Source organism: Salinicola endophyticus, assembly GCF_003206575.1.
Classification (GTDB): domain Bacteria; phylum Pseudomonadota; class Gammaproteobacteria; order Pseudomonadales; family Halomonadaceae; genus Salinicola; species Salinicola endophyticus.
In genome coordinates this window covers 1-112,244 of sequence record NZ_PZJO01000001.1, presented here as the reverse complement: position 1 = coordinate 112,244, position 112,244 = coordinate 1, and the positions used below count along the sequence as shown (strand labels likewise).

At 64.4% G+C, this 112,244-nt stretch carries 108 protein-coding genes; 44 read left to right on the top strand and 64 right to left on the bottom strand.

Going from position 1 to position 112,244, the window contains the following annotated elements; genetic code table 11:
• Positions 1 to 50 precede the first annotated feature (50 nt).
• On the bottom strand, positions 51 to 188 hold the full coding sequence (locus DOM66_RS19400; protein WP_157958953.1) for a hypothetical protein: 138 nt from the start codon (positions 186 to 188) through the stop codon (positions 51 to 53).
• A gap of 36 nt (positions 189 to 224) precedes the next feature.
• The gene (locus DOM66_RS19395) at positions 225 to 389 is read right to left on the bottom strand and encodes a hypothetical protein (RefSeq protein ID WP_157958952.1); all 165 of its coding nucleotides are present in this window, start codon (positions 387 to 389) and stop codon (positions 225 to 227) included.
• A 243-nt stretch (positions 390 to 632) separates the two neighbouring features.
• On the opposite strand from DOM66_RS19395, the gene DOM66_RS00530 reads away from it, so the two are divergent.
• Positions 633 to 1,118, top strand: a complete 486-nt coding sequence (locus DOM66_RS00530) for an alpha/beta hydrolase family protein (RefSeq protein ID WP_223161856.1) — start codon at positions 633 to 635, stop codon at positions 1,116 to 1,118.
• Here the strand turns inward: DOM66_RS00530 and DOM66_RS00525 are convergent.
• Together DOM66_RS00525 and DOM66_RS00520 are read right to left on the bottom strand one after the other, a co-directional pair.
• A complete protein-coding gene (locus DOM66_RS00525; RefSeq protein WP_110688955.1) occupies positions 1,061 to 1,639 on the bottom strand; it encodes a flavodoxin family protein in 579 nt (192 codons plus the stop codon). The genes DOM66_RS00530 and DOM66_RS00525 overlap by 58 nt on opposite strands.
• Before the next feature lie 72 nt (positions 1,640 to 1,711).
• Complete coding sequence (locus tag DOM66_RS00520) at positions 1,712 to 2,107, bottom strand: DoxX family protein (RefSeq protein ID WP_110689151.1); 396 nt, start codon at positions 2,105 to 2,107, stop codon at positions 1,712 to 1,714.
• A gap of 117 nt (positions 2,108 to 2,224) precedes the next feature.
• On the opposite strand from DOM66_RS00520, the gene DOM66_RS00515 reads away from it, so the two are divergent.
• A complete protein-coding gene (locus DOM66_RS00515) occupies positions 2,225 to 3,130 on the top strand; it encodes a LysR family transcriptional regulator (RefSeq protein WP_110688954.1) in 906 nt (301 codons plus the stop codon).
• 118 nt (positions 3,131 to 3,248) lie between these two features.
• Positions 3,249 to 4,010 carry an alpha/beta hydrolase family protein gene (locus tag DOM66_RS00510; RefSeq protein WP_110688953.1) on the top strand — a complete coding sequence of 254 codons (762 nt, stop codon included), beginning with the start codon at positions 3,249 to 3,251 and terminating at the stop codon, positions 4,008 to 4,010.
• Between the two features lie 74 nt (positions 4,011 to 4,084).
• On the opposite strand, the gene DOM66_RS00505 is transcribed toward DOM66_RS00510, so the two are convergent.
• Entirely contained in the window at positions 4,085 to 4,882 is a 798-nt protein-coding gene (locus DOM66_RS00505; RefSeq protein WP_110688952.1) for an AraC family transcriptional regulator, read from the bottom strand.
• 108 nt (positions 4,883 to 4,990) lie between these two features.
• Between DOM66_RS00505 and DOM66_RS00500 the strand changes: the two genes are divergently transcribed.
• The gene (locus DOM66_RS00500; RefSeq protein ID WP_110688951.1) at positions 4,991 to 5,797 is read left to right on the top strand and encodes a sulfite exporter TauE/SafE family protein; all 807 of its coding nucleotides are present in this window, start codon (positions 4,991 to 4,993) and stop codon (positions 5,795 to 5,797) included.
• Positions 5,798 to 5,934: 137 nt separating this feature from the next.
• Here the strand turns inward: DOM66_RS00500 and DOM66_RS19780 are convergent, their stop codons facing one another.
• Entirely contained in the window at positions 5,935 to 6,282 is a 348-nt protein-coding gene (locus DOM66_RS19780) for a hypothetical protein (protein WP_198651757.1), read from the bottom strand.
• An 83-nt stretch (positions 6,283 to 6,365) separates the two neighbouring features.
• Complete coding sequence (locus DOM66_RS19775) at positions 6,366 to 6,707, bottom strand: ArsR/SmtB family transcription factor (RefSeq protein WP_223161854.1); 342 nt, start codon at positions 6,705 to 6,707, stop codon at positions 6,366 to 6,368.
• Positions 6,708 to 6,912: 205 nt separating this feature from the next.
• On the opposite strand from DOM66_RS19775, the gene nosP reads away from it, so the two are divergent.
• Entirely contained in the window at positions 6,913 to 8,145 is a 1,233-nt protein-coding gene (gene nosP, locus DOM66_RS00490; RefSeq protein ID WP_110688950.1) for a nitric oxide-sensing protein NosP, read from the top strand.
• 79 nt (positions 8,146 to 8,224) lie between these two features.
• On the opposite strand, the gene DOM66_RS00485 is transcribed toward nosP, so the two are convergent.
• Positions 8,225 to 8,956, bottom strand: coding sequence for an SDR family oxidoreductase (locus DOM66_RS00485; protein WP_110688949.1), 732 nt, complete (start codon positions 8,954 to 8,956; stop codon positions 8,225 to 8,227).
• 126 nt (positions 8,957 to 9,082) lie between these two features.
• On the opposite strand from DOM66_RS00485, the gene DOM66_RS00480 reads away from it, so the two are divergent.
• Positions 9,083 to 9,967 (top strand): LysR family transcriptional regulator, encoded by an 885-nt coding sequence (locus DOM66_RS00480; RefSeq protein WP_223161852.1) that lies wholly within the window; start codon positions 9,083 to 9,085, stop codon positions 9,965 to 9,967.
• 22 nt (positions 9,968 to 9,989) lie between these two features.
• The gene (locus tag DOM66_RS00475; protein WP_110688947.1) at positions 9,990 to 11,444 is read left to right on the top strand and encodes a hybrid sensor histidine kinase/response regulator; all 1,455 of its coding nucleotides are present in this window, start codon (positions 9,990 to 9,992) and stop codon (positions 11,442 to 11,444) included.
• Here DOM66_RS00475 and DOM66_RS00470 read toward each other — a convergent pair.
• Positions 11,441 to 12,178: a response regulator gene (locus DOM66_RS00470; RefSeq protein ID WP_110688946.1), complete on the bottom strand. Its 738-nt coding sequence runs from the start codon at positions 12,176 to 12,178 to the stop codon at positions 11,441 to 11,443. The two genes, DOM66_RS00475 and DOM66_RS00470, sit on opposite strands and share 4 nt — an antisense overlap.
• A 132-nt stretch (positions 12,179 to 12,310) precedes the next feature.
• Between DOM66_RS00470 and exaC the strand changes: the two genes are divergently transcribed.
• The 4 genes from exaC (at position 12,311) to DOM66_RS00450 (ending at position 17,561) form a co-directional block, all read left to right on the top strand.
• On the top strand, positions 12,311 to 13,831 hold the full coding sequence (exaC, locus tag DOM66_RS00465; RefSeq protein ID WP_110675055.1) for an acetaldehyde dehydrogenase ExaC: 1,521 nt from the start codon (positions 12,311 to 12,313) through the stop codon (positions 13,829 to 13,831).
• An 86-nt stretch (positions 13,832 to 13,917) separates the two neighbouring features.
• Positions 13,918 to 14,946, top strand: coding sequence for an alcohol dehydrogenase AdhP (gene adhP, locus DOM66_RS00460; RefSeq protein WP_110688945.1), 1,029 nt, complete (start codon positions 13,918 to 13,920; stop codon positions 14,944 to 14,946).
• A gap of 518 nt (positions 14,947 to 15,464) precedes the next feature.
• Positions 15,465 to 16,448 (top strand): DUF1852 domain-containing protein, encoded by a 984-nt coding sequence (locus tag DOM66_RS00455; protein WP_110688944.1) that lies wholly within the window; start codon positions 15,465 to 15,467, stop codon positions 16,446 to 16,448.
• 81 nt (positions 16,449 to 16,529) lie between these two features.
• A complete protein-coding gene (locus DOM66_RS00450) occupies positions 16,530 to 17,561 on the top strand; it encodes a methionine synthase (RefSeq protein WP_110688943.1) in 1,032 nt (343 codons plus the stop codon).
• 115 nt (positions 17,562 to 17,676) lie between these two features.
• Here DOM66_RS00450 and DOM66_RS00445 read toward each other — a convergent pair whose 3' ends face one another.
• Together DOM66_RS00445 and DOM66_RS00440 are read right to left on the bottom strand one after the other, a co-directional pair.
• Entirely contained in the window at positions 17,677 to 18,141 is a 465-nt protein-coding gene (locus DOM66_RS00445) for a GNAT family N-acetyltransferase (RefSeq protein ID WP_110688942.1), read from the bottom strand.
• 95 nt (positions 18,142 to 18,236) lie between these two features.
• Positions 18,237 to 19,184, bottom strand: coding sequence for a LysR family transcriptional regulator (locus DOM66_RS00440; protein WP_245392330.1), 948 nt, complete (start codon positions 19,182 to 19,184; stop codon positions 18,237 to 18,239).
• A gap of 98 nt (positions 19,185 to 19,282) precedes the next feature.
• On the opposite strand from DOM66_RS00440, the gene DOM66_RS00435 reads away from it, so the two are divergent.
• A complete protein-coding gene (locus tag DOM66_RS00435) occupies positions 19,283 to 20,311 on the top strand; it encodes a zinc-dependent alcohol dehydrogenase family protein (protein ID WP_245392329.1) in 1,029 nt (342 codons plus the stop codon).
• Between the two features lie 344 nt (positions 20,312 to 20,655).
• The gene (locus DOM66_RS00430; RefSeq protein WP_110688939.1) at positions 20,656 to 21,132 is read left to right on the top strand and encodes an NYN domain-containing protein; all 477 of its coding nucleotides are present in this window, start codon (positions 20,656 to 20,658) and stop codon (positions 21,130 to 21,132) included.
• Between the two features lie 12 nt (positions 21,133 to 21,144).
• Here the strand turns inward: DOM66_RS00430 and DOM66_RS00425 are convergent, their stop codons facing one another.
• The 10 genes from DOM66_RS00425 to DOM66_RS00380 form a co-directional block, all read right to left on the bottom strand.
• Positions 21,145 to 22,080, bottom strand: a complete 936-nt coding sequence (locus DOM66_RS00425) for an SMP-30/gluconolactonase/LRE family protein (protein ID WP_110688938.1) — start codon at positions 22,078 to 22,080, stop codon at positions 21,145 to 21,147.
• Between the two features lie 3 nt (positions 22,081 to 22,083).
• On the bottom strand, positions 22,084 to 23,379 hold the full coding sequence (locus tag DOM66_RS00420; RefSeq protein WP_110688937.1) for a TRAP transporter large permease: 1,296 nt from the start codon (positions 23,377 to 23,379) through the stop codon (positions 22,084 to 22,086).
• Positions 23,379 to 23,903, bottom strand: a complete 525-nt coding sequence (locus DOM66_RS00415) for a TRAP transporter small permease (protein WP_157958951.1) — start codon at positions 23,901 to 23,903, stop codon at positions 23,379 to 23,381. The genes DOM66_RS00420 and DOM66_RS00415 overlap by 1 nt, the downstream gene beginning before the upstream one ends.
• Positions 23,904 to 23,916: 13 nt before the next feature.
• Positions 23,917 to 24,903, bottom strand: coding sequence for a TRAP transporter substrate-binding protein DctP (gene dctP, locus DOM66_RS00410; RefSeq protein ID WP_110688935.1), 987 nt, complete (start codon positions 24,901 to 24,903; stop codon positions 23,917 to 23,919).
• Between the two features lie 413 nt (positions 24,904 to 25,316).
• On the bottom strand, positions 25,317 to 26,174 hold the full coding sequence (locus DOM66_RS00405) for an amidohydrolase family protein (RefSeq protein ID WP_110688934.1): 858 nt from the start codon (positions 26,172 to 26,174) through the stop codon (positions 25,317 to 25,319).
• Complete coding sequence (locus DOM66_RS00400; protein WP_110675041.1) at positions 26,171 to 27,676, bottom strand: tripartite tricarboxylate transporter permease; 1,506 nt, start codon at positions 27,674 to 27,676, stop codon at positions 26,171 to 26,173. The genes DOM66_RS00405 and DOM66_RS00400 overlap by 4 nt, the downstream gene beginning before the upstream one ends.
• Before the next feature lie 82 nt (positions 27,677 to 27,758).
• Positions 27,759 to 28,235: a tripartite tricarboxylate transporter TctB family protein gene (locus DOM66_RS00395; RefSeq protein WP_110688933.1), complete on the bottom strand. Its 477-nt coding sequence runs from the start codon at positions 28,233 to 28,235 to the stop codon at positions 27,759 to 27,761.
• Entirely contained in the window at positions 28,232 to 29,185 is a 954-nt protein-coding gene (locus tag DOM66_RS00390) for a tripartite tricarboxylate transporter substrate binding protein (RefSeq protein WP_110688932.1), read from the bottom strand. Before DOM66_RS00390 ends, DOM66_RS00395 begins: the two co-directional genes overlap by 4 nt.
• Before the next feature lie 331 nt (positions 29,186 to 29,516).
• Entirely contained in the window at positions 29,517 to 30,191 is a 675-nt protein-coding gene (locus DOM66_RS00385; protein ID WP_110675038.1) for an RraA family protein, read from the bottom strand.
• A gap of 59 nt (positions 30,192 to 30,250) precedes the next feature.
• Complete coding sequence (locus tag DOM66_RS00380) at positions 30,251 to 31,243, bottom strand: hydroxyacid dehydrogenase (RefSeq protein ID WP_245392328.1); 993 nt, start codon at positions 31,241 to 31,243, stop codon at positions 30,251 to 30,253.
• 201 nt (positions 31,244 to 31,444) lie between these two features.
• Here DOM66_RS00380 and DOM66_RS00375 point away from each other — a divergent pair, with 201 nt between their 5' ends.
• Positions 31,445 to 32,326 carry a LysR substrate-binding domain-containing protein gene (locus DOM66_RS00375; RefSeq protein WP_110675036.1) on the top strand — a complete coding sequence of 294 codons (882 nt, stop codon included), beginning with the start codon at positions 31,445 to 31,447 and terminating at the stop codon, positions 32,324 to 32,326.
• Between the two features lie 32 nt (positions 32,327 to 32,358).
• Here the strand turns inward: DOM66_RS00375 and DOM66_RS00370 are convergent, their stop codons facing one another.
• The 6 genes from DOM66_RS00370 to DOM66_RS00345 all read right to left on the bottom strand — a co-directional run bounded on the left by DOM66_RS00370 (position 32,359) and on the right by DOM66_RS00345 (position 39,010).
• Positions 32,359 to 33,357, bottom strand: a complete 999-nt coding sequence (locus DOM66_RS00370; protein ID WP_110688931.1) for a tripartite tricarboxylate transporter substrate binding protein — start codon at positions 33,355 to 33,357, stop codon at positions 32,359 to 32,361.
• A gap of 76 nt (positions 33,358 to 33,433) precedes the next feature.
• Complete coding sequence (locus DOM66_RS00365) at positions 33,434 to 34,462, bottom strand: amidohydrolase family protein (protein WP_110688930.1); 1,029 nt, start codon at positions 34,460 to 34,462, stop codon at positions 33,434 to 33,436.
• Positions 34,462 to 35,970, bottom strand: a complete 1,509-nt coding sequence (locus DOM66_RS00360) for a tripartite tricarboxylate transporter permease (protein ID WP_110688929.1) — start codon at positions 35,968 to 35,970, stop codon at positions 34,462 to 34,464. The genes DOM66_RS00365 and DOM66_RS00360 overlap by 1 nt, the downstream gene beginning before the upstream one ends.
• A 12-nt stretch (positions 35,971 to 35,982) precedes the next feature.
• A complete protein-coding gene (locus DOM66_RS00355) occupies positions 35,983 to 36,480 on the bottom strand; it encodes a tripartite tricarboxylate transporter TctB family protein (protein WP_110675032.1) in 498 nt (165 codons plus the stop codon).
• Positions 36,481 to 36,625: 145 nt separating this feature from the next.
• Positions 36,626 to 37,582, bottom strand: coding sequence for a Bug family tripartite tricarboxylate transporter substrate binding protein (locus DOM66_RS00350; protein WP_110688928.1), 957 nt, complete (start codon positions 37,580 to 37,582; stop codon positions 36,626 to 36,628).
• Between the two features lie 258 nt (positions 37,583 to 37,840).
• Positions 37,841 to 39,010, bottom strand: a complete 1,170-nt coding sequence (locus DOM66_RS00345; protein ID WP_110688927.1) for an MFS transporter — start codon at positions 39,008 to 39,010, stop codon at positions 37,841 to 37,843.
• Positions 39,011 to 39,152: 142 nt separating this feature from the next.
• Between DOM66_RS00345 and DOM66_RS00340 the strand changes: the two genes are divergently transcribed.
• Positions 39,153 to 40,001, top strand: a complete 849-nt coding sequence (locus DOM66_RS00340) for a helix-turn-helix transcriptional regulator (RefSeq protein WP_110688926.1) — start codon at positions 39,153 to 39,155, stop codon at positions 39,999 to 40,001.
• Between the two features lie 89 nt (positions 40,002 to 40,090).
• Here DOM66_RS00340 and DOM66_RS00335 read toward each other — a convergent pair whose 3' ends face one another.
• Positions 40,091 to 40,495 (bottom strand): RidA family protein, encoded by a 405-nt coding sequence (locus tag DOM66_RS00335; RefSeq protein ID WP_110688925.1) that lies wholly within the window; start codon positions 40,493 to 40,495, stop codon positions 40,091 to 40,093.
• A 183-nt stretch (positions 40,496 to 40,678) separates the two neighbouring features.
• Between DOM66_RS00335 and DOM66_RS00330 the strand changes: the two genes are divergently transcribed.
• The gene (locus DOM66_RS00330) at positions 40,679 to 41,599 is read left to right on the top strand and encodes a LysR family transcriptional regulator (RefSeq protein ID WP_110688924.1); all 921 of its coding nucleotides are present in this window, start codon (positions 40,679 to 40,681) and stop codon (positions 41,597 to 41,599) included.
• 98 nt (positions 41,600 to 41,697) lie between these two features.
• Here the strand turns inward: DOM66_RS00330 and DOM66_RS00325 are convergent, their stop codons facing one another.
• The gene (locus DOM66_RS00325) at positions 41,698 to 42,582 is read right to left on the bottom strand and encodes a LysR family transcriptional regulator (RefSeq protein ID WP_110688923.1); all 885 of its coding nucleotides are present in this window, start codon (positions 42,580 to 42,582) and stop codon (positions 41,698 to 41,700) included.
• Positions 42,583 to 42,702: 120 nt separating this feature from the next.
• Between DOM66_RS00325 and gstA the strand changes: the two genes are divergently transcribed.
• Positions 42,703 to 43,326: a glutathione transferase GstA gene (gene gstA / locus DOM66_RS00320; protein WP_110688922.1), complete on the top strand. Its 624-nt coding sequence runs from the start codon at positions 42,703 to 42,705 to the stop codon at positions 43,324 to 43,326.
• Positions 43,327 to 43,401: 75 nt separating this feature from the next.
• Here the strand turns inward: gstA and DOM66_RS00315 are convergent, their stop codons facing one another.
• Complete coding sequence (locus tag DOM66_RS00315) at positions 43,402 to 44,913, bottom strand: DUF2252 domain-containing protein (RefSeq protein WP_110688921.1); 1,512 nt, start codon at positions 44,911 to 44,913, stop codon at positions 43,402 to 43,404.
• 626 nt (positions 44,914 to 45,539) lie between these two features.
• Between DOM66_RS00315 and DOM66_RS00310 the strand changes: the two genes are divergently transcribed.
• Entirely contained in the window at positions 45,540 to 46,778 is a 1,239-nt protein-coding gene (locus tag DOM66_RS00310; RefSeq protein WP_110688920.1) for a GGDEF domain-containing protein, read from the top strand.
• A gap of 121 nt (positions 46,779 to 46,899) precedes the next feature.
• A complete protein-coding gene (locus tag DOM66_RS00305) occupies positions 46,900 to 47,046 on the top strand; it encodes a DUF2256 domain-containing protein (RefSeq protein WP_110675022.1) in 147 nt (48 codons plus the stop codon).
• Between the two features lie 24 nt (positions 47,047 to 47,070).
• Here DOM66_RS00305 and DOM66_RS00300 read toward each other — a convergent pair whose 3' ends face one another.
• Positions 47,071 to 47,952 carry a DMT family transporter gene (locus tag DOM66_RS00300; RefSeq protein ID WP_110688919.1) on the bottom strand — a complete coding sequence of 294 codons (882 nt, stop codon included), beginning with the start codon at positions 47,950 to 47,952 and terminating at the stop codon, positions 47,071 to 47,073.
• Positions 47,953 to 48,199: 247 nt separating this feature from the next.
• Here DOM66_RS00300 and DOM66_RS00295 point away from each other — a divergent pair, with 247 nt between their 5' ends.
• Entirely contained in the window at positions 48,200 to 49,120 is a 921-nt protein-coding gene (locus DOM66_RS00295; RefSeq protein WP_110688918.1) for a LysR family transcriptional regulator, read from the top strand.
• On the opposite strand, the gene DOM66_RS00290 is transcribed toward DOM66_RS00295, so the two are convergent.
• The gene (locus tag DOM66_RS00290) at positions 49,097 to 49,549 is read right to left on the bottom strand and encodes a helix-turn-helix domain-containing protein (RefSeq protein WP_110688917.1); all 453 of its coding nucleotides are present in this window, start codon (positions 49,547 to 49,549) and stop codon (positions 49,097 to 49,099) included. The genes DOM66_RS00295 and DOM66_RS00290 overlap by 24 nt on opposite strands.
• Before the next feature lie 78 nt (positions 49,550 to 49,627).
• Between DOM66_RS00290 and DOM66_RS00285 the strand changes: the two genes are divergently transcribed.
• A complete protein-coding gene (locus DOM66_RS00285) occupies positions 49,628 to 50,122 on the top strand; it encodes a DUF2938 family protein (protein ID WP_110688916.1) in 495 nt (164 codons plus the stop codon).
• A gap of 115 nt (positions 50,123 to 50,237) precedes the next feature.
• Here DOM66_RS00285 and DOM66_RS00280 read toward each other — a convergent pair whose 3' ends face one another.
• Positions 50,238 to 51,200: an AraC family transcriptional regulator gene (locus DOM66_RS00280; protein ID WP_110675017.1), complete on the bottom strand. Its 963-nt coding sequence runs from the start codon at positions 51,198 to 51,200 to the stop codon at positions 50,238 to 50,240.
• Between the two features lie 214 nt (positions 51,201 to 51,414).
• Here DOM66_RS00280 and DOM66_RS00275 point away from each other — a divergent pair, with 214 nt between their 5' ends.
• Positions 51,415 to 52,794 (top strand): NAD-dependent succinate-semialdehyde dehydrogenase, encoded by a 1,380-nt coding sequence (locus tag DOM66_RS00275; RefSeq protein ID WP_110688915.1) that lies wholly within the window; start codon positions 51,415 to 51,417, stop codon positions 52,792 to 52,794.
• A 22-nt stretch (positions 52,795 to 52,816) separates the two neighbouring features.
• On the opposite strand, the gene DOM66_RS00270 is transcribed toward DOM66_RS00275, so the two are convergent.
• Positions 52,817 to 53,740, bottom strand: a complete 924-nt coding sequence (locus DOM66_RS00270; protein ID WP_110688914.1) for a LysR family transcriptional regulator — start codon at positions 53,738 to 53,740, stop codon at positions 52,817 to 52,819.
• A gap of 239 nt (positions 53,741 to 53,979) precedes the next feature.
• Here DOM66_RS00270 and DOM66_RS00265 point away from each other — a divergent pair, with 239 nt between their 5' ends.
• The 4 genes from DOM66_RS00265 (at position 53,980) to DOM66_RS00250 (ending at position 59,696) form a co-directional block, all read left to right on the top strand.
• Positions 53,980 to 54,621: a glutathione S-transferase family protein gene (locus DOM66_RS00265; protein ID WP_110675014.1), complete on the top strand. Its 642-nt coding sequence runs from the start codon at positions 53,980 to 53,982 to the stop codon at positions 54,619 to 54,621.
• Positions 54,622 to 54,649: 28 nt separating this feature from the next.
• On the top strand, positions 54,650 to 56,323 hold the full coding sequence (locus tag DOM66_RS00260; RefSeq protein WP_110675013.1) for a pyridoxamine 5'-phosphate oxidase family protein: 1,674 nt from the start codon (positions 54,650 to 54,652) through the stop codon (positions 56,321 to 56,323).
• Positions 56,324 to 56,488: 165 nt separating this feature from the next.
• Complete coding sequence (lldD, locus tag DOM66_RS00255) at positions 56,489 to 57,685, top strand: FMN-dependent L-lactate dehydrogenase LldD (protein WP_110675012.1); 1,197 nt, start codon at positions 56,489 to 56,491, stop codon at positions 57,683 to 57,685.
• Between the two features lie 307 nt (positions 57,686 to 57,992).
• Positions 57,993 to 59,696, top strand: coding sequence for a mechanosensitive ion channel family protein (locus tag DOM66_RS00250; RefSeq protein WP_110688913.1), 1,704 nt, complete (start codon positions 57,993 to 57,995; stop codon positions 59,694 to 59,696).
• Between the two features lie 158 nt (positions 59,697 to 59,854).
• Here the strand turns inward: DOM66_RS00250 and DOM66_RS00245 are convergent, their stop codons facing one another.
• Both DOM66_RS00245 and DOM66_RS00240 read right to left on the bottom strand, forming a co-directional pair.
• On the bottom strand, positions 59,855 to 61,300 hold the full coding sequence (locus DOM66_RS00245; RefSeq protein WP_110688912.1) for a PQQ-dependent sugar dehydrogenase: 1,446 nt from the start codon (positions 61,298 to 61,300) through the stop codon (positions 59,855 to 59,857).
• Positions 61,300 to 61,758, bottom strand: a complete 459-nt coding sequence (locus DOM66_RS00240; protein ID WP_110688911.1) for a DUF2231 domain-containing protein — start codon at positions 61,756 to 61,758, stop codon at positions 61,300 to 61,302. Before DOM66_RS00240 ends, DOM66_RS00245 begins: the two co-directional genes overlap by 1 nt.
• 232 nt (positions 61,759 to 61,990) lie before the next feature.
• Here DOM66_RS00240 and DOM66_RS00235 point away from each other — a divergent pair, with 232 nt between their 5' ends.
• A complete protein-coding gene (locus DOM66_RS00235) occupies positions 61,991 to 62,899 on the top strand; it encodes a DMT family transporter (RefSeq protein WP_188115118.1) in 909 nt (302 codons plus the stop codon).
• Between the two features lie 62 nt (positions 62,900 to 62,961).
• Here DOM66_RS00235 and DOM66_RS00230 read toward each other — a convergent pair whose 3' ends face one another.
• The 5 genes from DOM66_RS00230 to DOM66_RS00210 all read right to left on the bottom strand — a co-directional run bounded on the left by DOM66_RS00230 (position 62,962) and on the right by DOM66_RS00210 (position 67,380).
• The gene (locus DOM66_RS00230) at positions 62,962 to 63,756 is read right to left on the bottom strand and encodes an IclR family transcriptional regulator (RefSeq protein WP_110675007.1); all 795 of its coding nucleotides are present in this window, start codon (positions 63,754 to 63,756) and stop codon (positions 62,962 to 62,964) included.
• A gap of 11 nt (positions 63,757 to 63,767) precedes the next feature.
• On the bottom strand, positions 63,768 to 65,057 hold the full coding sequence (locus tag DOM66_RS00225) for an NAD(P)/FAD-dependent oxidoreductase (protein WP_110688909.1): 1,290 nt from the start codon (positions 65,055 to 65,057) through the stop codon (positions 63,768 to 63,770).
• Positions 65,058 to 65,072: 15 nt separating this feature from the next.
• Positions 65,073 to 65,801: an amino acid ABC transporter ATP-binding protein gene (locus tag DOM66_RS00220; RefSeq protein WP_110675005.1), complete on the bottom strand. Its 729-nt coding sequence runs from the start codon at positions 65,799 to 65,801 to the stop codon at positions 65,073 to 65,075.
• The gene (locus tag DOM66_RS00215) at positions 65,798 to 66,463 is read right to left on the bottom strand and encodes an amino acid ABC transporter permease (RefSeq protein WP_110675004.1); all 666 of its coding nucleotides are present in this window, start codon (positions 66,461 to 66,463) and stop codon (positions 65,798 to 65,800) included. The genes DOM66_RS00220 and DOM66_RS00215 overlap by 4 nt, the downstream gene beginning before the upstream one ends.
• Positions 66,464 to 66,576: 113 nt before the next feature.
• Complete coding sequence (locus DOM66_RS00210; protein WP_110675003.1) at positions 66,577 to 67,380, bottom strand: ABC transporter substrate-binding protein; 804 nt, start codon at positions 67,378 to 67,380, stop codon at positions 66,577 to 66,579.
• A gap of 368 nt (positions 67,381 to 67,748) precedes the next feature.
• On the opposite strand from DOM66_RS00210, the gene tmpT reads away from it, so the two are divergent.
• Both tmpT and DOM66_RS00195 read left to right on the top strand, forming a co-directional pair.
• The gene (gene tmpT, locus DOM66_RS00205) at positions 67,749 to 68,417 is read left to right on the top strand and encodes a thiopurine S-methyltransferase (protein WP_110675002.1); all 669 of its coding nucleotides are present in this window, start codon (positions 67,749 to 67,751) and stop codon (positions 68,415 to 68,417) included.
• 420 nt (positions 68,418 to 68,837) lie between these two features.
• Positions 68,838 to 69,725 carry a helix-turn-helix transcriptional regulator gene (locus tag DOM66_RS00195; RefSeq protein ID WP_110688908.1) on the top strand — a complete coding sequence of 296 codons (888 nt, stop codon included), beginning with the start codon at positions 68,838 to 68,840 and terminating at the stop codon, positions 69,723 to 69,725.
• Between the two features lie 64 nt (positions 69,726 to 69,789).
• On the opposite strand, the gene DOM66_RS00190 is transcribed toward DOM66_RS00195, so the two are convergent.
• The 7 genes from DOM66_RS00190 to DOM66_RS00160 form a co-directional block, all read right to left on the bottom strand.
• Positions 69,790 to 70,386: a LysE family translocator gene (locus DOM66_RS00190; protein WP_110688907.1), complete on the bottom strand. Its 597-nt coding sequence runs from the start codon at positions 70,384 to 70,386 to the stop codon at positions 69,790 to 69,792.
• Positions 70,383 to 71,201, bottom strand: coding sequence for a formyl transferase (locus DOM66_RS00185; protein ID WP_110674999.1), 819 nt, complete (start codon positions 71,199 to 71,201; stop codon positions 70,383 to 70,385). The genes DOM66_RS00190 and DOM66_RS00185 overlap by 4 nt, the downstream gene beginning before the upstream one ends.
• Positions 71,201 to 73,768, bottom strand: coding sequence for a lyase family protein (locus tag DOM66_RS00180; RefSeq protein ID WP_110688906.1), 2,568 nt, complete (start codon positions 73,766 to 73,768; stop codon positions 71,201 to 71,203). Before DOM66_RS00180 ends, DOM66_RS00185 begins: the two co-directional genes overlap by 1 nt.
• Before the next feature lie 3 nt (positions 73,769 to 73,771).
• Positions 73,772 to 74,731, bottom strand: coding sequence for a pyridoxal-phosphate dependent enzyme (locus DOM66_RS00175; RefSeq protein ID WP_223161850.1), 960 nt, complete (start codon positions 74,729 to 74,731; stop codon positions 73,772 to 73,774).
• Between the two features lie 48 nt (positions 74,732 to 74,779).
• Positions 74,780 to 75,682: a GHMP family kinase ATP-binding protein gene (locus DOM66_RS00170; protein ID WP_110675308.1), complete on the bottom strand. Its 903-nt coding sequence runs from the start codon at positions 75,680 to 75,682 to the stop codon at positions 74,780 to 74,782.
• A 299-nt stretch (positions 75,683 to 75,981) separates the two neighbouring features.
• Positions 75,982 to 76,287: a transposase gene (locus DOM66_RS00165; RefSeq protein ID WP_280951053.1), complete on the bottom strand. Its 306-nt coding sequence runs from the start codon at positions 76,285 to 76,287 to the stop codon at positions 75,982 to 75,984.
• Between the two features lie 41 nt (positions 76,288 to 76,328).
• Positions 76,329 to 76,634 (bottom strand): hypothetical protein, encoded by a 306-nt coding sequence (locus DOM66_RS00160; protein ID WP_110674996.1) that lies wholly within the window; start codon positions 76,632 to 76,634, stop codon positions 76,329 to 76,331.
• A 104-nt stretch (positions 76,635 to 76,738) separates the two neighbouring features.
• Between DOM66_RS00160 and DOM66_RS00155 the strand changes: the two genes are divergently transcribed.
• Positions 76,739 to 77,581, top strand: coding sequence for an AraC family transcriptional regulator (locus DOM66_RS00155; RefSeq protein ID WP_110688904.1), 843 nt, complete (start codon positions 76,739 to 76,741; stop codon positions 77,579 to 77,581).
• Here DOM66_RS00155 and DOM66_RS00150 read toward each other — a convergent pair.
• The 4 genes from DOM66_RS00150 to DOM66_RS00135 all read right to left on the bottom strand — a co-directional run bounded on the left by DOM66_RS00150 (position 77,575) and on the right by DOM66_RS00135 (position 82,827).
• Positions 77,575 to 79,023 (bottom strand): APC family permease, encoded by a 1,449-nt coding sequence (locus DOM66_RS00150; RefSeq protein ID WP_110688903.1) that lies wholly within the window; start codon positions 79,021 to 79,023, stop codon positions 77,575 to 77,577. The genes DOM66_RS00155 and DOM66_RS00150 overlap by 7 nt on opposite strands.
• A 56-nt stretch (positions 79,024 to 79,079) precedes the next feature.
• Positions 79,080 to 79,856, bottom strand: coding sequence for a carbon-nitrogen hydrolase family protein (locus DOM66_RS00145; RefSeq protein ID WP_110674994.1), 777 nt, complete (start codon positions 79,854 to 79,856; stop codon positions 79,080 to 79,082).
• Positions 79,857 to 79,967: 111 nt separating this feature from the next.
• Entirely contained in the window at positions 79,968 to 81,272 is a 1,305-nt protein-coding gene (locus DOM66_RS00140; protein ID WP_110674993.1) for an aspartate aminotransferase family protein, read from the bottom strand.
• A gap of 55 nt (positions 81,273 to 81,327) precedes the next feature.
• Positions 81,328 to 82,827, bottom strand: a complete 1,500-nt coding sequence (locus DOM66_RS00135) for a CoA-acylating methylmalonate-semialdehyde dehydrogenase (protein ID WP_110688902.1) — start codon at positions 82,825 to 82,827, stop codon at positions 81,328 to 81,330.
• A 302-nt stretch (positions 82,828 to 83,129) separates the two neighbouring features.
• Between DOM66_RS00135 and DOM66_RS00130 the strand changes: the two genes are divergently transcribed.
• Positions 83,130 to 84,062, top strand: a complete 933-nt coding sequence (locus tag DOM66_RS00130) for a LysR family transcriptional regulator (RefSeq protein WP_110688901.1) — start codon at positions 83,130 to 83,132, stop codon at positions 84,060 to 84,062.
• A gap of 22 nt (positions 84,063 to 84,084) precedes the next feature.
• Here DOM66_RS00130 and DOM66_RS00125 read toward each other — a convergent pair whose 3' ends face one another.
• Positions 84,085 to 84,465, bottom strand: a complete 381-nt coding sequence (locus DOM66_RS00125) for a tautomerase family protein (RefSeq protein ID WP_110674990.1) — start codon at positions 84,463 to 84,465, stop codon at positions 84,085 to 84,087.
• A 109-nt stretch (positions 84,466 to 84,574) separates the two neighbouring features.
• Here DOM66_RS00125 and DOM66_RS00120 point away from each other — a divergent pair, with 109 nt between their 5' ends.
• Positions 84,575 to 85,462, top strand: a complete 888-nt coding sequence (locus DOM66_RS00120; RefSeq protein ID WP_110688900.1) for a LysR substrate-binding domain-containing protein — start codon at positions 84,575 to 84,577, stop codon at positions 85,460 to 85,462.
• A gap of 102 nt (positions 85,463 to 85,564) precedes the next feature.
• Here the strand turns inward: DOM66_RS00120 and DOM66_RS00115 are convergent, their stop codons facing one another.
• From DOM66_RS00115 to DOM66_RS00105, 3 genes are all read right to left on the bottom strand, one after another.
• A complete protein-coding gene (locus tag DOM66_RS00115; RefSeq protein WP_110688899.1) occupies positions 85,565 to 87,037 on the bottom strand; it encodes a sodium:solute symporter family protein in 1,473 nt (490 codons plus the stop codon).
• The gene (locus DOM66_RS00110) at positions 87,030 to 87,251 is read right to left on the bottom strand and encodes a DUF3311 domain-containing protein (protein WP_110674988.1); all 222 of its coding nucleotides are present in this window, start codon (positions 87,249 to 87,251) and stop codon (positions 87,030 to 87,032) included. The genes DOM66_RS00115 and DOM66_RS00110 overlap by 8 nt, the downstream gene beginning before the upstream one ends.
• 79 nt (positions 87,252 to 87,330) lie before the next feature.
• A complete protein-coding gene (locus DOM66_RS00105) occupies positions 87,331 to 88,533 on the bottom strand; it encodes an amidohydrolase (protein WP_110688898.1) in 1,203 nt (400 codons plus the stop codon).
• 179 nt (positions 88,534 to 88,712) lie between these two features.
• On the opposite strand from DOM66_RS00105, the gene DOM66_RS00100 reads away from it, so the two are divergent.
• A complete protein-coding gene (locus DOM66_RS00100; protein WP_110674986.1) occupies positions 88,713 to 89,606 on the top strand; it encodes a LysR family transcriptional regulator in 894 nt (297 codons plus the stop codon).
• Here DOM66_RS00100 and DOM66_RS00095 read toward each other — a convergent pair.
• A complete protein-coding gene (locus DOM66_RS00095; protein WP_110688897.1) occupies positions 89,601 to 90,839 on the bottom strand; it encodes an MFS transporter in 1,239 nt (412 codons plus the stop codon). The two genes, DOM66_RS00100 and DOM66_RS00095, sit on opposite strands and share 6 nt — an antisense overlap.
• 403 nt (positions 90,840 to 91,242) lie before the next feature.
• On the opposite strand from DOM66_RS00095, the gene DOM66_RS00090 reads away from it, so the two are divergent.
• Positions 91,243 to 92,025 carry a hypothetical protein gene (locus DOM66_RS00090; RefSeq protein ID WP_110688896.1) on the top strand — a complete coding sequence of 261 codons (783 nt, stop codon included), beginning with the start codon at positions 91,243 to 91,245 and terminating at the stop codon, positions 92,023 to 92,025.
• Positions 92,026 to 92,112: 87 nt separating this feature from the next.
• On the opposite strand, the gene DOM66_RS00085 is transcribed toward DOM66_RS00090, so the two are convergent.
• Entirely contained in the window at positions 92,113 to 93,183 is a 1,071-nt protein-coding gene (locus tag DOM66_RS00085) for a 2,3-butanediol dehydrogenase (RefSeq protein ID WP_280951049.1), read from the bottom strand.
• A 31-nt stretch (positions 93,184 to 93,214) separates the two neighbouring features.
• Positions 93,215 to 95,011, bottom strand: coding sequence for an NAD(P)/FAD-dependent oxidoreductase (locus DOM66_RS00080; protein ID WP_110688895.1), 1,797 nt, complete (start codon positions 95,009 to 95,011; stop codon positions 93,215 to 93,217).
• 482 nt (positions 95,012 to 95,493) lie between these two features.
• On the opposite strand from DOM66_RS00080, the gene DOM66_RS00075 reads away from it, so the two are divergent.
• The 3 genes from DOM66_RS00075 (at position 95,494) to DOM66_RS00065 (ending at position 99,560) form a co-directional block, all read left to right on the top strand.
• The gene (locus DOM66_RS00075) at positions 95,494 to 97,554 is read left to right on the top strand and encodes a sigma-54-dependent Fis family transcriptional regulator (protein WP_110688894.1); all 2,061 of its coding nucleotides are present in this window, start codon (positions 95,494 to 95,496) and stop codon (positions 97,552 to 97,554) included.
• A 71-nt stretch (positions 97,555 to 97,625) separates the two neighbouring features.
• A complete protein-coding gene (locus DOM66_RS00070) occupies positions 97,626 to 98,078 on the top strand; it encodes an N-acetyltransferase (protein WP_342588172.1) in 453 nt (150 codons plus the stop codon).
• Between the two features lie 240 nt (positions 98,079 to 98,318).
• Complete coding sequence (locus tag DOM66_RS00065; RefSeq protein ID WP_110688893.1) at positions 98,319 to 99,560, top strand: M48 family metallopeptidase; 1,242 nt, start codon at positions 98,319 to 98,321, stop codon at positions 99,558 to 99,560.
• A 47-nt stretch (positions 99,561 to 99,607) separates the two neighbouring features.
• Here the strand turns inward: DOM66_RS00065 and DOM66_RS00060 are convergent, their stop codons facing one another.
• Positions 99,608 to 100,006 carry a winged helix-turn-helix transcriptional regulator gene (locus DOM66_RS00060; protein ID WP_110674980.1) on the bottom strand — a complete coding sequence of 133 codons (399 nt, stop codon included), beginning with the start codon at positions 100,004 to 100,006 and terminating at the stop codon, positions 99,608 to 99,610.
• 192 nt (positions 100,007 to 100,198) lie between these two features.
• On the opposite strand from DOM66_RS00060, the gene DOM66_RS00055 reads away from it, so the two are divergent.
• The 6 genes from DOM66_RS00055 (at position 100,199) to DOM66_RS00030 (ending at position 105,992) form a co-directional block, all read left to right on the top strand.
• Positions 100,199 to 100,810 (top strand): NAD(P)-dependent oxidoreductase, encoded by a 612-nt coding sequence (locus DOM66_RS00055; RefSeq protein WP_110674979.1) that lies wholly within the window; start codon positions 100,199 to 100,201, stop codon positions 100,808 to 100,810.
• A 133-nt stretch (positions 100,811 to 100,943) separates the two neighbouring features.
• Positions 100,944 to 101,804 carry a glutathione-dependent disulfide-bond oxidoreductase gene (gene yghU / locus DOM66_RS00050; protein ID WP_110688892.1) on the top strand — a complete coding sequence of 287 codons (861 nt, stop codon included), beginning with the start codon at positions 100,944 to 100,946 and terminating at the stop codon, positions 101,802 to 101,804.
• A 188-nt stretch (positions 101,805 to 101,992) separates the two neighbouring features.
• Positions 101,993 to 103,315, top strand: coding sequence for a dicarboxylate/amino acid:cation symporter (locus DOM66_RS00045; protein ID WP_110674977.1), 1,323 nt, complete (start codon positions 101,993 to 101,995; stop codon positions 103,313 to 103,315).
• Between the two features lie 58 nt (positions 103,316 to 103,373).
• Positions 103,374 to 104,555, top strand: a complete 1,182-nt coding sequence (gene solA, locus DOM66_RS00040) for an N-methyl-L-tryptophan oxidase (RefSeq protein WP_110688891.1) — start codon at positions 103,374 to 103,376, stop codon at positions 104,553 to 104,555.
• Positions 104,552 to 105,028, top strand: a complete 477-nt coding sequence (locus tag DOM66_RS00035) for a nucleoside deaminase (RefSeq protein WP_110688890.1) — start codon at positions 104,552 to 104,554, stop codon at positions 105,026 to 105,028. The genes solA and DOM66_RS00035 overlap by 4 nt, the downstream gene beginning before the upstream one ends.
• 538 nt (positions 105,029 to 105,566) lie before the next feature.
• Complete coding sequence (locus DOM66_RS00030) at positions 105,567 to 105,992, top strand: transcriptional regulator (protein WP_110674974.1); 426 nt, start codon at positions 105,567 to 105,569, stop codon at positions 105,990 to 105,992.
• A 31-nt stretch (positions 105,993 to 106,023) separates the two neighbouring features.
• Here DOM66_RS00030 and cyoD read toward each other — a convergent pair whose 3' ends face one another.
• Genes cyoD through DOM66_RS00010 form a run of 4 tightly spaced genes read right to left on the bottom strand, consistent with a single transcriptional unit; the run spans position 106,024 to position 110,139 of the window.
• Positions 106,024 to 106,371, bottom strand: coding sequence for a cytochrome o ubiquinol oxidase subunit IV (gene cyoD / locus DOM66_RS00025; RefSeq protein WP_110688889.1), 348 nt, complete (start codon positions 106,369 to 106,371; stop codon positions 106,024 to 106,026).
• A complete protein-coding gene (locus DOM66_RS00020) occupies positions 106,368 to 107,021 on the bottom strand; it encodes a cytochrome c oxidase subunit 3 (RefSeq protein ID WP_110674972.1) in 654 nt (217 codons plus the stop codon). The genes cyoD and DOM66_RS00020 overlap by 4 nt, the downstream gene beginning before the upstream one ends.
• Complete coding sequence (locus DOM66_RS00015) at positions 107,018 to 109,123, bottom strand: cbb3-type cytochrome c oxidase subunit I (protein ID WP_110688888.1); 2,106 nt, start codon at positions 109,121 to 109,123, stop codon at positions 107,018 to 107,020. The genes DOM66_RS00020 and DOM66_RS00015 overlap by 4 nt, the downstream gene beginning before the upstream one ends.
• Positions 109,120 to 110,139, bottom strand: a complete 1,020-nt coding sequence (locus DOM66_RS00010; RefSeq protein WP_223161847.1) for a cytochrome c oxidase subunit II — start codon at positions 110,137 to 110,139, stop codon at positions 109,120 to 109,122. Before DOM66_RS00010 ends, DOM66_RS00015 begins: the two co-directional genes overlap by 4 nt.
• Positions 110,140 to 110,520: 381 nt before the next feature.
• Between DOM66_RS00010 and DOM66_RS00005 the strand changes: the two genes are divergently transcribed.
• A complete protein-coding gene (locus DOM66_RS00005; protein WP_110674969.1) occupies positions 110,521 to 111,984 on the top strand; it encodes a catalase in 1,464 nt (487 codons plus the stop codon).
• Positions 111,985 to 112,244: the final 260 nt, after the last annotated feature.

Here is a 112,244-nt window from a genome sequence, read left to right as displayed (position 1 = left end):
GTCTTTCGATGTCGGAGTCTCAATAGCGCCCGCTTTCATGATGCTATCATTCAGAAGCAATCGACGCGGAACTTTGTCATATCTACCACGGGTTCCTCGCCATCCATAATCTGGGCGAGCAGTTCGTCGATGTTCAGGCTAATCTCGGCGCGCACGGGGTCGAGCAGGAATCCCTTCTCGGCGTCCATCACCCAGTAGTTGAGCTTGGCCTCGTTTTCAACGGATTAGTGAAGGTGGCAGACGCGTTGCGCGAACAGCGGCAACTTCATGCCCAGCCTCTCCAGCAGTTCGCCGATCCAGTGGGCCATGGTCACCACCACCTGTTCGGCTTCCAGATTCCCCTCGCTGATCTTGATCTGCCAGCCACCCTCGACATTGTCCTGTTTCACCTGTTCGACAAAGCGGCCGGTTTAGGCTTGCACTAACCGCGACCATGACGGCTTGGCTATGTTCAAGATTACTGCCCAGTAGACCGGTCTTCGTCCACCGTGGTTACCATGCCTTGGCTCAGGTAAGTTCTTCAGACCTAGAAGCCACGCGGGAGCGTAGCTGCGCCACTCAATATCGTCTGCCGTTTGCTCCCCGAGTGGGGCACGACCTATGGTCCGCCGGGTGAGGGGCCTTTTCCTACCGTGATGATCCTGCATGGCTCGGAGGGCGCCTGGTCGGGCTGGAGCCATCGCAATGCGGTGCTCCTCGCCGCGCACGGCTTCCTGGCCTTTCCCTTCGGTTACTACCAAGGCGGCAACGTTTGGAACGCCGGTAACATTCATGAGGTGTCGTTGGACCGGAGCGCCGCCGCGCTGGAGGCCTTGCGGGGCTTCGCCGTTTCTTCCGGCCGCGTTGGGCTCTACGGCGTTTCCCGTGGGGCGGAACACGCCTTGCTGCTGACGTCGTTGATGGCGCGAGACGGCGTACCGGGCATCGCCGATGCCGTGGCCGCGCACAACCCGCCGGATTGTATCTGCGGCGCGTTCGATGGACGCGCCTTCCGCAAAGTGGGCGATCCCGAGACAGGCTGGCTCGGGATGGCGCCTAGTGTGCTTTGCAGTGACGCGGGTCAGACAGTGCGCGTCGCGGCGAAACGGCTGGCGACTTCTGCGATGCGCGCGCCATAACGCCGGGCGGTTTCGAGATCTCCCAGCGACATCTCCTCGGGGGCGGCGTCGGCGTCCGACTGCGCCATGGCGCCGATATAGGAGCCGATCCGGTTGGGATCGTCGCGCTTCGAGGCCTTCACGTTCGATGGCTTGATCGCGAGGCTCACCCAGATACCGCCATGCTGCCCGGCGAGCAGGACGAAGTATTGCAGCGTGTTGAGCTTGTCGCCGTTGAGCGTGGCGCTGTTGGTGAAGCCGCCGAAGATCTTGTCTTTCCACTGCTCGCCGAACCAGGGCTTCGAGCTGTCGTCGGCGAACTTCTTGAACTGCCAGCTCGGGCCGCCCATGTAGGTTGGCGAGCCGAAGACGATGGCATCCGCGGCGTGGAGCGTTTGCCACGCGCTCTCTGGGATGTTGCCTTCGGCGTCGATGGCGATGAGCGTTCCCGATGCCCCGTCCGCGACCGCCTCGGCGACGCGCTGGGTGTGGCCATAGCCCGAGTGGTAGACGACGGCGGTGGTGATGGCTTTCTGGGTCATGTCGGTGTCCTGATGTTCGAGGTTGGTTTGGGTCGAGTTGGCGCGCAGCCATTGGATGCCCGCCCGGTTGGCTTACTGGTGGATCGGCAGCAGGGAGCGAAAGCGCCGGTCGCGCAGGTACAGGCCGCCCCAGGCCAGCAGGCCGAGCAGCAGCGAGAGGAGTTCCGGCGACGATCCGATCTCGCCGAGCCTCACATGCGCGCAGATCGCTCCGCCGAGAAATCCCGTGACGAGGATCGCGCCGAGAAAGGCGGTGGCCGGAATGGCATAGAGGAGGGCGCAGATGGCCATGATTGTGCCCAGTACCGGGGCAATGGCCGGTGCGAATCCCACTTCCCGCAGCATGCCCGAGGCCAGGCCCGGGACGAATAACTGCACCGCTGCATCCATGAGCAGCGCCGCGATGACCAGGGCACTTGCTGAACGTCCGATCCAGGACAGGAGGCCTGGTTTTGCGCGTTTCGCCATGATGTTTCCCATATGGAGTGGCTTTCCAGACGCACTGTATCCTGCGATTCTGTTTTCATTGAGTATGCCAAATAGAACGCATTGTTCTCTCGAGAGAGAACAGATAAGGGTTTGTGGATGCACAACCTCGAACATCTCCACATCTTCATTCGGGTCGCCGAGATGCGCAGCTTCAGCCGCGCGGCGGAAAGCATGGGTATCCAGAAGGGCCGCGCCTCGACCGTCGTGCGACAACTGGAGGAGGGCCTGGGTACCAGGCTGTTGCATCGGACGACGCGCAGCGTCCAATTGACTGAGGATGGACGGCGCTTTCAGGAGCGCGCGCGGGAACTGCTGACCGATTTCGACGAGCTACAGTCGATGTTTGCCAAGGAGAGCGTTGCGCTACGGGGGCGCCTCCGGGTCGATCTACCGACCGAACTGGCGCGCACGACACTCGTACCGGCGCTGCCGGATTTCATGGCAGCCTATCCCGATCTGGAGTTGCAGGTATCGAGCACAGATCGGCAGGTGGATCTGGTCGAGGAGGGCTTCGACTGCGTTCTGCGGCTGGGGCCGGTCGGTGACGAAACGCTGATCGCCCGCCCACTGGGCCGGCTACGTATGGTGAATGCCGCCAGCCCGGTCTATCTCGCGCGGCACGGCACACCCAGGGCGTTGGAGGATATGCACCGCCAAGGCCACCGCACGATCCATTACAGCCGTGCGCTTGGCGCCCGGCCCTATGGCTGGGAATATCCGGATGGCGACGACTACGCCACGCTGCCGCTGCCCGGCGCTCTGCAAGTGAACAGCGTCCAGGCCTACGAAGCCGCCGGCCTGGCCGGCATCGGCCTGATCCAGGCAGCGCTCACGGGAATAGGCCGCCACCTGGAGAGTGGAGCGCTGGTAGAGGTTCTACCGGATTTTCGCCCCGAACCACTGGATGTTTCCCTAGTCGTGGCCCATCGACGAAATCTGTCCCGCCGTGTCCGCGCATTCATGAGTTGGATCGAAGAGGTGCTGAAGCCCTATCTCGACTAAGCATGTTGATGACTCTGGGCAAGACCACTGCTCAGCAGCCCGGCCTTGATCCATCATGGTTAGCATGTGTCGACTCGGGTAAGTTCTTCAGACTTGGAAGCCACACGGGAGCGTAGTCGTGCCACTCAAGATCGTCCGCCGTTTGCTCCCCGAGTGGGGCACGACCTATGGCCCGCCGGGTGACGGCCCTTTTCCTACCGTGATGATCCTGCATGGCTCGGAGGGCGCCTGGTCGGGCTGGAGCCACCGCAATGCGGTGCTCCTGGCCGCGCACGGCTTCCTGGCCTTTCCCTTCGGTTACTCCCAGGGTGGCAACGTGTGGAACGCCGGTAGCATTCATGAGGTATCGTTGGATCGCAGCGTCGCGGCACTGGAGGCCTTGCGTGGCTTCGATGTTTCCTCCGGCCGGGTCGGGCTCTACGGTGTTTCTCGCGGGGCGGAACATGCCCTGCTGCTGACGTCGTTGATGGCTCGAGACGGCGTACCTGGCATCGCCGATGCCGTGGCCGCGCACAGCCCGCCGGACTGTATCTGCGGCGCGTTCGATGGGCGCACCTTCCGCGATGTGGGTGACCCCGGCTGGCAGGCGTGGGATGGCGCCAACCGCGCCTGGAACTGGCGCGGATCGTCCGAGGCGTTGCTGCCCACCCAGCCCATCGATATCGAACGCTATTCCGGGCCGCTGCTCCTCAGCCACGGCACGGCGGATCGAGTCTGGTCGGTGGCGATGACTCGCCGGCTAGAAGCCCGCTTGCAGGCCCATGGCCGCACGCCAGAGGTGTATTACTACGAGGGGGAGGACCATGTCCTGAGTAGTGACGCGGAAAATACCCACCACACCCAACTGCTCGACTTCTTCGCGCGCCATCTGGCGGGGTGAGTCTTGCCCCGATGCAGGGGCCGAGTGGACCCCGCATGAGTCGCGTAGGGTGTGCGGAAACTAGGGTGGGGGCATTACAGGCCGGGCATCTCCTCCTCATGCCGAGTAGCTGCTCGAACGAAGGCAGTCGGGGATTGACCGAGCACCTTGCGAAACATGCTGGAGAAGGCGCCCGGGCTGTCGTAGCCGAATTCCAGCGCGGTTCGGGTAACGGAGCTACCGGCTAGTAGCCTGGGAACGGCGGCCATCAGGCAGGCTTGCTGGCGCCATCCGCCGAACGACAGACCGGTCTGCTGACGGAACAGGCGATTGAAGGTGCGTTGGCTGCAATGAAGTTGTCGGGCCCAATCCTCGGGCAGGCTATGGATATGCGGCTGGCCAAGAAAATCTCTGCACAGGCGGGCCAGATGAGGGTCCCGGGGCAGAGGCGCAAACAGCGGCAGCGCCGGCGCCCGTTGCAGCTCGTGCAGCAGGAGTTGGGCGAGGGCACCATCGCGACCGCTCTCGTCATAAAGCGCGGGCATGTTGGCGGAGGCCAGCAGCAGGTGATGAAGCAGCGGCGACACCATCAGCACTTCGCAACCGGAGGAGGGGCGTGGCGCCGCAATCGGTTCGATATACAGGCTGCGAGTACTGACGCCGTTCATCCGCACCCGGTGGCGCTTGCCCGCCGGCAACCAGACACCGCTATAAGGTGGCACCACCCAGGTGCCTTCATCGGTGTCGACCTCCATCAAGCCCGTCATGCCGTAGAGAAATTGGGCTCGGCGATGGGTATGAAAGTCGAGTAGGGCGCCGGGGCTGTAGTCGGTGCCGATGGCCACGACGGGTCGGGCCACATGATCCACGTCCGCTAGGGGGATATTGAGCATTTGCCCTCAGAGTGGCCGAAATAAAACGATTATTGGCCAACTGGCGAACGTCGGCTACTCCTCATCGGAATATCGTTCCTGTCGTTGCGTTCCATCAGGAGAGTTCCGGTGTATAGCGTATTGCTTCTCTGCGGCGGGTTGGCCGGCATCACCACCGTGTTGTTCGGTTTTGGCGGTGGTTTTGTCGTGGTTCCCTTGATGTATATCTTGCTGATCGCCGTCCATGGGCCGGACAGCACGATGGGTCTGGCGGCCATGCATATCGCGGTAGCTACCTCGACTGCACTGATGATCTTCGCTGCCTCCCTGTCGGCATGGCGTCACCATCGGCGACGGACCGTGCAATGGCACCTGGTGCGTCCGTTGGTCGGTTATATCGCCATCGGCGCCGTGCTTGGCGCGGCCGCGGCGGTGTCGTTGAGTGGGGGCTGGGTGCGCTGGGTATTCATCGGTTATCTGGGGCTCACTATTGCGGATGCCATCCTGCGGCCGGGTTTCCTGCATCAGGCGAGTGAGGAGGTCCGCCCTATGGGCCGCCTGGTGACGGCGGTGACAGGCTTGTTCATCGGTATCTTTGCGGCCTTTCTGGGGGTTGGCGGCAGCGTGATGACCGTACCGCTGATGCGCCGCAGAGGGGCCAGCATGACGGCGGCCACGGCGATGGCCAATCCCTTGTCGTTGCCGATGGCGGTGAGTGGCACCGCGACTTACGTGTTGCTGTCGGCTGGCGATACCGCCCTGGGCACCTGGTATGCGGGGTATGTGGATCTTCGTGCCTTGTTGGCGCTGGCGGTGGGGTCATGGCTCGGCATCCGCCTGGCATCGTTGTGGATCGGACGCATTCCCGATCGCGTTCATGCCAGGGTGTACCTGTTGTTGCTGACGGTGGTGCTGGTGGTGATGGTCGTCGTGTAGGGTCCGCCAGGGCCATGCGAAGACGCGTGGATCACCACTGAGCGGCGCCGCTTAGGGCAGGGGCAAGGCTTAGCAACGAAAACGGCCAGGCATATGGATGCCTGGCCGTTTTGCATTACGAGCGATGCCGGGCGAGATCAGCGAACGACGCTGACCGGGCCGTGGTCGTCGCAGTGGTCGCCATGCGGATGGTGCAGGTGGCCATTGACCAGATAGTCGACATGGTCGCCATGCGGCACGGCTTCATGGCCGCAGTCCGGGCCGTGCACGTGATCGGCAGCATGGTCGCCGCACTGATGATTCGGAGTGCAGGCATCCGGGTTCTGATCGGAGACTTCGATCACGTGCTCGTCGACATGATCACCGTGCGGATGGTGCAGATGACCATCGTGGAGATAGTCCACATGGCCGTTGTGCTCGATCTGGGTGTGACCGCAGTTCGGGCCGTGCTCGTGGGGGTGGTTGTCGTGCGTGTTGCAGCTCATTGTCGACTCCTGTTTCTGCGTGAGAACGCTTGTATGAGAAGGGCAGTGGGTGGCGTATCGGCCTGGGCGAGGCATCCCCGTGTCTATGACGACTGGGCGTCCTCGTCGGCATGCGCGAGCGCGTTGTCCATCAGTTGAACGACATGCTGGTCGGCCAGGCTGTAGTAGAGGTGCCGAGCATCTCGGCGCCGCTTGACCAGTTGAGCGTTCAGCAGTGTCTGCAACCGGGCGGAAACCGTCGAGAGCTTGGCATCTTCGCCAACCAGCTCGCCGACACACCGCTCGCCATCCTTCAAGCGATAGAGCAGATCCAGCCTGGCGGGATCTCCCAGCGCCTTGAAGAGCGCCGCACTGCGCGTCAGCTGATCGGCGGAGGGCAGCGTGGGGGAAGTGGGCGATTCATGCTCATGGTTGCAGGACGTCATGTGGCATTCCAATATTCGATGTAACGTCGTTACGTTAATCGATGATAGCCTCCTTGGCAAGAAGGCTCTCCGCCGTTCGTGGGCTGAAGGGCATTCCGGCACTTTGCCGAGCGCAAGGGCTTTCGAGGGAGTGGTGTAGCCCCATTGTGGGCCCTCGCTGGTGCGGCCTACACTGCCGAAACACTCCCTGCGCAGGTTCGCCGTCATGCTCGATGCGCCGACGCCGCCCTCGGTGGCCCATCCGGTAGGCGACTCCTCGCCCGCCGCGGTGCTGCCCACCGCCTGTAGCCATGAAACGGACCCGGCGCGCGCCGCGCGTGAACTGGCGTTGGCGTTGGCTGAGCCACTGGCCGGGCCGCGGCTGGGGGCGGTGCTGTTCTTCTGTAGCGCCGAGTACCCGCTGGCGGCCCTCGGCGAGGCGCTGACCGCCGCTTTCGAGGGCGTTCCGGTCAGCGGCTGCACCACCGCCGGGGAGATCACGCCGAACGGTTACGCCCGCGGCGGCATCGTGGCGATCGGTTTCCCCCGGGCGCATTTTGCCGTGTCGACCGCACTGATCGACGATCTGGCGCACTTCGACTTAATCCGCGCCCAGCGCCTCACCGATACCTTGCTCAACGAGTGCCGCCATCAGGCGGTGGCGCCGGTGGCTGGCCACAGCTTCGCGCTGACCCTGCTCGATGGCTTGTCGAGCAGCGAGGAGCAGGTGCTGGCCACGCTGGATGCGGCGCTGGGCAGCATCCCCAGCTTCGGCGGCTCCGCCGGTGACGATAACCGCCTGGCGCATACCCATGTCTTCCATCAGGGGCGCTTTCACGATCAGGCGGCGGTGGTGGTGATGGTCAATACGCCGCTGCCGTTCGAGGTGTTCAGCACCCACCATCTGCGGCCACGACGTGAAAAGCTGGTGGTCACTGCCGCCGATCGCCAGCGGCGCACCGTGTTCGAACTCAATGCCGCCCCCGCCGCCGAGGAGTATGCGCGGCTGGTGGGGCGCCCTGTCGACGCGCTCGACGAGACCGACTTCGCCCGCCATCCGCTGGCGGTGCGCATCGGCGAGGCGCACTACGTGCGTTCGATCCAGCGCGTCAATCCCGATGGCAGCCTGACCTTCTACTGCGCAGTGGAGAACGGCATCGTGCTCACCGCGATGACCCCAGCACCGATACTCGACGATCTCGAGTCGGTGTTTGCCGGGCTGGAAGCGCGGCTGGGGTCGCCGGCACTGGTGATCGGCTGCGACTGCTTCCTGCGCCGGCTGGAGATCGAGGCGCTGGAGACGGTCACGGCGGCGGAAGGGTTATTGCGGCGTCATCGAACGGTCGGCTTCAACACCTATGGGGAGCAACACCATGGGATGCACATCAACCAGACCTTCACCGGGGTGGCGATCGGACGCCCCGAGGGCCGAGACGGCGGGACCGGCGAGCGAGCGTGAGCGCCCACTCGCCGAATCGATATGGCGTCATTCTCGCCGGGTTCCCAGCGCGTCACGGCGGGTGCGCTCCGGGATGGGCTCAGTTGGCCGAGGCGGTCGGGCGGATGGTGATCTCCGTGGTATCGACGCTCTCCGGGGCCTCGATCACCTGGCGCACTGCGCGTGCGATATCGACAGGCTTGAGTGCGACTTCACGATAGTGGGCAATGAGATCAGCGGTGTCTTCGTGGGTGATGGTCGAGGCCAGATCGCTCTCGACCACGCCAGGGTTGACGCAGGTCACCCGCAGGTGGGGGCTCTCCTGGCGCAGCCCGTCGGAAATCGCGCGCACCGCGAACTTGGTGGCGGAGTAGACCGCCGAGGTGGGCACCACCTGCAGGGCGCCGATGGAGGCGATATTGATGATCTGCCCAGCCTGCTGGCGCTCCATGGTCGGCAGTACCGCGCCGATGCCCCACAGCACGCCCTTGATGTTGACGTCGACCATGCGCTCCCACTCGTCCAGCTTGCAGGCGGCGAGCGGGGAAAGCGGCATGATGCCGGCATTGTTCACCAGCACGTCGATACGCCCCCAGCGCGTCAGCGCGGCCTGGGCGAAGGCGGCCATGGCGTCGCGGTCGGTGACGTCCAGGGCGTGAATCTCGACGCTGCCACCGTCGGCACGGATCTCGGTGGCGATACGTTCCAGCGCGTCGAGACGGCGCGCGCCGAGCATGACCTTGGCGCCGGTGGCGGCCAGCTCGCGGGCGATACTCTCGCCGATACCGCCACTCGCGCCGGTGATGAGGACGACCTTGTCGAGGGTTTGCATGATGTGTGCTCCGGGGATGGCGAAGAAGCCCAGTGCTTCTGCATGCTGCCTACGGTAAGCGGCGGCATCGTCCAAGAGAACTGGCTCCGGACTGGACCTGGTGGTTAGCATGATTTATCAATAGACATGGACCTCAATCTCTTGACGCTTTTCGTCACCGTCGCCCAGACGGGTAACTTCCGTGCCGCCGCCGACCGTCTGGGGGTGACCCGCTCGGCGGTGAGCCAAGGTGTGCAGCGGCTCGAACGCCACCTGGGCCGGCCGCTGTTCCAGCGCACCACGCGCAGCGTGCGCCTGACCCAGGAGGGCGAGCAGTTCCTGGCAGCGATCTCGGCGCCGTTCGACGAGCTCGGCGCGGCCATCGAATCGGCACGCGACCGGGAAGCGTCGCCCCGCGGCCAGCTGCGTATCACCGCGACCTCGATCGCCGAGCGCTTTCTCTCCGGCCCGCTGATCGCCCGCTTCGCCGAGGCCTATCCGGACATCACCCTGGACGTGACGGTAAGCGACGAAGAGTTCGATATCGTCGCTGCCGGCTTCGATGCGGGCGTGCGGCTGGGGGAAGTGATCGAAAAGGATATGGTCGCGGTGGCGCTGACCGGTGATCAGCGCCAGGTGGCGGTGGCCACACCTGGCTATCTGGCCCGCCACGGCACGCCGCAACACCCGCGGGAGCTGACCCGCCATCGCTGCATCGGCTGGCGGCCACTGCCGGAGACCGCAGCGTATCGCTGGGAGTTCGAACGCGACGGGCAGGCGTTCGACGTCGCGGTCGAACCGCAGATCACCACCAACGACATGCAGCTGATGCTGCGCACCGCGCTGGCGGGGGGCGGCATCACCTTCGGCATGGAAGAGACCTTCAAGCCCTATCTCGACCGTGGCGAGCTGGTCTCGCTGCTCGATGAGTGGCTGCCGCCTTTCTCCGGCTTCTTTCTCTACTATCCCAGCCGTCGCTCGGTCACGCCCAAGCTACGCGCCCTGATCGAGCACAGCCGACACTTCCGTTGAGCAGACTAGGGAGAGCAGCACCATGGGAGGCACATCAACCGGACCCTCACCGGGGTGGCTACTGGATGCCCCGACGGCCGAGACGGCGGAACCGGCGAGCGAGCGGGAGCGCACCCTCGTCGAGGAGAACGCTCGGCTGCGCCGCACCTGCGCGGCGCTCATCGAGCGCGTGGAGTCGAGCGGGGTCGCCGGCGGGGCGCCCTATGCCGCCTTCGAACACGCCGTGCTGCTGGCCGAGCAGGTACGCGAGCGCACCGAGGCGCTGCACCGCACCCTCGACGAGCTGGGTCAGGTCAACGACCAGCTGCGCGACGAGATCGCCACCCGCGTGGCCGCCGAGGAGCGCCTGCGCGAGGCCAAGCGCGAGGCCGAGGCGGCCAACCTGTCGAAGACCCGCTTTCTGGCGGCGGTCAGCCACGACTTGCTGCAGCCGCTGAATGCGGCGCGGCTGTTCACCAGCGCGCTCGATGAGCATGAGGTGCCGGCGGCGTCCAAGCCGCTTGTCGGCCAGATCGGCCGCTCGCTCAAGGATGTCGAGGCGCTGCTGGGCACGCTGGTGGATATCTCGCGGCTCGATGCCGGTGTGCTCAAGCCGGATATTGCCGCCTTCGGCGCCGATGAGCTGCTCGATACCCTGGCCGAGGAGTACCAGCAGGTGGCCCACGCCCAGGGGCTGACCCTGCACTATGTGCGCAGCACGGCGGTGGTCGACTCCGACCTGCAACTGCTGGCGCGGGTGGTGCGCAACTTTCTCACCAATGCCATTCGCTATACCTCCACCGGGCATGTGCTGCTGGGCTGCCGGCGGCGCCACGACGGGCTGGAGATCGTGGTCGGCGATACCGGGCCAGGGATCGCCGCCGATCAGCGCGAGGCGATCTTCCTCGAGTTCCGGCGTGCGGCGGCCGGTTACGACCGCGAGCAGCGTGGCCTGGGGCTGGGCCTGGCGATCGTCGATCGCATCGCCGCAATGCTGGGCCACCCGATCACGCTGCACTCGCGGCCGGGGCAGGGCTCGGCCTTCTCGGTCCGTGTGCCCTACGGGCGCCGTGCACCGCTGCCCATGGCGCCGGCGGAGGTCATGCCGGGCAACGACCAGCTCGCGGGGGCGAAGGTGTGGATCATCGACGACGACCCGGCGGTGCTCGATGGCATGCGCGCGCTGCTCACCGGTTGGGGCTGCCGGGTCGCGGGCGGGCTGTCGCTGGCGGCACTACGCGAGGCCGCCGCTGATCTGCCCAGCGCCGACGTGCTGGTGATCGATTACCACCTCGAGGCGGCGGACGACGATGGGCTGGTGGTCGCCGAGCAGCTCCGGCGCGAGCATCCCGACCTGCCGGTGCTGATGGTCACTGCCAACCATGATGCGGTGCTCAAGGCGCGGATTCGCGAGCGCGGTTACGCCTATCTGTTGAAGCCGGTCAAGCCGCTGCGCTTGAAGATGCTGCTGGTGTCGCTTCTTAGCCTTTCCAATTAGCGTGGCGGAAACCGAGGGTCGTCGAGATCCAGCGTCTGGGCGGTGAGAATCGCCTGCACCCGACTGTTCACGCCCAGCTTACGCAGGATCGCCGAGACATGGCTCTTGACCGTGGTCTCGGCGATCGCCAGGTCGCGGGCGATCGCCTTGTTGGACTCCCCACGGCTGAGACACGCCAGCACCTGCAACTGCTTGGCGGTGAGCTGCGAGATACCGTCCGCGAGGGCATCGCCGTGGGTCGCCGTGTGTGTAGGCGAGGTCGTGTATGCCGATGGGGAGGTCGTGGATGCGGCCGAAGAGGCCAAGGCGCCCGTGGCGGCGTGGCGGGCGGTGGGGCGGCGAAGGATATCCGCCGGCAGGTAGACCTGGCCTTCGAGAATCTGGCGCAGCGCCGCCAGCAGGTCGTCGCGCGGTGTCGACTTGGGCAGATAGCCCACCGCGCCCAGGCCCAGGGCTTCGAGCACGATATCGCGGCTCTGCTCGGCGGAGAGGATCGCCACCGGCAGCCAGGGCAGCGTCTCGCGCAGCCGGCGCAGGCCGGCCAGGCCCTCGCTGTCGGGCAGTGCCAGGTCGAGCAGCAGCAGGTCGAGCTCCTCCTGCGCTTCGGCCTGAATGATCGCCTCGGCGAGGCTCGCGGCCTCGAGTACGCGGCTGTCGGGGAGGGCGGCGGCGATCGCGCCGACCATGGCCTCACGGAACATCGGGTGATCGTCGGCGACCAGCAAGGTGTACATGGTGTCGGCTCCGGGGTGGCGTCTCCTCCCAAGGGAGGAGACGATTTCCTGCTTGGGGAGTATGTCGCAGCCGGGCTTCGTGACCAAGAATCGATCTGTGTGATGCATAACGATAACGTCAGGAGCACAGCCATGATTTACGCCAACCCCGGAAGCGACGGCGCCCTCGTCAGCTTCGACAAACGCTACGGCAACTACATCGGCGGCGAGTTCGTCGCACCGGTGAAGGGCCAATACTTCGACAATGTCAGCCCCGTCAACGGCAAGGTGTTCTGCGAGATCCCTCGCTCCACAGCGGAAGACATCGAGAAGGCGCTGGATGCCGCCCACGCCGCCGCCCCGGACTGGGGCAAGACCTCCGCCGCCGAGCGCAGCAACCTGCTGCTCAAGATCGCCGACCGTATCGAGCAGAATCTGGAAATGCTCGCCGTCGCCGAGACCTGGGACAACGGCAAGGCGGTGCGCGAGACGCTCAACGCCGACCTGCCGCTGGCGGTGGATCACTTCCGCTACTTCGCCGGCTGCATCCGCGCCCAGGAGGGCACCGCCGCCGATATCGACGCCAACACCGTGGCCTATCACTTCCACGAGCCGCTGGGTGTGGTAGGGCAGATCATCCCCTGGAACTTCCCCATCCTGATGGCCACCTGGAAGCTCGCGCCGGCGCTGGCGGCGGGCAACTGCGTGGTGCTCAAGCCCGCCGAGCAGACCCCGGCCTCGATCCTCAAGGTGATGGAGCTGATCGGTGACCTGCTGCCGCCCGGGGTGGTCAACATCGTCAACGGTTACGGCGAGGAGGTCGGCCAGGCGCTGGCGACCAGCAAGCGCATCGCCAAGATCGCCTTCACCGGCTCGACCCCGGTCGGCTCGCACATCCTCAAGTGCGCCGCCGAGAACATCATCCCCTCCACCGTCGAACTCGGCGGCAAGTCGCCCAACGTCTACTTCGCCGACATCATGAACGCCGAGCCGGAATTCATCGACAAGGCGGTCGAGGGCCTGGTGCTGGCTTTCCTCAACCAGGGCGAAGTCTGCACCTGCCCCTCGCGGGCGCTGATCCAGGAGTCGATGTACGACGCCTTCATGGCCAAGGTGATCGAGCGCACCAAGGCGATCAAGCGCGGCAATCCGCTGGATACCGACGTCCAGGTGGGCGCCCAGGCCAGCGAGGAGCAGTACGACAAGATCCTCTCCTACATGGATGTGGCCCGCGAGGATGGCGCCGAGTTCCTCACCGGCGGTGGCAAGGAGAGCCTGGAGGGGGACTTCGGCAAGGGGTTCTACATCCAGCCGACCCTGCTCAAGGGCAACAACAAGATGCGCGTCTTCCAGGAGGAGATCTTCGGCCCGGTGGTCGGCGTGACCACCTTCAAGGACGAGGCCGAGGCGCTGGCGATCGCCAACGACACCGAGTTCGGTCTCGGCGCCGGGGTGTGGACCCGCGACATGAACGTGGCCTTCCGCATGGGGCGTGGCATTCAGGCCGGGCGCGTGTGGACCAACTGCTACCACCAGTATCCGGCGCATGCCGCCTTCGGTGGCTACAAGAAGTCCGGTATCGGCCGCGAGACCCACAAGATGGCGCTGGAGCACTACCAACAGACCAAGAACCTGTTGGTGAGCTACGACATCAATCCGATGGGCTTCTTCTAGGCCGCCTGCCGCGATCCGCTCACCTCTGGCGCGGCGCCGGGTTCTAGCCGGCGCCGCTCTTCAATAAGAAAAGCAAAGGAGCATGTATGGATTCCACGATGCAGGCCGCGGTGGTTCGCGCCTTCGGCGAACCCCTGGTCATCGAAGAAGCACCGGTGCCGCGTCCGGGCCCCGGTGAACTGCTGGTCAAGATCGCCGCCTCCGGTGTCTGCCATACCGATCTGCACGCCGCCCACGGCGACTGGCCGGTGAAGCCTGAACCGCCGTTCATTCCCGGACACGAAGGCGTCGGCCATGTGGTGGCGGTGGGCGCTGGGGTCAAGCACGTCAAGGAGGGGGACCGGGTCGGTATTCCCTGGCTCTACTCCGCCTGCGGCCACTGCGAGCACTGCCTGGGCGGCTGGGAGACGCTGTGCGAGTCGCAGCAGAATACCGGCTACTCGGTCAATGGCGGTTTCGCCGGTTACACCCTGGCCCAGGCCGATTATGTCGGCCGCATTCCCGACAACGTCGATTTCCTCGAGATCGCCCCGGTGCTGTGCGCCGGCGTGACGGTCTACAAGGGGCTCAAGATGACCGATACCCGCCCGGGGCAGTGGGTGGCGATCTCGGGTATCGGCGGTCTTGGCCATATGGCGGTGCAGTACGCCAAGGCGATGGGGCTCAATGTGGCCGCGGTGGATATCGACGATACCAAGCTGGCCCTGGCCGAGCGCCTCGGCGCCACGGTCACCGTCAACGCCAAGCAGCATGACCCAGCCACCTATCTCAAGCAGGCGATCGGGGGCGCCCACGGTGCGCTGGTCACCGCGGTCTCGCCCAAGGCCTTCGAGCAGGCGCTGGGCATGGTCCGCCGTGGTGGCACGGTGGCGCTCAACGGCCTGCCCCCGGGGGACTTCCCGCTGTCGATCTTCGATATGGTGCTCAACGGCACCACGGTACGCGGCTCGATCGTGGGCACTCGGCTCGATCTGCAGGAAGCGCTGGACTTCGCCGGCGAGGGCAAGGTGAAGGCCACCGTGCATGCCGACAAGCTGGAGAACATCAACGCCGTCTTCGACCGCATGATCGCCGGTCAGATCGAAGGGCGGGTGGTGCTCGACATGGCGAGTTGATCGCGTCAGCCAGCTGTCACCCAGGGCGTGCCAAGGCACGCCCTTTTTGATGGGCACTGATGTGGATAGGCGCTGATGTGGATAGGTACTGGCGAGAGGGGCCCCGGAATGCTTCACCGCCGCAAGCCCGCACCGGCGTAATCCCTCATCGCCGCAAGCCCGCACCGGCGTTCGCTGGCACCGTCGCTTTTCTGCACGGCCCCCATTCCCACCGCGTCAAGCCCTGGCCGCCCCCAGCGCTTACCCCTACCTCCCTTGGCCGCCCGGCAAGGGTTTTGGTGCATCATGAGTGTGATTCATCTTGGGCTGAAATCTTATCGCTTTTCATGCATCCAGCCGCTCTGGCATAAATAGCGCATCCGCTTCGACGACAGCCGCCCTGGCGCCTGTCGATCGATACGTCAGATACGGTACTGGTCAACACGTTGGCAAACACGTACTGACCAATATGGCATTGACGGACGCTGGGCCTGCCGACGGCCCGGCGCCTCTCTCGACAAACAGGGTGCTTGTTCGCGATGAATCACGACTTCACATTCGATATCAAGAGCGTTCGGTTCGACGAAAACTATCGCCCGGCCGAGAATACGCGCACCACGACCAACTTCGCCAACCTGGCAAGAGGGGAGCGTCGCGAGGAGAACTTGCGCAATGCCCTGACGATGATCGACAACCGCTTCAATGCCCTGGCGCATTGGGATAACCCCAGGGCGGATCGCTATGCCGTCGAGCTCGACATCATCACCGGTGAGCTGAGCGTGGGTGCCGAGGACGAGGATGACACCTTCCCCGCGATCGAGATGCTGAAGACGACGATCATCGACAAGCACACCGGCAAGCGCATTCCGGGCATGGTGGGGAACAACTTCTCCTCCTACGTGCGCGACTACGATTTCAGCGTGTGGCTGTCGGAGCACAACCGGGACCGCGCCGAATTCGGCATCCCCGAGGGCTTTGGCGATCTGCACGGCAAGCTGTTCAAGCGCTTCGTCGAGTCCGACGCCTACCGGGCCTCCTTCGGCAAGGCGCCGGTGATCTGCCTCAGCGTCTCCAGCAGCAAGGTCTATCGCCAGACCGACAATCGCCACCCGGTGCTGGGCGTGGAGTATGAAAACGACGAGTCATCGCTGACGGATTTCTACTTCGGCAAGATGGGCCTGCAGGTGCGCTACTTCATGCCGCCCCAGGGCGTCGCGCCGCTGGCGTTCTACTTCTCCGGCGATCTGCTCTCCGACTACAGCGATCTCGAACTGATCAGCGCCATCAGCACCATGGAGACGTTCCAGAAGATCTATCGCCCCGAGATCTACAACGCCAACTCGGTGGCGGGCAAGATCTACCAGCCCAGCCTGAAGCATGAAGATTACTCGCTGACGCGCATCGTCTACGACCGCGAAGAGCGCAGCCAGCTGGCCGTCGAGCAGGGCAAGTTCACCGAGCGGCACTTCATCAGGCCCTACCGCCATGTGCTCGAGCAGTGGTCGGCCAACTATTCCCTTTGATCGATCCGTTCCAACGACGCTTTTGGATCAGCCCGTTCCAACGACATTCTTTGATCAATCCGTTATGAAGGTCACTTTTGCATGAAGACTTTGTTGCCCACGTCGACGGCCGGTAGCCTGCCCAAGCCCGCCTGGCTGGCCGAGCCCGAGACGCTATGGTCTCCCTGGAAACTGCAGGGCGATGAGCTGGCCCAAGGCAAGCAGGATGCACTACGGGTGTCGCTCCACGATCAGCAGCAGGCTGGGATCGATATCGTCAGTGATGGCGAGCAGACCCGTCAGCACTTCGTCACCACCTTCATCGAGCACTTGAGCGGCGTCGATTTCGAGCAGCGCGAGATCGTCAAGATCCGCGACCGCTACGATGCCAGCGTGCCCTCGGTGGTCGGCCCCGTAGCGCGGGAGAAGCCGGTCTTCGTGGAGGATGCCAAGTTCCTGCGCCAGCAGACCGACCAGCCGATCAAGTGGGCGCTACCGGGCCCCATGACCATGGTCGACACGCTCTTCGACGGCCACTACAAGAGCCGTGAGAAGTTGGCCTGGGAGTTCGCCAAGATCCTCAACCAGGAAGCCCGCGACCTGGCCGCTGCGGGTGTGGACATCATTCAGTTCGACGAGCCCGCCTTCAACGTCTTCTTCGACGAGGTGAACGACTGGGGTATCGCCGCCCTGGAAAAAGCCATCGAAGGGGTCGAGTGCGAGACCGCGGTGCATATCTGCTACGGCTACGGCATCAAGGCTAACACCGACTGGAAGAAGACCCTGGGGTCGGAGTGGCGCCAGTACGAAGAGATCTTCCCCAAGCTGCAGGCGTCGAACATCGATATCGTCTCGCTGGAGTGTCAGAACTCCCATGTGCCGATGGAGCTGATCGAACTGATCCGCGGCAAGAAGGTGATGGTCGGGGCCATCGACGTGGCCACCAATACCATCGAGACACCGGAAGAGGTCGCCGAGACGCTGCGCAAGGCATTGCAGTTCGTCGATGCCGACAACCTCTACCCCTGCACCAACTGCGGCATGACGCCGTTGTCCCGTGAGGTGGCGCAGGGCAAGCTGAAGGCGTTGAGCGCTGGTGCAGAGATCGTCCGGCAAGAGCTTTTGGCTCGATAGCTGCGTCCTGTTCGGCGACGGCGAATTCGGCCTGTGACTCGGATAACGTGCCGATGGGATTCCCTCGATCATCGCTTGTGGCCCAGCATTGGGCGAAGCATGATCGCCCCGATGGTCAGATCAGCGGCTTGTGCATGAGGTAAAGATCGTCGTCCGGATACTGAACGATGCCAGTGTGCTGCCATCCGTGTCTGGTGTAGAGATTGTGGCTGTCTTTCGTCGTCAAATAGAGCGTGTGTTCGCCTAATTGCTGTGCCGCGTGTTCCACCGACTGGATCAAGAGACCGGCGACGCCATTGCCGCGATGATCGGGATGAACGAAGACGGCGGCAAGCCAGGGCCTGAGGTCAGGTCGAAGCTCGCAGTCGTCTTCGAACAGGCTCGCCATACCGATTGGCCGGTCAGCGATGTGTGCCACGAACGTGAGCGGGATTGCCTGATCACTGGCCGATCGCTTGAAGCGCGCCAAGGTGCTTTCGAGTGTGCGCGTCGAACCGACACCCCACTGGCCGTAGGTCCAGGCCGCGCAAGCATCGATAAAGTCCGGGCGATCAATGAGCGAGCTGATTGTCACAGACATGAAATTCTCCAGGATTCATTCTCTGAGCAGGGAAGTTGGAAGGGCACGTTCCCACAGGTATTTCCGCCATAATCCACGCTCGCGCTTTTGTTATTTTAGCGGTGAGAGTCTTTGATTGGGGGCCCGGTCATGAAATCGACGAAGGCTCTCAACGCGCTGGGCATGTGTTCGCGGTGCGGATAGTAGAGGTAGAACCCCGGGATCGACGGCGTCCATGAGGAGAGGACTCGCACTAGCTCACCGCTGTCGAGATGGGTTTGCAGATGATTCTCTGGCAGATAGGCGAGTCCGGTGCCTTCCAGAACCGCCGAGACGATCAGGCTGGTGTCATTGAGGGTCAAGGCGTGGCGAACCTGTAGATCGAAACGTCTGTCGCCCTCCTGAAACGTCCAGGCGTACAAGGCGTTCGAGTCGCTCCAACGGTAGTTGATGCAGATGTGCTCGTGAAGATCTGCCGGCACCCCCGGTGGCGAGCGTCGAGCAAAGTAGCTTGGTGCACCCACCACGGCCATGTTCAGTGCCGGCGTCAATTGTCTGGCGACCATCCCCTGCTGCAAGCGCTCACCCGAGCGAATGCCCGCATCGAAGCCCTGCGAGACGATATCGGTCAGCGTGTCGTCGATGACGAGATCGACCTCGATATGGGGGTAGCGCTCCAGGAAGGCTTGAAGTCGCGGTATCAGCACCAGCTGGGCCGCAATGCGCGGCAAGTTGATCTTGATCGTGCCCTGCGGTGACGTCTGAAATGCTGCCGATTCACGCACGGCCTGCCGGATGTCGCTGATCGCCGGTTCCACACGCTGTAGTAGCCGTTCGCCTGCCTGGGTGAGCGATACGCTGCGGGTGGTGCGACTCAAGACTCTGACGCCCAGCCGCGTCTCCAGTGAGCGAATGGTGTGACTCACCGCCGAGGGTGACATTCCCAAGCGTGAGGCAGCACGGCGGAAACTCTGCGATCTGGCAACCTCCATGAACGCGATGAGTTCGGCGATCTCCTTACCGTTCATATCCTGTTTCGGCGCATATTGCTGTCTCTCATTCATCACTGCGTGTCGATTGATGCGTATTATAGTGCGCTCGCCGTCGTGGGATAGTCTCGCCACGCTGTCGACGACCGTCGGCACCCTTCGATGGAGCCCACATGATGAGAGCGATACGGCGTTGGGAGATGGACGCGATCGGTCGTGAAAGACTGACACTGGCCACCCGTGAGAAGCCACGCCCCGCGGCGGATGAGGCGCTGGTCAGGGTGGGGGGCGTCTCGCTCAACCACCGCGACAAGATGGTGATCGAGAGTGGCAGGGGACTTTCGCTGGCTTACCCCTTCACACCCGGTTCCGACATGGCTGGCACCATCGTCGAACGGGGGGAGCAAGTGCAGGGGTTTGCCGAGGGAGATCGGGTCATCTCCGTGTTCACGCCCGACTGGATCGATGGGCGTCGACCGGGCAATGCGCGAACACCGGCCTATCGTACTTTGGGCGGTTTCTACCCCGGCGTTCTGAGCGAATACGTGGCCATGCCTGCCGCCTGGCTGGTTCATGCGCCGCGCACTCTGGATGATGCCCAGGCCAGTACCTTGCCCTGCGCCGGGCTGACGGCCTGGTTTGCGCTCGTCGAGAGAGCCGGCGTCAAGGCTGGCGATCGGGTGCTGATTCCGGGTACCGGCGGCGTGGCGCTATTCGGTCTGCTCATCGCGAAGATGAGCGGGGCAGAGGTGATCGTTGCCACCCAACCGGAGAAAGGTGAACGGGCGTTGGCGCTGGGAGCCGATCACTGGGTGGATCGTTCCCGCGATGACTGGAGGGAAGCGGTATACGCGCTGACCGATGACGAGGGCGTGGATCATGTGCTCGACGTGGTGGGTGGCGAGAATCTCGGCGTCTCCGTCCAACTGGCTGCCGTGGGTGGGCACGTATGCCAGATCGGGGCGTTGGCAGGATTCGATATCGCCTCCCCAGCCATGCCGCTGATGCTCAAGGACGTCACGATCCACGGTATCGGCACCGGTAGCCGGCGAGCGCTCGAGCGCTTCGTGCGGGCGGTGGATCAGGCCCGGCTCGAGCCGGTCATCGAGGCGCGCTATACCTTCGCCGAGCTGCCTCAGGCGCTGGATCATCTGGAGCGCAGGCCGTTTGGCAAGATCGTGATCGACGTGCCTGGCGGCTGAGATCGGTGCGGTGGAGCGCGGGTCCATGAAGCCGGCTTGCTCATACGGCGTCTGACAACACCACGGCTCGAGCGCGTCGCGGAATGGTGGTGCCATCCAAGGAGCCTCAAGATCAGGCGTCGTCTCCTTGCGCTGGCGGCTCGATATCCGCATGTCTGGCTACGCAGGTCCCATGGGACGGGGTGTGTTCGCCAGTGACCCTCGCCCCCTCGCCAATCCGGGGGTGAAGCGTTGCACGTCAGCCCCTCCTTCTGATCGCATCAGGCGCCCGGCACGGTACCATGCACGTAAGCCGACGCCCGCCTTCCGAGACGGCGCCTCACTGCCTGCCGGGATACCTTGCCATGACCACCGTTGCCATCTTCGTCGACACGCAGAACGTCTACTACACCGTGCGCGATGCCTACGCCAAGCAGTTCGACTATCGCCGGTTCTGGGCGAAAGCGACGGCGGGCCGGGAGGTGCTGACCGCGCGCTGCTACGCCACCGACAAAGGCGACGCCAAGCAGCGCGGCTTCCAAAATACGCTGCGAACCATCGGCTTCGAAGTGAAGTTGAAGCCGTTCATCCAGCGCGCAGATGGCTCCGCCAAGGGCGACTGGGATGTGGGCATCACCCTCGACGCCATCGAATTCGCGGCGCTGGCGGACGTGGTGGTGCTGGTCTCCGGCGACGGCGACTTCGACCTGCTGGCGCGCAAGATTCGCGAGGTCCACGGCAAGCGGGTCGAGGTCTACGGCGTGCCCAAGCTGACCGCGCACTCGCTCATCAACGCGTCGAGCGAGTTCATTCCCATCGAGGGCGATCTGCTGCTGGGATGATCCACTCTCATCCTACTCTCCCCAGCCCGAGGCCATCGGGTGTCCGGCCACCGGTAGCTCCGCGCGCAGGATCGAGCCGGAATCCGATTCGGTGATATAGAGGGTGCGGCCCTCCGGGCCCCCGAAGGCGCAGTTGGTGGTCCCCAGCCCGGTCGGCGACTTGACCACGGCGATGGGCACGCCGAGCGCGTCGTGGACCCACACCAGCCCCATGCCGGTCTGGCAGACCACGACCCCATTGTCGCGTGTCAGGGCCAGACCATCCGGGCCGGCGCGGCCGCCGGAGAACTGCAGGAAGAGCCCCGCCTTGACCACCCGCTGGCTCGGCGACAGCGGCAGCCGCCACACCGCATTGGCGCGTGTCACCGCGAGATAGAGAGTGTGGCCGCTGCTGTCCAGCACCAGCCCGTTGGGGCTGGGCACGTTGTCGATCAGGCACTCCAGACGCTGCTCAGCGGGTCTCCAGCGGTAGACGCGTCCGCTGGGGTCGTGCAGTCCGGTCTGCCCCTGATCAGTGAAGTAGATCGCCCCGTCGGGGCCGATATGCAGATCGTTGCAGCCCTTGAAGCTTTCCGAGTCGGCGTCGCCCAGGGCCGTGCTGATGCGGCCCGTGTCCGGGTCGAGCTGCATGATGCCGTTCTTGAAATCGGCGATGAAGATACGCCCCTGGGCATCGATCTTGAGCCCGTTGGGCTGGCCATCATAGGCGACGATCTGTTCCACCTCTCCCGCGGGCGAGGCGCGCAGAATGCGCCCGAAGGGGATGTCGACGAACCACAGATTGCCTGCCCGATCGAAGGAGGGGCCTTCGATGAAACTGTCGACGGCGGCGCCGCGGCGGTTCTTGGTCGCCCAGTCCGAGGGCTCTCCGGTACGCCGCAGTGACGCCGGCAGGGTGGTGAAGACCTGTGCCTCGATCAGCACGGGGTCGGGATGAGGAAAGGCCAAGGGTCAACCTCCGGCGGTCAGATGGGGAAGCCACAGCGCGATGTCGGGCAGCGCGATGAGCAGCACGAGAAATGCCAGGATGATGGCGAAGAACGGCAGCACGCCCAGGATCACGTCCTCGACCTTGGTCTGCGCATCGGAACTGGCGACCACGAACAGGATCACCCCGAGCGGCGGGGTCAGCTGGCCGAGTTCGACCAGGATGACCACGAAGACGCCGAACCAGACCGGATCGACGCCCATTGCCATCAGGGTCGGGAAGATCACCGGAACGATGATCGCGATCATGCCGAGCCCTTCCATGAAACAGCCGAGAATGGCGAACACCACCATCAGGATCAGCAGTAGCGAGACTTGCGACAGGCCGGCATCGGCGACGCGATCGACCAGCGATTGGCCGATGCCGGAGAGCGCGGTGGCGTAGGCGAAGATCATCGAAATGAAGACGATGAACAGCACGTTGCCGCTCATGGTCAGGGTGCGCGACAGCGCCGTCTTGAGCATCGATAGATTGAGTCGGCGATACAGCGCCGAGATCAGGACGGCGCCGACGACACCCAACGCACCGGCTTCGGTCGGCGTGGCGATGCCTGCGTAGATGCTGCCCAGAATGAAGACGATCAAGATCGTGAAGGGCAGCACATCCGCGGCGGCGTGCAAGTAATCGGAGAGGGTGCGGCGCTGGTTATCCTTGGGCACCAGCGAAGGCTTGGCCAGCGCCCGCGCGATGATGAACAGGCTGTAGCAGGCGCCGAGCAGGATGCCGGGCACCAGGCCGGCGGCAAATAGCTGGGCGATGGAGGTTTCGGTGAAGGTGGCGTAGATGATCATGGTGATCGAGGGCGGAATCAGGATGCCCAGGGTGCCGCCGGCCGCCAGAGAACCCGCCACGAAACGGCGGTTGTAGCCGCTCGCCGAGAGCGCCGGTAACGCCACGGTGGACATTGCCGCGGCGGTGGGTGCACTGCCGCCGGCCACCGCCGCGAAGACGCCGCTACCGACGATATTGGTGTGCAGCAGGCCGCCGGGCAGGCGGCGCATGAAGGGCGCGATGCCGTTGTAGAGCCGCGCACTGAGCCCACTCGCCAGCAGAATCTCGGCCATCAGGATGAACAGGGGAATCGCCGCTAGTGTGAAGCTATTGGCCGCGCCCCAGCTCACCAGCCCCAGCGCCTTCCAGCCGGCGAGGCCCTTCATCAGCCACAGGTAGACGAGGGCCGCGGCACCCACGGCGAACTGTACCCACAGCCCACCGACGATCAACAGCAACAGTACGCCGAATGCGATCAAGGCATCCATCACGCCGTACCTCCCTGACGTAGCGTGAGGATCATGCGTTCGACGAGGAACACAGCGATAAAGGTCAGCCCCAGCGGTATCAGCAGTTGGGGCATCCACAGCGGTGTCATCAGGAAGGTCGGCGCGACATTGCCGCGGGTGTAGGAGCTTTCGACCAGCTGCAGTGCGTACCAGATCAGGACGCCGCACACCGCCAGAGAGAGCATCAGATAGACCAGGTTGAGGAGGCGTTTCACCCCATGGGGCAGGGCATCGAAGAGAAAACCGACCTGGAATAGCGAGTTCTTTCTCACCGCCAGACTGGCGCCGAACAGCGTCAGACCGACGACGATATACCCTGCAAGCTCCTCGACCACGCGCAGCGAGTAAGCGAAGAAGAAGCGCGACACGATCTCGGCGCTGACCAGAATGACCAGCGCGATCAGGCCCAGCCCGGCGAGACAGCGCACGCCGGTGGCGATGACATCGAACAGCGAACCGGCCGAGGCCGGTTCAGTGGAGGGGGGCGAGGGGATGGCGCTCATGATCGGCTCCGGATTATTTGCCAAGGGCCTGCAGGACCGCGGCGAGCGCCTTTTCATGCTCCGGCCCCGCCTGCTTGGCCCACTCGCGCCACCACGGCGCCATCTTTTTCTCGGCGCGCTCGATATCGGCCGGATCGGCTTCGATGATCGTCATGCCGGCATCCGCCTGCTGCTGTTTCTGGGTTTTCTCGTCGACGATGAAGTCCTGCGTGATCTGCTGCGTCTCCTGGCTGACGATGCGGTCCAGCGTCTGGCGGGTGGCATCGTCCAGCGCGGCATGGGCCGAGGTATTGGCGATGACGGCGCTGTAGGCGTAGTTGACCGGCAGGCGGTAGTTGTATGGCAGGAACTCGTGCCAGTTCTTGGCACCACCGGCGCTGGCGGTCAGCACGCCGTCGATGACCCCGCGTTCCAAGGCGGTGGGCACTTCGGAGCCGGAGAGCGTGATCGGCGAGCCGCCGAAGGCCTCGACGAACGCACCCTGCTCCGGCGAGGTGACGCGAATCTTGTGATCCGCCAGGTCGTCCAGGCTAGCCATCTTGAAGGTGGTGAAGATGACCTGCTGGGGATAGCGATAGCTACCCAGGTAGGTGACCCCCTGAGCGTCGAAGCCCTTTTGTAGATAGGGCTCCATGACCGCGTAGGCCTTGTTCCACTCCTCGTCGTCGTTGATCAGCAGTGGCAGGTTGAGAATGCGCGCGATGGGCACATTGCCGGAAAAATAGAGGTCCGCGGCGAAGTCGACGATGCCATCGCCGGTTGCCTGGGTGATGTCGCTGGAAGCGATCTGCAGCGTCTTGCCCAGGTGCAGGGTGATCGACAGATCGCCGTCCGTCTCCTTGTCGACCCGGTCGGCAATCCGCTCCATGCCTTTCACCGCCGCGGTGGTGGAGACCGACGAATAGGTATACCCGGTCCAGTTGGTGGCCTGCGCGCCGCCCGCGACGGCGCTGCCGAGAATGATCAGGCCGGAAAGCAGGTAATGCTTGAGAGAAGGCATCTCATGTTCCTCGTGAATCATCGGGAGAAAAAGTGCCATTGATCGCCCCACCATTCATCGCCACGCCATGCTCGATATCGATCGTGTGACGTCATTGACAGGTGTTGAATGGGTTCGACTTTCGTCGGAGGTTTTACGGTTTTATGGTCTGTCTATGCCGATCAATGGCGCGTGCTCGTAGCGAAAGTGAACATGAAAATAAGTGCTGGCTAAAGCGTGTAATTCTGATGAATAGATGCAGAAAAGCTTCACCTTGAATTCCCGGAAACAGCGCTGTGTCCATTCGGCTTTGGTCTATCAGATGCTCACTACTTGGCGCCCATCATCAGAGGGTTTGGAAATGAGCTCTAGAGCAGTAGTCGTAGCGACAACAGGGAGCGTGGCCAGCGCGCTGCCGTCGCGCTGGCAGACACTCAAAAGCGATAGAGCGTGGCGGGGTTGTGCGTGAGACAGGCGTCGCGCTGGGCGGGGGTGAGAACGCGCTCGAGAAAGTCGAGCATGTCGCGGGAGGCGGGGAGCGGTGGCGGCGTCATGACATGGGGCCAGTCGCTGCCCCAGACGCAGCGTTCCGGGTAGCGCTCGGCGAGCTGGCGTACCAGCTCGCCGAGATCGTCGTAGCGCCCGACATGGCGGCTGACCCGAGTCGGTGCCAGCTTGATCCATACCCGCCCGGTGTCGAGCAACCGATATAGGCCACTCAGCTCATCGCTGGCACCGGGCGTCACATGGCCCAGGTGATCCAGCACCAGCGCCTGCCCGCTGGGCAGGGTGGGGAGCAGCGCGGCGAGTGCGGCGTAGCGTTCGGGCTCGGTGTTGAGCTCGACATGCCAATCCTGCGTGGCCGCACGTTCGGCCAGTCGCGGCAGACGTGCCAGGTCGTTGTGGCCCAGGCGCGAGCGATCCTGCACGCGAATGGCGCGCACGCCAGCGTCCGCCATCGCCGCCAGTCCCTCGCTGCGCTCGTCGATCATGACCACGCCGCGCAGCTCGAGCGGGGCGGCGAGGCCGTTATCCGCGAGTCGCGCGCGCTTCAGTGTCTCGAGCAGGAAGCGATTGTCGGTGCCGTCGATGGAGGCCTGGATGAGTACGGCGCGGCCGATCCCGCCGACCGCGGCTTCGGTGGCGAAGTCGGCGATATCCTTGCGCGGCGGCTGATAGGCGGCCTTGGCATAGGCGTTCTGGGAAGAAGACGAGTGGCGAGACGCGTCGTCACGAGCAAAGACATGGATATGGCAATCGCAATAGGGAGCCGGCCTCACGGGTGGGTTCATGCCGCTCTCTCCCGGCGTGCGGCTCGATACCGCTGGTACGCAGCCCCCAGCACACACAGTAGCGTGACGACGACCAGCCCCATGACGATCGGCGAGTGCACGAAGATGGTGGCACTGCCACTGCTGGTCAAAAGCGCCTGGCGCAGGCTCTGCTCCAGCGGTGGCCCCAGGATCAGCCCGATCAGCAGCGGTGGCAGCGGGAAGCCGGCCCGGCGCAGCACGAAGCCGACGACGCCGGCACCGAGCATGACAGCGACATCGAACAGGCTGTTGTTGACCGAGAAGGCGCCGAAGATCGCCAGCATGGCAATGATCGGGAACAGATGGCGCGGCTGAATGCGGATCACGTGGACCGCGCCACGGAACATCGCCAGACCCAGCAGAATGCAGGGAATCGACAGCAGGATCAGCGCTTCGAAGATCGCGTAGACCTCGACGCCATGCTGCTGAAACAGAAACGGGCCGGGTGTCAGGCCCTGCAGCATGAAAGCGCCCAGAATCACTGCGGTCACTGCGTCGCCGGGTATGCCGAGTGCCAGCATGGGCACCAGGGCGCCGCCGGTCACGGCGTTGTTGGCGGCTTCGGGCGCGGCGACGCCCTCGGGTTCGCCGTGGCCGAAACGCGCCCCGTGACGCGAGCGCGAACGGGCGAAACCGTAGCTGACAAAGGCCGGCACGGTGGAGCCGATCCCCGGCAGAATGCCGACGAAGGTGCCGATCGCCGACGAGATCAGCAGGGTGACGCGCATTTTCCACAGGCTCAGCCAGCCCACCGCGCGCGGCGATGAGGTCTGGCTCGAGACGGCATCGATCCCGCGCTCGGCCGGGCCCTGTTGCCTGCCGGCGAAGGCCTGCAGCAGGACCTCGGACATCGCGAACAGGCCGATCAGGACCGGAATCAAGGCCAGGCCATCCTCGGCGGCGAAGCTGCCGAAGGTGAAGCGCGGCAGGCCCTCGATCGGATCCAGCCCGACGATACCGGCGGCGACGCCGACCAGCGTCATCAGCGCCGCATCGAGAATCGAGCCTCCGCCGAACAGCACGATGATAGCGAGGGCGAAGGTCATCAGTGCGGTCATCTGCGCGGGGCCGAAATCCAGCGCCAGCGACGCCAGCGGCTGGGCCAGCAGAATCAACACCAGACAGCTGAAGACGTTGCCGAACACGCTGGCGTAGAGGGCGATGCGCAGGGCCTCGCCGGCGCGCCCCTGACGCGCCATGGGGTGGCCATCCAGTGCGGTGGCGGCGGAGGACGGAGTCCCGGGCACGTTGAGCAGGATCGCCGAGATCGAGCCACCGAAGATCGCGCCCTGATAGACGCCCAGCAGCAGGATGATGGCGGGGATGGGCGACAGGGTGAACGTCACCGGAATCAGCAGCGCGATGGCGAGGGTAGGGCCGAGGCCGGGGATGGCCCCGATCACGATGCCGATGGCGACGCCACACAGGGCGGCGATCAGCACCCAGACATCGAGCAGCGCGTGGAAAGCGTCGAGCAGCATGGGCCGGGTCTCTCGAAAGGGTCTGTGGGTAAAGGTCGTTGGCTTGCCGGTCAGGGGCTGTAGAGATGTCTTGCCGCGCCCTTCAGGGCAGCGGCAGGTGCAGCCCGTGGCGGGCGACCCAGGCGATCGCCAGCGCCACCACCAGTGGCAGGAGTACGCTGAAGCGCAGGCGCCGCTCGCCCAGTAGCCAGGCCAGCACGATGCCGACCGCGGCCACGCTGACGATGAAACCGAGGGTATTCATCGCCGCGATCGCCGCGGCCACCAGCAGCATGGCGGCCAGCGCCCGGGCCCAGCCGGCGGCGGCGCCGAGCGCGCTGTCGGGCGTGCGGCGATGCCGCCATAAGCGCAGCGCTGCGACCAGGATCAGCAGCCACAGCACCAGGCGTGGAAAGAAGCGGGCATCGGGGCCGGGGTCGCCGAAATCGAAGACCGTGACCTGCGCCTGGAGCGTCAGCAGCCCGCAGGCGGCGAGGCCCAGAATGGCGCTGCAGATCAGGGTCTGGAGACCGTGGCGAGAGGTACCGTGGGCAGTGGGAGAGGGGGGCTCGACACTCATCGTTTCAATGCCTCGGCCAGTTGTTGGTAAGCGTGCAGATTCTTCTCGATCACCGCCGCGAGCGCCGGACCAGGCAGCACCCGTACCGGCTGATTGAGCTTCTTCATCACCTTGGCGAAGGCGGGCGAGGCCGCTGCCTCGGTGAAGGCCCTGCGTAGCGTCTCGACGCGCTCCTCCGCCACCCCACGCGGCAGCATCAAGGCCACGATCGACGGAAATTGAATGTCGTAGCCCGCCTGCTCGAGCGTCGGCACCTCAGGGAAGTCGGGATCGGGTTGGTCGTCGAGTACCGCCAGCAGGCGTAGCCGCCCATCCTTGACCAGATCGCGATATGCGGGCACCAGGGCGATATCGACATGCTGGCCCAGCAGGGCCGCCGTCGCGCCGGAAGCGCCGTTGAACGGGACGTGCTGGAGCTGGGCACCGGTCTCGCGGGCGAGCTGGGTGAACGCCAGGCGCGCACCACTCAGGGCGCCGGCGGTGGCGTAGCTGAGCCGCTTGCTATCCTGAGTGGCGGCCAGTAGTGCATCGAGGCTGTGATAGGGGCTGTCTGCACTCACCAGCACCCCATGGTAAGGCCCGGAGTAGTTCAGCAGCGGCAGGAAATCCTGCAGCGGATCATAGCCGACCCGGCGCAGTGCGGGCGTGACGAAGGTGGGCGAAGAGGTGGTGGCGATCAGGGTATAGCCGTCCGCGTCGGCCCGGGAAACCGCACGCATGGCGTTGACGCCGCCGCCGCCGGGGCGATTCTCGACCACCACCGGCTGACCCAGTAACGGCTCTGCCAGCTTGGCCAGTTGGCGTGCCGAGATATCGGTGGTGCCGCCGGCGCCGTAAGGCACCACCAGCGTGATCGGGCGGGCGGGATAGTCGGCCGACCAGGCCGATGTCGAGACCGCCAGCAGCAGCGCGACGAGTATCCAGAGAAGGTGGTGTCGCAGCGATGACATCGATGCTCTCCCGGTGAGGCAAAGGTTCACCTCGTCTTGGAGATGAAACGCTGAGAATTAAGTGAAAATGGCGTGGGTTATTTTAAGTTCTATGGTGATTTTTATTCATTGGACTTTGGTCTAAATGGATCGATAAATCGGGTATCGTTTTTGGGAAAATCAAGCTGATTTCCCGAGTGATAAAAACGCGAAAAGGCCCGGCCCCATGGAGGCCGGGTCAAGCGTTTATGCAAAGAAGTGGGCGCTTTGGTCTGATGCTATTTTGTCAGAGAGTCAGAGAGTCTTTTCTCAAATGATCTCCTGCCGAATGGCCTTCGCCAACGCTATCCCGTTATTCGAACGTGCAGCCTGCCGCCTTGAGTGCGTTGTCGACCCAGCTACGGTCATTGTCGCCGGCATGGATCGCGGCCATCTGCTTCTCTTCCGCTGCCTGCTTCGCTTGTGCCGCTTCGAGTACCGCAGGGGCCGCCTCGAACGGTACACAGAGCAGGCCGTCGTTATCGCCGAGGATCAGGTCACCGGGTTCGATGACCATGCCGCCGATGTTGATCGGCGTGTTGATCTCACCGGGGCCATTCTTGTAGGGGCCGCGATGGGTCACGCCGGCGGCGAAGGTGGGCAGGTTGGTATCGCGGAAGCCATCCAGGTCGCGCAGCGCCCCGTTGAGCACGAAGCCGGCCACCCCCTTCTTGACGGCATAGGCCAGCATCAGCTCGCCCATCAGCGCATTGGTGGTATCGCCGCCGGCATCGCAGACGATGACATCGCCGGGTTCGGCCATGTCGATCGCCTTGTGCAGCATCAGGTTGTCGCCGGGGCGGGTGCGCACGGTGAGGGCGACACCGGCCAGCGAACCTTCCCGGTGCATCGGACGTAGATCGGCGCCGCCGGCGAACACCCGGGACATGCTGTCGCTGACCACCGCCACGGGCAGCGCAGCGAAAGCCTGGATCAAGGCGTCATCGATACGACGCTGACGTTGGAGAATTCGGTTGCCGATGGGCATGACAGGACTCCTGCTAGAGGCGCCGGCGCTATCTGGCCGACGTGATGGATAGGCGCGGCTCAGGGGCAGGCCGCGGTGGCGATGTCGTTGACCAGACGTGCTGGCGGCAGCGACTTGTCGGCGAGAAAGTCGACGATGCCGCTGACCGCCAGGACGCCGACCCGCGTGCCGGCCTCGGCGGTCACGCCAGCGACATGGGGGGTGAGAATGACCCGGTCGCAAGCGGCCAGCGGATTGATGCCTTCCGGGGGTTCGCGCTCGAAGGTGTCCAGACCGGCGCCGGCGATATGACCGCTGTCGAGCGCGGCCAGCAGCGCCTTTTCATCGATCAGCCCGCCGCGCGAGGTGTTGATGACATAGCTGTTCGCCGGCATGAGGGCCAGCGTTTCGGCGTTGAGGAGATGGGCGTTGGTCTCGGTCAGCGGGCAGTGCAGGCTGACGATGTCGGAGCGTGACAGCAGTGCTTCCAGCGTCTCGCGACGTTGAACGCCGAGTGCCGCGATCGAGGCGTCCGAGGCGTAAGGGTCGTAGATGGCGACCTCCAGCCCTAAGCCCTGCACGATCTTGACCACCGCGGCGGCGATGGCACCGCCACCCACCAGGCCCAGACGCAGGCCGCACAGCTCGCGGCCGAGAAATTCGGCTTTCTCCCAGCGGCCGGCGCGCATGCCGCTATCCAGCGGCAGCAGGCGTTTGACCGTGGCGAACATCAGGGCGACGGCGTGTTCTGCCACGGAGACGGCGTTGCCGCCGGCCGCGCGGATCACCTGTACTCCATGACGCGTGGCCGCGGCGACGTCGATGTTATCGACCCCGGCACCGTGCTTGGAGATCACCCGCAGCGAACGCCCGGCGGCGATCGCCTCGGCTCCGAACTGGCCCATGCGGGCGACGACTCCCTGGGGATCGTGGCGCTCGATATGCTCGATGAGCACCTCGGGTGTCGGATAGGGCGGGGTGTGGAATACGGCGTAGCCTGCGGCTTCGGCGTGCTGCCGGGCCTCTTCCGCGAGATAGGGGCCGGTCACGAGTATGGCGGGTTGCTTGGCCAACGCGGGTCTCTCCCAGATGTCGTTGCAGCGGTGATCGCGTCGTAGCGATGGTGCTGATCGGTGTGGATGTTTTGCTCAGAATACAGCTAGTTTTGCTGTATTAAAGCGATTAATATTTGGCAATAAGTGAAGCAAATCTTAATGGCAAGGGCGCACGCCGACCGCGCCACACCGTCTCAACCCCGACCCGTGGAGGTGCCCGTGGACACTCGCCAGTTACGCACGCTGATCGCCATTGCCGAGCACGGTACCTTTGCCGGCGCCGCGCGCGAGGTGAGCCTGACGCCTTCGGCCGTCAGCCAGCAGATCCTGGCGCTCGAGCAGGAGCTCGACACCCAGCTTTTCAATCGTGAGACGCGCCCCCCCAGCCTCAATCTGCATGGCCTCCAGCTGCTCGAAACCGCGCGCAAGGTCCTCGGGCTGGTCGAGGAGACCCGGGCTTCGATCAAGGGCAGCAGCGTCTCCAGCACGCTCAGCATCGGTTCCGTGCGCACCAGCACCATCGGCCTGTTGCCGCGTGCCATCGTGGCGCTGCGCGAGGAGTTTCCTGCGCTCCACGTCGATCTGCGCGTGGGCATGTCGTCGGGGCTTCTGAGCGACGTCAACGCCGGCCGCCTGGATCTGGCCGTGGTCGCCGAGCACGCCGGGGTGTCGCGCAATCTGACCTGGGCTCCTTTCCTGCGCGAGCCGCTGGTGGTCATCGCGCCACCGGGAACGCCAGCGCTGCCGGTGCGCGAGCTGCTGGAGCGCTTGCCGTTCGTGCACTTCGCCAGCGACGTGCCGCTGGCGGCGCTGATCAACAACGAGTTGACCCACCAGAGCATCAAGGTCACCCACATCGCCGAGATCGACACCATTCCGGCCATCGTCGAGTGCGTGGCAGCGGGGCTGGGCGCCGCTGTGGTGCCCGATATCGCGGTGCGTGAAAACGGCCGCGACATGCTCAAGCTGCCATTCGGCCGACCCCAGGTTTACCGCCAGATCGGCACCGTGCAGCGGGCCAATTCGGCCAAGGCCGAGCTGCTGGTAGCGATGCACAACAAGCTGGCCGAGCTGTCCGGCGAGTTCGGCGTATTCCTGTGATGGCCCCATGGCGGGCGGCGGTGCGATCGCTCTCATTTCCACGGATGCTGCTGCCAGAGCGCTTTGGCGGTTTCCGACTGGGACTTGGCCAGCGCGCGATAGTCATCGCCCACACGGATATCCAGGGCATTGCCCTGGGCGGCGAGTTCGTCGCGCAGCGCCGTGTTGTCGGCCAGCGCCGCGAATGCCGCCCTGAGCCGGGTCTTGACCTCGTTGGGCAGGCCTTTCGGTGCGACGAAGCCGCGATAGGAGCCCATCTCGATGGCGTAACCCTGCTCCTTGGCGGTGGGCACGTCGGGGGCGAAGGGAGAGCGTTTGTCGTCGAGGACGGCGAGCACGCGGAGCTCGTCGTCGAAACCGATGGTCTGGCTCAAGGCCATGGTGCCCACCGCCACGTGGCCGCCGAGCAGGGCGGTACGTGCCATCGAGGCGCCGTTGAACGGAATCAGATTGAATTGGGTGTCGGTGGCGGCGGCCAGCAGCAGGGCGCTGAAGTGGTCGTTGCCGCCGAGGGCGGAGAGTGCCGCGCTGAGGCTGCCCGGCTCGGCCCGCGCGGCCTCAATCAGGTCATCCAGGGTGTGATAGGGCGACTGCTTGCTGACCACCAGGGTATTGGGGTCGTGCACCACGTTGGCGAGATAGTCGAAGCTATCGACGTCGTAAGCTGCCTTGCGGTCGTAGGTCATGGCCATCGCCGCCGGCAGATTGAAGGTGCCCAGGGTGTAGCCGTCGGCCTTGGCGGTGGCGACACGGGTGAAGCCGATCTGGCCGCCGGCGCCGGGCTGGTTCTTGACCACGACGCTGGCATCCTCGCCCAGCTCCCGCTCCAGATACTTGCCCACCACCCGGGCGAGGACGTCGGTGCCGCCGCCGGCGGAGTAGCCGACGACCACCTCGATCGGCTTGTCGGGGTAGGCCGCGAAGGCCGGCAGGCTGGAAGCGGCCAGCGCCAGGGTCGACAGGGCGATAGCGGCCAGGGCCCGGGTCGCCTGGGTGCTGACGTCGCGGACGGCATCTAGGGTTTTCAACATGGCGTGACTCCTCGTGTCGCGGTGATCGTTGTTTTTCTCGTCGGTTCTCGTCGGTTCTTGCAGCGTGTTCGGCGCTTCAGGCGTCGCTCGTCCCTGCCCTGCATGCCGGGAAGTGCAGGCCGTAGGTCTCGGCGGCAGTGCGCCAGAACAGCTGGTCCCTATCTGCCTGGCTCGCGCCGCGGGTGAGACGCTTGAAGGCATTCCATAGCGCGACATAGGAGAACATCCCCTTGTCCACGGGGAAGTTGCTCTCGAACATCGCACGCTGCGGCCCGAAGGCTTCCAGGCAACTCTCGACCCAGGGCGCCCAGTCCGCGGCGAGCTGGCGGGAGTGCGGTGGCAGCGGCCGCTGGTGATAGGTGTTGCCGAAGACGGCAAGGCCGAAGCCGCCGATCTTGATGCGGGTGTTGGGCAGGCGGGCCAGCGCATTCACCCCCCGGCGCCAGGCCGCGACATCGGCGGGCGTTCTGGCGCTGAACGGGCCGACGCCAAGGGGGCCGCCGCAGTGATCGATCACCACGGTCAGATCGGGTAAGGCGCGTGCCAGGGACTCGACCTCATGGAGCTGGGTCTGATAGGCCCAGACGTCGAGCACCAGGCCCGCCCGGGCGACCTCGGCGGCCCCTCGGCGAAAGGCTTCCGAGCGCAGCAGGCCATCCGGCGCCGGGTTGGGGTTGGAGCGCACCGCGGGGTCGGGATGAAAGGCAGTGGTATTGCGAATGCCGCGAACCCGGCCGGGTGCCAGTGCGAGCAGTGCCTCGAGCGTGTCGCGGACTTCACTTCCCCTCATCAGGTCGGCAAAGGCGACGATGCCGGCCGGGTAGTGCGGTGTCTGCGCGCTCCAGTCGAGGATCGTCTCGACCTCGCCCAGCGGGCGCAGCGACTCGGGGCCGGAACGGCGATAGCCGGTGCGGCACTGGACATAGAGGCTGGCGCGCACGTCGTGCCCCGTGCCGACATCGGCGACGAACTCGGCGCTGCGGTAGCGGCTCTCGTCGCGATCCCACAGGTGGTGATGGGCGTCGAGAATCGGCTGTGCTGGATCCAGCACCGGCTCATCGGCCAGTGCCAGCCACGCTTCCCGGATCGGCGCGTGGGGCGTCATCAGGCGTTGGCCCGGTGTGTCTTGCGGGCGCGCAGCCAGCGCGAGAACAGTGGTGCCAGCACCACCAGCAGAATCATCGCGATCAGGATCTTGGCGGTCGGGCTGGCGGCGAGAATGCTCCAGTCGCCGCCGCCGATACGCAGCGCCAGACGCAGGTTCTGTTCGGCGAAACCACCCAGTATCAGGCCCAGTACCACCGGCGGTAGCGGGAACTTCAACTTGTCCATGAAGTAGCCGATCAAGCCGAAGCCGAGCATCAGATAGACGTCGAACATGCGTCCGTTGATCGAGTAGACGCCGATGAACACCAGGGCAATGATGATCGCGCCGAGCAGCGGCCGCGGGAGACGCAGAACCTGGGCAAAGCTGTTGGTCGCCAGGGCACCGCCGAGGAAGATCAGCAGGACCGCCGCGAACAGGAACTGCCACATGAACCCGAACACGATTCCCGGATTGTCGCGGAACAGCATCGGCCCCGGCTGCAGCCCGTGGATCAGCAGCCCGCCGAGCATGACCGCGGCCACGGCCGTGCCGGGGATACCCAGGGTCAGCGCCGGGATCAGCGCGGCGGCGGTGTCGGCATTGTTGGAGGTTTCCGAGGCGGCGACGCCCTCCGGCTCGCCCTTGCCCCACTCCTCCGGGTTCTTGGAAGCGCGGCGCGCCTCGTTGTAGCTGAGGAAGGCGGCCATCGAGCCACCGGCACCCGGCAGAATCCCCACGAAGACGCCGATCACCGAAGAGCGTACCCAGGTCTTCCAGTATTTCAGCATGCCGGGCATCGCTTTCCAGATGCTGATGGTATTCAGACGCCCGGTGTTCTGGGTATCGAAATCGCGCACTTCCTCGAGCAGCCCGATGGCGGGCGGCAGGGCGTAGAGGCCCACCAGCAGGACCACGATATTGATGCCGTCGAGCAGTTCCAGATGGCCGAAGGTGTAGCGCTCGGCACCGGTGATGGTATCGGCACCGACCAGCGACACGAAGACGCCGAAGGCGGCACTGATCAAGCCCTTGAGCACGTCTCCGCCGAGCAGGAACACGATCGCCGACATGCCGAACACCGCGACCCAGAAGATCTCGGTGGGGCCGAACAGCAGTGTCACCTTGGCCAGCGGCGGTGCCAGCAGCATCAGCACCAGCGCCGAGACGATGCCGCCGATCGCCGAGGAGACCACGGCGACCTGCAGGGCGTAGCCCCCACGGCCCTGCTGGGCCATCGGGTAGCCGTCGAAACTGGTCGCGACCGCGGCCGGGGTGCCCGGAATCCGCAGCAGGACGGCCGGGATCGAACCGCCGTACATGGCGCCGTTGTAGATGCCCGCCATCATGCCCAGTGCGACCAGCGGGTCCATCCCGAAGGTGAACGGAATCAGCACTGAAATCGCCATGGTCGCGCTCAGGCCCGGCAGGGCGCCGACGCAGATACCGGCAATGACGCCGATGACGACCGCCGCCAGGTTGCCCAGGGAGAGCACTGCCGGTAGCGCGTCGATGAGGTTGCCGTACATGGTGTGTCCTCGTTAACGCAGGAAGAATTCAGTGGGCAGCTCTTGCCCCATCAGCACGACGAAGATGATCGCGATGCCACCGGTAAAGATCAGGTCCGCGAGCAGCACGCCCTTGAGACTGCGGTAGCCGAAACACCAGGCCACCACCGGAATCATCACCGCCGTGGTGGTGTAGAAGCCGAGCAGCGCCACACCGGCGACATAAGCGGCAATGGCGACGACGATGCCGAAGAAGCGCCGTGCGTTGTCGAACACCTTCAGCGGTGCCGGCGCAGTGGCCTCCGGGTCGCCGCGACGTCGACGGCGTAGCAGGCAGCGCCCGATCATCAGCAGGCCCAGCACGATCAGCGCCGAGAGCATGGTGACCGGCAGCAGCGCGGTCATGCCCGGCATGTCGGAGGTTCGGGTCAGCAGTGCACCGGCCCCCAGCACGATGATGATGCCGGCGATCAAGTCCGGGTCGATGCCACGGGCGGCGCCGAGAGGGGTGGAAGAAGACGCGTTGTTCATGCGATGTCTCTTGGCAGGGCGTAGCGAGGAAGATGCGATGGCCTGGCGTGACACTCGGTGCACCGCGATGCCGGTGAGGTCATCGCGGTGGTTTGTCTCTCACGCCGCGGGTCATGACGACGACTTCAGCGTGGGAAGGCGAACATCACTTCCAGGGGTGGGTTTCCCAGATGCGCTTGGCGAGTTCCAGCTGCTCGGCATTGAGTGCCTTGAATTGCTCACCCAGAGCCAGCTCGGTCGGGTTGCCGGAGCGCTGCATTGCCTTCTGGAAATCGGGGTCGTCGTAGGTCTTCTGAAACGCCGCGAGCAGTTTCGACTCGACATCATCCGGTAGCCCGGCGGGGGCAACGAAGCCGCGCAGTGCGCCGTTGACCAGGTCGAACCCCTGCTCCTTGAAGGTGGGGATGTCCTCGGCCATGGGCGAGCGCTTCTCGGAAGCAATGCCCAGCACGTTCAGCTCGTCTCTGAAGGCGACCACCTCGGAAACGTTGATGATGCCCATGGTGACATGGCCACCCATCAGGGCGCTGCGAGCCGGTGCAGAGCCCGAGAAGGGCACCACGGTATAATCGGCATCGGTGACATCGGACAGCTTCTGCAGGAAGAAATGATCGTCACCGCCCAGGCTGGACATCGCCACGGTCACCGCGCCAGCGCGTGCCTTGGCCGCCTCGACCAGTTTGTCCATGGAGTCGATGTCGCTGTTCTTGGGTGTCACGATCACATTGGGATCGTTAACGATATTGGCGAGATAAGTGAAGCTATCGGCGTTGTAATCGGCATGTCGGTCGAGTGTCCTCGCCATCGCGCCGGGCAGATTATAAGTGCCCAGGGTATAGCCGTCGGGATCCGCCTCGGCGACGGCGGTCACGCCGATCTGGCCACTGGCCCCCGGCATGTTCTTGACCACTACCGAGACGTCATTACCCAGGTATTTTTCCAGATAGGGGGCGATGGTGCGGGCCATGACATCGGTGCCGCCGCCTGCGGCAAAGCCGACGATCATGTCGATGCGTTTTTCCGGATAGTCCGCCAGTGCGGTGGAGGCCATGCCGCCCGATATCAGGAAGGCAGCAGCGATGGCAATTGTTTTAAGTCTCATGGTTTTTGCCCTTGAATGCGTGGTCGGCGTCAGCGCAGTTAAAGGCAGTTGTTGGCATGGCTAAAGCGAATAATTCTTACCGGCGCAATCAGTTTTCTTTCAGGATGTTGGTAGGGCGCTTTTCAATACGACGTTGGTCGTATCGCCTCGGCGTTCGCATAAATATCCTGGTCTGTCTTGTCAATAAGACCATTGCGCTGCCCGACGGCGCCAACGAACAGAAGCGGGCGGCTTCCGTTCGCTGGCGTGGGGTGCGGGTCACATGATGGCGTGGGCCTGGCCTCGTCGTTGCCGCCACAGGCTGAGCCCCAGACCCAGCAGGGCAACCAGACCGGCGGCGAAGGAGAGCGCGTCGACGGGCATGTGCAGGGCCAGGGCGAATCCGCCGATCGAGGCGCCGAGCGCGCTGCCGAGATAGAGCGCGGACTCGTTCAAGGCCACGGCCAGATTGCCATCCCCCTGGGGCTCACGGGCTTTCATCAGCTCGCTGTTCTGCGGAACCTGCAGCGCCCAGCCGACGGCACCCCACAGCGCGATGGGGAGCAGCGCCAGCCAGGGGGAGACGGCGAGCAAGAGTGGCAGCGCGATCAGCGCCAGGCTCAGCAGCAGCATGATCGCAGCGGTGAGCCGCGGGCCGGAAAAGCGGTCGACCAGCGTGCCGATCACAAAGCTGCCGAGCACGCCGCCGACACCCCACACCCACAGATAGATCGCCACCGAGTGCTCACCATGGGCGTCGATCAGCGGTGCGATATAGGTGTAAAGCCCCAGACTGGCGATAGCGGCGAGCAGGGAGATGCCGAGCAGGCCGAGCACCTGCCGATCGTTCAGGATGGAGAGTTTCCGACGCAGTGGCACGGCCCGAGCCTCGGGCAGCTTGGGGAGCCGCAGTACGAGGCCGACCAGCGCCACCAGGCCGATCAAGGCGATCGTCCACAGTGCCGCCTGCCAGCCCCAGCGCTCGGCCAGCGCCAGGCCCAGCGGCACGCCCAGCACGGTGCCGCTCGCCATGCCGCCCATGATGATCGAAATGGTCTTGCCGCGGGCACCTGCCGGGGCCACACCCACCGCCGCGGCAATGCCGATGGCCAGATAAGTGCCCGCCGCCAGTCCTGCCACGACCCGCCAGAGCATCAGCAGGGTGAGACTCGTGGCCAGCGCGCTGGCGGCGTTGGCGATCACGAACAGGCCCAGCATCGCGAACAGCCCGCCACGCTGGTGCCTCGCGGGCAGCAGCGCGACACACAGCGGGGAGCCCAGCCCATAGGCCAGGGTGAAGGCGGTGACCAGTTGAGCGGCGACCGATACCGAGACCGCGAAGTCGGTCTGGATCAGCGGGATCAGCCCGGCGGTGACATAGGATGCCATGCCCAGGGCGAAAGCGCCGATGGCCACCAGATAGGTGGTGCTGTGGGAGGGGGTTGCCATGTGTTGTCTCCAGGAACGCTCGGTGGGTGTACAGAGGGTTCGCGGAGTGTGGGGCGTCATTTAAGGGGTTACAATTTAAGCGTTTATGCTATTACTAAAGGCAATGGCGCCGGTGCGCGCCGATCACCGAGAGGGATGAGGTATGGCGCAGACCCGCAAGCTCGCGCGCACGCGCCCGGCGCTGTCGGAATTCCTGCGTACCCGGCGTGAGCGCATCGCCCCCGAGGCGGTGGGCTTGCCGGCAGGGACGCGCCGGCGTACGCCGGGGCTGCGGCGCGAGGAGGTGGCCGCGCTCGCCGGCGTCGGCGTGACCTGGTACACCTGGTTGGAGCAGGGCCGCGAGATCGGGGTGTCGTCAGCCTTTCTCGACAGCCTGGCACGGGCGCTGCAGTTGGATGCCGCGGAGCGGCGCCATCTGTTTCTGCTCACCCATCAGCGCCCGCCGGTCGAGCCGGGGCGCACCTGGTGCCAGCTGCCGCCGCTGGTCGCGCGGCTGATGAATGACCTGACCACGCGGCCGAGCTACGTGATGAATCTGCGCTGGGACGTGCTCGCCTGGAACCCGGCGGCAGCGCGGGTATTCGGCTTCGAGCGCCAGCCGGCCGAGTATCGCAATCTCCTCTGGATGCTGTTCACCGACGACGCCCTGCGCCGGGTGATCGCCGACTGGTCGACCCAGGCACCGCGCATGCTTTCCAGCTTTCGCCGCGATCATGCGCGGGCGGGCGACGACCCCGCCATCGGCCAACTGGTCAGCGAACTCACCGCGCACTCACCCGAGTTTCGCCAGTGGTGGCGCCGGCATGAGGTGGATGCCCCGTGCCAGGGCGTACGCGCTCTCGCTCTTCCCGATCTCGGCGAGATCGATTTCGAGCACACCAGCCTGATCGTCGACGAGAGCCGCCATCTGCGCCTGGTGGTCTATGCGGTGCGCGAAGGGGAGCCCCAGGCCGATGCCTTCGCCCGTTGGGTGGCGGGCGAAGCGACTTAGCCGCAGCGACCGGCGGCCCATGGCCTCCCTTGCCAGGGGTAATCCAGCGGTCAAGCGGGCCGCCTTGCCGGCGCGCTGAGCGCTCCGTTTCACTCGCCGGGTGATGCCGGTAACTTGGCGATGACCTTGATCTCGAAGTGGAAACCGTAGAGCCAGGTGACGCCGATGCCGGTCAGCGTCGGGTGGGGCGCTTCACCCCAGAACTCGGGCAGCACTTTCCACAGGGTGTCGAGGGTCGACTCGGGGTCGACGATGAAGAGGGTGACATCGACCACGTCGTCGAAGGTGCATCCCGCGGCCGTCAGGATCGCGTTCAGATTGACGAAGGCGAGCCTGGCTTGCGCCTCCAGCTCCGGCTCGGGGGAGCCATCTTCTCGGCTGCCCACCTGGCCCGACACGAACAGGAAGCCCTGGGATCTAACCGCCGGCGAATAGTGATTACGCTCATAGAGTGCCTGGCGCCCGGCCGGAAACACGACGTCACGTTGGTTCATGGGCTATCTCCGTCTCTCTTGGGGGGGGCCGTGGCGCCCACCGTGAATAGGGGTGACAATCTAGGCGTCGTGATGAGGCGGATAAACGGGCGGGTCTGGTCATCACTGTTCGTGGAGAGCGAACAATCACACGATGCCCATGACGTCGCTCCGGCGTTGTTCTGAGCTGCTGGCGGGAGAGTCATGGATCGTTTCGAGGCAATGCGGGTGTTTGCGCGAGTGGTGGAGACGGGGAGCTTCACTCGTGCCGCCGAGACCCTGCAGCTGAGCAGAACCAGCGTCACCCAGCTGGTGCAGCAGTTGGAGGCGCGCTTGCGCGTTCGCTTGCTCAACCGCACCACGCGCAAGGTCAATGTGACCGCCGACGGTGCTGCCTTCTATGCGCGTGTCATCAGATTGCTGGCTGACCTGGACGATGCCGAGACGAGTCTTTCCGGCGCTGCGACCGAGCCACGGGGCCGCTTGCGGGTAGATGTGCCCAGCCCGCTGGCTCGGCTGATACTCATCCCGGCGCTAGGGGGCTTCCATGCCCGCTATCCGGAGATCCAACTGGACCTGGGTGTCAGCGACCGCATGGTGGATATCATCGACGAGCGGGTGGATTGCGTCGTGCGCGGTGGCGAGCTGACCGATCAGTCGCTGATGGCGCGGCGTGTCGGTGACCTGCCGCTTGGCGTCTATGCCTCGCCCAGCTATCTGGCGCGCGCCGGGGTGCCAGCGCATCCCCGCGAGTTGGACAATAGCCACCACCGCATCGTGGGGTTTCTGAACTCCCGCCTCGGCGAGCCTGTCGCGATGCAGCGCCATGGCGAGCGCCTCACCGTGCAAGGCCGCTACGTGCTGTCGACGGACGACGGCAACAGCTATCTGGCCGCGGGGATCGCCGGTCTCGGCATTCTGTGGCTGCCGGACTACATGGCCAAGGAACCTCTCGCCTCGGGTGAGCTGGTCGCGCTGTTCGAGGCGTGGCGGCTCGATCCGCTACCGCTATATCTGGCCTATCCGCCGAACCGGCATGTCAGCGCGAAGCTGCGGGTCTTCATCGACTGGATCGTCGAGCTCATGGCGCAGCACGCCCCGCTCATCCCGCCGGTACGTGCCTGACCCGCTTGGCTATCCAGCCGGCGCCAGCGCCGACGCGCCGCTGTCGGGTTCACCGGTGCACCAGGCCCATTGGGGTCAGCGAGCCGCAGAAACGCTGCTCAGGTCGGACTTTTCGCCTTTTCCACGTGTTGCCAGAACGTACGTAGCGCAGGAGCACTTTCCACGGTGGTCGCTGCGACCAATCCGAAACAGCGCTCCATCCTGGGCTGTAAAGGCTGTATGCGCAGGCCCTTCCTGTCTTCCGGCAGCACCGACTCAGGCACGATGGCGATACCCATATCTTCACGCACCAGGGCGCAAGCGCTTGCCCAGTCTCGCACGGTCACGCGGACATCCTCGAACGTCAGACCTCTGGCTTCGGTCAGACTCTGACCGTTGACGCGGCAACCACCGCTGGCATGGATGTATGGCTGTGTGACGAGTTCACTCAGCTCGACGCCCTGCACACTGGCGCGCCGGGCAAGCGGATGTGAATGGGGTAGCAAGGCGACCCAGGCATCGCGGCCGAGTATCAGAGGGTGACGATCCGGTGTGGGATTCAATACCACGCCAAGATCGATGGTGCGGTCGGCCAACCAGGTTTCGACTTCCTCGTCGCTGCCTTCCAGCAGCACGATCTCGACCCCCGGGTGGCGCTGGCGGAAGGTCGATAGCAGGGTGGGAAGCCAACGCGAGATGATCGAGGGGAAGCTGCCCAGCCGCAGTCGGCCGCTGCCGATACCCTGGCGCGTATCGGCCAGAGCGCGAATGGCGTTCAGACTCGTGAGCATGTCACGTGCGTGGTCGACCACCGACTCGCCAAAGGCAGTCAGGATGACCTCGCGGTGCAGGCGCGTGAACAGTGGCGACCCCAGCGTTTTCTCCACTTGGGCGATCGCCTGACTGGCGGCGGACTGAGTCATGCCGACGCGTGCGGCACCTTGCGACACCGTGCCGGTGTCCGCCACGGCAACGATCAAACGCCAATGGGACAGATTCATCATGGTAGTAGCTTAGCTAATAGCTACATGATCGGATATCAATTTTACGGCTTCCAGGGCAGGGCGCACCCTGGGTGGCTCGATGGCCATTGACGGCATGTCGCTACCTTGGGAGACCTTTCGATGAAGCTCTATTACGCCCCTGAAACCTGCTCGCTCTCGCCACATATCGTTCTGCGTGAGCTGGGCCTGTCATTCGACCTGGTTCTCGTCGATAACCGCAAGAAAACGACGGAAGACGGTCGTGATTTCATGGCCATCAACCCCAAAGGGTATGTCGCAGCGCTGGAACTCGACGACGGCACGATATTGACGGAAGGCCCGGCGATTCTGCTGTATCTCGCCGACCTTCATCCCCGGGCGGAACTCGCGCCAATCATGGGGAGTGGGGAGCGCTACCGGCTGCTGGAGTGGCTGGCGTTTCTCAACAGCGAAATTCATGCCGGTCTGGCACCGCTGTTCGATGCGTCACTGCCTGCGGCGGCCGGCGAGCGCTTCCGCGCCAAGATCCACAAGCGTTTTGACTACCTCGAGAGTGTGCTCGAAAGGCAGGATTATTTGCTGGGGGAGCGCTTCGGCGTCGCGGATGCCTATCTCTATACGGTGATGAACTGGTGCCGGTTCTTTGACATCGACCTCGCTCGCTGGCCGGCCCTGAGCCGTTACCGTGAGCGGATCGGCGCGAGACCTGCCGTTCGGGAGGCGCGCGATGCGGAGGACAACCGGTCGAAGCGAGGCCCAGCGTGAAGACGGCCCCGCCTCCATGATCCATTGTCTGACTCCTGAGCTGTCTTTCGACCGAAGCGGTGCCGATGCATCCGCTCACCGGTGCACCCAATCGAGATGCTCGAAGGCGCCATGGGCGTGGTCCTCGCGGAACATCTCATGATCGCGGCGCAGACGGTCGGCGGCCTCGGCGGCGAACTCCACCATGTCACGGGTGAACAGCTCAGCGGGCGCCACGGCTTTCACGATCGCGGGTTCGATGTCGTAGTCGATCCGGCCGGAGTCGTCGGAGAGGGCGTGCACGCCGGCGAGCACCTGACCGCAGAGGCGGGCATAGGTCTTCCACTCGCTCTTGGAGAGGTCGTCGAGATCGATGTCGTCGCGGAAGGGGGCACGCTCGCGGGAGAGGTAGCTGTGGCCTTCGAACTCGACATGGCCGTAGAAGATGTCGCCGCGTATCAGGTGCACCGCCTGGGCATGGCTGACACGCTCGGCACGGCTGTCCAGGGTGTAGGCAGAGGGCGGCACCAGGCCGGAAAGGGCGGAGCGACGGGCCTGCTTGAGTTCGACGATCAGGTCGTCCTTGCCCTCGCCGCCGGGGCCCTCGATCAGCACGTAGTAGCGGTTCAGCCCCAGCGAGGCGGTGCCCTGGCCGAGACGGATCGCGACATCTTTCACGCGCACGCCGTGACCATCCCGCGCGCGGGCACGGGCCGGTATCTCGATGTCGTTGTCGGCGATCAGGCGATCCATGATCGTCTGGAACTCGTCGCGCCGGGAGGATATCGGCACCAGCTTCTTGGTCGGACGGAAGCCGCGGCGGCTCTCGTCGAGATAGTCGTCGGCCAGCCACTCGTCGCGTGGCTCGTCGGCGTCCTCGAACAGCTGACGGATCAGCTTGGGGGCATTGTCGTGGCGCATCTCCTCATCCTGTTCGGTGCCCTCCCGCGCCAGCCGCTGCATCGCCTCGATATAGCCCTCGACGAAGTGGCGCACGACCTTGAGCCCCTGCTTGCGCTTGAGATCGCCCTCGGCCTCGGCGGCGATCAGAAAGCCCACCGCGCCGCGCTTGAGATCCCAGGTGAAGGGGGCGTAGTAGGCCTCGTCGAAGTCGTTGACCGAGAAGATAGGCACGTTATCGGCATTGGGCATGACGCCGAAGTTGCCCGGGTGGACGTCACCCAGGGCGAGCACTGTGGGCATCCAGGCGTCGTCACCGGCCATGTCGCGGTAGAACAGCAGGGCGGTTCCGCGGAAGAACGAGAAGAAGGAGTCGGCGAGCTGGTCGAACTTGGCACCGGCCTCTTCGGAGCCATCGGCGATACGGGTCTGATGATCCTCGCGCAGCGTCTGGCGCACATGGCGGCGCCGCTCGTGGCCACCGAGCGCACGCGGGCGCAGCACGAACTCACCCGCCGCGACCGCTTCCGCCAGGCGCTTGAAGGTGGCGTAGCGGGTGGCGACCTGGGGCGCCTCCGCGGAGGCGTCGCCGTGCTGAGCCAGCGCCTGCGCCAGTTCCGCCTTGCTCATTGTGGAGCGCCCCTCGATACCGCGTTGCTGGGCCTCGGCGTAGAGGGCCTGGCGTGTGCGTTTCTCAGTCTTCGACATGGTTTCCTTCCTGTCTCGTCTACGCAGGAGCCCGGTGGGCATCGATTCATTCAGCATGGACGACTTGGGCGCGGGTTGCATGTTGAAGGGAGCTCGGTGTTGGCGCTTCCGCCGGCCTATCGGATCGATGGCGTCACCGCAAGCGCTTCACCAGGCGCCTGGCATGGATACAAGCGCGCGGGAGATTGCCTATCGGCGCGCCCGATGCTTGTCCTGAAGATATCCCGGTGGCGGTCCCTGTCGCACCTTCATGCGTCTGCGGGGGCTGAAGACGTCTGGATGGGCAGCATGGCGATGCAGTGAGGCTGACGACGACCGAGGCGTTGCGGGAGGAGAGAAGCCGCGTAGACACGACGCGGCGGCGAGGAGGGACTCAAGAAAGGCCGTCATCTGCCGATGAGATCGGTGGAAAAACTGAATTATCCTTCGAGCAAGACGCGGCCTGAACGGCGATTTTTCTGACTGCCTCCCGACAGGATATCTTCGTTAAGAGATCTTTGCTTATTTAGATTTTTTTTGTCAATTGTTTCTTGAATAAGAATTTGATTTATAAGAAGGAGCGCTGGGCCGTATAGGCGCTTCACCTGAAAAACGGGCGCGCGATCTTGAACAGGGGCTAGGGGCTTTTGTCATCACTACACGAGAAACGCAGCGTCCACTGGCTGACGGGCCAGTTCCGTAACGCTGATCAGGAGGCAGAGTATCGTCGATCGATCAGTTCGCAGGTGCGTCTGGAGACAGCGCTTGCCGTGGTCGTCGCGGCGCTGATCTACGGCATTTTCATGATTGCCGACTACCAGATCATGGGCCCGAACCGAAAGTTCTATCTGATGGTCATCACCCGGGCGGTGGTGGTCTGTCTCTGCATCACCCTGGCAGTCATCATCGTGAGCAGGCGCCGACATGTTTATGAAACATGGCTGCATGCCATGCCGTTATGGATACTGGCAACGGGCATTCTCCTGATCATTCCCATGCGTCCCGAGAGCATCAATGCACAGGTGACGGGAACGCTCGTGGCCACCCTTGCCTTCTATTTGATGATCCCCAATCTACTGACGATAGTGACTTCTGCGAGTCTCTATTTGGGCATCGGTTTTTTGGTGTTTGCGGTCCTGTTCGCGGGTGCCTCCCCTTGGATGGTGATACGTGTCGCACTGTTGTTGATCATGGCCAATGGCGTGGGCTTCTTTGCCTTGTTGCGTCTGGAGAAATTGCGGCGCGGCCAATTTTCCCTGCTCCTTGAAGAGCGTGATCGGAATCGCCAGCTACTCGATGAGATAGCGCACCGGGAGTTACTGGAAGAACAACTGCGCCGGGTCGTCGAGCGGGATGCCCTGACAGGGCTGGACAGTCGCAGTCATTTCATGAAACGTGCCGAGGTTCTGTGGCAGGGTTCTCGACAGGGAAAGATGCCTTTTAGCCTGTTCATGATCGACGTGGATCACTTCAAGAGTATCAACGATACCTGGGGGCATAGTCAGGGGGACCTTGTCCTGACCAAGATCGCGGAAGTCTGTGCGCAGTCGATGCGGTCTACGGACGTGATCGGTCGTTTCGGAGGGGAAGAGTTCGTGGCAGCGCTGCCCGACAGCGGCTTGGACGATGCACTGATGGTGGCAGAGCGCTTGAGGACACGCGTCGCCGCACTGCCCTTCGAGGAGAGGATGCGCGAGCTGCAGGTGAGCGTCACCATCGGTATTGCGGTAGCGCATGGCGATGATGTCGATCTGCAGGCCCTGATCACGCGCGCGGATCGGGCGCTTTATGTCGGCAAGCGCGAAGGCAGGAATCGGGTAGTGGTCTGCGATGAACAGCGAGATGAAGGCAGTGGTGAGGAGAGTGAGGAACGAAGCCTGACCTGATGCTTTCGTCGCCGCCTTCTTGGCATCCTGATCGGCATGGCGGTCGAGGTTATGGATGACTTGCTATGCTCAGCATGGAGGACCCCGACGCATCTTGCCTGCCGCGAATGGAGCCGCCCCGATGGCGCATCGCAAACCCCACCTGCCGACCAAGACCTGCCCGGTGTGCCAGCGCCCCTTCACCTGGCGCAAGAAGTGGGCCCGCGACTGGGACAGCGTTGTCTACTGCTCCGAACGCTGCCGCCGGGCCGGGCGGCAGACGCCGTAGACCTGAGCGCAGGATGCACGTCTCTCAGCGAGTGGTTTTGCCGCGGCTCGCCAGGACCACGCCCAGCGCCGCGACTGCCATGCCGACCCAGCCCATGGCGGGCAGGGGTTCGTCGATCAGCAGCCACGCCATCAGCGCCGCCGTCGGCGGAATCAGATAGAACAGCGCGGAGACCTGTGAGGCCGCGCCGCGGCGGATCATCGCCAGCAGCAGCGTCAGCGCGATCAGCGAGTTGCCAATCACCAGATAGCCCAGCGAGGCTACCATCTCCACGGACCAGATCAGCCGATACTGGCCGAACAGCAGTACCAGCGGCAGCGTGGTGACCAGCCCGGTGGCGTACTGGATGGCATTGGCGGTGACCGGATGCAGGGTGCTGCCGAAGCGCTTCTCGTAAAGCGTAGCCGCGCTGATGCCGAGCAGGGCGCCCAGGGCACAGACCAGTCCGGCCAGCGAGCCACCGCCGTGCGCCTCGCCTGACAGGATCACCAGCGCGGCACCCGCCAGACCCAGCGCCAACCCCAGCCAGTGACGGGCATCGATGTGCTCGCCGAGCAGGCGGGGTGCCAGCAGCGCGACCAGGATCGGCTGCAGCGAGATGATCAGTGCCACCGTGGCCGCCGAGGCTCCCAGGGCGAAGCCGGTATAGCAGAGCCCGAAGTAGAGTGTCTGGATCAGGGCGCCCACCATGATCTGGTGGCCCCAATCGCTGCCCCGGGTCGGCAGCGGTGGGCGCAGCCACAGCGCCACCGGCAGGAGCACTATCAGCACCAGCGCAAAGCGCAGGGCCAGGAACAGCAGCGGATCGACCGCTTTGATGCCGATCTTGGCGACCGGAAATCCCAGCGACCAGAGCAGCAGGAACAACACGGGTGCGGCGCGTGTCCACGGCGCGCTGGGTGGCATGGCGTGCGGATTCGCCTCACTCGAGTGAGCGGTCTGTTGAGGGGATGGGGGCTGAGATGTGTGCTTGGATAGGTGAGGGGAGACGTTGCGCGACATGGGGTATCTCCTTGTCCAGAAGAACACGGGGCGGCCAGTCCCGTGGGACCACACCGGCACCACTCGGTCAGGACTTGCCCCAGTCTGTGGCACGGCGTGAAGATAAGTCTCGTTACTGGGATAGAAGTGAGATATCAGCCGGACTTATGTCATGAACCTGAATCAGATTCGCCTGCTGGTCGCCCTGGGCGAGACCGGTAGTTTGTCGCGGGCCGCTGAGCGACTGGGCATGACCCAGTCCGGTGCCAGCCAGGCGCTGACCGCACTGGAGACCGATCTCGGTGTGCGTCTGGCCACACGGCAGCGGCGCGGCATCGTGCTGACCCGGCTGGGTCAGCAGGTGCTCGAACAGGCGCATCAGGTGGTCGACGGGCTGACCTCGATACGCCATCTGGCCAACGCGGCGCGGGGCTGCGCCCATGGCCGCCTGCGCCTGGGCTGCTTGCCGTCGTTCTCGGCCACGCTGCTGCCGGGGCTGCTGAGGGTATTCGCCCAGCAGCATCCGGGGATTCGGGTCGTCGCGATGGAGGGCACCGACGATGAAGTGGCGGCGTGGCTAGCGGCGGGGCGGGTGGATATCGGCGTGATCTGTGACCCTTCGCCGCTGCGTGGCGGCGTGACCCTGTGCCACGATGAATGGCTCGCGGTGGTTCCTTCGCCTCATCGCTGGGTCCGTCAGGGCCTCTCTCAAGTCGCGCTGGCGGCGGTGGCCAAGGAGCCGTTCGTGCTCGCCACCGGCGGCTGCTCCAGCAATGCCCGCACGCTATTCGACTCGGCAGGGCTTGCGTTGCAGGATCTGCAGCTCGAGGTGCGCGACTGGAACAGCGCCCTGACGCTGGTCGGTGAGGGACTCGGAGTTGCCTTGGTACCGTCGCTGCATCTACCCCGGCAACGCCAGGGCTGGCGTGCGCTGGCGCTGGAGACGCCCTGTCCGCGTCGTCTCGGGCTGGAACTGTCCGCCAGCGACACCCCGGCCCCCGGTGTGCAGGCCTTTATCGATACCGCCGTCGAGGTGTTCGCGGCGTCGCGGGGCACGACCTGGAGCACTTCATCGACGGCGCATAGCGTTTGATTTCTGCGTGCCGGTAGCGGGATCTGCCATTCGCCCTTGTTTCCATCTGGCCGCCGCGGCGACCTTGATCAGCCGCTGAAACGTGGGGCACTGCGCATGGCTGGGGGCGGGGCATTCCGCGGCATGACGCAGCCCTTCACTCATGGCCCTCAGGCGCTTGATGGTTGCATCGATCTCATCCGCTTTGGCGATGAGCAGCTCTCTATCGACCTGGGGCGCACTGGAGGGAGATAGCATGGTGCCGATCTCATCCAGTGACAGGCCGCCTGCCTGCCCCAGCGCGATCAACCCCAGTTGGTCGAGAACACTCGGCGCAAACTGCCGCCGTTGACCGGCACTTCGGGTCGCCGAGATCAATCCTTTTTTCTCGTAAAACCGCAGTGTGGAGGCCGGCACGCCCGTGCGTCGGGCCACTTCCGAGATGTCCATGACGCCCCTTGACTTGAAGTTGACTTCAACTTTTATGCTGCCTGCGAATCGAGCTTTCAGCAACGGCAAGGAGTCGGCATGACAACGGTGGAAGTGGCAGTGCGGGTGGTGCTGGTGGGTATCGGGGCAACCTGGATCATGGATCTGTGGACGGCGTTTCTCAAAGCCTTGGGTGTACCCACGCTGAATTACGCGCTCGTCGGCCGCTTGATCGGCCACCTGCGCGGAGGCCAACTGGTCCACGCCAGTATTGGCAAGGCCGCGCCGATCCAGGGTGAGAGGCTATTGGGCTGGGCCGTTCACTACGCGGTAGGTATCGCGTTCGCCGCACTGCTGGTGATCTGTTGCGGTGCCGATTGGCTGCATGCCCCCTCTTGGCGAGCCGCCTTGGGGGTTGGGGTAGCGACGCTCGTGTTTCCGCTGTTCGTGATGCAGCCCGCCATGGGGGCCGGCATCGCAGGGTCGCGCACGCCGACCCCGCTGAAAAACGCGCTACGCAGTCTGGCGACCCATGTGATCTTCGGTGGCGGTCTCTATATATCCGCGCTCTTGCTCGCGCGGATCTGGGCTTGAGAACGCGAGATCACCTGGCCCAAAGCGGCACTTTGATGACCACGTTCGCTATGGGTGGGCCGCTGTCTGAAGACCGAGTGCCTGCAGGTGACGCGCTGGCTAGCGGTTCGAGACCTCAATGTGACGATACGAACTCGCTCGCCGCTTGGGCGGGGGGAATCGCGAATTCCGCCTTCATCCGCCTGACTTCCGCGGTCGGTGTGCGGCCGAACAGGCGCTTGAACTCGCGGCTGAATTGCGCAGGACTTTCATAGCCGACTCGGGCGCTGGCCGCGGCGGCGGTCATGCCGTTTCTCACCATCAGCAGTCGGGCCTGATGCAGGCGCGTGGATTTCAGATACTGCATCGGCGTGGTGAGCGTCACCGCCTTGAAGTGTGCGTGGAAGGTCGCGATGCTCATGCCGGCGTGCCGCGCGAGCTGGCCAACGTCGAGATCCTCTTGATAAGCGGCGTGAATGCAGCGCAGCGCCCGCGCCACCTTGCCGAACTGGCCCTGCATCGCCAGCGCCGCCCGTATCGAGGGGCCCTGATCGCCCGTCAGGACGTGAAAATAGATCTCGCGCACCAGCGCCGGGCCGAGTACCGCGGCGTCGAGCGGTCGGCTCATGGCATCCAGGAAACGCAGCACTGACGCTTGCAGACGTTCGTCCATGGGCGTCGAGACCATGCCGCGTGGGGTGGCTGGGGGCAGATCGCCGATGGTCTCGATCTGCAGCATCACCGCGGCGGCGAGCTCGAAGTCCAGGTGCATGTAGATCGCCAGCAGCGGCGCTGCCGCACTGGCGTCGGTTTCCATGGTGAAGGGGACGGGCACGGAGACGGCCAGGTAGTGCTGGGCGTCGTAGCGATAGACCTGCCCACCGAAGAAGCCTCGCTTGCGGCCCTGGCAGACGATCACGATGCCGGGATCGTAGAGCACCGGCGTGGATGTGAGCGGGCGGTTCGAGCGCAGGAACCTCACGTCCGGCAGGGCGGTCAGGTTGTACCCTTCCTCAGGTGCGAGCTTTTCCAGCAGGGCGATGATCTCCTGCTGCTGGGCGTTCGGCTCGGTGCGATATCGCTGGTTTGCTGGGGGCATGATGGCAGCCTTTGTCGACGGACGGTCACGATGCGCTGCTCGATGTGGCGGCCGCTAGAGTCTGGCATGTTTTGGTCGGATCGAGCGGGCTGGAAAGAGCTTTAGGCAATGATGTGAGAGCGGGAGCCATCGTCGGTCAGTGGAGGCATTTCTATCATGCAAGCCGTCCTGTGCATCGGGTTTTGCACACCAACGGCCTGTGAGGAGTACTCCTGTGATCGAAGTCCTGAATCCTGCCAATGGTCAGAAAGTCGGCGACGCGCCGGCCATGTCCTTGAGTGAAGTGAACGCTGCGATCGATCGTACCTGTGCGGCCTTTCCCGCCTGGTCGCGCAAGCTGGCGAAGGCGCGCAGTGACCTGCTGCGGCGCTGGTTCGAGCGCATCCGCGATGACAAGGCGGCCTTTGCCGAACTCATCGTCAAGGAGAACGGCAAGTGCCTCTCCGAGGCGTACGCCGAGGTCGACTACGGTCTCGGTTTCATCGAGTGGTACGCGGAGGAGGCCAAGCGCGTCTACGGCGATACCATCCCCAGCCATGCCGCGGATTCGGCCATCACGGTCGTCAAGGAACCGGTCGGCCCGACGGCGGCCATCACGCCCTGGAACTTCCCGTTCATGATGATCACGCGCAAGATCGCTACCGCCCTGGCGGCGGGCTGCACGATGATCATCAAGCCCGCCGAGGAGACGCCGCTGACTGCCTACAAACTGTTGGAAGCCGCGCGGGAAGTCGGTATTCCGGAGGGCGTGTTCGAGATGGTCACCGGGGATCCGAAAGCGATCGGCGCGCGTTTCACCAGTGATACCCGTATCCGCAAGCTCTCGTTCACCGGATCGACTGCGGTGGGGCGCCTGCTCGCCAATGCCTGCGGGCAGACGCTGACCCGCATGACGCTGGAGCTGGGGGGCAATGCGCCCTTCATCATCTTCGACGATGCCGATCTGCAGGCGGCGCTCGATGGCGCCGTCGGTGCCAAGCTGCGCAACTCAGGCCAGGTCTGTATCTCGCCCAATCGCTTCTATGTGCACGCCTCGATTCACGATGACTTCGTCGAGCGACTCGCCGAGCGGGTATCGCGCGTGGCGGTGGGCGATGGCATGCGTGACGATGCCGCTGTCGGGCCCATGATCAATCGGGCCGGCTTCGACAAGGTAGCGTCGCTGGTGGACGCCGCCCGTCGAGATGGCGCCCGCGTCGTGCTCGGTGGCAAGCCCCACGCATTGGGTGGACTGTTCTATGAGCCGACCATCGTGACCGACCTCGATGACGATGCCGAGATGGCGCAGAACGAAATCTTCGGTCCGGTGTTCCCGATCTATCGTTTCGAGACGGAAGACGAGGTCATCGAACGTGCCAACGCCACCGAGTATGGTCTGGTGGCCTACGCCTACACCCGCGACCTGGGGCGCGGATTCCGCCTGTCGCGAGCGCTGGAGGCGGGCATGGTCATTCTCAATAGCGGTTCGGTGGGAACGGCGTCGGTGCCGTTCGGCGGTATCAAGCAGTCCGGCTACGGGCGCGAGGGGAGCTACTACGGCATCGAGGAGTACGTCGACGTGAAGTATGTGTTGATGAGCGGTCTGGGCCGGTGACATGGCCTGCCCGCTAGCCGTTCTACTCGCCCCGCTCGGCGTCGCCTTCGCTCCGCAAGACCTCCAGCGCCCGTAGCCGTGGCACCGCGAAGTCGATGAAAGCCCGCACCTTGGCCGCCGCCCGGCGGCCCTCGACGTGGACCAGATGTACCGGCAGTGGGGCGGGCTCGTGCTCTTCCAGCACGGTCTGCAGGGCACCGGCGTCGAGATCCGGGCCCACCTGGTACGACAGCACGCGGCACAGCCCCCAGCCCCGCCGGGCGATATCGATGGCCGCCGCCACGCTGCTCACCGTGAGCCGCGATGCCACGCTGACACCGCGCGATGCATCCGCGCCGAGGTGCCACTCCCGCGCCGGCACTCCGGCCGCCAGCGTGACGAGGCGATGCCGGGCAAGCTCTCCCGGTGTGCGGGGAGGCCCCCAGCGGTCGAGATAGTCCGGTGAGCCGCAGATGACACGGCGTACCTGGCCGATGCGCACGGCCGTGAGCTCGGAGTCGGGCAGGTGGCCGATGCGCACGGCGATATCGAAGCCCTCCTCGACCAGATTGACGATGCGATCGAGCATCATCAGTTCCGCTTCGACCTGGGGATAGTGATCGAGAAAATCCGTGAGCAGCGGCGTGACATGCAGGCGGCCGAACTCCTGCGGGCAGGTGATTCGCAGCCGGCCCACCGGGGTGTTGGCCGCGCCCGAGGCCGCGTCGTCGGCGGCCTGTAGCTGGGCGAGGATCTCGCGTACCTCCCCGAGATAGGTTCGACCCGCTTCGGTCAGGCGCACACGGCGGGTCGAGCGGGTGAACAGACGGGCGCCCAGGTGGCTTTCCAGGGTGTTGATGGCTCGGGTCGCAGAGGGCGCGCTGAGCCCGCTGAGGCGTGCCCCCTGGGCGAAGCTTTCCGCCTCGGCGACGGCGACGAAAACCGTCAGTGCCTGTAGACGATCCATGGCGATGGAATGGCTCCCTGCGTCGATGGCGTTTCAGAATTCAGGGTGAGGTTTAAGAAATCACAGCAGTATTTCAGAAACCAAAACAGTTCCTTTCAGAATGGGCTCATTCTTCCAGCTAACGATAGCGAATAGAGTGGCCACTAGCACGAGCCCTGCGGCGATCGCGTCTGGTGAGTGGCCCTGGATCGCGGTTCGGCTCGTCTCATGATTCATGTCACTACTGAAGGAGCCCGATCATGTCGAATGCCAATGCCCTTACCGATGCTCCCGTAACGCTCTATCGCAACCCCAAGTCGGGCCACTGTCACCGTGTCGAACTGATGCTGGCGCTGCTGGAGGTGCCCTATACGACCATCGATCTGGATATGGCCAACGGTGCCCACCGCGAGCCCGCCTATCTGGCGATCAGCCCGCTGGGGCAGGTGCCGGCGATCGATGACAACGGCGTCACTCTGGCGGACTCCAACGCCATCCTCATCTATCTGGTCGAGCGCTATGGGGAGACTGCCCGCTGGACCGGCAGCGAACCGCTGGAGAAGGCCCAAGTGCAGCGCTGGCTCTCCATCGCCGCCGGCGAGATCGCCCACGGCCCTTGCGCGGCGAGGCTGGTCACGGTCTTCGATGCGCCCCTCGACCACGATGCCGCCAAGGCGCGTTCGCACACCCTGCTGGGGATGATGGAAGCTCATCTCGACGGCCGTGAGTGGCTGGCGAGCGATCATCCGACGCTGGCCGACATCGCCGGCTACAGCTATATCGCCCACGCCCCGGAGGGCGGTGTGAGCCTCGCCCCCTATCCGCAGGTGCGCGCCTGGCTGGCGCGAATCGAAGCGCTGCAGCACTTCGTCGCCATGGCGACATCGCCGCGACTGGCCTGAATAGTAGACGTGCGAACGGAGGTCGGTCATGACACGCGATACCACACCCTTCCATGCGGGAGAGTTAGAGGCGCAGCGCCGCGCCGGCGTAGCGCCATCCGGTCGCTTCATCCGCGATCATATGCCCGAGCAGCATCGCGAGTTCTTCGCCCAGTTGCCATTCATCGTCCTGGCCGCTGGCGACGCGCAGGGCCAGCCCTGGGTCACCCTGCTGGAAGGCGAGCCGGGGTTCACCGCCACGCCGGATGCGCGAACCCTGGCCATGGCGGCGACGTTGGCGCGTGAGGACCCGCTGGCCACGGCGCTGCAGGCCGGCGACGAGGTTGGCCTGCTGGGGATCGAGCTGGAGACTCGGCGCCGCAACCGGCTCAACGGGGTGGTTAGGTCGGCCCAGGCGGGGCTGGTCGTCGAGGTGAAGCAGAGCTTCGGCAACTGCCCACAGTACATCCGCGAGCGGGTGTGGCGGCGCGTCGAGCCCGTTCCCGAGCCCGGCGCCAGCGTGTCCGAGCGGCTCGATGCCGGGCAGCGCGCGCGAATCGCCGTGGCGGATACCTTCTTTATCGGCTCCGTTTCCGGCTCCGTCGCCGATCCCGATTCGGCCCATGATTCAGGCGGGGAGACCAGCACGAACCGCGGTTACGACGCCTCCCATCGCGGCGGAGAGCCGGGGTTCGTCCAGGTCACCGGGGCGGGCACGCTTCGATTCCCGGACTACCCTGGCAACAACTTCTTCAACACCCTCGGCAACCTGCTCCAGGACCCCCGCGTGGGGCTGCTGTTCGTCGATTTCGAGAGCGGCGGCATGCTGCAGATCACCGGACGTACCCGCCTCGAGTGGGAGCCGCGGCCGGACGAGGATCCGAACGCCCGGCGCTGGATCGAGGTCAGCATCGAGCGGGTGGTGGATCGCCCTGCGGTGCTGGCGCTGCGGTGGCAGCGAGAGACGCCGGCGCTGCGGCTCGCGGTGGTCGAGAAGCGCCGCGAGAGCGATCGGATCACGTCCTTCCTGCTGGTCAGTGCCGATGGTAGCGCGCTGCCGCCTTTCCGGGCCGGGCAGCATCTGCCGATCGAACTTGCGGTATCGGGGCAGTCGGGGCGGGTCCGGCGTAGCTATTCGCTCTCGGGATCGCCCGCCGACGCCACCTACCGCATCAGCGTCAAGCGTGAGACGCACGGGATCGCGTCGCGCTTTCTGCATGACCGGGTCGCGGTCGGCGATCGCCTTGCTGCCCACGCCCCTGCCGGCGACTTCGTGCTGCCCGCCGGGCAAGGTCCGCTGGTGCTGATCAGCGCCGGGGTGGGCATCACACCGATGCTGGCGATGCTGCATGCGGCGGTGGCCGATGCGGAGCGCGGCAGCGTGCGCCCGATCTGGTTCGTTCATGCCACCCGCAACGGCCCGGCCCATGCCTTCAGGGCGGAGGTCGAAGCCGCGATCCAGGCCGGCTCACGTGCTGCCGGTCGCCAGATCGAGCGCCGCATCTTCTACAGCGCGCCGCAGGCCAGTGATATCCGCGGCAGGGACTACGACACTGAAGGCCGCCTCACTGCCGCGGAACTGCTGGCGCTGGGTGCTGGAGACGAAGCCCATTATCTGCTCTGTGGGCCTGCCGGGTTTCTCGCCGCCATCAGCGCCGGGCTGGAGTCGCGTGGTGTCGCGGCGAATCAGATCGACTTCGAGACCTTCGGTCCGGCAGGATGAGAGGATAGACGTGCCAGGGCGCGGGATCTGCGACTAAAGTCCTGATTCCCGAGACCGCTTTTCTGCGAGGGGACTTGGTACGCTAGCCGCAGCTTCTCTCTTCCCTCGCCGTGTGCGGCGAGTTTTTCTTTCCACGGCTTCCGTACCGAGCGTTAAGGCGAATCCATGATCATCTCAGGCCCTACCGATTACCGCCGAGCTGCCAAGCGGCGTATTCCTCGCTTTCTGTTCGATTATCTCGATGGCGGGGCGGTGACCGAAAGCACGTTGCGGGGCAACGTCGAGGCCCTGCAGGCCATTCCGCTGCGCCAGCGGGTGCTCCAGGGGGGCGGTGATCCGCTGCTGGAGACCGAGGTGCTCGGCAGCCGCTGGAAGCTGCCGGTGGCGCTGGCGCCGGTCGGGGCGACCGGCATGTATGCGCGCCGCGGCGAGGTGCAGGCCGCCAGGGCCGCCGACAAGGCCGGCATTCCCTACACGCTGTCGACGGTGTCGGTCTGCTCCATCGAGGAGGTGGCGGCGGGCGCCAACGGGGAACTGTGGTCTCAGCTCTATGTGCTGAAGGATCGCGGCTTCATGCAGAACGCGTTGGATCGCGCCTGGGCCGCGGGTATGAAGACGCTGGTCTTCACCGTCGACATGCCGCTGCCGGGCTCGCGTTACCGCGATCGCCACTCCGGCATGTCCGGCCCCCACGCCAAGCTGCGCCAGACCGTTCAGGCGCTGACCCACCCCTGGTGGGCGTTCGACGTCGCGCTCAAGGGCAAGCCTTTATCGTTCGGCAATATCGAAGCCTATACCGGCCGCCAGATGAGCATGGACGACTACATGGGGTTTCTGGCCAAGAACTTCGATCCTTCCATCAGCTGGAGCGAGCTGGAGTGGATCCGCGAAAGCTGGAAGGGCAACCTGATCATCAAGGGGTTGCTGGACAAGGAAGATGCCCGGGATGCGGTACGCATGGGGGCCGACGGCATCATCGTCTCCAATCATGGCGGACGGCAGCTCGACGGCGCGATCCCCACCGCACAGGCGTTGCCGCACATCGCCGATGCTGTCGGTGACGAGCTGACGGTGCTGGCGGACTCCGGCGTTCGCTCCGGGCTGGATGTGGTCAGGATGCTGGCGCTGGGGGCGAAGGGCGTGCTGCTCGGCCGGGCCTATGCCTATGCGCTGGCGGCGGATGGCGAGCGAGGCGTCTCGCATCTGCTGGAACTGATCGCCGCGGACCTGCGTGTGACCATGACGCTGATCGGTGCCCACTCGCCTGCCGATATCAATGCCAGCCATCTGGAATCGGTCGCGAAGTCGTTGGCGCGGGAGCAGGGCCCGGCGGTGGCGCCGCCGGAAGCCGCCAAGTTCTGAACCCGGCAAGTCGCCCTGGGGGCATGACAGGTCTTCACGAGAAGTCGTCCCGACAGGTCGTCATATCAGGTCGTCATATCAGTTAGCCACACCCGGTCATCACGTCGGAGAGTCACGACACCGCCTCGCGGGAGAGAATCCGCGGGGCGGTGTGCCTGTCAGGCAGTGCCTGGCGCTGCCAGTGCTCGCCCAGCGATGGGGTCGATCCTCGAGGCGCTCCCGGGCGCGGGCTTGACCCACGTGATGGACGCGCCCCATGCAAGGCAGGATGATCCTGCGAACGATTCAGGAAAGCGGTGACTCAGGGATGACACGATCAAGCGCATGGCAGCGGTGGTTGTTGGCGGCAGCGATATGTCTGGTCTCCGGCCTGTGCCTGGCACAGACCCAGGAAGCCGACGGCGTCCAGGAGTGGTACGCCATCGATTCGCTCAATAGTGGCCTGGGGAAGGCACCGGACGCGGTCAAGCTCAGAACCCCGCGGGAGGCGATGCGCACCTTCCGCGATCTGGCGGCACACAATGAGTTCGCAGCAGCGTCCCATATCCTCAACCTTGCCGATCTCTCTCCGGCGGCGCAGCGCAAGCAGGGTGCCGAGCTGGCGCGACAGCTCGCCGCCATCTTCCAGCGTGGCAAGTCGATCCGTCTTTCCGGCCTCTCCGGACGTCAGGATGCTGCGATCGAGGACCCCACGGGCAAGAGCCCCCACGCCGGCGAGCCACGTCGCGATATCGAGCTGGCCACGCTCGAGGCCGATGGCGACACCTACGACATCCGTCTGGGGCGCTATCGGCTGGCCAACGAGGAGCCGGTCTGGCTGATCACGCCGGAGAGCGTGGCGGCGATCCCTGCGCTCTATCGCGAGTATGGCCCGGCGGCGTTCGAGCGCCACATTCCCGAGAGTCTCAAGCGCGCCTTCGGGCCGCTCAGGATCTGGGAGTGGATCGCGATCCCGCTGGTGCTGCTGGCGGTCGCGCTGATCGGCAAGGGTGTCTATCGCTTGATCGAGGTGATGACGCGCTGGCTGCCCTCCGGTTCGCCGAGCATCTTCGCCAAGCAGATTCGCGGCCCGGTGGCGCTCATCGTGATGTCGCTGTTGACCCAGGCGCTGCTCGATTACGTCGTCTCCTTCTCGGCGGTGGCGACGATCACCCTGCGGGTGGTGCTGATCGCCATCCTGGCCTGGGGGATCGGGGCCGTCGGGTTGCGGCTCGTCGATACCATGATGCTGAAGATGACGCGTCGCCTCGCGGGCCAGATCGATGACTCCAAGCCCCAGGACGACCGCAAGCTGCTCACCACGCTCTATGCGGTTCGACGCATCATCATTCTCATTCTGGTGACGGCGGTGACGATCTATGTGCTGGGGCAGGTTCGGCTCTTCGAAACCCTGGGGTTGTCGATTCTGGCCTCGGCGAGCGTGCTGGCGGTGCTGGTGGGTGTGGCGGGGCAGGCGGTGCTCGGCAATATCCTGTCATCGTTTCAGCTGTCGCTGGCCAAGCCGATACGGGTCGGCGACCTGGTGATGTTCGAGGGGCAGTGGGCCTATGTCGAGGGGATCTTCTATACGCATATCAGGCTGCGGCTATGGAACGAGCGGCGCCTGATCGTGCCGGTGACCTATTTCGCCTCGAAGGCGTTCGAGAACCTCTCCTCCAAGAGTACCAAGGAGTACCGCAGCATTGTGCTGACGCTGCACCTGAGCGCCGATATCGCGATCCTGCGTGAAAAATTCCTCGAGTTCGCCGAGGCCGAGGAGAACGTGATCGAGCATCACAAGCTGCTCTGCTGCGTGACCGACCAGACCGGGCCGGCGCAGACCGTGACCTGCTACCTGATGACGGTCGATCCGCTCTCCGGGTGGAACGCCGAGGTGAGCGTTCGGGAAAAACTGCTGGCGTTCATTCGCGACGAGCATCCCGAGTGGTGGCCCAGGGATGTGGTCGTGATCAGCCATCGCGATATCGCCCGAGGGCACGCCTCGGGCGAGGCCGACGAGATTGCTCAATGACCCGCCCGGGCGCGTCGTGTCGGCGAACGGCCATCGTTCGGGCCCGGCCTGATCGGCAAGCTTTGTCATCACCCACCCACTGCCCATAGCCGGCACCGAACACAAAGACGCCCCGATGGCTCGTGCCACCGGGGCGTTCGTGGGCTGTCGACGGGGTGTCAGGCGTTATTGGTGTCGCTTCCGCTACCGGCCGGTTCGGTCTCTGGGGTAGGTGCCTTTTCCGTTTCACCGGCGGTGTCGTCGCTAGTCCTGTCGCTGCTACCGGCACCCATATCGCTGGGGGCCTCGGCGGCGGCAGAGGCGTCGCGGGTCACCCGCCAGACCGCGTTGGTGAGGTCGTCGGCGATGATCACCGCACCGTTGGGTGCCACGCTGACCCCCACCGGACGGCCGCGGGTGGTGTCGTCGCTGGCCAGGAAGCCGGAGACGAAATCGACCGGGTCACCGGCGGGCTTTCCATTCTCGAACGGAATGAACACGACCTTGTAGCCGACCGGATCGGCGCGGTTCCAGCTGCCGTGCTCGCTGACGAAGACCCCGTCGCTGAACTCGCCGCCGACCGCGGGGTTGGAGAAGGCGACGCCGAGTGGCGCGCGGTGGGAGCCGAGGCTGTAGTCGGGGGCGATGGCGGATGCGACCTTGGCCGGGTCCTGCGGGCGAACCCGCGGGTCGACGTGCTGGCCCCAGTAGCTGTAGGGCCAGCCGTAGAAGCCGCCTTCCTGCACGCTGGTGAGGTAGTCCGGCACCAGGTCGGGGCCCAGCTCGTCACGTTCGTTGACCACCGTCCATAGCGTATCGGTACCCGGCTGGAAGGTCAGCGCGGTGGGATTGCGCAGACCGCTGGCATAGGTGCGATGGGCGCCGCTTGCGGTATCGATCTGCCAGATCTCGGCGCGGTCGACCTCCGCCGCCATGCCGCGCTCGGTGATGTTGCTGTTGGAACCGATCCCCACGTAGAGGTACTGGCCATCGGGGCTCGCGGTCAGCGCCTTGGTCCAGTGGTGGTTGATCTGTGCCGGTAGCGGGGTCAGCGTCTCGGGGGCGCCGCGGGCGGCGGTCTGGCCCGGCTGATAGTCGAAGCGCACCAGCGCATCCTGATTGGCGACGTAGAGGTCGTTGCCCACCAGCGCCAGGCCGTAGGGCGCGTTGAGGCCGTCGGCGAACACCGTCTGCTGCTCGTAGCTGCCATCGCCATCGGCGTCCCGCAGCAGGGTGAGACGATCACCGCTCTTGACCGCGGTGGTGCCCTGGGACTGGATCAGCCCGGCAATGAAGTCCTTGGGCCGGACCTTGGGCGCGTTGCCGCCGCCCTTGCCCTCGGCGACCAGAATATCGCCGTTGGGCAGCACCAGGGTCTGCCGCGGCACCTGGAGATCGGTGGCGATGGCGGTGATGGTGTAGCCCTCCGGGACCTCGGGCTTGCGCTCGTCCCAGGGCGTCTGCTCGGGTACACCCATGTTGGGGAGCAGGCCCCGCTGCGGTTCGGGCAATTGAGGGTCTGCGCCATACTGGGCCTCGGCGGCGAGGGCGCCGGTGGCGACCAGCAGTAGTGGCAGCAGGGTCAGGCGGGCAAGCGGGGCGGTGTGGTGCTGGCGAGTGGTCATCAGCTGCGACCTCCCGCCATCTCTTGCGCAATGGCGCGGTTGCGCGAGAGCCCGATCAGGGCCGCCACCAGGGCGAGCAGCGCGATCACGATCGAGAGTACGAAGCCGGTGGGCATCATCGCCCAGGCGTCGCGGGCATGCACCAGCGCATTGACGAAGCCGAGCACGAAGGTGACCAGCAGCAGCAGGCACTCCAGTGCGGCGCGTCCGCGCTGGCCGCTGGCCATCACGATACCGCCCAGGGCGAACAGCCAGGCGAGGCCGTTGAACACCAGGCCGCCGGCGATCGACCAGGAGGCGAAGGTCGACCACTGGATGTGATAGCTGGTGGCGTAGGCGTAGTCGCTGAGGGCCGCGGTCAGATAGAGCGGGAAGGTGCCCGCCAGCAGCAGCCCGTGCAGCGGATTGACTCCGCGACGGACCACGCGGATGCGGGGCGATTCGGCAGTGGTGCTCATGGCAAGATCCTTTTGCGACGGCCAGCGAGGCGCTCGGGGATAAGAATTAGCGCGTTCGAATGGAGTGTAGCCAACATCCTCGACTTGTCGCCTCGCCATGCGCGCCGCCGGTGATCTCTTGCACGGAAGCCGCATGTCCTCGAGGCACCGGCGCTGCTATCGTGCTCCGGCGTCGGCGGCTGGTCGTCAACGCGATGCCTCGATCCTCTCTCTATTCATCGACAGGTGCTGTGTGCCTCTCATCGCTCCCCTCTATCTCGCGGTCGTCGTGCTGCTCTTCTCCGGTAATCTGGTGGTCGGCAAGTTCGCCACCGCGAGCCTGCCGCCGCTGACGCTGGCGTGGTCGCGCATGCTGGTGGTGTTCCTGGCGGTGACGCTCATCTTCGGCACCGCCGCCTGGCGTCAGCGCCAGGTGCTGGGGCGCGAGATCAAGGCGCTGGCGATCATGTCGATCAACGGCATGGCACTGTTCTCCGCGCTGCTCTATTCGGCGCTGCGGGTCAGCGATGCGACTACGGTGGCGGTGCTGGAGAGCCTGACCCCGGCGGCCACCGCCATGCTGATGGCGCTTTTCTTCCGCGAGCGGCTGGGCCGGATACGCTGGTTGGGTATCCTGCTCTCCGCCGGCGGCGCGGCCTGGGTGGTCTCGGATGGTGCTCTGGTGCGTACGTTGGCGCGGCTGCAGACCGGGGATGCGCTGGTGGCGGCGGCGGTGCTGGCCTGGGTGGTCTATTCGGTGGCGGCGCGCCACTGGCTGGGCAGGGTGCCGTTCTACGCCTCGCTGGTGCCGATGACCGGTATTGCGGTGCTGTTCCTCACGCCGCTGATGGTGGTGGAGAACGTGTTCTTCGCCGACGCCTGGCAGCTCGACGGTCACGCCCTTGCCGCGATTCTCTACCTGGGGATCGGCCCCTCGCTGATCGCATTGATCTGCTACAACCGGGCGCTGCTGCTGGTCGGCCCCAGCCACACCGCGACCTCGCTCAACCTGCTGCCGGTGGTGACCATGGGGCTCGGCTATCTGATGCTCGGCGCGCCGATCACCCTCAATCAGGTGATCGGCGCGCTGGTGGTGATCGTCGGCGTCTCGCTGGTGACACTCAATCTGCGCCGTCGGCGCCTGCCGCCGCTGGAGGGCTAAGCGGGGGGGAGCCCAGGTTGTGTACGAAAAGTCGCCGAGCCTAGGCAGTTTTCGTACAACATCTAGCGCCGGGTGCGCGCCGCCTGGGTGATCGCCCGCGCACACTCCAGCAGCGGTGGCCCGAGGGTGTCGATGGCGTTCTCCAGCTGCCAGCGGCTGGCAGGGGCGGTGACGTGGACCGCCGCCACCGGATGGCCCGAGGCGTTGATCACGGGCGCGGCGATATTGATGTCGCCCCGGAAGTATTCGGCATTGTTCCAGGCCAAGCCGCGCTGGCGGCACTGCTGCACGATCTCCACCAGCGCCTCGATCTCGGTCACGGTGTTGGCGGTATGGGCGATGCGCTCGCTGCGTTCGAGATGATCGCGCAGGGCGGCGTCATCGAGCGCCGAGAGATAGGCGCGCCCGGAGGCGGTGCAGAACATCGGCACACGGCTGCCGATCGGCATGTGGATCGGGATGTAGTGGCGGCTGGTGAAGCGTGCCACGTAGACCATATCGAGCCCACAGGGTTCGGTCAGCGAGACCGTTTCCAGGCAGCGATTGCTGAGATCCGACAGATACGGATTGGCGCAATCGATCAGCAGATTGGCCTCGAGATAGTGCGCGCCCACGCCGAGCACTCCGATGCCGATCCGGTACTTGCGGCTCTGCGCCACGCGTACCAGATAGCCCAGCTGCTCCAGGGTATGGGTGATCCGCTGTACCGAGCCCATGCTCATGTCGGTGAGCCGAGCGATCTCCGACAGGCTGAGTTCGCTGTGGTGGGCATCGAACAGACCCAGCACCACGAACGCCTTCTCGATGGACTGGTTGAACAGCGCCGAGCGGGCACCGGCGCTTGTTGAGTCGGCCATCGGGTCTCCTGTCATCGCTCCAGCCAATCCTGGGTCCGATAGTACTGGATCACCGCCGCGACGTAGAGCTGCTGAAGGCCGTGCAGCGGGATCGGCGCGATGGAGGTGACCGGTAACGGCAGGGCGTCGGCGAGCGCCCGGGTACCGAGATGGCGGCCGATCAGGCTGCCCAGATGCGTGCCCATCCCCACGCCACGGCCGTTGTAGCCCAGTGCCACGCTCAAGCCGGGGGCGGGTTCGTGCACGTGCGGCATGGAATCCTGGGTCAATGCCACCCGCCCGCCCCAGGCATAGTCGATCTCGACGCCTTTCAGCGCCGGATAGAGCTTGGTCATGCCGCTGATCAGGTGACGGAAATCGGTGGGGTCACGGGGATCATGAAAGGGTCCACGCCCGCCGAACAGCAGTCGACCGGCGGTGTCGCGGCGAAAATAGAACAGCAGCTTGCGCGCGTCCGAGGCGACCTCTCCCCGGGGCAGAATGGCGGCGCCCTCTGCCGGGCTCAGCGGCCGGGTCGCGATCTGAAAACTGTTGGCGGCGATCACGCTGCGTGCCAGGCCCGGCTGCAAGGCGTCGGTATAGCCATTGGTGCACAGCAGGACTCTCTCGGCCACCACCTCTCCATGGGCGGTGGTCGCCCGCCAGCCCTCGGCCTGACGGGTCAGCCCGGTCACCGCCGAGCCCTCGTGGAGTTGCGCCCCCGCGGCGATCGCCGCCCGGGCCAGGCCGCGCACGAAGGCCAGCGGGTTTAGGCTGCCCGCGCGCGGGTCGCGCCAGCCGGCCAGATACGCCGTGGTACCGAGGCGCTCGGCGCAGGCCTCCCGCGCCAGCCACTCGACCTCGACGCCGCGCGCCGACCACTGTGCGGCGCGCTTCTCGATCCGCTGGACTCCGGCGCGGGTGGCTGCGGGCTGCAGCCAGCCCTGACGCTGGCTGTCACACTCGATGGCGTGGCGCTGGATGAGATCGAAGACCACGTCGGCATTGCGGCTGCTGGTGTCGATCAGGCGCTGCCCGCGCTCCTGGCCATAGCGTTCGATCAGCTGATCGGGGTCGTACTTGAGTCCCGGGATGACCTGGCCGCCGTTGCGTCCCGAGGCGCCCCAGCCGATCGTGCTGGCTTCCAGCAGGTGGGTCGAGATGCCGCGTTCGGCCAGCGCCAGCGCCGCGGCGACCCCGGTGAAACCGCCACCGACGATCAGGACATCGCTGCGGCATGCACCTTCGAGTGCAGGTAGCGGCGCTGCGGGTGGATGGCTATCGGCCCAGAGAGAACGCAGCATCGGCGGTGGGGTTGGCATCGGCGCGCCTCCTCTTCAGTGGTTGAGCACGCGGCGCAGGAAATCCTGCGTGCGTGCATTCTGCGGCTCGCTGAGGACGCGCGACGCCGGCCCCTCCTCGACGATCTGGCCGCCGTAGAGGAAGCAGACCCGGTCGGCCACCTCCTTGGCGAAGCTCATCTCGTGGGTGACCACGACCATGGTCATGCCCTCCGTCGCCAGGTCCCGCATCACGGTCAGGACGTCGCCTACCAGTTCCGGGTCGAGCGCGGAGGTGGGCTCGTCGAACAGAATCGCCTCCGGGCGCATGGCCAGCGCCCGGGCGATCGCCACCCGTTGCTGCTGGCCACCCGAGAGCTGGGTCGGATAGGCCGCTTGCTTCTCGGCCAGGCCGACTTTCTCCAGCAGCTCCTGGGCGTGTCGTCGCGCATCGGTCCGGGGCTCGCCCTTGACGAAGATGGGGCCCTCCATCACGTTCTCGAGCACCGTGCGGTGGGGAAAGAGGTTGAAGCGCTGAAACACCATGCCGACTCGGGTGCGCAGGCGATGGATATCGCTGCGCCGGACATCCACCGTCTGGCCGTGGATGGTGATCGCGCCGCTGTCGTAACTCTCCAGACCGTTGATGCAGCGCAGCACGGTGGACTTGCCCGAGCCGGAAGGGCCGATGAGACAGACCACTTCGCCGGCGGCGACGTCGAGGCTGACGCCCTTGAGCACCTGGGTCGCGCCGAAGGCCTTGTGGATATGGTCGATGGCGATCATTGGTCGGCTCCCTGTCGCGACTTGGCGAAGAAACGCTCCAGGCGGTTGACGCCGAAGATCAGCGGCAGGCTGAGCGCCAGGTACATCAGCGCCACCATGGTGTAGACGGTGGTGTTCTGGAACGTCGAGGCGGCGATCAGCTGCCCTGCCCGGGTCATCTCCGCCACCGTGATGGTCGAGGCGAGCGAAGAGTCCTTGAGGATCATGACCGCGGTGTTGCCGTAGGGGGGCAGGGCGATGCGTACCGCCTGGGGCAGCACCACTCGGCGCATGATCAGGGCGCTCTTCATGCCGATGGATTTGGCCGCCTCGATCTGGCCGGCGTCGACCGCTTCGATGCCGGCGCGGAAGTTCTCCGCCTGATAGGCGCTATAGGCGATCCCCAGGCCGATGATGCTGGCCTGGAACGCGCTCAGATCGATGCCCAGTTCGGGAATGACGAAGTAGATGTAGAACAGCTGCACGATGATCGGCAGGCCACGGATCACGTTGATGAAGGTGCTGGCCAGCGCCGATATCGGCGCGAACGGAGAGCGCTTCATCAGCGCCAGCAGCAGGCCCAGAAAGGTACTGAGCAGCAGGGCGCCAAGGGTGATCTGCACCGTGACCACGGCGCCCTTGAGCAGGATCGGGAAAAACGCGGCGATATCGGAGTACGCCATGGAGGTCTCCTGGGCCGAGGCCGGGCGCGCCGGGCAGTGAAGCCCGGCGTGCGGCGGTTAGCGGGGAATCGCGAAATAGCGGCGACGTGTCGGTGGCGACACGGTGGGACTTGTCACAGGCCCCATTTGGCGAAGATGGCGTCGAGCTTGCCGCTTGCCTTGAGCTTGGCCAGGGAGGCGTTGACGCGGTCGAGCAGGGCCGTATTGTCCTTGGCCACGGCCAGCGCGACCTCGCCCACCATCTGCTGCTGGTAGTCAGGCGCCAGCTCGAGATCGGCGAAGCGGCCCTGCTTGAGCTGATAGGCCATCACCGGCGCGTCGCCGATGCCCGCCACGATGCGGCCCAGGGAGACGTCGCGCATCATGTCGGCGAGGGTGTCGTAGTTGCGAATGTCCGGAAACAGCCCGGTCGCCTGCAGCTGGCGCACATAGGTCGTGCCGACCTGCGCGCCGACCACCTGACCCTTGAGATCGTCGAGGGTATGGATATCCCCCTGATGGTCACGCTTGACGATCACGCCCTCGCCGTAGGGATAGACATCGTCACTGAACGCAACGACCTTGGCGCGCTCGGGGGTACGCAGCATGGCCGCGGAGATGATGTCGATCTTGCCCGAGGTGAGCGACGGAATCAGCGCGTTGAACGACGACTCCTTGATCTCGACCTTGACCCCCATGTCCTGGCCCACCGCCTCGATCAGATCGACCATGGCGCCGGTGATCTTGCCGCTGGAGACATCGAGGAAGGTGAAGGGGATGCCACTGGGGGTGGCGCCGGCGATCAGGGTCTCCTGTGCCTGAGCGGCGTTGATGCCCGCCGTGGCGAGACCCAGCGTGGCGGCGGCCACGAGGCAGTGTCGGCGTAGGCGAGAGAGCCAGCGCAAGGGGGCGCGGGTAGTGGGTGAGTAATCGATCATGAGGCTACCTGTCTTGTGGGGTTGTTATGTCGACTCAGCGATTCACCTGCCTGGTCGAGCCTATCCAAGCCCTGAGTTATCGGCAAGTGTTAATAGTTATCGTATATCGATAAAATAGCGCTTTTCCCCCAGCGTGACTTGCGTCAGCCCCTGTCCGAATGCCTCTAACAAGTGATCCCTGCTCGAAAAACCGGCGAGTCGCGCGATACGTGGGCAGCGCAGACGCTATGTACTGGAAGAAGTGGCGGGTCGCTCGAAGACCACCAAGGTCTAACTGCTCTACCCAGAGCTCGACTGGGTTAAGCTGGCGACAGGCAGCGGCACGGCGACAGCCTGGTGTCGATCACTCAGCAAGTGGGAGAGAACCGGTGGAGCATCGATTCTGGCAACAGCGCTGGGAGCAGGCACAGCTCGGGTTTCATCTGAGCTTCGTCCATCCCATTCTCAAGCGCCATCTGGCGCGCTATTCGCTCGCGCCGGGGGCGCGAGTGTTCCTGCCGCTGTGCGGCAAGACCCTGGATATCGGCTGGCTGCTGAGTGAGGGGTATGCGGTGGTCGGCGCCGAGTTGAGCGAGCTGGCGGTGGCGCAGCTGTTCGCCGAACTCGGTGTCGAACCGGTGGTGAGCGAGTGGGAGGGCGGCCAGTGCTGGCAGCACGACGCGCTGACCGTGTTCCAGGGCGATATCTTCGCGCTGACACCGGCGACGCTGGGCACGGTCGATCTGGTCTATGACCGCGCTGCGCTGGTGGCGCTACCGCCGACCATGCGCGACGCCTACGCCCGACAGCTCGTCGAGTTGAGCGACGCCGCGCCGCAGCTGCTGATCACCTTCGAGTACGACCCGGCGGAGAAGGAGGGCCCGCCGTTTCCGGTGCTGCCGGCGGAGGTCGCCCGCCACTACGCCGATACCCACAAGATCGAGGAGCTGTCGCGCAAGGACGTGCTCGACGCCTCGCTCAGCTTCCGCGATGCGGGCGTGTCGTGTTTCGTCGAAGTCGCCTGGCGGTTGCTGCCGCTTGCGAAGGGGCATGCTTGAACGCCGACGGGAACTCGCTATCGGTCGTCGTCCAGACCAGGCGTGTCGCCTGCCCCCAGTCCTTCCTCTATCGCCAGCGGCCCATTTGCTGACCCAGCCCGAGGGTGACGTAGGAGAATAAGGCGCCAGTCTCGTTGACGTGAGGCGTCATAGCCACAAAACCGACCGAGAAGAGCAGCATCACCAGCGAGGCGATGAGAAAGCTCACGTGAGCGCCGGCATGGCATGATCGTCCAGTCGTCGCCCAGGGCAAGTGTATGGCTTGCGTTGCTCTATATGCAGGGATATCGTGAGTCATCAAACATTTCGTATAGATGCGACAACTGATGTAAAGGTGGCTCGCTTCAGGTCCGGGAACCAGTTGACTGGAGGCCGAACTTGTAAAGGGATAGCGGCAGTCTTCATGAGGTCGAGTTGCAAATGACATATCCCAATCCGCTGACAGTCCAGGGCTCACTCGAAACTGCTGGAGCTAAAGCTGTCCGTTCCTTGCGGTTACCGTCTGGAATTGTACTTTCAGAGTGGTCTGGGTACGACACACTAACGGAATATAGCGGCTCTTCAGAGAACGTGTTGAGCATCTATCTGTCTGGAGGCGAGAACTGTAGCCAGATTCATGGGCAAAGAGTTGTGAGAAGGGGCTTTAAAGACGCAATCTGTCTGTTCCCAAGGGGCGAAGGGAAGTCGGTATGGAAAATTACCAATCGACTGAATTTCCTCCACATTTACTTCGATCCTAGATGTTTTGACATCGATTTTCTTCAATCAATGCGCCAGGCGCCTGAGCGTTGTCATTTTCGAGAGGTGTTCCAGGAATCGGCCCCTGTAATTAGCTCTGCTGCTCGTAGCCTTGCGCAGGCGGATTGGACTGATCAATCGCTATCTCTTGGGATTGATAGCCTGATGTGCTGGATACTGCAGAATACATTCCATCACTTCGCAGAGAAAGACCTTGAGGACACAGACCTGCGGGGGTGTCTGTCAGTACGCCAAGCCACTCTCATTCGGGGTTATTTGAATGAAAATCTAGGGGAACGTATCCTGCTCGATGACCTCGCTGGGCTCATTAATCTCAGTCGATTCCACTTTCTACGCAAGTTCAAGAACACCTTCGGTCAATCACCCCATGCATACTTGACCCAACTTCGGATGAACCAAGCACATGATCTGCTTCAGAAGACTGATGAAAAGGTGGCGATGATTGCTCTTGAGTGTGGTTATGCTCAGCATAGCCAGTTTACTAGCGCCTTTAAGCGGCATTATGGGTACCCACCGGCGGCTCTTCGTAAGCGTATAGATCGCGACTGATAGTTTGCTTTGATAACTAAGTTGAATTCATTGCGGAATTTGATAGAAGATGTGAGGGTTATAATCATATAAGTAGAAAAATCACGGAGGATGCAGTCAATAATCCCATGATACGGAAGAACATCCGGCCATGAAGAAAATGCCGCATCATTACCCCTCCCATCGCCCACACAGTGTTACACGGAAAGAATATCAGTCCCAGCGTGATTGAAAGCAGGATAGCATCTGTGTAGACCCCTCCGGTAAGGGGTAGAAACGTGGATGTCGCAGTGGCAGCGAGTAACCAGATCTTGGGATTCAGCACTTGTAATAAAGCTGCCTGACCCAGAGTTATGGGGTGATCATTCCCATGCTCCGCTGTGCCAGTCGATTTTGAAGTATAAAGCTTGTAGGCGAGGTACAAAATATATGCCGACCCTACGACCTTGAGAGCAGTATGAAGGGCAGGATAGCGGCTCAAAACTCCTCCAAGGCCGAGAGCGACCCCCATGAATAGAACGAAAACCCCCAGAGATATACCGATTAACGGTGGCAAAGTTCGCCGGTAGCCAAACTGGGCACAATTTGTTGTCACCAGCAAATTGTTGGGACCCGGCGAGATGACCAGGGGGACGGCAAACAATGAGATCTGAAATAACTGAATAATCAAACTATCATTCATCGAATTCGCCTCCCTTCCTGATCATTCGCTGTAGTGTCACCGCTCTGGCGACGCATCGCAAGATGATGTCTGAGTTCTACGAGCGGGCCTCGGTCGCGCATTCGATATACGGTCCCCCTATCTGGTTGAGGGGAGTTCTCCCAACGGGAGATATCAGGATAGAGCCGTAAGCGGTTGACAAGCGAGACAACCGCCTGTTTCTCTGCGCGCGAGTACAACGTCTCAGAGTTATCGCCGTACTCAAAATTCACGGAGTGGTGGCTGATGATCTCACCAGCATCTAAGCTCGATGAGACGCGATGGATGGTAGCGCCGAGTTTGTCGTAGTCGCCGTTATAAAGTGCGAAAAAGAAACAATGGTTTCCCTTGTACTCAGGGAGGTGGCCACCATGCACGTTGATGATCCTGTCAGACGGAATCTCTGCTAGCACCTTCGAACCAATAATCTTGGTGCCCATCACTATATAGGCATCTGAAACTTCCTCGCGAAGCGCACCGATGACACAGGAATCGTTGATCCATGGGGTTTCTAGAAACTTCACCCCCTCAAGTGCACGGAGACATTTCCAGTCTCGAATGGCATCCTCGCGTGAAAAATATCGTTGGCGAAATTTGGAGTAACCAAAAACACGCCGCCGTATATCGTGATACCGAGACCATAGGTAGTCGCGATAGTTGCCCGTCCTTCGAAGTCGTAAAACCTGAGCGTAACCAGGCTCAACAATCACTCGCACCTCACCGAAGGCTTTTTGCAACTCAGCCGCAAGATACAAGTGGTGGGGACCGTCGGAGCAGAGCAACGTGACCCTGGGCATCAGTTTGTTCTCCTAAATCGATTGTCGAGATCTCGTTTGTTGGCGTTCTCTCGCGCCCTGAATGCGAGTTGATGACGAGCTACAGCTCGCAGACGACCACTCAATGAAGTAACAGCAGCTTGTGTGTTGTCCTTTGCGGGGCCTCCCCCACCTACAAGACGCTCATAGGCTTGGGCGCCATCAGCCTCACTCTCTAACTCGGTCAGCAAGTTTGCCGCGGCCGTCGACAAAGAATCTTTGTTGCCACCGCCGGATAGCAGAACAGTCCCAACTGCTGTGTGAGCGTCACGAAAGGATGATTTTCCTTGCTGTACCAAACTCTCAGCCACGATGGTTGCGCAAGCATTTCCGTGTTTGACGGCTCTCACCGTTCTAATGGTATCGATGCAGAGGCCTTCAATCGCGTATGTCAAAACATCCAGCATATCGAGCAGCTTTTCTGCTATCTCCGCGACGATCTCAACAGCTATGCGGCTTGCCTGGTAGGAGTTTCCAGTCGGAATGTGGGTCAGCGAGGAGAAAGCTCCAGTCAAGTGACCTACGTTTAGGTCGTGGTGCAGTCTGAGCCATTCCAGCAGATAGGGATTACGCTTCTGGGGCATGTTCGATGACCCACCATACATACCCTTGGGAAGTGTGATAAAGGCGATTTCTCTCATTGACCACAGTTGGAGGTCGCTCGCGATTCGATTGATGTCTCCGCTTAGGATCGTCATCAGACTGGCACATCTAAGTGCTGGATTTTTATCTGTAATTGCACTGAGGGAGTTGGTTGGGCCGGATTTGAAACCGAGCAACCTCGCGGTGTACTGGGAGTCAGTATTGAAACTTGTCCCTGCACCGGCACAGGCCCCGAGCGGGGATCTCTCGAGCTCGTCTCGCATAGCGATCAGTGGGTCGAGAGAATCTAGTAGGATCTCTCCCTGTGCTGCCATATAGTGGCCAGCAGTACCTGGCATTGCTGTTTGGTACTGGCTATAGATGGGCAACGGAACGTCTAGAGTCTCGCTTGCTCGGCTGGCCAAGGTTTCCTCTAGTATGATTACGCGCTCCACTACCGCGTTTATCACTTCTTTTACAGACAAGAGTAAGTGGGTTGCGTTGATGTCGTTTCGGGAACGGGCCGCTTGGATCATCCCACCAGTGTTTCGACCGCAGCGACTGATTACGTATTGCTCATAGTCAAAGTAGTCTCCGCGGCCTGAGTGATGCTCCTCTAGCAACTCAGGGTTGTACTCCAATGCCAAAACTGCCTCTTTAAGATCGCAGAATTGACCTGGCTTAATCACACCCTGAGATCGCAGCATGAGTAGGTGAGCCTTCTCGATGGTCAGCAAGTTGGATGTCAGTTTACCGAATCGTGGAGGTCCAGATTTTTGGTTGACGATCTCATAAATGTCCTTTGCATCTACTTGGGTTTCATGGGTGTCGGTGTATAGTACACGGCTGCATTTCCTACTCCTGAGCGAACTACGAAGGGCTGCCATACCATGAGTACCAGTAGCAATAACGTAGCCTGCACGATCAGAGAAGTCGAATTTTCCTTTATTTCTGCCTGAAGTGTGGAACTCGCCGGACTCGAAACACTCAGCGGAAAATTCAACACCCAAGTATGGTCGGTCGACTTCCGGGACGATGAACGACACAGCAGTGGTTAAGTAAGGCTTGGGGATATTGAACTGGCAACGCCCTGAGAGATAGCTCCGAATGTAAAGGTCTACGACCGACCAGCCATAGGCATGCTCCATAAGCCGAGGAATCATGCCGCCGGCTAATCGAGCGTTAATCTCAATCACAGTCACACTATCACCGTGAATTTTCAGCTCAGTGTGGGCAGGCCCAAAGGTGTACCCAACGGCATCGAGAGCACGGATAGCGGTCTCGGTAATTCTTCTATGCGTTGTATCGTCCAACTCCAGAGGAAGCACATGCGCTAGCTCGAGGAAGTGAGGAGGCTTTGTAACGAACTTGCGTGTCACGGCCAGTAGGTGATGTCCTTGGTCATCTGTGAACGTCTCAATAGAAAATTCAGTACCCGGAGCAAACTGCTGTAAAATCCAACTGCCCTCGGTTAACTGTGGCATTTGATCGCAGCTTTCAATGAACCGAACACCGGTGCTCCCTGTGCCTTGACGGGGTTTCACTATGACAGGGTAGTCGAGACCCTTTAAATCGTTCGGCTTCTGGATCTCTCTCGTTACTGGGTATTTGATGCCATAGTCTCTCAGCACACTCTGGAGGCTGAATTTGTCACGGCACAAGTTGACTGAGCTTGGGGAGTTGCCGATCAAGACAAGGCGCTCGGTAACCTCAGAAGCGATCTGGATGTAGCCATCACTCGTCGACGTCACATAGCGAACGTCATCTATGTGAGAGATTTCATCTGCGACAGCATCGATGGATGATGTATCGCATATCTTAATGTGGATGCGGGGGTCCAGTTTGTTGAGAAAGGCATACTTCGACGGGTCGCGAAGCAAGAAATAAACATCGTCATACGGCAGTGATGCTGTTAGAAGTGCCTCACCGAAACCTGTGGTATTTGACTCAATGTAGATAATAGCCATAGATCATCGATATGCCTGAATTGACTTGCGATTCCAGTGCATCCATGCCCAATGAGTATTTGCATCGTACTCGGTCGGCCATTGGAGGCGATGAGGGGCCAGGTGCTCGAAGGCAGAGGCATTGGAGTCCTCGAGATAGGCTGTGTTGGTGTAGCGTGAGCCATCATCTGGACTTAGAAACACAATGGGTACACCAGGGTTCTGGTCTCGCACAAAGCGAGCAACGTTGTATGCAGCCCCAGTAGTAGGGCCACGGAAATGGCCGGTGGAGCTGTAAAGCAGGCGTGTATAGTGGTTTGCTAGCTCTGGTGTGAGCCAGTGCACGTCATCGAACAGTTGATGACGTAGATTTTTCGGCATCACCGTGTTGCCGAGCCCTCGCAGCCTGACAGGGCCACCACCTTGGCCGAAGAGAACGCTGTTGAATGTGTCTACCCCAATTAGAGTGCAGTCCGCACCTGCATTGCGCATTGATGATGCTATGCCGCAACTGGAGCCACCAGAGCCCACGGGAGCCACCAGGATTGCTCGGGGGCCGATGAGCTCTTTGAGCTGCTGTCCGATCTCTGAGTAGGCATTTGCGTTGTCATCGTTGTCGTATTGTCGGCACCAAAATGCATCGGGTTCGCTAGCAAGAATTTCATGAAGGCGATCAAGCCGAGCTTTTTGGTAACCCGCTGCTCCTTTCTTGTCGGTGATGATCTCAACACGGCCGCCAAGCATTTCAAGCTGACGTTTGTACGACTCGTCAATAATCGGATCGCCAATGGCAACGAAGCGAAGGTTCATGCGATTGCAAACGATGGCCATCCCAAGAGCGAAGTTACCGCTTGATGTCTCAGCCACCAATCCCCCGGGCTTCAGATCTCTACGGGATAAGGCCTTCTTGATGATGTAGTTAGCAGGGACGATCTTCATTGCTTTGAAGGACACCATGTGGAGATTATCTTCCAGGATGAACAAGGTCGCGTCCCGCATAGCATCCAGCGCGGATTTGTATCTAAGCATCTTTTATACCGTTCTGTAATGTTGGGAGCTGATTCGATTTGCTTGAAGCTTCATCTGCGCGTAGGTTGACTTGCTGACTCGCTCAGGATCATTCACGTCATAGAGCAGTCCGAGGTAGGTTCCCGAGTGGGCTGCGATCAGTCCGAGTGCATCTGTTTCGACCATGAGAGAGTGCATGGTGTCTAAGTGGGGCATGGGATTGAAGGTTTGGGATAACTCACAACTGCGAGTCGAAATCGCACCAAGTGACTTAAGATCATTGTTGCGGAAAGCAGTCTTTATCTCCTTAAGCAGTTCCAGATATTCTCCCCGTAGCTGAGCTGATACTTCATGTCGAGCCTGATTGAACTTGATGGTGTCGCACTCCCCGGAGCGACAGGCTCCTATGATTGAAAGGGGAGGGACATCGCCAAGTCGCTCATCCAGCTCTACATCGCGGTGGTAGAAGGAGACGACGCCGTCGTACATCACTCCATCGGTTGGCTCGATATTCCGCAGAATGCATTCAATCTCAAAAGGGACCACTTCACGCAGATGAGCTCTGGCAGCTGCTCGTATAGCTGCGACCATATCTGCTGATGAGCTTGCAAGGCCCTTACCTGCGGGGAATACGGACTTGAAGTGGAGTTTTCCTCCGGGAGGCAAGTCGTTGCGGCAGAGGTACTCATCCGCTGCTCGGCAAGCCTTGGTTCGGGAAGCTATGGAAGCTGAAACTCGGGTGTCCTCATTCACTTCGAAATCGACAACGGTTTCGAGGTCCACGGGAAGCGTCACGAGGAAATGCCGGTTGTTGGGTAACACTCCTTGGAGCAACTCACCGAATGTTCCAAAGCACTGACCAGTTGCACGTTTAGGCAATGCATCACAATCGAGGAAGGAGCCAGCTAGCTCTGTATGAACATCCATATTCATCCCCAATGAAGAAAGGCTCGATCACGCGGAACCCTGAGGATAGATAAGCTTGTTGGTGTATTGCTTTGGAAGAATTGCTATCCGCTTGTGAAAAGTTGCGCGGGACATGATTTCTTCGAGGGAGGTATTCTCGGCGAGTACGACCAGCCGGAAGAGGCCTTTCGTGTCCTCGAATTCAACCAGCATCGTGACCGGCCAATTGCTGTTTGGGGAGTCCTGTGCAGATCCTTCGTGGTTTCGTAGTATAGGTGGCCCAATGAGATCATATACTATATACAATCTTTCCAGACCGTTCACGAACGTCTCATTAAGCGGTTCGTGGCTTCCATTTTGCTCTTGCCATTGCCTGTCAGCCGCCGATAGAGCGCCGATATATCCGGGTTTCGACTTATGCCGACGATAGCCGACATGTATAGGCTCTGACGTAGCTTCGGATTGCCGGCTTTCAATGAGCGAAGCCGGCCTCGTACGGAACTGCCTGATTCCCAGCTTACAGACATCACGCCGGCGAAGGCCGCTGCCTGCCGGGCGCTTTCGAAAGTGCGGCTACGCAGCGTCGCCAGCGGGCGAAGAGATACCGCAGGGACTACGCCCGACAGCTCGTCGCGCTGAGCGGTGCTGCGCCGCAGCTGCTGCCGCGTTAGCTGTCGTCTCGGCGAGGGCCGGCGGCCGGGTGCGTCGTATCATCGTCGGCCGCCGAGGCGTGCATGCTGCTGCGCAGCGCGTCGTCGCGAACTTCGAGGATATCGAACAGTCCCAGCGCCTCGAGTGCGGGTCTCAAGGTTTCGATACTGTCCGCTGCCCGTTGGCGCTCGGCATCTGTTGTCAGCGGATCGAGCCACACTCTGGCACTCGCCAGGAAGGCACCCACCGTGCCCTTGCGAATGCTGATGCCATCACGTTCGATACGATCCTGTTCATCGGGGAGAAGGTCTTCTGGTCGCATGCATTGTCTCCGGTCGAGGCGTGGTATTCGCTCACGATAGAGGGTATCGACGTGTCATGGATAAGCGTTGAAGGTCATTCGATAGCACAAAGAGGCCAATCTTGATGCGCACGCCCATGCTCGATCCCTCCCGTGCGGATAGCTCGGAAGGCCCCCCGGTGCTGGTGGTGGCGAGATGTGACGAGCAGGGACGCACGACGCCTCGTCATACGCATGCTCGTGGCCAGTGGCTGGGGACATCGAAGGGATTGATCACGGTCGACGGCGACCACGGTCGCTGGGTGGTGCCCGCCACCTATGCGATGTGGGTACCGCCGGACGTGCCCCACGGCATGTCCTCTCATGGTGACTTCGAAGGCTGGAGCGCCTATGTGGCGCCAGCGCATTGCGTGCATTTTCCGAGCACGCCCTATCTCTGTCTGATGTCGCCGCTGTGGCTCGAGATGGTGAGGCGGCTAGCGGGTGATACACGCGGGCCGGACGACCCGGCCCATCGTCGTCTCGCGCTAGCACTGCTCGATGAAGCCTGCGCGGCTCCCCACGAGCCGCTGGGCTTGCCGTATCCAAGCGGCTCGCGCTTGCGTCGTGTCGCCGACGCCATCGCAAGATGCCCGCAGGATGAGCGGCGATTGAGTGAATGGGCCATCTGGGCCCATGTATCCACGCGCACGCTGTCGCGTCGCTTCGTCAAGGAGACCGGCTTTACCCTGACCCAGTGGCGCCAGCGCGCGCGGCTGTTGCGCTCGTTGGAACTCCTGGCCTCGGGGGAGACGGTACAGAGCGCGGCGCTGACACTAGGCTATACCAGTGCCAGCGCCTTTATCGCCCGCTTTCATGGCGTCTTCGGGTGTACGCCGGGGCGCTACGCTGCCGGTGAGCCGATACACGTCAGCTTGGCCACACCCAGTGGCATGGCCGACTCGACAGTCGACGCCGCCGATCAATAAGCCCCGGCGCCGGGCGGCGAGAGCGGCGCTTCGCCGGCCATCGCTCGGGCGCGGCCGAACAGCGCCCCCACCAGCAGGGCGAGCAGCGGAATCAGGGCCAGCAGGGCGCTGATACCGATACTGCCACCGGTCACCAGCGTGAAGTTGGAGAGCACCAGTAGCAGGCTGGCGAGCAGCAGCAGAGCGGCGAGGCTGGGGGCGATACGGGTCTGCCAGCGGCGTTGCCAGGCGAGTTCCGGATGACGCCGGAAGAACGCCAGCGACGCCAGGGTCGTCAGCAGCATCAGGCCGATCATGCCCACGGTGGCGATACCCGCCATATAACCGAACACCTGCGTCAGCGGGTCCAGGCCCAGTGCCAGACACAGCAGCATCAGCGCTAGTGCGGTGAGCGTCTGCACCAGCGAGGCGTAGGAGGGCGCGCGATGCCGCGGGTGAATGCGGGCCAACCGCCGCGGCAGCGTGCCCTGGCGCGCCAGGGTGAACTGATAGCGGGCGAGCACGTTGTGGAAGCTCAGCACGCAGGCGAAGAGGCTGGTGAGCAGCAGCACCTGCATCAGATCGCGCATGACACTGCCGGTGTAGAGCTCGGCGGTGTCGAGCAGCAGATTGGCGTCGCCATCCAGGGTCTTCTGGGCGATGCCGGCGACCTCTCCGGCGCCGTTGGCGATCACCAGGGCCCATACCGAGAGGGTGTAGAACACGCCGATGATCAGCACCGCGAGATAGGTCGCCCTGGGGATGGTACGCGCCGGCTGGCGGGCCTCGTCGCGGAACACCGCGGTGGCCTCGAAGCCGATGAAACCGGTGAGCGCGAACAGGACCGCCACGCCGAGACCGCTGGTGAGAGCGGTACTCGGCGCGAAGGAGGAGAACTCGATACCCTGGGCGCCGCCGTCGGCGAAGATGGTCAGGTTCATGATCACCACCACGGCAATCTCCAGCACCAGCGCGACCCCCAGCACCTTGGCGCTGAGATCGATATGGCGATAGCCGAGATAGGCGACGATGGCGACGGTGAGCAGCGAGTAGATCCACCAGGGGATGGTGGGGCCGCCGCTATGGCGGACGAAATCGCCGACCGCCCAGCCCATGTAACCGTAGACGCCGGCCTGGATGGCGGTGTAGGCGACCAGCGCCATGAACGCGGTACCCAGACCCAGCCGCTGGCCCAGCCCGAGGGTGACATAGGAGAAGAAGGCGCCGGCCTCCTTGACGTGGGGCGTCATCGCCACGAAGCCGACCGAGAAGATCAGCATCACCAGCGAGGCGATGAGAAAGCCCACCGGGGCGCCGGCACCGTTGCCGGAGGCCAGCGCGATGGGGGCATTGCCGCCGATCACCGTGAGCGGTGCCGCGGCGGCGATGACCATGAAGACGATACTGCCGGTACCCAGACTGCCGTGAAGGCGCGTCGGGTCCGCAGGAGTGGTGTTGTCCATGGGACGATTTCCTCGTTGTTATTGGTTGGAAATTCGGGTTGTCGCGATGACGCTGTCTAGGGGGTGAATAGCTCCTGGCGCAGGTCGTCGAGATAGGGGTTGGCGGCACGGCCCGCGGCCACCGCGGCGGGGTCGATCTCGGCATGGATGAGCGCTTCGCCGGCGCTGGGCGCCTCGGCGAGGGGCTCGCCATTCGGCGCCACGATCAGGCTGTGGCCGACGTAGTCGAACGCTGCCTCGTGGCCGTGCTGGTTGGTATAGGCCACATAGACCTGGCTCTCCCAGGCCCGGGTGGGGATGAGCCGCCGGTTGACGTGGGCGAATGGTTGCATCTGGGCGGTGGGCACGCAGATCAGCTCGGCGCCCTGGCGTGCCGCGGCGCGGACGCTCTCCGGGAACTCCACGTCGTAGCAGATCAGCAGCGCGATACGTACGCCGCGATAGTCCGCCACGCAGGTGGCGCGGTCACCGGCGGTGAACTGATCGCGGTCGACATCACCGAACAGATGCGCCTTGTGGTAGCGCGCGAGCACCTGGCCGTCGTCAGCGATCAGATGGGCGGCGTTGTAGCAGGCGCCGGACTCGATCTCCGGCCCGCCCACCACCAGCCCGATGGCGTGGCGCGCGGCGATCTCTCGCGCGCGCTCCAGCGGTGCTGCCTGCGCCAGCCGCCGGGTGTCGTCGCCGAGCACGTAGCCGGTCAGGAACATCTCCGGGGTGATCAACAGCGCCGCGCCTTCCGCCGCGGCGCGACGGGCGCTCTCGTCCAGCCGCGCAAGGTTGGTGGCGATATCGCCGTGGGTGCTCAGTGCCTGCCAGGCGGCGATCTGCATGGGAAACTCCTTTCGGATGGGTCGAATGGCAGCGGGCGCGTCGTCTTGGGCGTTATGTCGGGATAGACGCCACGCCCGCCGGGTCTGGCCGGTGTTCGGTCCGGCCGCCTCTCAGCCCAGTGTACCCAGTGCCTCGTCGATGATCGCCAACCCCTGTTCGGCTTCACCGGCGGTGACGATGCACGGCGGCACGACATGGATGCGGTTGGCCACCACGAATGCCAGCAGGCCACGCGCCAGCATCGCCTGCTTGAGCTTGCCGACCTTGGCCGCGGCCAGCGGTTTACGGCTGTCCCGGTCCTCGACCAGCTCGATGGCGTGGAACACCCCCAGGCCGCGTACCTCGCCGACATGGGCATGTCGCTGGGCCAGGCGGGCGAGGCCGGGGGTGAGCACCGTCTCGCCGATCTGGCGGGCGTTGTCGACGATACCCTCCTCCTGCATCGTCTCCAGGGTGGCGCAGATCGCTGCCATGGCCAGCGGGTGGCCGGAGTAGGTCAGGCCGCCGTAGAACATCTCGTCGTCGAAGTGGTGGGCGATGCGCTGGTTGACGATCACCCCACCGGCGGGCACGTAGCCGGAGTTGACCCCCTTGGCGAAGGTGATCAGATCCGGCACCACGCCGAAGTGGTCCAGCGCCAGCCAGGCGCCGGTGCGGCCGAAGCCGGCCATCACCTCATCGAAGATCAGCACCAGGCCGAACTCGTCGGCCAGCGCGCGCACGCCGGCCAGATAGCCCGGCGGCGGCACCAGGACGCCGGCGGTGCCCGGGATGGTCTCGAGCAGCAGCCCGGCGATGCTCGCCGGCCCCTCGCACTCGATCACCCGGCGCAGGTGGTGCAGCGCGCGCTGGCACTCCTCCTCCTCGTTGCCGGCCCAGAATTCGCTGCGATAGAGCCAGGGGTTGAAGAAGTGCACGTGGCCGCGGGCGTACTCGTTGGGCACGCGGCGGAAATCCCCGGTGGCGGCGATCGCCGAGCCGGTGCCGCCGTGGTAGGAGCGGTAGGCCGAGAGGATCTTGTCGCGGCCGGTGACCGCCCGCGCCATGCGGATGGCGTTTTCGTTGGCGTCCGCGCCGGCGTTGGTGAAGAACACCTTGGCGAAGCCGGCCGGAGCGCGTTCGAGGATCTTCTCGGCGGCGCGCCCGCGCATCCAGTTGGCATGGGCAGGGGCGACGGTGGTCAGCTCGTCGGCCTGGGCCTTGATCGCCGCGATCACCCGCGGGTGCTGGTGGCCGATGTTGGTATTGACCAGCTGGCTGGAGAAGTCGAGGTACTCGCGGCCGTCGTAGTCCCACAGGCGACAGCCTTCGCCGCTCTTGATCACCAGCGGATCGAGTGCGCCCTGGGCCGACCAGGAGTGGAATACGTGGGCGCGGTCGAGCGCCTTCACCTGCTGATTGTCGATCGAGTGCATGGGGAATCCTGTCGTATCACATGATGTTCGGGGCACAGTACTTTTCAGGCATGGCCTAGAGCGTTGGCATGGTGTACTGATTGGTCGCTTCCCGCAGCCCGGAAGGCCAGCGTGCGGTGACTGTCTTCATGCGCGTGTAGAAGCGTACGCCGTCGGCACCGTGTACGTGCAGCGCGCCGAACAGCGAGCGCTTCCAGCCGCCGAAGCTGTGGAACGCCATGGGCACCGGGATCGGCACGTTGACCCCGACCATACCGACCTGAATCTGCTCGCAGTACTGCCGCGCGCTGTCGCCGTCACGGGTGAAGATGGCGGTACCATTGCCGAACTCGTGGTCGTTGACCATCTTGACCGCGGCATCGAAGCTCTCGGCACGGGCGATCGCCAGTACCGGGCCGAAGATCTCCTCGTCGTAGATGCGCATGCCCGGCTTGACGTGGTCGAACAGGGTGCCGCCGATGAAGAAGCCGTCGCTGTCGTGCTGGAGCTGGCGGCCATCGCGCACCAGCTCGGCGCCTTCCTGCGCGCCCTGCTCGATATAGCCGCTCACCTTCTCCAGGTGCGCGCGCGACACCAGCGGGCCCATGTCGTTGTCCGGGCCGTCGGTGAGGCTCTCGCCCACGCGCAGCTCGTCCAGCCGTGACAGCAGTTTCTCGCGCAGCTTCTCGGCGGTCTCGTCGCCCACCGGCATTGCCACCGAGATCGCCATGCAGCGCTCGCCGGCACTCCCGTAGGCCGCGCCCATCAGCGCGTCCGCGGCCTGGTCGAGGTCGGCATCGGGCATGATCACCATATGGTTCTTGGCCCCGCCGAGGGCCTGCACGCGCTTGCCGTGGGCAGAGGCAGTGGCGTAGACGTACTCGGCGATCGGCGTCGAGCCGACAAAGCTGACCGCCTGTACCCGCGGGTCGGTGAGCAGGGTATCGACCGCTTCCTTGTCGCCGTTGACCACGTTGAGTACGCCCTCGGGCAGGCCCGCTTCACTGAACAGCTCGGCGAGGCGCAGGGTGGCCGAGGGGTCCTTCTCCGACGGCTTGAGCACGAAGGTGTTACCGGCGGCGATGGCGATCGGGAACATCCACAGCGGCACCATGGCCGGGAAGTTGAACGGGGTGATGCCGGCGCACACGCCGAGCGGCTGCATCATCGAGAAGGAGTCGATGCCCGTGCCGACGTTGAGCGAGTGCTCCCCCTTCTGCAGGTGCGGCATGCCGCAGGCGAACTCGACCACTTCCAGGCCGCGGGTCAGCTCACCCTTGGCGTCGGAGAAGACCTTGCCGTGCTCCTGGGAGATCAGGCGTGCCAGCTCGTCGCTGTGCTGCTCCAGCAGCGTCTTGTAGTTGAACAGGATGCGCGAACGCTTCAGCGGCGAGAGTGCTGACCAGCTCGTGAAGGCGCGGCTGGCGGCGGTGATGGCATACTCGACGTCATCGCGGGAGGCCAGCAGGACCTCTCCGGACTGGGCGCCGGTGGAGGGGTTGAACACCGGGCTGGTACGGGTGGCGTTCAGCGCGACGCGCTGGCCATCGATGAAATGCGTAATCGGGGAGGACATGGGGCAGCGTCTCCTGGTCGTGAATCCATGGGAAGGCACGCAACGCCGGGCATGGGCCGGCGTTGCGTTTCGAATGTGCTGTTCCGTAGCCTGCGGCAGTAGGAGAGCGTCAAACAATCCCGGTATGCTTAAGGTCACTGAAGCGTTTGGTTAACTTTTGCAGCCTCCGGGATTTCCCGGGGCAGGTGCCACCATCGGGCGTCGTGAACAGGCCCGGGTAGCGACGTCGAGGGTGCCAGGATGCAAGGCGCTAGGGGTGCCGGGGATCAGCTGCGCAGAGCGACCAGAGGAGAGAGTGGGGGATGAGCCAGCGCAGAATCACGCTGATGGGGCAGTTGGGCGACGTCGATCTGCGCCTGTTGCGCATCTTCCGCAAGGTGGTGGAGTGCGGTGGCTTCTCGTCGGCGGAGGTCGAGCTCAATATCAGCCGCGCGGCGATCAGCATGGCGATGAGCGACCTGGAGACACGGCTCTCGATGCGCCTGTGCCAGCGCGGGCGCAGCGGCTTCCGCATGACCAGCGAAGGGCGTGACGTGTATGACGCCACGGTGCAGCTCTTGGCCGCGGTGGAGGACTTCCGTACCCGGGTCAACGGCCTGCACTCGCGGTTGACCGGCGAGCTCAATATCGGCATCACCGACAATCTGGTCACGCTGCCCAATATGCAGGTGACCGAGGCGCTGCGTGCACTCAAGACGCGTGGCGACAACGTGCACATCAATATCCGCATGGCCCCGCCCAACGACATCGAGATGGCGGTGCTCGGTGGCAGCCTGCACGCGGGGGTGGTGCCGGAACTCAAGCGCGTGCCGGGGCTCGACTACCTGGCACTGTACGAAGAGCAGTCGGCACTCTACTGCAGCGACCGGCATCCGCTGTTTGCGCGCGAGGCGCCGAGCGTGAACGAGATCGCCGGCTACGATGCGGTGGTGCCCTCCTATGCCCAGACGCCCGAGATCAAGCGCGTGCACGAAGCGCTCAAGCCGATGGCCTCCGCCACCGATCGCGAGGGGGTCGCCTTTCTGGTGCTCACCGGCAGCTATATCGGCTTTCTGCCCACCCACTACGCCCGGCGCTGGAGCGACCACGGGCGCATGCGGCGCCTCGCCCCCGACACCTACGAGTACGCCACCCGCTATTACGCGATCACCCGCAAGGGGCGCCCGCCCAATCTGGTGCTGGAGAGCTTCCTGGAGGAGCTCGAACAGTGCGTGGCGCAGACGCGGGGCCAATGAGCGGGGCCGAACGGAATCTGACCTAAGCGTACTGCATGCCGCCGTTGCCGAACGACCAGTTGTGAGGATCCGTCTCTAGCAGATTGATGAAGACATCCTCTGGCCTGAGCCCGGGTGAGGCGCTGAGATTTCGCGTCAGTTGTTGATAGAGCGCCTGTTTTTGATCCGAAGTACGAGTGTTGCTGCAGGTGATCTGGATGATCACCAGATCCTGGCTTCGTGTGATGCCGAGATAGTCGGAGCTACAGTCGAAGGCATCGTCATCATGCTGGTGAACCAGGATGAAGCGATCGCTTTCCGGAACCTCGAAAGTGTCGCGAAGCGCGGCGTAGACGCCGTCACGAAGGGCCTGTAGATGCGTGGTTCCTTTGCCCCGGCGCAGTGAGATACGAACGAGTGGCATGACGATCTCCTGAAAAGTGGATGTTGACACCGTCGACGTTAGCGCTTGAACATGATCCTTAAAATCGAAATTATCGGGATTCAAGATCCACTTTAATGGGATTGATGATGTGCGCCGAACCACCTTTGATCCTGACGTATTGCGCAGCTTCGTGCTGGGGGCTGAGCTGGGTAGCTTCGCCAAGGCCGCCGAGCGCCTGAACCGCTCGACCTCCGCCGTGAGTGCCCAGTTGAAACGCCTCGAGGAGCAGACGGGCAAGCCCCTGGTGCACAAGGTGGGGCGTGGCCTGGCTCTCACCGAACAGGGCGAACTCATGCTGAGCTACGCGCGGCGGCTGCTGGAAATCAACGACGAGGCCGCGGCGGCGATGTGTGGTGAGACGCTCGAAGGGCGTATCCGTCTGGGGCTGCAGGAGGATTTCGGTGAACGCCTGTTGCCGGGTGTGCTGGCGCGTTTTTCCCGCGCGCATCCGAACCTGCAGATCGCCGTACGCGTCGCCAGCAATGGGCAGATGAAGGAAGACATTGCCAGGGGGCGGCTGGACCTGGCGTTGGCCTGGCAGGGCGAGGGCGAAGCGCTCGATGGCGAGCTGCTCACCCGCGTTCCCATGGCCTGGATCGGCCCGTCTGCCGCTGACGGGCCGATTCCTCACGCGGCGCCGCTGCCGCTGGTGGTGTTGGAAGGGCCATGTCTTCTGCGTCAGGCGGCCCTCGATGCCCTGGACCGCGCGGGGATCTCCTGGCGCATCGCGTTTAGCAGTGCCAGTCTCGCCGCTACCTGGGCCGCTATTTCGGCCGGGCTGGGCATTGGCCTGCGTACGCCACTGTGCCTGCCGCCGAGTGTGCGTGTGCTGGAGGCGTCAGCTGTCGGGCTGCCAGCGTTACCCCCTCTGGGACTCTCTCTCTATTACGCCGAGGCTGCCCCCTCGCTAGCCGTCACCCGGCTGGCGGAGATCATACGTCAGCATATGGAGGTGTTGCCTGCGGCTCGGTCTTGAGTCTCCTTGCCGACTCATCCAGCCCTACGGGAAGTGGCGATGTTGGGGCGGCAAGCCGTGCACNNCGGCGTGGTGCACGGTTAGCGCGGGGTTAGCGTAGGTTTAGCGTGGAGAGAGGGCGTCTGCCGGCGAACGTGTCTCCTGGCGCTTGGAGGCGAAACTGACCACCACGAACAGCGCTGAATTCACGATCAGACCGCAGAAGCCGGGATGCCAGCCGAACGGTGAGCCGCCGAGGAACTGGTAGTACAGCGTGACCGCAGCGCCGACCCCCAGGCCGATGAAGGCCGCAGCGCGGGACGCGCGACGCCAGAACAGGGCGCCCAGCAGCATGGGCAAGAGCTGCACCACGATGCCGTAGGCCCCGAGCAGCAGCGACACCAGCGAGGCCGGGTTGGCCAGTGCCAGCAGATAGGCCGCCAGCGAGATGACGATCACGCCGCCGCGGGTCAGCTTCAACACGCGCGCTTCGGGGAGATTGCGGCCGATGGGCAGGTTCTGGCCGATATCGCGGACCAGGATCGTCGCCGAGGTGTGCGCCAGGTTGGCCGCCGTCGACATGGCGGCGGCGAGCGCCCCGGAGAGTGCCAGGCCGATCAGCCAGGCGGGGAAATCGGCCATCTTCACCACCAGCGTCAGCAGCACTTCGTCGGGCGAGTCGAGGGGCTGGTCGGCGAGCACCACGATCCCCGCAAAGCCGACGAACAGCAGCGGAATCAGCAGATAGCTGTAGAGCGGATAGAGCACGAAGACCCGCTTGAGCGTGCGCTCGCTGCGTGCGCTGTAGAACTTCATGAAGATATGCGGCCACATCACGCAGCCCAGCGCGCTGACCAGGATCGCGGTGGAGAAGGCGCCCCAGCCCATGCCCTGGGCACCCGGCATGGTCAGATACTCCGGCGCCTCTTGCTGGATCTGACGGAACATCTCGCCGACCCCGCCGAAGAACTGATCGGCCGTCGCCAGGCCCAGGAACCAGGCGATGAAGACCATCATCACGCCCTGGAGCAGATTGGTCCAGCCGATGCCGTGCAGGCCGCTGGCGTAGACATAGGCGGCGACCACGCCGCAGGCCAGCAGGCTACCCAGCCAGAAGGGGACGATGCCCGAGGTGGCGGCTTCGAACAGCATCCCCGCGCCGGCGATCTGGATGGTCAGGTAGGGGATCATCGCCAGGACACTGATGATGCCGATGAAGAGCCCCAGCAGGTTGCCGCGGGTGGGATAGCAGGCGGCGAGAAACTCGGCCTGGGTCAGAAAGCCGTGGTGACGTCCGAGCCGCGAGATATAGGGCGCGATGAGCCACCACACGATCACCGCCAGAGTCAGGTAGGCAATGATATAGAGGGCCGGTACGCCTTTGCCGTAAGCCCAGCCCGGAGCACCGAGGAAGGCGAAGGCGGAGAAGATCTCCGCGCCGAGGATGAAGAACAGCACCAGCAGCCCGACGTGGCGGCCGCCGGCGACATAGCCCTCGAGCGAGGAGCTCTTGCCGGCGTTGGCACGCAGCCCGACGATCAGGACCAGTAACAGATAGCCCAGGGTCAGCCCGGTGATGATGACGGAATCACTCATCGTCCACCTCCTCGCCGCTTTCCTGGCGGTAGGCGATCACCAGACCGATGAACAGCACGAAGACCCAGGCGACGTACCAGAAGATGAAGAACGGCAGCCCCAGGATCATGGGCTCGATGCGGTTGGCGATGAGCGCACCCGGCCACACCATGGCCAGTGTGCAGATGCCAAAGTAGATCAGCATGCCCTTGCTGGGCAGCGGGGTTCGAGACATCGTGATCACCTCATTGTTGTTGGTGGTGTGAACCGGAATCGTCGTTGGTGGTGGTATTCGGGTGCCTGACGCGCCGATGTCAGGTGCCCGGGGAAGCGCTCCCCAGCGCGGCGAGCGCGATCGCCGTGAGTAACCGGCAGCCGGTGGGTATCAGGGCATCGTTGAAGTCGAAGCGCGCATTGTGCAGCGGCGCTGTCGCATCACCTTCGGCGGTGCCGAGAAAGAAGTAGGCGCCGGGGCAGTGCTCGAGCATGAAGGCGAAATCCTCGCCGCCGAGACTGGGGGCGACGTTCGAGATCAGCGCGGCGTCGCCCAGGGTGGCACGGGCCACCTGCTCGACGTGGCGCACTGCCGACTCTGCATTGATCGTGGCCGGAAAGATACGCTGGTAGTCGAGACTGATCTCGCCGCCGTAGGTGGTGGCGATGCCCGCGCAGGTTCGGCGCACGGCCTCTTCCAATCGCTGCCGCGTGGCCTCGTCGAGGGTTCGCGCGGTGCCGCTGATGCGTACCTCGTCGGGAATGATGGCAAAGCCGTCCAGTTCGCCGCCCTGGATGCCGCACAGGCTCAGCGCCGCCGGTGACAGCGGGTCGATGTCGCGTGACACGACACTGTGCAGGGCCTGGATCAGGGCGCCTGCCATGCGTACCGGGTCGGTGGAGAGATGCGGGTCGACGCCGCCATGGCCGCCATGGCCGCGCACGCTGATATCCAGCCGGTCGGTGGCGGCCATGATGGCGCCGCTACGAATCGCCACCTGGCCGGCCGGTAGCGCGGGCCAGTTGTGCAGGGCGTAGATGGCATCCATCGGAAAGCGCTCGAAGAGGCCCGCTTCGACCATCGCGCGGCCGCCGCCGAGCCCCTCCTCGGCGGGCTGGAACACCAGTTGGATCTTGCCGGCGAAATCACGCCATTCGGCCAGATAGGCGGCGACGCCCAGCAGCATGGTGGTGTGGCCGTCGTGCCCGCAGGCGTGCATGACGCCCGGGCAGTGCGAGACATGGTCGTGGGTCGACTGCTCGTGGATGGGCAGGGCGTCCATGTCGGCGCGCAGGCCGACTCGCCGGCCGTTGTCGGGGCGCTGTCCGGTGAGTGTGGCGACAATACCGGTCTCGCCGATGCCTGATTCGAAGGGAATCTCCAGGCGGGTCAGTTCGTCGGCGATGAGGCGTGAGGTGCCGTGCTCCTGGAATCCCAGTTCGGGATGGCGGTGCAGCGTCTGACGCAGATCGGTGAGGCGTGTGTGATGGCGCTCGAAAAAGGGAGAATCGATGAGATCCATGGGCGATGGTCGGTTGTTGTTGAATTCGACTCATCGTGGCGTATCGGCAACCATCGTTAAAATCGTATTATTCTCGCCTGTGTATACTTTTTTTGGATGGCAATCGCGAAGACTGTCGATGGCAGTCGTGAAGCTTGCCGACTATCGCCGCGGCGAGACCCGCCGTATCGAGGCCTGCCATGGACTTCAAGCAGCTGCGTTATTTCATGGCCGTGGTGGAGGAGGGCACGATCTCCGCGGCAGCGGCTTCCCTGCCACTGGCGCAGCCGGCGCTGACCCGCCAGCTCCAGCTGCTCGAGGAGAGCGTCGGGGCACCCTTGCTGCGCCGCTCCCGCCGGGGTGTGACGCTGACCGCCGCGGGTGAAGCCTTTCACCGTGACGTGGGCCGGCTGCTGAGCCAGTTCGAGCAGGCCAAGTGCAATGCCCGGCGCGTCTCCGAAGGGCAGATGGGGCAGCTGCGGCTGGGGGTGACGGTGATGCATCTCTGGGTGCCCCGGATCACCCAGTTGCTGAATGACTTTCGGCATCAATACCCGGCGGTGACGTTGAAGGTGGTCTCGCTGCTGTCGGGGCCGCAGATCGAGGCACTGCGTCATGACCAACTGGATGCGGGCATCCTGTTCTTTCCGCCGGAGGACGACCCGGGCCTCTGCTATCACCCGCTGTATGAAGATCGTCTGGTGCTGGTGGCGCGGGCCGGCTCTCGTCTGGCCCAGCACCCGCCACGCCGGCTGGCGGCGCTGAATGGCGAGGATTTCATCTGGTTCGACCGCAGCGCGACCCCGACCTACCACGACCGTCTGATTCATGCGTTTCAGCGCGCCGGTTTCACGCCCCATGTGGTCCAGGAGGGGACCGACAACGCCACCATGCTCTGCCTGGTCGCCGCCGGCATGGGCTGCACCATCCTGCCCGAGATGACCATGGCCGGTGCCCCCGCCGGGGTGGTCTCGCATCCGCTGGAGGATCTCGACATGGCACTGCCGCTGACGCTGGTGTGGCGACGTGACGCCAGTCTGCCCGCCGTGCATCGGCTGATCGATGTCGCCGAATCGCGGGAGCTGGGCCTATGAGACGTTGGCCGCTTGGCGCTGGCCCAGGCGGCGCAGCCTGAGCATCAGGCGCGCGGCGATCGCCGCGGCGACGAGCCCCGACGCGGCGCCCACGCCGAGGGCCCAGCGCGGGCCGGCATGATCGGCGATGAAACCGACGATGGGGGCACCGACCGGGGTGCCGCCCATGGTCACCGCGATCCGCAGCGCCATGATCCGCCCGCGCATCATGGGCTCGGTGGCGAGCTGCATCAGCGCGGTGGCGGCGGTCATGAAGGTCAGCGCGGAGAGACCGACGCCGGTCAGCGCTACGGCGAAGAGCCCGGCATTGGGCGCGAATGCCGCCGCCCCGCAGCACAGGCCGAAGCTCAGGGTGGCGAAGCACAACAGCCGCACCCGCGGGCGCTCACGCCGGGCGGCGAGCAGCGCGCCGACCACCGAGCCGACCGCCAGGCAGGAGGTCAAGAGCCCGTACTGGCCGGCATCGCCGTGGAATATGCTGACCGACATGGTCGAGATGTAGATCGGGAAGTTGAAGCCGAAGGTGCCGATCAAGAACAGCATCAGCAGGATCGCCATCAGATCCCGCCGCCGCCACACATAGCGAAACCCCTCGGTCAGGCCGCCGGCCTGGCGCGGCGGGCGCGGGGTCGGGTAGAGCTCGCCCACGCGCAGCAGGCACAGCGAGCCCAGCACCATGGCAAAAGAGATGGCATTGACGATGAAGACCCAGCCGGTGCCGATCGCCGCGATTAGCAGGCCGGCCACGGCGGGGCCGACCATGCGCGCGGCGTTGAACGAGGTCGCGTTCAGCGCCACCGCGTTGGAGAGGTACTTCTCGCCGACCAGGTCGTTGACGAAGGTCTGGCGCGCCGGCGCGTCGAAGGCGCTGACGCAGCCCAGCCCCAGGGCGAAGGCGTAGACCTGCCACAGCGTGACCACGCCGGTGAGAGTCACTACCCCCAGTCCCAGCGCGAGCAGGCCGAGCAGCGCCTGGGTGAGCAGGATCAGGCGGCGCCGATTGCAGCGGTCGGCGGCGTAGCCGGTCAGCGGTAACAGCAGTAGCTGCGGACCGAACTGCAGCGCCATGGTGATCCCCACGGCGCTGGCGTTGTGCTGGGTCAGCACGGTGAGCACCAGCCAGTCCTGGGCCACCCGCTGCATCCAGGTACCGGTGTTGGAGATCAGCGCGCCGGCGGCCCACAGGCGGTAGTTGTAGACCCTGAGCGACCGGAACAGGCGTTTGTCGCTCACGACAGGGGGTGCTTGCCGGGTTTGCGTACGGATCTCTGGCCTGGATGGGTGGCCGAGGTCGAACGGGTTGGCGCGGGAAAGATGATGGCGACGCTCCTTGTGGTTCGCGGTACCGGACACGTCACTGTGTCCGGCGGTGGCCGGAATGCCGGCCGCCAGAGACGATCTTCTTCTCAGGATATCAGACTCAGGCGATGGCGGCGGCCTGCTCGACTCAGGCGCCGAACGCTATTACCCATGGATTTCAGCGGTTGTGGAGAGTGGCCGGAAGAGGCGTGCTTATCATTGTTATTGGCATTGTTTATCTACTGCGTCGAAGGTTTTATTGCAAGGCGTCATTCGGAGTGAATATATTTTTCACCTTTCATTTTGCTGATGTTTTAACGTCGATCAGAGGGGTGCCATGAACAGACCGACAATACGCAAGCTGTTGTCCGTGGGGTTGATGGGCATTGTCAGCGCTAGCCTGAATGCGTCGGCTGAAGTCGGTGAACGTGCACTGAAGTCGTGTCTCGCGCCTGACTTCGATCCGGCCGATGGGGCGCCCTTCGTATCGCTGGATTCCCCCCTCTACCCGGCTATGGAGAAAAAGATGAATGGGCTGGAAGAGCCCGATGCCACTTCCATGGACGCGCTCGGGGCGTACATGAACCAGACGCAAATGATGACAGTGTTTTCCCTGTTGCCCATGAACAGCTTCTTCTTCTCGTTGGCCACCGTCATGTGCAATCACGACCTTTATGCGCAAGACGGCTGCGAAAGCATGTCGATGGCGTTTGGCGGCAAGGCGACGCTGGAAGACGTGACGATGGACGATGGGCAGTTGAGCTACGTCTTTCGGGGTGGACAGGATGATCTGGTAGCCCGGGTCATGATCGGAGACAGCGATTACAACACGGTCACGATGTCGGTGATCGATGACGGTGTGACCACCGACTACGAACTGATACGGGATGCCGACGGCACGGAGCATTACCTGGCCGAAAGTGGCGATGGCGGTGAGATTCAATTCCTCGAACGTCCGGACTGCTCCGGTACTTATGCTCAGCGCGACACGCTTGACGGCCGCCTGGACCGGGCGATCGACTTCGCGTGGACCTCCGCCAAGAGCGATGCGATGAACGTTCAGTGGACGAAGTGTCGCTACGAGGGTGGCGAGAAAACGTGCAGTAGCGGTGAATTCTGAGACCGTCGACGGCCTGGACCCGATGCCCGCTCAGGGAGTGGCGGACTCGCTCTGCGAATCGAGCCCGCCACTCCCTGAGGTCGTGACTCAGGCGCTGGGGTCGACCAGGATCTTCACCTGCGCCTTGTCGGCGAGCAGCGCCTCGAACCCCTGGCTGACCACGTCGTCAAGGGCGATGCGTGCGGTCACCAGATCCTCGGCGCGGTAGTAGCCCTGCTGCATCAGTGCGATCACCGCGGGGTAGATATGGCGATAGGCGATGATGCCCTTGAGCGTGCGCTCCTGGATCACCAGTTGGTTGGGATGGATGGCCGCCTCCGACTCCCAGATGCTGACGATGACCGTTTCGCCGCCGGGGTGGGTGCTGGCGATCGACTGGTTGAGCACCGCGGGCAGGCCGGTCACCTCGAAGGCGACATCGAAGCCGCCGCCGCTGGCGGCCATGAGCCGCTCGACGATCTCTCCCTCCGTGGGGTCGTGCACGATCGCCCCCAGTTCACTGGCGCGCTGCTTGCGCGCGGCGGAGACCTCGACCGCGTGGATCGACGCCGCGCCGGCGGCCTTGAGCGACTCGATCACCATCAGCCCGATCGGCCCGGCGCCGAACACTACCGCGCTGTCGCCCGCCTTGAGCGAACTCTGGCGTACCGCGTGCAGGCCCACCGCGGCGGGCTCGACCAGTGCGCCCTGCTCATAGGAGAGCCCCTCAGGCAGCCGATGTACCATGTGCTCGCCGACCACGGTGTACTCGGCGAAGCCGCCGCCACCGCCGGAGAGCCCGTGGAAGCCGAGCTGAGGGCTCAGGTTGTAGCGCTCCATCAGATAGGCGCCGTCGCGGTGGGGCGAGAGAATCGGTTCGATTGCCACCCGGTCGCCCACCGCCACCCGGGTCACCGCACTGCCCACCTCGACCACCTCGCCGGCGAACTCGTGGCCCATGACGATGGGCGCCTGGTCGTGGCTCAAGGGGTGCGGCGACTCCACCGGGATGAAGATCGGCCCGGCGGCGTACTCGTGCAGGTCGCTGCCGCAGATACCGCAGGCGGCGACCTTCACCTTGACCTGATACGGATCGCCAAGGGTCGGAACCTCGATCTGCTCGACGCGGATATCGCGTGCCTGGTACCAGCGTGCCGCCTTCATGCGCTGTTCACTCATGTCATCGTCTCCTGCCGCTGTCGCGCGGCGTTCAGGCCAGGTGGTGGACCGGCTGCAGGCCATAGACCGGCGTCTCGAGCCCTTCGAGACGCGCCTTCAGCTGCAGCGCCAGATAGTGGGAGTAGTGGCGTGACTGGTGCAGGTTGCCGCCGTGGAACCACAGCGCCGTCTGCTGGGTCGGCTTCCACATGTTGCGCAGCTCACCCTCCCAGGGGCCGGGGTCCTTGGGCGTATCGGAGCCCATGCCCCAGCACTTGCCGACCTTGTCGGCGACCTCTTGCGAGATGATCTCTGCCGCCCAGCCGTTCATCGAGCCGTAGCCGGTGGCGTAGACGATCAGGTCGGCGGGCAGCTCGCTGCCGTCGCTCAAGCTCACCGAGTGGCGGTTGATGCAGGCCACGTCGACCCCGCTGCGCAGCTTGATCTCACCGCTGGCGACCAGCTCGCTGGCGCCGACATCGATGTAGTAGCCGGAGCCGCGGCGCAGGTACTTGAGAAACAGGCCCGAATCGTCAGCGCCGAAATCGAGCAGGAAACCTGCGCGTTCGAGACGCCGGTAGAAGTCGGCATCCTGCTCGCGGATGGCGTCGAAGGCGGGGCGCTGGAAGTCGGGCAGCAGACGGTAGGGGATCGAGGCGAAAGTCAGGTCCGCCTTCTCGGTGGTGATGCCGTTGGCCAGCGCTTCCTCGGAATAGAGCGGGCCGAGGGCGTGCTGCATCAGTGAGTCGGACTTGACGATATGGGTCGAGGAGCGCTGCACCATGGTGACGTCGGCGTCGTTCTCCCACAGCGCGGCGCAGATGTCGTGGGCCGAATTGTTGGCGCCGATCACCACCACCTGCTTGCCGCGGTAGGCGTCGGGGCCGGGATGGCGGCTGGAGTGATGCTGCTCGCCGGCGAACTCCTCGGCGCCGGGGAAGTGCGGCACATTGGGCACGCCGGACATGCCGGTGGCGAGTATCAGCTGCTTGGGCTTGAGCGTCAGCGGCTGGCCATCGCGCACCACCTTCACCGTCCACTCACCGCTGGCCTCGTCGAAGCTGGCGCTCTCGCACTCGGTATTGCTCCAGTAGTTGAGCTCCATTACCCGGGTGTACATCTCCAGCCAGTCGCCGATCTTGTCCTTGGGCGCGAATACCGGCCAGTTGTCGGGGAAGGGCAGGTAAGGCAGATGGTCGTACCAGACCGGATCGTGCAGACACAGTGATTTGTAGCGCTTGCGCCAGGCATCGCCGGGGCGTGCGTGCTTGTCGATCACCAGGGTCGGCACGTTCATCTGGCGCAGGCGGGCGGCGAGACCGATGCCGCCCTGGCCGCCGCCGACGATCAGACAGTAGGGCTGACGGGTGATGCCCAGCTCTGCGGCTTCGCGCTCGCGCGCCTCACGCCAGGTCTCGCGCGTCTTGTTGGCGCCGTGCTCGGCGCCCTTGGGGCGGTTGTGACCGCGCGGCTCGGGGTAGTCCTTGAGCGCCTGCAGGGTGGTCAGCAGGGTCCAGCACTTGCCCGCCTTCAGGCGCAGCAGCCCCTTGCCGGTGGCGACCCCGGTGGCAAAGGTGAACCAGGCTTCGATCACGCCATCGCTCTCGCTGGCCTCGCCCTCGAGCTGCCACTGGCCGGGGGCGGTATGCGCCAGGGTCGCCTCGAGCATCGCAGCGATCTCCGCCGGGCCCTCCAGGGTCTTCAGGTTCCAGGTAAAGGCGACCAGATCGCGCCAATAGCCGTCGTCGCGAAACAGCGCGGTGGCGCGCGGAATGTCGCCGGCGCGTAGGGCGGCGTCGAAATCCGCCAGCCACTGTTCGGCCTGCTGGGTGGGCGTGGATGCTGGCATGGGCTGCTCCTGTTGTTGCTATTGATGGTTGTTGCTATCGATGGTTGTTCTGAGTCGTTGTCATCGATAGGTGCTATCGATGGTGGCTCTCGGGAGCTGCTATCGATAGCTGCCATCGATGACGCCAGTGGTGGGCGTGCGGACCCGGATCGGGTGTGCCGATCAAGCGGTGCAGCAAACGTGCCAGGCGGCGCTAGCGCTTTGGTCGTAGATGCCAAGGTGTTGATGAAAATGGGTTTTGTATATCAGGGGCCGATGTGGTCAGGCGGGTGGGGATACGCTGGCGACATGGGTGTAACGGCGATGCGTGACAGCTGTTAACCCAGGCGTGACAGCTGTCACGCCGCCGGTGCCGCTGCGACCAACGGACAAGGGCGTCAGCCAGCCGCGAGGGGGTAGGCTGGGTGGGCAACTGCCTTCGCGCGTCCACTTCTTTCACATAGGCCCGGTCTGGCAGCTGGCCATCGGCAGGAGGCGTCGGAATGGAACTCGGCTTGACGAAAGCGGGCAGGTTCGAGCAGGCGCAGCGCCAGCACATCGCCGCGGTGGCGCGCCTGGGCGAGGGGCGCGAGGTGCTGGCGGGACGTGAGATCATCCAGCGCTCCTGGCGGCGCTGTGTCGACGACTACCGGCTCGACCCCAGCCGCCCGCGGCCGGTGCGTGTGCTGACCCACGAAGCGCTGGTCGACTCGCGCGAGCCGGTGGACGAACTCCTCTACGTGGCCCGGGCCGGGGTCGACCAGCTCTTCGCCCAGGTGGCGCCGATGGGCTATGTCCTGCTGCTGACCGACCGCCACGGGGTCACCGTCGACTTTCGCGGTCACCCGGAACAGGATGCCGCGCTACGTCGTGCCGGCCTCTATCTCGGCGCCGACTGGGACGAACGCCATGCCGGCACCTGCGCCGTGGGTACCTGTATTCACGAGGCGCGCGCTCTGACCTGTCATCAGCGCGAGCACTTCGACGCCACGCATATCGCGCTCACCTGCACTGCGGCGCCGATCCACGATCCCCAGGGGCGGCCCATCGCGGTGCTCGATATCTCCGCGCTGCAGTCCCCCCGCGGGCTGGAGAGCCAGAGCTTCGGCCTGCCGCTGGTCACGCTCTACGCGCGGATGATCGAGGATGCCTACTTCCTGCATCGTTACCGCGACACCACCATCCTGCGCTTCGACACCACCCGCGCCTTCGTCCATTTCAACGGCCGTGGCCTGATCGCCTTCGACGCTCAGGGGCGGGTGCTCGCCGCCAACGGCGAGGGGCGGGCGCTGATCGCGGCCCACGCCCAGCGGACGCCGCCGGCACCGACACAGGTGACCCAGCTGTTCGAGGCCGAGCTGGACGATCTGCTGGCGCTGCCGCGCTGCGAGCCGGACCAGTTGCGCGCCTTGCGCCTGCGCGCCAGTGGTGAGATCCGCTTTGCCGCGCTGGTCGAGCCGCGAGGTCTCCGCCGGCATCGTCGTGATGCGGAGCCGATCTGCGCGGTGACTGACGCCGTGACTGATGCCGCCGGCGAGATCCATGACCCGGTAGCGACGACCTCGACGCCGGCCCTGGATCGCCTGGCGGGGGACGATCCGGCGATGCAGCGGCTGCTGGACCTGGCCCGGCGGCTCTGCCGGCAGCCGCTCAACGTGCTGATCCGGGGCGAGACCGGCACCGGCAAGGAGGTGCTGGCGCGGGCGCTGCATGCCAGCGGTGACCGCGCCGAAGGGGCCTTCGTCGCGGTCAACTGCGCGGCGATTCCCGAAGCGTTGATCGAGAGCGAGCTGTTCGGCTATCTGCCCGGGGCCTTTACCGGCGGCAACCCCAAGGGAATGCGTGGCCTGATCGCGCAGGCCGACGGCGGTACGCTGTTCCTCGACGAGATCGGCGACATGCCGTTGACGCTGCAGAGCCGGCTGCTGCGGGTGCTGGCCGAGCAGGAGGTGATGCCACTCGGCGCCGAGCGGCCGGTCAAGGTGGCGCTGCGCGTGGTGACCGCCACCCACCGCGACCTCGCCGCGCTGATCGCCGATGGCCGCTTCCGCGAGGATCTCTACTACCGCCTCAATGGCGCCGAGTTGGTCCTGCCGCCACTGCGCGAGCGCGCCGACCGCCGCTATCTGATCCAGCGGCTGTTCGCCGCCCTGACCGCCGAGCAGGGCGGTGCCGTGCAGTTGCGCGCCGATGCCCTGCACGCGCTGCTCGACGCCCCCTGGCCGGGCAATGTGCGCCAGCTCAAGAGTGCGCTGGCGTTCGCCCTGGCCACCCGCGAGGGGGAGACGATCACCGTGCACGACCTTCCCGAGAGCTGCCGCGCCGATCGGGTCGCAACGCCGCCCATCTCTGCGACATCGGCGATACCCAGGACGACCCAGCTAAGGCATGAAAGCGACGACGCGCCGGCCGAGGCCGAGTCACTGGCACGTGCTCTGGCCCAGGCGGGTTGGAACGTCAGCCAGGTGGCGCGTCAGCTCGGTGTCTCGCGGCCAACGCTCTACCGGCGCATGCGCCGCCACGGGCTGGTCCCGCCCAACCGCCGCGAGGCGCTCGGCGACTGAGACGCTTGCATCGCGGTCACGCTGTCAGCAATCTTCACCCTTTGCCTTCAGTGACACGACACGTAACGACCATGACCACGCCTATGACGCCGCCCATCGCTAGCATTCGGGCTGCTACGCCGCGGGATCTACCTGCAATGACTCAGATCTGGTTAGAGGCTTCCTGCACGGCCCACGACTTCGTGCCGGCGTCTTTTTGGCGAAATCAGCGCCAGGCGATGCAGGAAGTCTATCTGCCGGCCGCCGAGAACCACGTCTATGTCGTCGCAGAGGCGGTCGTGGGATTTCTCTCCCTCTGCGACTCGACACTGGCCGCGCTGTTCGTGGCGCCATCCCAGCAGGGGCGGGGCGTCGGGGGCGCACTGTTGGCGCACGCCCAGACGCGGCGTGATGCGCTCGAACTTCAGGTCTATCAGCAAAACGAGGGTGCGGTGCGCTTCTATCAGACACACGGCTTCATCATCGTGGCGTCAGGTGTAGACGCGCACACCGGCGCGCCGGAGTGGCACATGCGTTACGGCTGACGACGAGACGACCTGAAAACGTGGTGTATCGAAGGCGCGTCGGATGAGGATGACCGCCGCCGCGTCATCATTTAGCCATGGAGCTTGCCCAAAACTCGGTATACGATTCAGCGCGGCGCGATATCTAGCACGCGTTTGCGTGCTGCTGCGCCATGGTCAATCCGGGCCCGATACCTCATCTGGCGCTGCCTGACGGCCGACGCTGCCAGTCAAGAAAAATACGAAAGCAAGGGAACAGTCATGCAATTTTCTCTGATCTATCCGGGGGAGCGGCGACGCTTCGCCCTGCTCATGGTGGTTGCCGTCACGCTATGGGCCGCGCTCTTTGTCATGTCACTGGGGATGGTGTTGCTCTATCTCCTGTTCATCTGGGTCGTCGCCCTGTTCGTGCAATCGGCGTTCATCTCCACGATCCGTGGCAATGGGGTTCGCATCAGCGCGCAACAGTTCCCGGCGCTGGCGGCGGATATCGAAAACTGCTGTCAGATCGTGGGTCTCGAGCGTCAGCCGGAGGCGTATCTGCTGCATGCCGATGGGCTGTTCAACGCGCTGGCCACCCGCTTTCTGCGCCGCCACTATGTGGTGCTTTACTCCTCGGTGGTCGATGCACTGGCGGATCGCCCGGACGCGCTGCGCTTCTATATCGGCCATGAGCTGGGACACATTCGGCGCGGGCACCTGAGCAAAGGCGTCGTGGTCGCGATCGCATCCTGGTTGCCGCTGCTGGGGGCGGCCTACCGTCGTGCGTGTGAGTACACCTGCGACCGTCATGGGCTCGCCTGCTGCCCGGATCCGGATGCAGCCTTTGCCGCCATGTCGGCGCTGGCGGCGGGTGGCTCACGGCGTGCGAGTCTCGATCTCGAGGTGTTCGCGGCGCAGCGCCACGACGTCAACGGGTTCTGGGCCTCGCTGAACGAGTTGATCGGTGACTACCCCTGGACCGCCAAACGGGCCCACGCCATTCTCCAGCTCGCCCGGGAAGAGACCCCTTCGCAGCCGCGCCGTCACCCGCTGGCCTGGTGTTTTGCCGCCTTCTGCCCGCGGGTGCCCGGGCTCGGTGGCGCCGGTGCGCTGCTGTTCGTGGTGATCATCGCCGTTGCGGCGGTGTTGGGCGTGAAGGCGTTTCAGCAGTATCAGGCCAAGGCGCAGTTGACGAGCTTCATCGAACAGACCGACCCAGACCGTGAAGCCCTCACCGCCTTCACACTGCACGAGATGGAGTGGCCCTCGACGCTCGATCAACTGGGGATCGACAGCCGCCACAACGATACCGCCCTGCAGGCCACCCTCGAACTCGGCAGCGAAGGTGAGCTCGTGTACACCTTCGTCGGCGGGCAACTGGCAGGTCAGAGCCTGATCTTGAACCCCTATCCGAGCTTCGACGAACAGGACGAACTCGACGGCATGACCTGGTTGTGCATGAGTGACACCTTGGTGCCGGGTCTGCTATCCGAGCATTGTCTCGGGGAGACGTCGCCCTAGCCCCCCCGGTCTCGAGCGCCGGCCAATGGCAGGGTATTGTCCGGCGCTCAGCGCGCTGTCGTGTGCTTGTAGCGCTCGCGTGCCGCGTTCACCGCTGGCTGGTGCTGTTCGGCCCAGGCGACCAGCGCGGCGACCGGTGTCAGCAGCGACTGGCCGAGCTCGGTGAGCTGGTACTCCACCCGGGGCGGCACCTCGGGGTAGGCGGTGCGACTGACCAGCCCGTCCTGCTCCAGCTGCTTGAGCGTGCGCGAGAGCATCTGCTTGGAGATGTCGTCGATCTCGCGGCGTAGCTGGTTGAAGCGGCGGGTGCCCGGTCTCAGGGTCAGCAGCACCAGCAGGCTCCACTGATCGCCGATCCGGTCGAGTACGTCGCGGATCGGGCAGGGTTGGGCCAACACCAGCGATTCTGAGGAGGAGACATCAGGGTTGTGTGGGTTGTCGTTCATGAGGGGCTCGTATGACTGTCTCGTCGCGATGGGGTGACGATGGGGGCAAAGGGGCGGCCCTGGGTCAGTCGGGTGTGACCGGGTCAGGCCGGCGTGACTTCTTGTGGGAGGGGTAAAACTCGCATAGATTCGCCGTCACGGTCCAGTTTGTAGACCTATGTCCTCTACTCGACTCAGCGAAGGAAGACCCCCATGGCCAAGATTGCTCTGATCGGCGCCTCCGGCAATGCCGGATCGCGTATCCTCATCGAACTCGTCGCCCGCGGTCATCAGGTCACCGCGATCGCGCGCCATCCCGAGCGCATCGCCCCGCTCGAGGGCGTCACGCCGACGGCCGGCGATGCCAACGATCGCCACGCGCTGGCGGCGCTGCTCGCCGGGCACGAGGCGGTGATCAGCGCGGTGCACTTCGTCGCCAGCGACTTCGAGACGCTGGTCGGTGCGGTACGCGACGCCGGGGTCAGGCGCTATCTGGTGGTCGGCGGTGCCGGCAGCCTGGAAGTGGCGCCCGGACAGCGGCTGATCGATCAGCCGGACTTCCCCGAGGCCTACCGCGCCGAGGCGGCCCAGGGCGCAGAGTTCCTCGAACGGCTGCGGGCGGTGACGGATCTCGACTGGACCTTCCTGTCGCCGTCGGCCGAGTTCGTGCCCGGCGAGCGTACCGGCCGCTTCCGCCTGGGGCAGGATGCGCTGCTGACCTTCGCGGAGGGATCGCGCATCTCGTTCGAGGACTACGCCATCGCCCTGGTGGATGAGCTGGAGAGCCCGCGGCACGTGCGTCAGCGCTTCACCGTGGGCTACTAGGCTTTGCGCGCAACTTCCGAGATCCGTGCTAGGCGATGATCGGGGGCGCTGGCCCTCGATCGCAGGCCATTAACCAGCTACCTTTCTTCACACAGGCGCTTCGCGCGCTATCGACCCATTGTGGAGAATCGTCATGAGCGACAGTCGTTACACCCCCCCCAAGGTCTGGGAACCCAAGGAGAGCGGCGGCAAGTTCGCCAGCATCAACCGTCCGGTGGCCGGGCCCACCCATGAGAAAGCGCTCCCGGTGGGCAAGCATCCGTTCCAGCTCTACTCGCTGGCCACCCCCAACGGGGTCAAGGCCGGGGTGATGTTCGAGGAGCTGCTGGCACTGGGCAAGGACGCCGAGTACGACGCCTGGCTGATCAACATCGGCGAGGGCGATCAGTTCGGCAGCGGCTTCGTCGAGGTCAACCCCAACTCCAAGATCCCGGCGCTGATGGACTACAGCGGTGACAAGCCGCTGCGGGTCTTCGAGTCCGGCTCGATCCTCCTGCACCTGGCGGAGAAGTTCGGTGCCTTCCTGCCCAGCGACACCGCCACCCGGGTGGAAACCCTCAACTGGCTGTTCTGGCAGATGGGCAGTGCGCCCTACCTGGGCGGCGGTTTCGGTCACTTCTACGCCTACGCGCCGGAGAAGCTGGAGTATCCGATCGACCGCTTCACCATGGAGACCAAGCGCCAGCTCGACGTGCTCGATCGGCGTCTGGCCGAGTCGCGCTATCTGGCCGGTGACGAGTACACCATCGCCGACATCGCCAACTGGTCCTGGTACGGCCAGCTCGCACTGGGGCGGCTCTACGACGCGGCAGAGTTCCTCCAGGTCGAGAGCTACACCCATGTGCAGCGCTGGGCCAAGGAGATCGATGCACGCCCGGCGGTGCAGCGCGGGCGAATGGTCAACCGCACCTTCGGCGAGCCATCGAGCCAGCTCCACGAGCGCCACGATGCCAGCGATTTCGACACCCGCACCCAGGACAAGCTCGGCGGCTGAATCCGCCTTGTTTCTCTCTTCGACCCGGCCGCCTGGCCGGGTTTTGCGTATCCAGGGCCGCGATCCCGAGGCCGGCCAGGGTTGGCTGCCTAGATTGGCGGCCGGGTGGAATATACGTCGATAATGTCTCCATTCGGTCAGCGGTCCGCCTCTCGCGGCGCTCGTCATTCACTCATCAAGGCTTGCTCATGAAGTCACTCTTTCGCGCCTATCTCGACGCTTCTCTGATTCTGCGTGTCACCATCGCCCTGGTGCTGGGCCTGGTCGCCGGCCTTCTGGGCGGCGAGACCCTGGCCGCCTGGGTGGCACCGCTGGGCGATCTGCTGCTGCGTCTGCTCAAGTTCCTGATCGTCCCCATCGTGCTGTTCACGCTGATCGTGGGGATCAATCAGGCCGAGCTGGGGCGGCTCGGGCGCATGGGCGGCAAGGTGTTCGCCTACTACGTGGTGACCTCGGCGCTGGCGATCGTGGTCGGGCTGGTCGTCGCCTCGCTGCTCTCGCCGGGCAGTGGCATGACCCTCGACGACAGCGCCAGCGTCTCGGTACCGGAGAACCCCGGTATCGTCAGCGTGCTGCTGTCGATCGTGCCCAGCAATATCGTCGCCGCGCTGGCCGAGCCCAACCTGCTGGGGATCATCTTCACCGCCTTCGTGTTCGGAATCGCGCTGCTCAAGCTGCGTCAGCGCGGGGCGGCCCTCAAGGATGCGGCCCAGGCCGATGGCGATGCGCATTCAGAGGCAAAGCCCCAATCCGATGACAAGACCCAGGGCGAGCTGGCGGAGAAGCTCTATGGGGTGATCGAGGGGCTCAACGCGGTGACCATGAAGGTGATGGCCGGGGTGCTGCAGTTCGTGCCGATCGGGGTCTTCGCCATCGTCACCGGCACCGTGGCCAAGCAGGGGCTCGGCACGATTCTCTCCCTCGGCAACATGGTGCTGGTGCTCTACCTGGCGCTGGCCGTACACCTGTTGCTCTACTGCGTGCTGATGAAGGGCTTCGGGGTGCGTCTCGGGGCCTTCTTCCGCGAGGCGCGCACGCCAATGGCGACCGCCTTCGCCACCCAGAGCAGCAGCGGCACGCTGCCGCTGACGCTCAACGCGGCCCAGCGCCTGGGACTGCCGCGCAGTCTCTACGCCTTCAGCCTGCCGCTGGGAGCGACGGTCAACATGGATGGTGCCGCGATCCGCATCGCGATCTCGGCGGTGTTCGCTGCCAACGTGGCGGGCATCCCGCTCGATCTCACCAGCATGCTCGAGATCGTGCTGATCGGCACGCTGACGTCGATCGGTACCGCCGGTGTGCCCGGAGCGGGTATCGTGATGATCGCCACGGTGTTCGCCCAGGTCGGCCTGCCGATCGAGACGGTGGCGCTATTGACCTCGATCGATGCGCTGGTGGGCATGGGCTGTACCGCGCTCAACGTCACCGGCGATCTGACCGGCAGCGCGATCATCGCGCGTAGCGAGGCGCGGGCGGGAGAGGTGTCGGCGGCGCGGGAACCGACAGCCTGAAACGGTCAGTGTGGCCTGGCTAACGGCGCCTGGGACTCGAGTGAAGACAAGGTGAGGCATGACACAGGTGACACAGTCGGATCTGCTGATCATCGGCGGCGGCAGCATGGGACTGGCGGCGGCCGATCATCTGGCCGCCCGTGGGGTGGGGTCGGTACAGGTGCTGGACGCCCACGATCCGCCCCACGACCAGGGCGCCCACCACGGCGAGACGCGGCTGATCCGGCTCGCCTATGGCGAAGGCAGCGGCTATGTGGCGCTGGCCCAGCGCGCCTGGGCGGGCTGGCAGCGGCTCGAGCGAGAGAGCGATGAGGCGCTGCTGCTGCCCACCGGGGTGCTCAACCTCGGCCCGGCGTCGGCCCCCTTCCTGCGTCAGGTCGCGGCCAGCGCGCGGGACTATGCGCTGCCCCTCGAGCAGCTCGACGGCCCCGGCGTGGCGCGGCGCTGGCCCGGCTGGCAGGGCGGCGCAGCGGCGCTGAGCGAGGCCCATGTCGGCGCCTTCGAATCCCGCGCCGGGGTACTGCGGGTGGCGCGGATCATCGCCTGCTGGCGCCAGCGCCTGGCCCGCAGCACGGGGGTGACGCTGGCCACCGGTGCGCGAGTGGTCGCCCTCGAGGCGCTGCCAGCGGGCGGCTACGTCGCGCACTGTGCCGATGGCCGCCTCTTCGGCGCCCGGCGCGTGCTGGCCGCCTGTGGCCAGCACCTGGCCGGTCTGCTGCAACCGCTGGGAGTGACCCTGCCGCTGACGCGGGTGCGCAAGACCTTTGCCTGGTACGACGCGGATGCGCGCTATCACCGCGAGCGCTTTCCGGGCTTCAGCCTCACCGACGACGAGCTGGGCATCTACTACGGCTTTCCCGATATCGATAACGCCGGATTCAAGATTGGCCGCCATGATGCTGGGCAGCCGCTGGCAGCGGGGGAGCCGCTGCTGCCGTTCGGCGAGCATCCGGCGGATATCTCCGAGCTGGCACAGGTGATCGCGCGCTATCTGCCCGGGGTCGGGGCGCTACGCCACGGCGCCGTGTGCCAATACATCCGCACCCCCGACGAGCACTTCCTTATCGATGAGCCGCTGCCGGGGCTGGTGATCGCCGGCGGCTTCTCGGGCCACGGTTTCAAGTTCGCGAGCGTCATGGGCGAGGTGCTCGGCGAGTGGTTGGCATGTGGTAAGCGGGCGCCGGAACTCGCCGCCTTCGGGCTGGCACGGTTTTCCATCCCCAGTGAGGAGAACGCATGAGCGAGACAGATCAGGCGCGCTTTCTGGCGCGCGCGGTGGCCCTGGCCGAAGCCGCGCTGGGGGCCGGCGACGAACCCTTTGGCAGCGTGCTGGTAAGCGCTGACGGCGAAGTGCTGTCCGAGGACCGCAATCGCATCTCCGGTGGTGATGCCACCCGCCATCCGGAGTTCGCCCTGGCGCGCTGGGCGGCCGAGCATCTCTCTTGGCAGGCGCGCGCTGCCGCTACCGTCTACACCTCCGGTGAGCACTGCCCGATGTGTGCCGCCGCGCATGGCTGGGTCGGGCTGGGGCGGATCGTCTACGCCAGCTCGGCGGCGCAACTGGTGGCGTGGCTCGGCGAGCTGGGGCAGGCGCCGCCGCCGGTGGCGCCGCTGCCGATTACCTCGGTGGTACCGGGGCTCTGCGTCGAGGGGCCGGTGGCCGGTTTCGACCAGCAGGTACGGGCGCTGCACCGGCGCCGCCATGGACACTGATAGCCTTCCTGCCTTGTGGGCCGACGATCTGCCGGCCCGAAAAGACTGTAGCCGCGGCGCCTGTCGGCCGATGGGCGTAGAGGGCCTTTGGGCCCTTCAGCCTGGCGGCAAGCGAAAGCGGTCCAAGCATATCCATTAGTCACCCGGGGTGACGACCCGAGGATGGTGTCGCGCGGCACGGCGCTGGCGACGTGTCGAGGGCTTCACGCCGCGATATCTCACCCAGGCCTCTCGCGATGAGAGCGCCGGATTTGTGGTGTCTACGCCAAATCTCTCTAAGCTAAGGGCCCAGCGGCTTCCTGTCAGAGCCGGTATCGGCGCTGATGGGTAATGGCCGAAGCCGTGCCCGTGGGGATGCGCAGGTGTCAAAGACAATCATCTGAGGTGGCAGACAGGCAGGGCGCCTGGGTGTCGCGGTGTCATTCAGCCAGCGCTTGGGGCAGCGCGCTGAAGGGCGCCTCTTCGTTTAATCAACAATTCAACGAAGGCTGAAACAGGGTTTCAACTAAATTTTAATTGAAGGTTCAAGTTCAATCACATGGATGAAAAGACCTTATTCGCCGAGCGGCTGAAAGAAGCGCTGATAGCGGCGGGTTACGAACCGCGCCCCTCTGTGCTGGAGCGGGAGTTCAACCTGCGCTATTGGGGCTCGCCGATGACGTTTCAGGGCGTCAGGCGCTGGCTGCGCGGTGAATCGATCCCGGCCCAGAACAAGCTCCAGGTGCTGGCGGGATGGCTCGGGGTGGAGCCCCATTATCTGCGCTATGGTGCCCGGGCTGCCTGCAGCCCGGAACTGTCCCAGGCGACCTGGATGATCGCGGTCGGTGGCGAGGAGGACGAGGTGCTGCGTGTCTATCGCGGGCTGCCCGACGAGCAGCGCCAGCTCTTGCGCCAGGTCATTCTCACCTTCGCGCGTGCCAATGAGCTGGAGCCGGATCGGGCGAAACCTCCGTCCCAGGCGTAGGCCTGGGACGGCCGCGACGCTCAGGGGCGTCTCACGGCAGCATGTGGGGCATCATGCGGTAGTAGAGATTGAACAGTATCCACAGCGTGCCGCCGACCATGATCAGCAGGATCAGTGCGGTGAACAGGATCAACTGCAGATCCTCGCGCTTGTTGCGCGCCAGCGTGATATGCAGGAAGCAGCGAAAGTGCACTACCACCTGCACCATGGCACACAGGCCGATGAGCAGGTAGAGATGCAGCGGCCGCCACTCGGCAAAGGCGGCGACGCCGAACGGGATCAGCGTCAGGATCAGCGCCAGGGCGAAGCCCCATAGATAGCTGCGCTGCTCGCTGGCGCGCTCTTGCGCTTCGGCGTCGCTGAGTGTGCGTCGACTCATGCCAGCCCCCCCAGATAGACGAGCGAAAAGATCCCGATCCAGACGATATCGAGGAAGTGCCACAGAATCGCCAGGCGGATCAGGCCGTTCTTGGTCTGCGCATCCAGGCCGTGCACGGCGAGTTGACCGAGCAGCGCGATCAGCCAAATACAGGCAACGGTCACGTGCAGCCCGTGCAGCGGCACCAGCGAGAAGAACGCGGAGAGGAAGCCGCTGCGGCTGGGTACGCCGCCGGCCTCGAACATGCGGTGAAAGTCATAGAGCTCGTGGGCCACGAAGCCGAGCCCCAGGAGCAGCGTGACCAGTAGCCAGCCGACCAGCACCCGGCGGTCGTCGCGGTACTTGAGCGCCAGCGACGCCATGCCGAAGGTGAAGCTGCTCACCAGCAGCAGCATGGTCTCGAAGAAGGCGCCCCGCATGTCGAACAGATCTTTCGGCCCAGGGCCGCCAGCGGTGCCGCCGAGCATGGTCACGTAGGTGCCGAAGAGCAGCCCGAAGAGGATCATGTCGCTCATCATGAAGACCCAGAAGCCGAAGACCATCTCTTCGCGGCTCTCTTCGCCCTCGCGGTGAGCGTGCCCCAGGTTGAGCCCGGGATGGCGCGCCGGCGCGCCGGCCCGATCAGTGTGACGAGAGGTGAGTGCTGTCATTGGATGGCGCCCTCCACGGGAGGCACGGGGAGGCCCCGATTATCGGTTGACTGTTCCCGCGAGCGGGCGACCGGTGTGGTGGCACGGACCTGGGCGAGCCAGGTCAGGTGGGTACGACGCACCTCTTCACCGGACAAGGTGCGGGTGGTGTTGCGGCAGAAACCGCGGGCGATCACCGCGGCCAGCGTGATGCCGGCGGCGAGCAGAACCATCCACCACTGATACCAGGTCAGGCCGAAGGCCATGGCGGTGCCGGTGACGGCGAAGATCACCCCCATCGGGCTATTGGCCGGCAGTACGATATCGGGAAACTCGTCCGGCACCTGATACGCCTTGCCGCGCTCCTTCTCGAGCATGAAGGCATCGCGCCCGTAGACCTCCGGGATGACCGGGAAGTTGTACTCCGGCGGTGGTGAACTCACCGCCCACTCCAGACTGCGCCCATCCCAAGGGTCGCCGATCGGCATCGCATTGAGGTGGCGGTCGCGCACACTCACCCAGAGCTGGATCACCAGGCACGCCATGGCCAGCAGAACGATCGTGGCGCCGACCAGCGCGGTCAGCGTCCACGGCAGATAGGCCGGGGTGAAGAAGGCCACCGTGCGGCGCGGCATGCCGAGCACGCCGAGCGCATAGAGCGGGAAGAAGGCAAGCATGAAGCCGATGATCCAGGCGTAGGCGGCGCGGCGCCCCCAGCGCTCCTCGAGACGGAAGCCGAAGGCCTTGGGAAACCAGAAGTTGGTGCCCGCGAGCATCCCGAACAGCAGCCCCGGGATCAGCATGTTGTGGAAGTGGGCGACCAGGAACAGCGAGTTGTGCACCTGATAGTCGACGCTGGGCACCGCCAGCACGATGCCGGTCAGCCCGCCCAGCACGAACAGCATCAGAAAGCCGCTGGCGTAGATCATCGGCACCGACATGCGGATGCGGCCGCGGAACAGCGTCAGCATCCAGTCGTAGATCTTCACCCCGGTGGGGATGCCGATCAGCATCGTCGCGATCCCGAACACGGCGTTGATATGGGCGCTTTGGCCCATGGTGAAGAAGTGGTGCAGCCATACCGTGAAGGAGAGCACGGCGATCGCCAGGGTGGCGATCACGAGCGCCTTGTAGCCGTAGAGCGTCTTGCCGGCGAAGGTCGAGAAGACTTCCGAGAAGATGCCGAAGGCGGGCAGGATCAGGATATAGACCTCGGGGTGGCCGAAGGCCCAGAACAGATTGATGTAATTCATCATGTTGCCGCCCATATCGGCGGTGAACAGATGAAAATCGAGATAGCGGTCGAGTGCCAGCAGTGCGGTGGCGACGGTCAGCGGCGGCATGGCGAAGATCATCAGGATCGCCGTGCACAGCGCGGTCCAGGTGAACAGCGGCAGGCGCATCCAGCTCATCCCCGGGGCGCGCCGCTTGTAGATGGTGACGGCGAAATTGATCCCGCTCAGGGTCGATGACAGGGTCGAGAGGGTCACTGCCCAGATCCAGTAGTCGACTCCGGCACCGGGATTGGCAGCGTGCCCGGTGAAGGTCGGGTAGCCGGTCCAGCCGCCGGTGGAGAAGGGCGCCAGCACCAGCGAAATCATCACCACGGCGGCACCGGCGGCGGTCAGCCCGAGACTGATCTGGTTCATCACCGGGAACGAGAGATCGCGGGTACCGATCTGCAGCGGCATCACGTAGTTGATCATGCCGGTGAGAAACGGCATGGCCATGAAGAACACCATGATGGTGCCGTGGGTGGTGAAGAGCTGGCCGAAATGATCCGCGGTCAGGAAACCGCCGTCCAGGCCGAAGGCCTGCTGCAGGCGCATCAGTACCGCTTCGATCACTGCCCGCGCCAGCATCACCAGCGCCAGCGCGATGAACATGATGCCGATCTTCTTGTGATCGGGGCTGGTCAGCCACTCCCGCCACAGCCAGCCCCAGCGCCGGGTCCAGGTCAGCCCGATGACCACCGCAATGGCGCCGAGCACCACCATCGATGCTGCCCCCGAGGCGATCACGGCGTTGATCACGTTCTTCGTGGTCGGATGCTGCAGCGCATCCCAGAAGGGCAGGGCGCTGGCGTCTAGCCGGCCGAGCAGCCAGTGGGTCGAATCGTTCACGGTGTGGCTCCCGTGGGTGCGGCGGCGGCCAGCGCCGGATGGATGGACAAGGGTGAACTGGCGGGGAGGAGTGAATCGGGAGACAAGGGGCGCGTGGTGGAGAGAGACGATGTGTCCTGACTCCAGTCGGGCGCGCGGTGCGCGGCGATGGCCTCGAACAGCCCGGACGGGAAGTGCTTGAAGCGCAGTGGCGTGCTGTCGTCGGCAGGGCTGCCGGCGTCGTCGGTCTGTCGAGCCCTTCCCGTGATGGCCGCAGTCTCGGTGCCGTCGAGCGCGCGCGCCAGGGCGGCATGGGTGTTCTTGGCCATCAGCAGGCTGAAGACCTCGGGGGTGAATGACCGGCCCTGCGCGCGCACCTGATGGGTGAAATCGGCGAAGGCGTCGGCACTGAGCGCGCGGGTGACGAAGCGCTGGCGATAGAACTCCTTGCCGCTGTACTGCATGTTGCGGCCGGGGAACACGCCCGGGGCGTCGGCTTCCAGATGCAGCCGGGTCACCATGTGATTCATCACGTCTATCTGGCTACCCAGGGCGGGCACGAAGAAGCCCTGCATCACACTGGCCGAGGTCAGCCGCAGCGAGACCGGCCGCCCGGCGGGGATCACCAGCTCGTCTACCGTGGCGATGCCCTGCTCGGGATAGAGGAATAGCCATTGCCAGTCGAACCCTACGACCTGGACCTCGAGCGGTGGCTGATCGCTGACCAGCGGTCGATAGGGGTCGAGGGCTATCGTGCTGCGCCAGGTCAGCGTGGCAAGCACGGCGAACACCAGCAGCGGGATACCCCAGATCGCCAGATCGGCGCGCAGGGAAAATTCCCATTGCGGCCGATAGCGGGCGCGGCCGCCGTAGCGATAGCGCCACAGGATGAGCGGTGTCAGCACCAGGACCGGGAGCACCACCGTCAGGGTGATGGCGATGACCCACCAGAAGTGCTGCCGCTGGGCCGCGGCGATGGGCCCCTGGGGATCGAGAAAGGAGAGATGGGCGTCGCTGCAGCCTGCGATCAGCGGCAACGACAACCCTATGATCAGGCGAGACGGCGCCCACCGTGAAAGCCTGCACCCTGGAGCTTTGAACACGAGCACCTCGAGGAAACGTGAGCGTCATGAAATGTATCGGCACGGTGAGTCCGTGTGTCCGCCAACTATAGGCAGGGATTCCACCGAGTGCACCTGTCAGATGGCATCGGCGTCGCGTATTGGACAGTGCGGCGGGGGGAGTTCTATACCTTCAAGATGTCCCCGCGTTTTATCGCCCTGATCTGATATGGCGAATACCCCCCTGGTCCTGACCCAGAGGCCGCGGTCACGACACTGGTGGATTCGGTGCCGCGCGGTGGGGACATGGGGTGATGCGATCGTCGCATCGCCGCGTCGAACGAGGGAGATGTCACCGTGACCAGCGACAACCGCAAGCCGACGACGACGGATGCCGGCATTCCCGTCGCGAGCGAAGAGAACTCGCTTTCGGTGGGGCCTGATGGCCCCATCGTGATGCATGATCACTATCTGATGGAGCAGATGGCGGCGTTCAACCGCGAGATGATTCCGGACCGCCAGCCACATGCGAAGGGCGGCGGCGCCTTCGGTCACTTCGAGGTGACCCAGGATATCAGCCGCTATACCAAGGCCCAGTTCCTGCAGCCGGGCAAGAAAACCGACATGGTGGCGCGCTTCTCCACCGTGGCGGGGGAGAGCGGCAGCCCGGATACCTGGCGCGATCCGCGTGGCTTTGCGCTCAAGTTCTATACCGAAGAAGGCAACTTCGACATGGTCGGGAACAACACCCCGGTCTTCTTCGTGCGCGATCCGATGAAGTTCCAGCACTTCATCCACTCGCAGAAGCGCCGCGCCGACAATGGTCTGCGCGATCACGACATGCAGTGGGATTTCTGGACCCTGGCGCCGGAATCGGCCCACCAGGTGACCTGGCTGATGGGCGATCGCGGCGTCCCCGCAAGCTGGCGCCACATGAACGGCTACTCCAGCCATACCTACATGTGGGTCAATGCCGAGGGCGAGCGCTTCTGGGTCAAGTATCACTTCAAGACCGATCAGGGCATCAAGTGCATGACCCAGGAGCAGGCGGATCAAATGGCCGGCAGCGACGCCGACTATCACCGTCGCGATCTGTTCGAGGCGATCAAGCGTGGCGACTATCCGACCTGGACCCTGCACGTGCAGGTGATGCCGTTCGACGAGGCCAAGGATTACCACATCAACCCGTTCGACCTGACCAAGATATGGCCCCACAGCGACTATCCGCTGATCGAGGTCGGCAAGATGACGCTCGATCGCAACCCGACCGATTTCCACAGCGAGATCGAGCAGGCCGCCTTCGAGCCCAACAACATGGTGCCGGGCACTGGGCTTTCGCCGGACAAGATGCTACTGGCGCGCTCGATCTCCTACGCCGACGCTCACCGCGCGCGGCTGGGGGTCAACTACAAGCACATTCCGGTCAATACCCCGCGGTGCCCGGTGCACAGCTACAGCAAGGGCGGCGCCATGCGCATGCACAACGCCAGCGATCCGGTCTACGCGCCCAACAGCAAGGGCGGCCCCAAGGCCGACCCGCAGCGCTATCCGGAAGACGCCGTGTGGTCCGCCGACGGCGAATTCGTGCGCACTGCCTATGCGCTGCGCCCCGCCGATGACGACTGGAGTCAGGCCAACGATCTGGTCAACAAGGTGATGGACGACGCTGCGCGCGACCGCCTGGTCGACAATATCGTCGGCCATGTCTCCGGTGGCGTCGAGGAGCCGGTACTGTCGCGGGTGTTCGAGTACTGGAAGAACGTCGATGCCAAGATCGGCGAACGCGTGGAGGCCGGCGTGAAGGCCAATCGCGGCCGCTGACCGCCGGGCCAGGGCGTGGTAGCGAGCACGCCGGGCGGCCTGTTCCCCCCCCCGAGACAACGGCCCCGTCCCTTAGGACGGGGCCGTTTTGCGCAGGCCATTCCTTATGGGCCATACCCGGCACCGGTGGCCCGCGAAATTCGCGCCGGGAAGCGCGAGGCGTGTCGCCGACTACCCGCTGCAAAAAGGCCCCGTCATCATCGATGACGGGGCCTTGATAGTGGTACGACGAACCCGGCAGGGTCAGAAGCTGCTCCACT

Bases quoted from the DNA above. Each gene is read 5' to 3' on its own strand.
- DOM66_RS19400 (WP_157958953.1), bottom strand. From the start codon at position 188: ATGGACGCCGAGAAGGGATTCCTGCTCGACCCCGTGCGCGCCGAGATT.
- DOM66_RS00525 (WP_110688955.1), bottom strand. From the start codon at position 1,639: ATGACCCAGAAAGCCATCACCACCGCCGTCGTCTACCACTCGGGCTAT.
- DOM66_RS00520 (WP_110689151.1), bottom strand. From the start codon at position 2,107: ATGGCGAAACGCGCAAAACCAGGCCTCCTGTCCTGGATCGGACGTTCA.
- DOM66_RS00515 (WP_110688954.1), top strand. From the start codon at position 2,225: ATGCACAACCTCGAACATCTCCACATCTTCATTCGGGTCGCCGAGATG.
- DOM66_RS00505 (WP_110688952.1), bottom strand. From the start codon at position 4,882: ATGCTCAATATCCCCCTAGCGGACGTGGATCATGTGGCCCGACCCGTC.
- DOM66_RS19780 (WP_198651757.1), bottom strand. From the start codon at position 6,282: ATGAGCTGCAACACGCACGACAACCACCCCCACGAGCACGGCCCGAAC.
- DOM66_RS19775 (WP_223161854.1), bottom strand. From the start codon at position 6,707: ATGACGTCCTGCAACCATGAGCATGAATCGCCCACTTCCCCCACGCTG.
- nosP (WP_110688950.1), top strand. From the start codon at position 6,913: ATGCTCGATGCGCCGACGCCGCCCTCGGTGGCCCATCCGGTAGGCGAC.
- DOM66_RS00485 (WP_110688949.1), bottom strand. From the start codon at position 8,956: ATGCAAACCCTCGACAAGGTCGTCCTCATCACCGGCGCGAGTGGCGGT.
- DOM66_RS00480 (WP_223161852.1), top strand. From the start codon at position 9,083: ATGGACCTCAATCTCTTGACGCTTTTCGTCACCGTCGCCCAGACGGGT.
- DOM66_RS00475 (WP_110688947.1), top strand. From the start codon at position 9,990: ATGGGAGGCACATCAACCGGACCCTCACCGGGGTGGCTACTGGATGCC.
- DOM66_RS00470 (WP_110688946.1), bottom strand. From the start codon at position 12,178: ATGTACACCTTGCTGGTCGCCGACGATCACCCGATGTTCCGTGAGGCC.
- exaC (WP_110675055.1), top strand. From the start codon at position 12,311: ATGATTTACGCCAACCCCGGAAGCGACGGCGCCCTCGTCAGCTTCGAC.
- adhP (WP_110688945.1), top strand. From the start codon at position 13,918: ATGGATTCCACGATGCAGGCCGCGGTGGTTCGCGCCTTCGGCGAACCC.
- DOM66_RS00455 (WP_110688944.1), top strand. From the start codon at position 15,465: ATGAATCACGACTTCACATTCGATATCAAGAGCGTTCGGTTCGACGAA.
- DOM66_RS00450 (WP_110688943.1), top strand. From the start codon at position 16,530: ATGAAGACTTTGTTGCCCACGTCGACGGCCGGTAGCCTGCCCAAGCCC.
- DOM66_RS00445 (WP_110688942.1), bottom strand. From the start codon at position 18,141: ATGTCTGTGACAATCAGCTCGCTCATTGATCGCCCGGACTTTATCGAT.
- DOM66_RS00440 (WP_245392330.1), bottom strand. From the start codon at position 19,184: ATGAATGAGAGACAGCAATATGCGCCGAAACAGGATATGAACGGTAAG.
- DOM66_RS00435 (WP_245392329.1), top strand. From the start codon at position 19,283: ATGATGAGAGCGATACGGCGTTGGGAGATGGACGCGATCGGTCGTGAA.
- DOM66_RS00430 (WP_110688939.1), top strand. From the start codon at position 20,656: ATGACCACCGTTGCCATCTTCGTCGACACGCAGAACGTCTACTACACC.
- DOM66_RS00420 (WP_110688937.1), bottom strand. From the start codon at position 23,379: ATGGATGCCTTGATCGCATTCGGCGTACTGTTGCTGTTGATCGTCGGT.
- DOM66_RS00415 (WP_157958951.1), bottom strand. From the start codon at position 23,903: ATGAGCGCCATCCCCTCGCCCCCCTCCACTGAACCGGCCTCGGCCGGT.
- dctP (WP_110688935.1), bottom strand. From the start codon at position 24,903: ATGCCTTCTCTCAAGCATTACCTGCTTTCCGGCCTGATCATTCTCGGC.
- DOM66_RS00405 (WP_110688934.1), bottom strand. From the start codon at position 26,174: ATGAACCCACCCGTGAGGCCGGCTCCCTATTGCGATTGCCATATCCAT.
- DOM66_RS00400 (WP_110675041.1), bottom strand. From the start codon at position 27,676: ATGCTGCTCGACGCTTTCCACGCGCTGCTCGATGTCTGGGTGCTGATC.
- DOM66_RS00395 (WP_110688933.1), bottom strand. From the start codon at position 28,235: ATGAGTGTCGAGCCCCCCTCTCCCACTGCCCACGGTACCTCTCGCCAC.
- DOM66_RS00390 (WP_110688932.1), bottom strand. From the start codon at position 29,185: ATGTCATCGCTGCGACACCACCTTCTCTGGATACTCGTCGCGCTGCTG.
- DOM66_RS00385 (WP_110675038.1), bottom strand. From the start codon at position 30,191: ATGCCCATCGGCAACCGAATTCTCCAACGTCAGCGTCGTATCGATGAC.
- DOM66_RS00370 (WP_110688931.1), bottom strand. From the start codon at position 33,357: ATGTTGAAAACCCTAGATGCCGTCCGCGACGTCAGCACCCAGGCGACC.
- DOM66_RS00365 (WP_110688930.1), bottom strand. From the start codon at position 34,462: ATGACGCCCCACGCGCCGATCCGGGAAGCGTGGCTGGCACTGGCCGAT.
- DOM66_RS00360 (WP_110688929.1), bottom strand. From the start codon at position 35,970: ATGTACGGCAACCTCATCGACGCGCTACCGGCAGTGCTCTCCCTGGGC.
- DOM66_RS00355 (WP_110675032.1), bottom strand. From the start codon at position 36,480: ATGAACAACGCGTCTTCTTCCACCCCTCTCGGCGCCGCCCGTGGCATC.
- DOM66_RS00350 (WP_110688928.1), bottom strand. From the start codon at position 37,582: ATGAGACTTAAAACAATTGCCATCGCTGCTGCCTTCCTGATATCGGGC.
- DOM66_RS00345 (WP_110688927.1), bottom strand. From the start codon at position 39,010: ATGGCAACCCCCTCCCACAGCACCACCTATCTGGTGGCCATCGGCGCT.
- DOM66_RS00340 (WP_110688926.1), top strand. From the start codon at position 39,153: ATGGCGCAGACCCGCAAGCTCGCGCGCACGCGCCCGGCGCTGTCGGAA.
- DOM66_RS00335 (WP_110688925.1), bottom strand. From the start codon at position 40,495: ATGAACCAACGTGACGTCGTGTTTCCGGCCGGGCGCCAGGCACTCTAT.
- DOM66_RS00330 (WP_110688924.1), top strand. From the start codon at position 40,679: ATGGATCGTTTCGAGGCAATGCGGGTGTTTGCGCGAGTGGTGGAGACG.
- DOM66_RS00325 (WP_110688923.1), bottom strand. From the start codon at position 42,582: ATGATGAATCTGTCCCATTGGCGTTTGATCGTTGCCGTGGCGGACACC.
- gstA (WP_110688922.1), top strand. From the start codon at position 42,703: ATGAAGCTCTATTACGCCCCTGAAACCTGCTCGCTCTCGCCACATATC.
- DOM66_RS00315 (WP_110688921.1), bottom strand. From the start codon at position 44,913: ATGTCGAAGACTGAGAAACGCACACGCCAGGCCCTCTACGCCGAGGCC.
- DOM66_RS00305 (WP_110675022.1), top strand. From the start codon at position 46,900: ATGGCGCATCGCAAACCCCACCTGCCGACCAAGACCTGCCCGGTGTGC.
- DOM66_RS00300 (WP_110688919.1), bottom strand. From the start codon at position 47,952: ATGCCACCCAGCGCGCCGTGGACACGCGCCGCACCCGTGTTGTTCCTG.
- DOM66_RS00295 (WP_110688918.1), top strand. From the start codon at position 48,200: ATGAACCTGAATCAGATTCGCCTGCTGGTCGCCCTGGGCGAGACCGGT.
- DOM66_RS00290 (WP_110688917.1), bottom strand. From the start codon at position 49,549: ATGGACATCTCGGAAGTGGCCCGACGCACGGGCGTGCCGGCCTCCACA.
- DOM66_RS00285 (WP_110688916.1), top strand. From the start codon at position 49,628: ATGACAACGGTGGAAGTGGCAGTGCGGGTGGTGCTGGTGGGTATCGGG.
- DOM66_RS00280 (WP_110675017.1), bottom strand. From the start codon at position 51,200: ATGCCCCCAGCAAACCAGCGATATCGCACCGAGCCGAACGCCCAGCAG.
- DOM66_RS00270 (WP_110688914.1), bottom strand. From the start codon at position 53,740: ATGGATCGTCTACAGGCACTGACGGTTTTCGTCGCCGTCGCCGAGGCG.
- DOM66_RS00265 (WP_110675014.1), top strand. From the start codon at position 53,980: ATGTCGAATGCCAATGCCCTTACCGATGCTCCCGTAACGCTCTATCGC.
- DOM66_RS00260 (WP_110675013.1), top strand. From the start codon at position 54,650: ATGACACGCGATACCACACCCTTCCATGCGGGAGAGTTAGAGGCGCAG.
- lldD (WP_110675012.1), top strand. From the start codon at position 56,489: ATGATCATCTCAGGCCCTACCGATTACCGCCGAGCTGCCAAGCGGCGT.
- DOM66_RS00250 (WP_110688913.1), top strand. From the start codon at position 57,993: ATGACACGATCAAGCGCATGGCAGCGGTGGTTGTTGGCGGCAGCGATA.
- DOM66_RS00245 (WP_110688912.1), bottom strand. From the start codon at position 61,300: ATGACCACTCGCCAGCACCACACCGCCCCGCTTGCCCGCCTGACCCTG.
- DOM66_RS00240 (WP_110688911.1), bottom strand. From the start codon at position 61,758: ATGAGCACCACTGCCGAATCGCCCCGCATCCGCGTGGTCCGTCGCGGA.
- DOM66_RS00230 (WP_110675007.1), bottom strand. From the start codon at position 63,756: ATGGCCGACTCAACAAGCGCCGGTGCCCGCTCGGCGCTGTTCAACCAG.
- DOM66_RS00225 (WP_110688909.1), bottom strand. From the start codon at position 65,057: ATGCCAACCCCACCGCCGATGCTGCGTTCTCTCTGGGCCGATAGCCAT.
- DOM66_RS00220 (WP_110675005.1), bottom strand. From the start codon at position 65,801: ATGATCGCCATCGACCATATCCACAAGGCCTTCGGCGCGACCCAGGTG.
- DOM66_RS00215 (WP_110675004.1), bottom strand. From the start codon at position 66,463: ATGGCGTACTCCGATATCGCCGCGTTTTTCCCGATCCTGCTCAAGGGC.
- DOM66_RS00210 (WP_110675003.1), bottom strand. From the start codon at position 67,380: ATGATCGATTACTCACCCACTACCCGCGCCCCCTTGCGCTGGCTCTCT.
- DOM66_RS00195 (WP_110688908.1), top strand. From the start codon at position 68,838: ATGACATATCCCAATCCGCTGACAGTCCAGGGCTCACTCGAAACTGCT.
- DOM66_RS00190 (WP_110688907.1), bottom strand. From the start codon at position 70,386: ATGAATGATAGTTTGATTATTCAGTTATTTCAGATCTCATTGTTTGCC.
- DOM66_RS00185 (WP_110674999.1), bottom strand. From the start codon at position 71,201: ATGCCCAGGGTCACGTTGCTCTGCTCCGACGGTCCCCACCACTTGTAT.
- DOM66_RS00180 (WP_110688906.1), bottom strand. From the start codon at position 73,768: ATGGCTATTATCTACATTGAGTCAAATACCACAGGTTTCGGTGAGGCA.
- DOM66_RS00170 (WP_110675308.1), bottom strand. From the start codon at position 75,682: ATGGATGTTCATACAGAGCTAGCTGGCTCCTTCCTCGATTGTGATGCA.
- DOM66_RS00160 (WP_110674996.1), bottom strand. From the start codon at position 76,634: ATGCGACCAGAAGACCTTCTCCCCGATGAACAGGATCGTATCGAACGT.
- DOM66_RS00155 (WP_110688904.1), top strand. From the start codon at position 76,739: ATGCGCACGCCCATGCTCGATCCCTCCCGTGCGGATAGCTCGGAAGGC.
- DOM66_RS00150 (WP_110688903.1), bottom strand. From the start codon at position 79,023: ATGGACAACACCACTCCTGCGGACCCGACGCGCCTTCACGGCAGTCTG.
- DOM66_RS00145 (WP_110674994.1), bottom strand. From the start codon at position 79,856: ATGCAGATCGCCGCCTGGCAGGCACTGAGCACCCACGGCGATATCGCC.
- DOM66_RS00140 (WP_110674993.1), bottom strand. From the start codon at position 81,272: ATGCACTCGATCGACAATCAGCAGGTGAAGGCGCTCGACCGCGCCCAC.
- DOM66_RS00135 (WP_110688902.1), bottom strand. From the start codon at position 82,827: ATGTCCTCCCCGATTACGCATTTCATCGATGGCCAGCGCGTCGCGCTG.
- DOM66_RS00130 (WP_110688901.1), top strand. From the start codon at position 83,130: ATGAGCCAGCGCAGAATCACGCTGATGGGGCAGTTGGGCGACGTCGAT.
- DOM66_RS00125 (WP_110674990.1), bottom strand. From the start codon at position 84,465: ATGCCACTCGTTCGTATCTCACTGCGCCGGGGCAAAGGAACCACGCAT.
- DOM66_RS00115 (WP_110688899.1), bottom strand. From the start codon at position 87,037: ATGAGTGATTCCGTCATCATCACCGGGCTGACCCTGGGCTATCTGTTA.
- DOM66_RS00110 (WP_110674988.1), bottom strand. From the start codon at position 87,251: ATGTCTCGAACCCCGCTGCCCAGCAAGGGCATGCTGATCTACTTTGGC.
- DOM66_RS00105 (WP_110688898.1), bottom strand. From the start codon at position 88,533: ATGGATCTCATCGATTCTCCCTTTTTCGAGCGCCATCACACACGCCTC.
- DOM66_RS00100 (WP_110674986.1), top strand. From the start codon at position 88,713: ATGGACTTCAAGCAGCTGCGTTATTTCATGGCCGTGGTGGAGGAGGGC.
- DOM66_RS00090 (WP_110688896.1), top strand. From the start codon at position 91,243: ATGAACAGACCGACAATACGCAAGCTGTTGTCCGTGGGGTTGATGGGC.
- DOM66_RS00085 (WP_280951049.1), bottom strand. From the start codon at position 93,183: ATGAGTGAACAGCGCATGAAGGCGGCACGCTGGTACCAGGCACGCGAT.
- DOM66_RS00080 (WP_110688895.1), bottom strand. From the start codon at position 95,011: ATGCCAGCATCCACGCCCACCCAGCAGGCCGAACAGTGGCTGGCGGAT.
- DOM66_RS00075 (WP_110688894.1), top strand. From the start codon at position 95,494: ATGGAACTCGGCTTGACGAAAGCGGGCAGGTTCGAGCAGGCGCAGCGC.
- DOM66_RS00070 (WP_342588172.1), top strand. From the start codon at position 97,626: ATGACCACGCCTATGACGCCGCCCATCGCTAGCATTCGGGCTGCTACG.
- DOM66_RS00065 (WP_110688893.1), top strand. From the start codon at position 98,319: ATGCAATTTTCTCTGATCTATCCGGGGGAGCGGCGACGCTTCGCCCTG.
- DOM66_RS00060 (WP_110674980.1), bottom strand. From the start codon at position 100,006: ATGAACGACAACCCACACAACCCTGATGTCTCCTCCTCAGAATCGCTG.
- DOM66_RS00055 (WP_110674979.1), top strand. From the start codon at position 100,199: ATGGCCAAGATTGCTCTGATCGGCGCCTCCGGCAATGCCGGATCGCGT.
- yghU (WP_110688892.1), top strand. From the start codon at position 100,944: ATGAGCGACAGTCGTTACACCCCCCCCAAGGTCTGGGAACCCAAGGAG.
- DOM66_RS00045 (WP_110674977.1), top strand. From the start codon at position 101,993: ATGAAGTCACTCTTTCGCGCCTATCTCGACGCTTCTCTGATTCTGCGT.
- solA (WP_110688891.1), top strand. From the start codon at position 103,374: ATGACACAGGTGACACAGTCGGATCTGCTGATCATCGGCGGCGGCAGC.
- DOM66_RS00035 (WP_110688890.1), top strand. From the start codon at position 104,552: ATGAGCGAGACAGATCAGGCGCGCTTTCTGGCGCGCGCGGTGGCCCTG.
- DOM66_RS00030 (WP_110674974.1), top strand. From the start codon at position 105,567: ATGGATGAAAAGACCTTATTCGCCGAGCGGCTGAAAGAAGCGCTGATA.
- cyoD (WP_110688889.1), bottom strand. From the start codon at position 106,371: ATGAGTCGACGCACACTCAGCGACGCCGAAGCGCAAGAGCGCGCCAGC.
- DOM66_RS00020 (WP_110674972.1), bottom strand. From the start codon at position 107,021: ATGACAGCACTCACCTCTCGTCACACTGATCGGGCCGGCGCGCCGGCG.